Genomic DNA, 111,982 nt, shown 5'->3' with positions numbered 1-111,982 from the left:
CAGCTGATCGAGTCCGATGGTCTGAGCGTCGCCGGGGAATCAGGATCCGCCCGCGAAGCAGTCCGGCGGATCCCTGCCCTTCGCCCGGAGCTGGTCATTCTTGACGATGATCTTCCCGACGGTTCCGGTGCCGACGTGTGCCGGGCCATCACCGCGGCCGACCCGGGCATCCGTTGCGTGCTGATGACCGCGGATACCGACGAAGCCGTGCTGATCGACGCCATTCTGGCCGGTGCCCGGGGGTGCTTGTCCAAGCAGGACGACAGCAGCGAACAACTCAGGCTGATCCGCCGGGCCTTGGCCGGGCATACCGCGTACAGCGGCCGGTTCCATCCGGCGCTGGTGGCCCCGTTCTCCCTGCCCGGGCCGCACGGGCCGGAGGAGAGGCTCCAGAGACTGTCAAAGCGGGAAATGACGGCCGCCATCGGCCTGGCGAAGGGGCTGAGCAACCGCCAGATCAGCCAGGAGATGTTCCTGGCAGAAAAGACCGTGAAGAACATGGTTTCGACCATCCTGATGAAACTCGGCATGGCGCGCAGGACCCAGGCCGCCGTGCTCGTCACCACAACCCTGAATCACCCGGACGACCCCGCCGACGGCGGCTACCGGTCCAGCCGGTTCCCGGATCTGGTCGCCGAAGTCACGGCCGCGTTGCTGAACTGCACCAGCGAGGCCCCCACCTTGCCGCCCACAGACGAAGCGCGGGCAGGGGATGCCCTCCGGCTTGCCGATGCCCTTGCCGCGATCGGGGCCGGACGAATGGTCATCCACCCTCAACCCAGCCACACGTAGGGGCTGCGGCAAACAATCGTAGCCGCCGGGCTTGAGGGATCCTTCCCGAAGAGAATCGCACCCCCATCAGTCGCCGCGACCTGGAGATCTACGGACCCTCCGGTTGGCGGACCAAACCACGAGTCCGCCATGGGCGGCAAACCTTTACACCGGTAGTCCCGGAGTAACCGTTGGTGGATGACCCGTTCTCTCTCACCCGCGTTGGGTGACGACTGCCCCCATTGGAAGCGTTAGCTTGGAGAACACGTGATTGACCAGCCTCTATCGCTTGTGCGACCTCGCTGAAGGCTCCCGCCGTCGAGCGGACGGCCAGTGGAAGGAGAAGGGATGCTCAACTGGTACCACGGGCGCACCGCACCCGTTCTCCAGGTCCTCTCGGCGCCTCCGTTTGCTGGGGGCCGTCTTTCGGGCGGACGAGGGACATTCGGGTCGACCCGAAACGTCACAGGCGCGCCGGGTTGCCGGGAATGAGCGAGCCTGCCGCGTCGCCACCCAGTATCGATCCGATCGTCGTGATTCGTTCCAGGCCGTACATCGCTGCGCTCGTGCTGGCAGCGGTCTTGGGCGTTCCCATCTCGATCATTGCCTACGGTTTTCTCGCTTTGGTCGCGGCGATCCAGCGGTTCGTCTTCGTCGGGCTGCCGAGTCAAGTCCTAGGCAATCCCGCTCCTGCGTGGTGGCCGGTTCCGTGGTTGGTGCTGTGTGGGCTGTTGACGGCGTTGACCATCCGGTATCTGCCCGGAACTGGGGGCCACTCACCAGCGTTTGGATTCAAGACGGGGGGGCGTCCGCCCAGCAGTCGGGAGCTCGTGGGCATCGTTCTCGCGGCACTGACTACGCTCAGCCTGGGCGCCGCGCTCGGGCCCGAGGGGCCGCTGATCGCGATCGGTGGCGGCCTCGGGGCGTTGGCGGTGCACCTGGTGAAGAAGGACGCTCCGCCGATGGCCCTGACGATCATGGCGTCGGCTGGCAGCTTCGCAGCGATCAGTACCCTGCTCGGCTCTCCCGTGCTCGGTGCATTCCTGATCATGGAGGCCGCCGGGATCGGCGGAATGACGCTGAGTCTGGTGGCCCTGCCCGGACTGATCGCATCTGGCGTCGGGGCGCTGGTGTTCGTCGGCTTGGACGGCTGGACAGGGTTGGGCAGCTTCTCGCTGGCGCTGCCCGCGGTGCCGCCTGCGGTACCGCCGACGTTGGCGACGATGGGCTGGGCGGTGATCATGGGCGCGGCCGGGGCGCTGTTGGGATGGTTGATCCGCTGGGTCGCGCTGTCGCTTCGTCCGGTCGTCCATCTGAACCGCGTGTTGGTGACGTCTGCCCTCGGCTTGCTGATCGGTCTTACCGCGATGGCGTACCAGTTGATCTCCGCGCACAGCTTCACGCAGGTGTTGTTCTCGGGACAGGACGCACTTCCGGAGCTGGTCGCAGACGCCGCGGACTACCCGCTTGCTGTGCTGGTCCTGCTGATCGCCTGTAAGACCCTGGTCTACGGGCTCTCGCTGAGCGCATTTCGTGGTGGGCCGGTGTTCCCGTCGATGTTCATCGGTGCGGCGCTCGGTATTGCTGCGAGTGGGTTGCCCGGAATGAATCTCGCGGCAGCGATCGGCATGGGCATAGGAGCCATGTGCGCAGCTATGCTACGGCTGCCGTTGACGTCAACGCTGCTGGCCACGCTGCTGCTGGGAGTGGACGGTGTGGCAGTAACACCCCAGGTGGTGGTAGCTGTGGCGGTGGCCTTCGTCATCACCAATGTGCTCCCGACCCCGGGCCCGCGGGCGTCCGTGGCGCCTGACGATGCCGGCAGTGTCCAACATCGGGCTCCCGAGGGCCGGCCATGACTGAGATCCCGAGCTCGGTCCGTTCGACCGACAGGGACCGGTGGATCGCATGGTTGTTCATCATCGGCTCGAGTCTGTTCGCCTACCGTCGAGCGGCGATGTCTGGAACGCCGAACTGTCCAATCTCGGCACACTCGTGGGAGCCCTGTGCTTCCTCACCGGCGCGATTCTGATGCTGAGTCCAGCGTCCACCGACGCCTCGGTCTCTCCGGACCGGGAAACTCATCCGTAACCCCCTTTCAACAATTTCCGAAGGAGAAGCGATGTCAGTAAATTCCCAGCCGGCGGATGCCGACGTGGCGCTGTTCGGCAACCGATTTATCACCCAGGAGGTTCCGAGCCGGGAGTTCCCGGAGACCGGCATTCCTGCTCAAGACGCTTTGCGGTTGGTCTCGGAGGACCTGGCGCTGGAGGGTGATCCCGCCCGGAACCTGGCGACCTTCGTGACGACATGGATGGAGCCGCAGGCCCAGCAGATCATTGCAGAGAACCTGCACCGCAATTTCATCGACCACGCCGAATATCCCCGCACGGCCGAGATCGAGCAGCGCTGCATTCGGATGCTCGCCGACCTCTTCCACGCGCCCGGCGAGACGACGGGAGCACGAACCCAGGGATCGTCCGAGGCGATCATGCTCGGCGGTCTGTCCCTGAAGTGGAACTGGCGCAAGCGTCGCGAGGCTGCCGGCGCGTCGACGTCGAGCCCGAACCTGGTGTTCGGCGGCGACGTGCACGTCGTGTGGGAGAAGTTCTGCCGATACTTCGACGTTGAGCCCCGGATCGTGCCACTGCAGCCGGGGAAGTACACGATCGGCCCGGATGACGTGCAGGCCCATGTCGACGAGAACACCATCGGCGTCGCAGCTGTGCTGGGTACGACGTTCACCGGGCACAAAGACGACATCGTCGGCATCAACGACCTGCTGCTGCGAATCAAGCGCGAGCGAGGCCTTGATGTGCCGTTGCACGTGGACGCGGCCAGCGGGGGGTTCGTCTGGCCCTTCCTCTACCCGGACTCCAAGTGGGACTTCCGGCTTGAGCAGGTCCGCTCGATCAATGTCTCCGGGCACAAGTTCGGACTGGTCTATCCCGGTATCGGCTGGCTGATCTTTCGGGAAAAGGCCGACCTGGCCAAGGACCTCGTCTTCGAGGAAAACTACCTCGGCAAGACCGACTCGACCTTCACCCTGAACTTCTCCACCGGCTCGGCGATGGTTCTCGCCCAGTACTACAACTTCGTGCGCTATGGTCGCGCCGGTTACACCTACATCATGCAGAACATGCAGACCAACGCCCGCGTCCTCGCCGAGAAGCTGGACGCCATGGGCCGGTTCGAGATCATCGGCCCAACCGAGGAGCAACTTCCCCTGGTCGCGTTCCGGCTCGCCGCCGATACCGGGTACGACGAGTTCGACATTGCCTGGCAGCTCGCGGCCGAGCGCGGCTGGATGGTGCCGGCGTACACCCTGCCGCCGAACGCCCAAAACGTGACGATCATGCGGGCCCTGGTCAAGGAAACGCTGAGCCGCGAGCACGTCGACACGCTCGCCCGAGACATCGAAGAGGCGTGCGCCACGCTGGCAAAGAAGGGCGGCGCGCACGAATCCGAACGAAATAAGATCGTGACCGGACCCGGTCATTGACTCAAGGCAACGGTGACACACCGGGGCGCCCGGCGGGGGAGATCGTCCTCCGTGGCGTTACTTTGGCTTCCACCTTCATGCGGTACGGCCTGATCGCCAAAGTCCCTCTTGGTTGCGGCGAGTTGTTGCCGGACGTATGAGGAAGCCTCCGCGCGAATCCAGGACTCAAGCGCGGAGGCTCCCGGCTCTCCAAGCTGGGGGGACTGGAGAGCTGGTCTGAGTCTACTCGCAGGCCTGACGTCCCGGCCGATCGCGTGCGCGCGTCGCGACCTTCGGGTCAGCGGAGGCGGAGGCTGCCCCGCGTTCTCACGGCCTGCCATCGGGGAACATCATCGTCCGGGAGCTCGAGTTTTCACTGGATCGGGTTTGCCGTGGCTGCCCTTAGGCCGCAGGCCGGGCGAGGCGGAGGAGCCAGCGGGCTTCGTCCTTGGCTTCCCGGCGGATTCTCGGCCCGCCGGGCAACCGGGGTCCGCGCAACAGATGAACGAACCTATCGGAACCCTTTGGGTCATGCCATTCTTATCAGCGCTCGGATGCCTTCGCGGCTTTAATAGCGGCCTTGGCGGCCTGTTTGCTGGCGCGCACTTTTGTCAGCGACTCGGGGTCCACGATGTCTGCGACGGAAAGAAAGGCGCTCTCCTGGCCATAGGGGTCCGCTGCCTCACGCCAGCCTTGTGCCTGGAGTCCGCACTGCTTGCCGAGTAGGGCGAGGAAGATCTTCGCCTTTTGCTCTCCGAAGCCGGGCAATCCCTTCAACCTGCGCAGCACTTCCTGGCCGTCAGGGTCGTCCTGGTTCCAGATGGCAGTTGCGTCCCCATTCCAATCGCGCTGTACGGTCGCGGCGAGGTCCTGGACGCGGCTGGCCATGGAGCTAGGGAAGCGGTGGATGGACGGACGCTCCCTGAAGATCTCAACGAAGCCTGCCGGGTCATATTCGGCGATTGCGGCCGGGGCCATGGACCCGATGCGCGTCCGGATCTTTTCGGGTCCGGCAAACGCAGACTCCATGGTCACCTGCTGATCAAGCAGCATGCCGATGAGGAGTGCGAACGCGTCATTGCTGAGCAGCTGGTCGGCGGCGGGGTCGCCAGTGATGTGCAGTTCCATGCGCCCATCCTCCCACCTGCTCCGAGCTGCGTCATGGCACCTACAAGGATTGATGAGAACCGGGAACCGCCGGTGGCTGACGACGACTTGCCCGGTCCCGGCTCGCCACTTCACTCAGAGGCCGCGGCGCCCTAGCCACAGCCCGTGCAGCAGCGGAACGACTGACACGATCATTAGCACGCTGCCGAGCACCGTGTCGTCCGCCCGGACCACGGAACCTGCGATGAGCAGGGCGCCGAATATCAGCGCCGATGCCGATCGCTGCGCCGTGCGGTCCAGCCGTGCGATCTGCCGCTCGAGACGCGGATTAGACACGGATAGTGCACCGTCCTCGATTCGACTGACGAGCCCATCCAGGCGTTTCGGCAGACGCAGCGCGACCCCGGCGGCGTCCAGCGCCTGCTGAGCCACGTCCTGCACGATGTTGCCACGCTCGTCGCGCAGCAACTGCGCCGCATAGGGTTCGACGGCGTCCCACAGGTTGAACCGGGCGTCCAGCGAGCTGCACACACCCGAGGTCAGGGACATCGCCCGGATGATGAGCAGGAAATTCTCCGGCAACTGGAACGGCAGCGAGCGAACGAGGTCGCCGAACTCCACTGCAAAATCAAGGAACTCCCGCTGGTCCACCTCGCGAAGCTCGGCGAAGCCCATCCCACCAAACCGGGCGAACAGGTGCGTCATCGCCCGCTCAAGCTCGGCCCTGTCGGCCGACGGCACCAACACACCCACGTCGCTGATCGCGCTCACCAGGCCCTTGCCGTCACGCGAGGCGGCCGCGATCAGAAGTTTCCGCAGGCCGCTGCGAGTGCTGGGCGGAACCTCGCCCATCATGCCGAAGTCGATGAACGTCAGCTTCCATGGGCGCCCCGCGGATGAATCGGTAACCGGAGTCACAAAGATGTTTCCGGGGTGAGGATCGGCATGGAAGAAGCCGGTGGTGAACATCTGGTCGAACATGACCGACGCGAAGACCGGGGCAACCTGCGCCGGATCGATGCCGGCCGCAAGAAGTGCCTCCGAGTCCGTGATCTTGATCGCCGTGACATCTTCGAGGATGAGCGCGCGGCGGGTGCTCCACTCCCATGCCACGTCGGGTACATCCACCCGGTCGTCGTCGGCGAAATCAGCCGCGAATCGCTCGGCATTCGCTGCCTCATGCAGGTAGTCGATCTCCTCAAGACTGGTTTGCGCAAACTCCTCGACCAGTGCGGCCATGTCCGCCCGATCGGACACCAGTCGCACGTGGCTAAGCCAGCCGCCCACTTTGCGCAGTGCCGCCAGGTCGACGTCGACAATCGCGTCGATGCCCGGGCGCTGCACCTTCAACACCACCCTGTCGAGCCCCGCGTCGGCGGCATTGGCGGGAAGGAGTCGTGCCAGGTGCGCCTGCCCGAGCGAGGCGGCGGCGATTGGCGCCTCCTCAACCGAGGCGAAAACCTGGTTCAGCGCCACACCCAGCTCGGCCTCGGCAAGTGCACGGATTGCGGGGAACGGAACGGGGGGCACCTCGTCCTGCAGTCCCTCAAGCTCCTTGGTGATCTCGGGCGGAAGCACGTCGAGCCTGGACGACAGGAACTGGCCGACCTTGATCATGAGGCCGCCCAGATTCACCGCGAGCACGTGGAAGTGCTGCGCGAAGCTCCGCATCCTCTTCGCCCGGGTGCGCTCGGCAACTCTGCCTAGCCCGATGCGGGGGAGGAGCAGCTCAAACCACCAGGTCACGGCGAGATGCCACGCGGCGAAGCGCAGGATGCGACGGTAACGGGCACGGGTGTCTCCGGCGCCGGGGACCGGATTTGCCCGGTCCCGACGAACCGACGTCACCCCCGTCAGTCCTGGGCGAGAATCGAATACAGGCGACGACGTGCCTCGTTCAGCACCGCCACGGCCTGCTGCACCTGCTCCGGAGAGCCGGTGCGACCCACCTGGGACGCGGCCTGCGCGAGCTCGACGCCGGCCTTCGGCAGGGCCGCGAATCCGGTGCCGGATGCCGGGCCCGTTGACTCCCACGGTGCTGACGCATCGGCATGGGCTACATCCTCCCGGCCTGCTTCGGTCAACGAGTAAATCTTGCGACCGTTGGACTCCTCGGCACGGATCAACCCCTCATCGGCCAGCAGTTGCAGCGTGGGGTAGACGGAGCCGGCGCTCGGCTTCCAACTGCCATTGCTCCGCTCCTCGATTTCACGGATGATCTGATAGCCGTGCATCGGCCGCTCCGCGAGCAGGGCCAGCACCGCGGACCGCACCTCGCCTCGCCCCGCGCGGGTGCCCGAGCGCTTCTCAAACCTTGAACGCAGCTCTTCTACGGCCTGCCACATGCCGTCGATGTTGGGACCGCCAAATCCGCCAGCCGAGTATGAATTACGCATGCTGCTCTCCTTAATGAATCCCGAACGATACTCAACGATACATTCCGATATACGCGATAACCAGCAGTGCGAGAAGCTGGCGGAGGGAGGTCGGATTGCCCCAACATCGAGCGCGGTAGTTGGGCACCGCCCGTGCCGGAGCTCGACCCGCGGTGGCACAAAGGGCGTGTGCAAAATGTGCGCTCCCTGGCCGTCGGACTCTCTACACCGGTCCGTGACCACCTCCGGCACGGGTTCGGTCTGCGGGGAGGTGGGTGGCCGGTTCGCGATGACGGCGGTCAGCCCGTGAGGCCCTGGCTGAATGACACGAGACGGGATTGCATCTCCCAGTACGGAGTGGCGGCCGGCGCCTGCTTGCCGTCGCGCAGGGCGCAGACCACGTTCACCGCCGCGTCAACTGCCGCGCGGTACGGGAGGGAGCCGGAACTCACCCGCCGCACCCCCAGATCACCCAGCTCGGCAACGGTCAGCGAGGGATGGACCAACACGTTGACCGGCAGCCCGATGCCGGCGGTGACGATCTGGATGTCCTCCGGCGCCACGAGTCCGGGGACAAAGATCCCATCTGCCCCGGCGTCGGCGTAGAGACCCGCCCGGAGGAGGACGGCATCCACAGTGGCCTGCTCGCCGAACCATATGTTGTCCACCCGGGCGTTGATGAACACAGCCGGGCTGCGTCGCTTGACGGCGGCAACCTTGTCGGCGAAGGCTGCTGGATCGATCAGGTGCCCGGCGGTGCTGTCCTCCAGGTTGACCCCGGCCACGCCAAGGGCGGCCAGTTGGGCCACAAGTTCCGCAACCTCGGCAGGGTCATCGGAGTAGCCGTCCTCGATGTCCGCCGTGACGTGTACAGGCAGGCGGCACAGCTGTGCCACCAGTGCGGTGGTTACCGCTTTGCTGGACCGGCCTCCGTCCGGCAGGCCGGCACTTGCCGCAATGCCAAAACTGGTGGTGCCCAGGGCTGGGAATCCCGCTGTCGCAAATGCCAACGCGGATCCGACGTCCCACGCATTGGGCAGCAGGAGTGGTGCCGTAGTGTGGTGGAGTTCCCGAAAAGTGGCCATTTTCATTCCCATCCCCTGCCAACCGAATAGGTGAATCCCTGCTCAGTCTACAAACGCGGCCGGGCGCCGCAAGGGGTCGACGTTTCGGACGCCCGCGCAGCACGTCGTCACGTTATCGTTGGTCCCAACACATCTGACCAGGAGGGCGCATGCCGTACATCGTTGACTTCGAGAACGTTTCCACTGTCGGCCTGGAATCGTCTCCCGTTGCCGAGGCGCTCGCCGGGTTGCGCGCCAACGAGGGCCGCTACTACCGGAACAAGTACGATCACGTCTTAACTGTGAGCCCTGCGAGCGAGGTTCCGGAGGTGGTTGAGCGGGTGAGCCGCATCCTCAAGGACGAGCGCGACATCGTCATCGGCTCACGCCCGCTCGAAGCGACCGCCTTCGAAGTGGACGGTTTGCGGATGGCCTACGTGTTCTACGAATCGGGGCTGTCCATCAACGTCATGTACAGCATCGAGGACGGCGGGAAGCGAGCGGTCGGATTCAAACTTGCCGAAGGTATGGAGATTCCGGAGGAACTGGCGTCACGCTTCAAGTTCGCTCGCCAGAAGTCGAAGCTGGCAGGGGTTATTCGCGGCTCCTTCTTCGTGATCAAGGGCGAGTACTGACCGGTTGACGTTGCGCATCCGGGTGGGGCTTCGGCCAGAATCGCCCTGCTCGTTCGCGGTGCCAGGGATGGCCGTCAGGTCAATCGAGGCTCAGGAGTTTGGCCGTACTCAAAGTGAGCCATTCCTTCAGGGAGATGCTCTGGTGGCTGTCCCAGCGGGGGTAGGTGATCCAGACCTTGCCTTTGCGGTCAAAGTCGACATTCACCAGGTTGTCGAGGGCCGTCCGAGGCCAGCGCGCGATGGCACGGTTGCCGGTGAACTCGACGAGGCGCTGCGGAGCGGTCATCCAGGCCGGCTCTTTGCCCGGTTTGCGGGCCGGCAGGGAGATCACGCGGCCGGACTCCGGGACCAGAGCTTTGGGGTTGATCAGCTTGTTGGTGGCGCTGCCGCCTTCGAACGTGCTCAGCACGGTGTCAGAGGTAAGGAATTCGTCGCCGCCGAAGGTTGTGGACCGGCGGTAGAAGCAGATACGGCCGTCAACGCTGAGGAAGGCAGTGCCGTCGTCTTCGTTTTCCAGGGGCCAGCCGAGGGACTGGGCGACGAAATGCCACGTTGTCCAGTCGGTGCCGCTGGTGATGGCGGCGAGGCTGGTCGGCACGGAGCGCTTCAGGAGCCGCTTGCTGGCACGTCCCAGGATACGTTCCATGCGGTCCGCGGCGGCGCGGCGTGCCGACTCATAGACGCCGGGGACGGTCTCATTGCCGGCGCCTCCGGAGACGGGAGCGTGGGCTATCTCCGCTTTCGGTCTACGCCCCGCATGTTCTAACGACATCACGGCTCTCCACTGTTGGTGCTTCGCCCTCCGGTCTCCCCGCGGGGCGAAGGCTTCCGCATCAGCTTAAGTCGCTCCCGACGGCCTGAAGCGGGAGGACGCCCAATGTTCATCGAACGATCACCGAACCCCCTCAGTGCCGGGCGCAGCTGTCATCACGTCATACGCAAGAGGACGACGGCGGGAAGCTTCCCGCCGTCGTCCTTTTGTGTGTGGTCTTTTTGACGTCTATTGCTCGTCGGGTTATTTGGTGACCTGAAGTCCGGTGTCCCAGTTGAAGTCGGCGAACTCCGGGTTGGCCTGCATCGTCATGAGGACGAACTGGAAGCCTTCGAGTTCGCGGGAGCGCTTGAGCGGACCGACGACCAGGGGGCGCATGCCGCCGGCGCTGACGAGGCTGCTGACCGCTGCGGTGGCGTCCGCGTTGTCCCCGGCGATGAACACGTCCAGCGGCTGACCGCCGGACTCGCCGGCGACCAGGGTGCCGGCGAAGGTGGTGTTGAACGCCTTGACGACGTTGGCGCCGGCGGGGGCAAGCCGTGCGATTTCTTCGGCGGCGGAGGTGCCGGGTTCAACGACCAGGGAATCGAAGGTCTCAAAGTTCACCGGGTTGGTGATGTCCACGATGGTCTTGCCGGTCAGGGCCGCGCCGTAGGTGCTGACCACGGACTTGGCGGCGTCGAATGGGACGGCCAGGACCACGATGGCGCCCTGCGGGGCGTCGGCGGTGGTGCCGAAGGTGACGCCGGTGCCCAGTTCGGCGGCCAGTTCCTTGGCCTTGGTGGCGTCCTGTCCGAGGATCTCGACGCTCAGGCCGCCGGCGAGGGCACGGGTTGCGATGCCGCGGGCCATGTTGCCGTTGCCGATGATGGTGAGGTTCGTCATGGGAGTCTTCTTTCCGAATATGCGGGCCAGGAGGGTGTTCATCAGGGTCTGTTCTCTTGGAGGAGTGATGATTGAAGCTACAACTAAATGTACGCCGTGAAAGTTGAAGTGTCAAGTATTTTTCTGAGTGGAACGAGGTGCTTGCGTTTGATGGCCGCGCGGCGGGCGCGTGTGGTCAGGTGAGTTCCCTGGGTCGGTACGCCAGCCACAACCTGCCGGCCGGAAACAGCGGGCGGGATGGCACGCGCAGAATTCCCTCGGAGCGCTCAACTCACCCCTTGCGCGATTTCTACGGAGGCTGGATTATTTGCATTGTTACGCATGTGTGTATCCCGCGGTTGGTTTAAGGGGGCATTAGGCTCCGGCGTTACCGGCACCGCCGGTTCCTTGCTAGGGAGACAAGATGGCAAGCACCGTTCATTCCGGAGCCAAGGAAGTCGACAGCAAGGGCCTGAAGGGCGGTGCCCTCGGCCTCCTATCGAGTGTCGTTGTGGGTGTCGCTTCGACGGCCCCCGCCTACAGCCTCGCGGCCAGTTTGGGATTCATCGTCGTCGGCGGCACCGTCTTCGCGGGAGTCAAGGCACCCGGAATAGTCCTTCTCGCCTTCATCCCGATGTACCTCATCGCGGTTGCTTACCAGGAGCTGAATAAAGCGGAGCCCGACTGCGGCACAACCTTCACGTGGGCGACGCGGGCGTTTGGCCCGGTCCCCGGTTGGATGGGTGGCTGGGGCATCATCATCGCCGACGTGATCGTCATGTCCAATCTGGCCCAGATCGCCGGCGCGTATTCGTTCACTTTTGTCGGAGGATTCGGGATACCGGCAGTCGCGGATCTGGCGAGCAACGTCGTTGCGACGACGATTGCAGGTCTGGCGTGGATCGCGCTGATGACGTGGATCTGCTACCGGGGCATCGAGATCACGGCCCTCGTCCAGTATGTGCTGCTCTCCTTCGAAGTCGTCATCCTGATCTTCTTTGCGGTGTTCGCACTGGTCAAGGTGTATTCGGGAACCGCCGAGCCGTACTCGCTCATCCCGTCGTGGGACTGGTTCAACCCGTTCACCCTCGATTTTGGCCAGACTGTTGCCCCGGCAATGCTGACTGCGATCTTCATTTACTGGGGCTGGGACAGCGCGGTCTCGGTGAATGAGGAGACGAAGGACCCAGCGAAGACCCCCGGGCGCGCGGCCATCATCAGCACGGTTCTCCTGCTGGCTACCTATGCGGTCGTGACTGTCTCCACCGTGGCCTTTGCCGGCGTCGGCGACTCGGGAATTGGGCTGGCAAACCCGGCCAACTCGGCTGACGTCTTTTCGGCCATCGGACCGACATTGTTCGGCGAAGGTCCGGTTGGAGCGATCCTCATGACGCTTCTCGGATTCGCCATCCTGACGTCGGCGTCGGCCTCGACGCAAACCACCATCCTTCCGACAGCACGCACCGCGCTCTCGATGGCGGTCTACAAGGCGATCCCGGAACATTTCGCACGAATCCACGCGAAATACCTCACGCCGACCTGGTCCACCCTCGGCATGGGCGTCGTTTCCGCGTTCTTCTTCATCGTCTTCACGTTCATCAACCCGGCCCTTCTGCTCGCCCTGATTGGGTCGATCGGGCTGATGATCGCGTTCTACTACGGACTGACCGGCATCGCCTGCGTCTGGTTCTACCGCAAGACACTTACGACGTCGTTCCGGAACTTCGTCATGCGAGGACTGTTCCCGGCGGTTGGCAGTCTCATTCTCGCGGCCGTCTTCGTCTATGGTCTGTCCAACTTCGGCCAGCCTGATTGGCTGAAAGACGCAGACGGCAACAACGTGACGATTTTTGGTATCGGGGCCGAGGCAGTCGTCGGCGTTGGCGGCCTGCTGATCGGGGCCGTGCTCATGGGGATCTGGTGGATCCGGAAGCCGGGCTTCTTCCGCGGTTACACACTGCGCCGGCGCTCGGACAAGCCTGAGACGCGCCGTCAATGAATCCCAGGCCGGCGCCGTGGCTCCCGCTGCCGGGGCGGGCTGTCCGCAGGACTGAGCGCATGACACCACCCGCGGCCACCGCATTCCCGCACATCTCGGCGCCTTGGATTCGCACCTGTCGATCCCGTCTGCGGTAACGCCGGAGATTCGGAAGTCCGGAGCCCAACAACTGGGAAGGACATCAATGAGGATTCTATGCATAGGCGCCGGCGGTGCGGGCGGAGCAGCGGCCGGCATCGTGGCACGCCGGAGCTTTTTCGAAGTATTTGTTGTCGCGGACTACGACCTTGCGCGTGCGGAGTCCGCAGTAGAGTCCGTTTCTCCTGAACTGCGGCAACGCTTTGAGGCGATTGCCTTGGATGCGTCGACATCGATCTGGGCAGTTCATAAGGGACGGTGATGATGACGGCGTCCCGGTGCCGGGGGAGGGCGGCCCGCACGACGGATACCGTCCCGGGCTTACCCGGGCCTGGTTGGCGTGACGCCGAGGGGAAGTTGTTGGATCTTGCCTCGGCTGATATGTAGGGGTTGCCTGTCAAGAGGGCAAGGGTGAGCGGCCCAGGGCTGGTTTGTCCTGGACCGCTCACTTCGTATCCGTTCTTCGGCGTCGTCCTACGTGGCTGGCGCGTCATCTTCGACGAGGAGCGCTGTCAGGCTGATATGCGCGGGTTGGTTACCGCAGGACGAGGTTTGCGGCTGGAGGGGTGCCGCCGGTCTAGGAATGTCGGGCGTCGCCGGCGATTGCCGGTTGTCCATAGCCGAGTCGCGGGTCTCCTCCACGCTGCCGGGCCGTTGGTCGGGCGCCGGGAACGGTACGTCTAGTCATCGGTCCATGGATGTTCCTGTTGGACGGGGGCGGCCAGGGACCAGCACCAGCCGGCCAGTTCGCGGGCGACGGCGACGTCCGCGATGACCCGGCGTTTGTGCCGGGCCTCGAATTGCTCCCACTTGTGGTGCAGCCGGTGGTTGCCCTGGTGGCCACGGACCCGGGACGCTTCATCGGCCGCGTCCCAGCGGGCACGCACTTCACGGCGTGGGTGAGTGTAGGGCCGGCGGTGGTGCCAGGCGGCCTCGACCAGCAGCCGGCGGGCGGGGGTGTTCCCGGTCTTGGTGATCGGTCCCTGGGCCCGGGACGCCCCCGAGGAATGCTCGGAGGGGACCAAACCGAGATACGCGCCGATGGTGGAGCCGGTGAAGCGGTTCCAGTCGCCGATTTCCACCGCGAGGCCGAACGCGGTCAGCACCGAGATCCCGCGCAGACACATCAGGGCCCGCACAACCGGGGCATACGGCTCGGTGGCCGCCATCGCGGTGATCTTCGCGTCCAAACGGTTTCTGCGGTCCAGCGTCAGCTCGGCCGTCTCCAGACCGGCCTCGTAGGCGGCCTGCAGGGCAGCGTCGTCGAAGTGCTGCCGGTGCAGCCAGGTGTGGTGGGTTTCGGTCCAGGCATGGCCGCCGGAGTAGACCAGTCCGTGGCGCAGCAAGAGCTTCGAGACACGATGCCTGGCCCGCATCAGATCCGACCGGACGTCCTCGCGGGCACGGACCAGGTCCCGGGCCGCTTCCTGTGAGGGACCCGGGACCCGAACGGGGGTGATCTGGCCCAGCAGGGCCAGCCGGGCCAGATGCTCGGCAGCCCGGGCATCGGTCTTCACCCGGTCTCCGGACGGCCGCTGGAGCTTGGACGGGGCCGCGACCACACACTCGATCCCCGCCGCATTCAGGCACCGGGCCAGCCCGAAACCCGTGGGACCTGCCTCATAGACAACCAAGACCGGGCCCGGCAGCCCGGATACCCATTCGGCGATCCCGGCATCGTTGGCGGCCAGGCTCTGTCGCAGAATTTCACCGGTCTCACGATCAATCGCGCAGCCCTTGACGCTGCGCGCATGGACATCCAAACCGACATAGGTACGCTTATGCATGACTGGAACCTCCAGACGTTCAAATGTGGCTCTACCAGTCCACACCCGCAGCAAACTGCGGGCCAGACCACCGGACGGGCAACCCACGAACCTCTTTGAACCCGGGGTTCCAGTCGTACGTCAGCCGACCACCACACTTCATATCTCTAGGATCGCCGGGCGCGGCGCGCACGCGAACGACCCGCAGTACTTCGGCTACGCCCCGGTCGAGGCCGCGAACAAGGCCCCCGCGAAGGCCGGGATCGGCTGGGACCAGGTCGGCGCCGTCGAACTGAACGAGGCGTTCGCCGCGCAGTCCCTGGCCTGCATCACCGCCTGGGGCATCGATGCCTCGATCGTGAACCGGCACGGCGGCGCGATCGCGATGGGCCACCCGCTGGGCGCCTCGGGCGGGCGGATCCTGGGCACCCTGGCCCGCACCCTGCAGGCCACCGGTCAGCGCTGGGGCGTCGCCGCGATCTGCATCGGCGTCGGCCAGGGCCTGGCCGTCGTCCTCGAAAACGTCACCCCCGCCGCATCGGCATAACCCGCCGGCCCAAGGAGAGCACAGCCATGCCGGCGGTGCGGTTTTCCGGGATGAGGCTGTCCGGCGCCGGTTGCGCCGCCAAATGCCCGCGGAGTGACGGGGCATCTGGCGCGCACCGGCACGGGGGACGAGAATTGCCTCGTGCTTCCCGTTCGCCCTGGCGGGGGCGGCGACGGGATGACCGTCGCCGCCCGAAAGATCCAGCGCATCTTTCTCACGTTGACGCTGGGCAATACCCTTGCGGCCTCGTTCATTTGGGGGATCAACACCCTCTTCCTGTTGGATGCCGGGCTCAGCAATTTCGAGGCGTTTGCCGCGAACGCCTTTTTCACGGCCGGCATGGTGCTGTTCGAGGTGCCCACCGGGGTGGTTGCCGACGGCTGGGGGCGCCGCGTGTCGTTTCTGCTGGGCACCGTGACCCTGGCCGGATCCACGTACCTTTACTACCTGCTGTGGCAGTTGTCCGCCCCGTTCTGGTCGTGGGCAGTCGTGTCGGTCCTGCTCGGCCTGGGCTTCACCTTCTTCTCCGGTGCGGTCGAGGCCTGGCTCGTCGACGCCTTGCGCTACTCCGGGTATGAAGGCGGGATGGAGGCGGTGCTCGGGCGGGGGCAGATGGTCTCCGGCGTCGCGATGCTCGTCGGCTCGGTGGCCGGCGGCGTGATCGCACAGGCCACCAATCTGGGAGTACCGTTTCTGCTGCGCGTCGGCGTGCTGTTGGTCATGTTCGTCGTCGCCTTTGGTCTCATGCGCGACGTCGGATTCACCCCCGAACGCTCCACCCATCCGGTTAAGGCGACCCGGGCCGTACTGTCGGCCTCGATCGAGAATGGCCTGAAGAATCCGCCCGTACGCTACGTGATGCTGGCCGCCCCCTTCAGCGCCGGCGTCGGAATCTACGTGTTTTACGCCCTGCAACCGTACCTGCTTGAGCTGTTCGGGGACCCTCACGCGTATTCGGTGGCGGGCCTCGCCGCAGCCATCGTGGCCGGAGCGCAGGTGCTCGGCGGCTGGATGGCGCCCCATGTCCGGCGTCTCGTGGGAAAGCGCACGACGGTGTTGATTCTGAGCGGCATCCTGGACGCAATGATCCTGGCCGCGCTCGGGTTCACCCGCGTGTTCTGGGTGGCTTTGGTGCTCTTGGCGCTCTGGGCCCTGATTTCCTCGGCGGGCATCCCGGTGCGGCAGGCGTACTTGAACGACATGATCGCCTCGAAGCAACGGGCAACAGTGCTCAGCTTCGACTCGCTCATGGGCTCCAGCGGTGGCGTGGTGGTGCAGCCGCTGCTCGGCCGGGCGGCTGATGTGTACGGCTACCCGGCCTCGCTCGCGATCGGCGGCGCGATCGAGTTGATTGCGGTGCCCTTCCTGCTGGCGAGCCGCCGGCAACGCCACTATGCCGATGCGGCCAATGCCCCGGCCGGCACGTCGAACGCAGGACCGCAGCCGGCGTAGAGGGTCGTCCTCGACACAAGGGGTTCACGCTGTATGCCGCTGTCCGCGCCGCCAGGCCGGCCCGGCAATCCTAGACGGGTCCGGAACTATTGGCGGCGCTCCGCGGAGCCACCGTGACGGCGGCGACACGTTCCAGCCTGGGGTGCAAGTGGTCGCCACCGTCCACGACGCCGGTCTGCCACCAGAGTTTCAGCCCCTCCGGCGTGGCCTCCAGGCAGGCGAGGTTGTTGTCGAACCATGGGCCCTTGATCCCGGACCAGCGAAACGGCGGGTCCGGCACCTTGGCCGAGCGCGCCACCAGGACGCCTACCGGCGTGGCCAGCGCGTAGGACATGACGGCCGCGAAGGACCTCATCAGCCGGGGCAGCGGGTTGCGGATAGGGGATGAGACGGCCTGCACGATCCGGCTGCCCGAGGCGCGTTCCACCTCGGACGCGTAGGAGTAGTGGACGTCTCCGGAGAGGAAGGTAATGGTGTCCGGCGCCGTGCCGCGTTTGCCGTCGGCGACATCGGTCACGATGGCTGCCATGTCCCGGAAGCTGTTCTGGAAGGCGCCCCAGTGTTCAAGGTCCAGCGCCTGGCGTAGGCTCTCGCCGGCCCGGGCGGCAAGCTTCCCCCACGCACCTTGGGACACGGCCTCATTCCAGGACTCGACGTAGTGCAGGCCCATCGGCAGCAGGAAGGGCAGCGATGTCGCCACGAGCAGGTGGCGGAATCCGCCACGCATCCGGTCGTCTAGCCAGGCCATTGCCGTTCTGTCCACCAGGGCGCGGGCGTCCGGCGCCAGGTGCCGGGCGGCGCGGGAGTCCACCACGATCAGCCGCGTGTCACCGAAATCCCGGCAGTAGCTCCACCGGTAGGAATCCGGGTCCCGATCAGCCCGGTCCGCGAAGCTGTCCAGTTCCGAGCTCACGTCGATTTCGTCCTCGCCCGTGTGCCGGACGATCTGCTGCCAGACAGCGTCCCCGGCCCGTTCCTGCGGTGACAGGTTGCCCAGATGCTGGTAGACCCAGTACGCGGCCAGCCCCGCGACAATCCGCCCGTGCCACCAGGAGGTGGCTTCCATTTTCTTCTTCCAGCTCAGCGAGGTGTTCCAGTCGTCGCGGATGTCGTGGTCATCGAAGATCATGGCGCTGGGCAGGGTGGACAACAGCCACCGGTTCGCGGGGTCCGACCAGGCCAGAAAGTACAGGTGGGCGTATTCCTCGTAGTCCTTGAGCTCCTCGCCCGGGGGTGCCTTGATGTCGCGTCGGCCGCGGATGAACTCCTGCATCTGCTCACTGGTCACGTCGGCATAGACCTGGTCCCCGATGAAGGCCACCAGATCCGGCCACGGCAGCTCACCGCCGGTGGTCATCCTCAGCGCGAAGGCGCGCAGCGAATCGACGCCGTGGGTCCGGTTGCCGGACTCGTCATGCGGCACACTGGTCCGGCAGGAGCCATAGGCCATCCGCAGCGGCTTGCCAGGCTTCAGCGTCGCTATCACCGACGGCGGGAACCCGGACGCGGGATCGGGCCAGACCTGCGTTCCGTTGACGTCCAGGGCGTAGGACGTGACCGTTCCGGGCTCGAGTCCGTCCACCTCCACCAGGGCGTAGTGGTGGCCGTGCACTGCGAACGTCTTGGCTTCCCACCCCCTGCCGCCCGCGCGGACCGAGATGCGGGCAGCAGTTCGGGTCTCCACCCAGACACTCGCCGAGGTCTCATCCACGTACCGCATCATGGGACCGAGCACCAAGGGAAAGGTCGTCATGACTTAGTTGTACCGGCTCGGCCCGGGTGCGGCCATGGCCTTGCGGAAACACCGAACACTGCGTCTTCAACGCGGCGGGTTAGTCAACTGGTGTGTACCGGCCTGCCGTGCCGGTCCGGTCGGAGTCCAGGGCCTCCTTGACCGCGGCGGCCACCCGGGCCGCGCCTGAGCTTCCCATAACGATTGTGTAGTGGTTGACCTCGGGTATCACTTCGGCCCGCAGTGACCGGTGGCTGCCGGCCCAGGCGTCAACGGATTCGTGGGTGTAGAGGCCGGGGGATTCGTTGAGGAGCCCGCGAGGCGCCCACAGCAGGACGGCGGGGTGGTTCAGGTCCTGAAGGGCATGCCGGACTGAGTCGCCGGCCAGGAGATCTCTCGAGTCCTCGGTCATTGCCTCGATGGTGGTCGAGGGACGAAGGTTCGGAGCCTCGCCGAGCAAGTCGTACCGCGCGTAAGCTTCGACGGCATCGTTCCAGTCGTCGGCAAAGGCTGGGTGACGGCGCCAGAATTCCAAGTATGTTTCGTGGTCCGGGAAGCTCATCGACAGACGGGCCGCCGCGGGCCCGAGAATCGCATCAATGGCCTGGTCCACGCTGACTCCGGGCGGCAGCGGAAGCGGAAGGCCGCCGTCCACCAGCAGCAGCGAGCTCACCCGTTGCGGATAGGCGTGGGCAAAGACTTGCGCGGCGAAGGCGCCCATGGAGTGCCCGAGGACCACAATGGGGCCGGCGGAGACGGCATCCAGGAGAGCCGCCAGATCCTGGGCGTGGGCGGCCATGCCGAAGGGTCCGGGCAGCGCGTTGCTGCGCCCTCGGCCCCGCAGGTCCGGCGCGATGATGCGGACGCCGGGGAGGGCATCCGCCAGGACCGTCCACTGCATGTGCGAGGACGTCACTCCGTGCACGGCGAGGATGGTCGGCGACGCAGGATTCTCTTCTCCCCAGACGGCGGCATGGAGAAGGCCGCCGCGCACGGGAACGTCGATGGTGTTGTAGTCCTTGCGGCTGGTCTCAGTCATGAGTCGGGTCCTTATCTGAGGAGCGGAATGTCGGTGGAGCCGGCGGATATCCTGGGCTTGGCCGCCGCCGACGGGGTAGGGCCGTTAGGATCCGACGGATTCGGCAGCCAGGTTGCGCTTGAGGATTTTTCCGCTGGGCCCGAGGGGGAGCTCCTCGAGCAGCCTGACGACGCGAGGATATTTATACGCGGCGAGTTGGGCGCTGGCGAATTCCATCAGGTCTGCCTCGGTGGCCGTGGCTCCGGCGTCGAGCACGATCGCGGCGGCAATTTCCTGGCCGTGGACGTCGTGCGGAATTCCGTAGACGGCGGCACTGACGACTTCCGGGTGGGTGAGGAGGATTTCCTCCACCTCGCGGGGGTACACGTTGTAGCCGTTGCGGATGATCATGTCCTTCTTGCGGTCAACGATTCTCAGGTAGCCGTCGTCGTCCTTCGTCCCAAGGTCCCCGGTGCGGAACCAGCCGTCGACAATTGCCTCGGCGGTGGCCTCCGGCCGGTTGAGGTAGCCCTTCATCAGGAGGTGTCCGCGGATGACGAGCTCGCCAAGTTCGCCGCAGGGCAGCAGCTCGATGCTTTCGACCGTTTCGGCGCGGGCAATTTCGATGTCGACGCCCCAAATCGGGACGCCGATGGTGCCGGGCCGGGGTGCTGTGCCGACGTGGTTGAATGCGGCAACGGGGGACGTCTCGGTCAGTCCGTAACCTTCGTGGATCTCCACGCCGAAGACGTCGCGGAACTTGTCCATGACGGCCAGCGGGAGGGATGCACCGCCGGAGATGCCGTAGCGCAGGGCGGCCGGGCGGGCGCCGACCGTCTTGGCCGCTTCAAGGAGCGCCACATACATGGTCGGCACACCGACGAAAATGTTCACCTTGTGCCGTGCCATCAGGTTCAGGGCGCCATCGCCGCTGAAGCGGGGCATCATGACCACGGTGGCGCCCGCGCGCAGTCCCGTGTTGAGAACGACGGTCTGGCCGAACGTGTGGAACAGCGGCAATCCGCCGAAGAGGACGTCGCCGGGCTTGAAGTCCATGACGCTTGTCAGCAGGACGCTGGTCTGTTCCACCAGGGCGGAATGCGTGCCAAGGGCGCCCTTCGGCTTGCCCGTGGTGCCGGAGGTGTAGAGGATCGTGGCGGTGTCGGAGGGCCGGCACGGGACGTAGCTGTCGATTGGCCGGGACCCGGCGGCCTCGTCTTCGAGCCGCGGCAGCCCGTCGTCGTCCGCCGCCATCACTGTCAGGAGATCGGTTCCGGCGGTGGCGGCGCCCGCAGCGCCTTCCTTCAGCAGGGATGCGGCGCAGACCAACATCATGGCGCCGCTGTCCTGGAGCACGTATTCGATTTCGCGTGCCTTGAGCAGGGCGTGCACCGGAACGACGACGGCGCCCAGGGCCAGGATGGCGTAATACACCCGGGCGAAGTCCGGGACGTTGGGGATCAGGACGGCGACGGCATCTCCGGGGCCGATGCCCCGCGCGCGCAGCGCCCCGGCGTAGGCGCGGGTCTCACGCCAGAGGCTGGCGTAGCTGGTTTCGTCCTCGCCGACGATCAGGGCGATGCTGTCCGGCGTCCTGCGTGCGGATTCGGCCAGGATGGCTGCGACGGAGATGGTTCCAAAGCCGTCGTCGTGGTTGGTGGTTTTCATGGCCTTCTTCTTCGTTGGGATGGTCATGCCTTGAGGATCAGGGCGTCGCCCTGGCCGCCGCCGCCGCAGAGAGCTACGACGCCGATGCCTCCGCCGCGGCGCTTCAGGGCCAGCGCCTGGTGCAGGACCAGGCGCGCGCCCGAAGCCCCCACCGGGTGCCCGAGAGCAATGGCGCCTCCCTCGGCGTTGACGGCGTCCGGCTCGATGCCGAGGTCCTTGGCGGATTGGATGAGCACGGACGCGAAGGCCTCGTTGATCTCGACCAGATCAAGGTCCTGGGCCGTCCGGCCCTCGCTCTTGAGGGCGCGTTCTATTGCGCGGGCGGGCTGGGAGTGCAGGGATCCGTCCGGTCCCGCCGTCTGGCCGTGGGCACCGATTTCGGCGATCCACTCGAGCCCTGCGGCTTCGGCTGCCGCCTTGCTTGCGATCACCAGGGCCGCGGCGCCGTCGGAGAGCGGGGACGAGGATCCTGCGGTGATGGTTGCCGTTGCGTCTTTCGAAAAGGCGGGACGGAGCTGCGCCAGGGATTCGGCGGTGGTCTCGGGGCGGATGCCTTCGTCGTGCCGGAGCGTCAGCGCTGGCCCTTTTCGCTGGGGGACGTCGATCGGGGCGATCTCGTCGGCGTACAGGCCGGCGGCGCGCGCCGCTTCGGCCCGCTGGTGGGACCGGGCCGCGACAGCGTCCTGCTCGGCGCGGGTGATGCCGCGCTCGGCGTTTCCTGCGTCGGTGGCCTCGCCCATCAGCAAGCCGCTCACCGGATCCTGGAGCCCGTCGCGGTTCAGCGAGTCGAGCATCGGAGCGTCCCCGATGACGACGCCGGCCCGGAGCCCGGGCACCAGGTGGGGTGCGTTTGTCATGGATTCCTGACCGGCCGCAATGATGAAGTCTGCTTCACCCGCGCGGATCATTCGGGCCGCGTCGATCACGGCTGTCAGTCCGGAGAGGCACAGCTTGTTCACCGTCACCGTGGGCACATCCCAGCCGATCCCGGCGGCCAGGCTGGCCTGGCGTGCGGGGCCTTGGCCTGCTCCGGCCTGGATCACCTGGCCGACGATGACGGCTTCGATCTGGTCGGGGGTGACGCCGGTGCGGTCGAGCGCGGCGCGGATGGCGTGGGCGCCCAGCTCGCTTGAGGAGAAAGCCGTGAGGCCGCCGCGGAAGCGGCCGAAGGGGGTCCGGGCGCCGCCGAGGATGACAGGGATGTGGGGGTTCTGGTTCAAGAAAAGTCCTTTCGGGGTGACAGGCATAGTGTGGGCCAAGGCAGGCGGCTCAAGGCCGGTGGTCAGGCGAAGGCGGAGATGCCGGTGATCCCGCGCGCGATGATGAGGGCCTGCATCGTTTCGGTGCCTTCGTAGGTGTGGATGGCCTCGATGTCGGCGAGGTGCCGGGCGACGCGGTTTGCCAGCAGGATGCCGTTGCCGCCGAGGAGATCCCGGGCATTGGAGGCTATGGAACGGGCCGTGCGCGTGCACGTGTATTTGGCGAGTGATGCCTGTTCGGGCGTGAGTGCCCCTTCTTCGTCGAGGCGGCTCATCTGAACCACCATCAGCTGCATCGTGGCCAGTTCGCTGAGCATTCGGGCCAGCCGTTCCTGCACGATCTGGGAGGCTGCCAGTGGCCGGCCGAACTGCTGACGCTGCTTGGCGTATTGGACCGCGGTTTCGTAGCACGCGGTGGCATGCCCGACGGCGGACCACGCGACGCCCAGCCGCGTGGCCAGCAATACCCGTGCCGTGTCTTTGAAGGACCGTGCCCCCGGCAGCACGTTCCCGTGCGGGACGAAGACGTTTTCCAGCCGGATGTGGGCCTGCCAGATGGCCCGCAAAGCGAGCTTGCCTTCGATTGTTGTGGCGGTGTACCCGGGGGAGTCCTGCGGGACCAGATAGCCGTGAACCTGGCCGTCTTCGCCCCTGGCCCAAACGACGCTCACTCCGCCGACGGAGCCATTGCCGATCCATTTCTTCTCTCCGTTGAGAAGGAAACCGCCTGCCGTCCTGGTGGCCGTGGATTCCAGGGCCACCGCGTCCGAGCCGTGGGTGGGTTCCGTCAGCGCGAACGCGGCGAATTCCTTGCCGTCCGCGATCCCCGGAAGCCACCGCTTCTTCTGCTCGGCCGACCCGCACTCCGCGATGGACCGCAAGGCAAGACCGCCCTGCACCGCGATCATGGTTGCCACGGAGCCGTCGCCGCGGCTGATTTCCATGGTCACCAGCCCGGCCGCCGTCCTGCTCATCGGCGCAAAACCGTCCACCTGAACGCCGTCGCGCAGCAGGTCCAGTTCGCCGAGGCGGCTGACCAGGTGCATCGGGTATTCAGCACGCTCCCAGTAGCCGTCAATAGCCGGAAGGACCTCGTTCTGGACGAAGTGGCGGGCGCGTTCCCAGTAGCTGCGATCGGCGCCGCTGATATCGGCGAATACGGTCGCAGGGTCGGTGCCCAATGCCTCGGTCAGGACATAGTCCGGTTCTATGGTGCCGACGGGAAATTGGCCCGCCGGCTCTGCGGCGGTGAACCCGGTAGCGGGTGACGTCGTCGTCATCTGTTCGTCCTCTGTCTCGCGTCGGGGCCTGGGCGCCCACGTGCCGTGGCTCACACCACGTCGACTAAGGATGCATTGAAACGCAGTTCCACGTCAAGAAACTCAGTGTCAGCCGATGCGTGTCAACGTCAGAACGGGACGTCGCGGCAGGGCGGCGGGAGAGTGCTCAGGACCGTGCGTCAGGACAAGGCGTCAGGACAGGGCATCGCGGACCGCCTGCACGATCGCGTCCTTGTCCGCGCCCGCCGTCAGAACGGTGACTACAACGGCGGGGGACGCCTGGGACGCCGGAACCGGCGCCGGCGGGCTGTACAACGCCGGCCGGAAGATCTCGGAGAGAGCCCGGAGTTCGTTTGCAAGCGCAGTTGATCTCTCCCGGTCTGCCGCCGCAGTTTCCGCGGCAGCAGTTGTCGTGCGGAGCCATCGCCGGAGGAAGGCGTTGTGCACGGCGACCGCGGCTGCCGCGAAGGCAACAGCCTTGTATTCACGGTGCTCGCCGTCGGGGATCCTATCCAGCAGGTGCAGCAGGAACGCCCTCTCGTACCGGTGGGAAGTGACCAGCTCCCGGTCCCGGAGGGCCGGCACGGACTGCATCAGCTCATACCGGGCGCGCGACGTTTCCGGGTTCCGTACGTGGTGGTTGAAGACCAGCAGCGCCGCGTCCTCGATCGCCGCGAGCGGTTCCTGCATCGATTCCGCCAGTCGATCGGTCACCTGCCCCAGGATCCGCTCGTGGTCCGCGAAAACAACGTCCTCCTTTGATCCGAACTTTCGGAAGAAGGTGCTGCGGCTCATGCCCGCGGCGTCCGCAAGTTCGTCAACGGACGTTGCGTCATAGCCTTTCGACGCCAACAGCCCGATGGCGGCGGCTGTAGGTCCGTCGGTATCGTGGCTTGGCGGGTGCGAGATCATGGGCCGAAATTTAGCACAACTACGGGGTCCCTTCGGACGGACGACGTCAGCGCGGCCACCCGACCGGTCGGCTGGAGGGGGTCGCCCCGCGCCGCTGGGCCGCCTGCCATCGAGGGCTTCGATGGCAGGCGGGCCCGGGGACTGTAAGAGCTCAAACCGTTCAGGACTGGGCGGATTCCACCAGCGGGTCCACGAAGGCCTCGGAGGCGGGGTGGGTGTCGCGGACGCCGTGCAGGCCGATGAGGGTGAGCAGGGCCGCGGCGGCCGCCGCGATGGCGCAGACGATGAAGGCATCGGAGAATCCGTTGCCCAGGGACTGCAGGGCGAGCTCGTGGGCTGCGGAGCCGGGGGCTCCCGGCGGCAGGCTGTTGAGCGCGATCGGGCCGCCGGCCTGGAAGATCGCGGTGGCCGGACCGGCCTGGTCGACGGGGAGCGTGGCGGTCTGCAGCGAGGCGCCCAGGGTGGCGCCCGCGGTACTCAGGGCCACGGCGCCTGCCAGCACCGGGCCGAGAGCGAAGCCCAGGTCGCGGAGCAGGTTGGTGGTGGCGCTGGCCATGCCGGCCAGGTGCAGGGGGACGGTGTTCAGGGCGATCGCGGTCATCGGGCTCAGGGTCAGGGCGAAGCCGACGCCGAGCAGCAGGGCCGGGGTGATGAACGGGGTCATGGACATGTTCGTTACGTCCAGGCCGGATGCCATCAGCGCGCCAGCGGCCATCAGGAGGAAGCCCGCGGTGAGCATCCAGCGGCCCGCGACGCGGGTGAGCAGGCGGGAGATCAGCGGAACCAGCACGAACGTCGGGCCCTGCAGCAGGATGAACAGCAGGCCGATGTTCATGGGGTTCTGGTGCTGGACCGGGCCGAGCCACATGCTCAGTGAGAAGAGGCTGCCGAGGAACGCGAACATCCCGACGACGGCGACGATCGAGGAAATGGTGAAGCCGCGGTTGCGGAACAGCCGCAGATCCAGCAGCGGCGATTCGACGCGCGTCTCAATGAGGACGAACGCGAGCATCAGAGCGATGCCGGCGACGAACGGGAAGATGACGTGAGAGCCGCCCCAGCCGTCTTCGGGGCCCTTGACGAGGCCGAAGAGGACGAGGATCAGGCCGAGGGCAAAGGTGATCTGGCCCCACCAGTCCGGCTTGCGGCCCTGGGCCGCCTTGTGTTCTGCCGCGACCAGCAGCGCCAAAATCACGGTCAGCACGCTAAGGACGGCAACCGTGCCGTAGGCGCCCCGCCAGGAGCCGAGGCTGGCCAAGGTGCCGCCGAGCAGCGGTGACAGCGCCGCGCCGACGGACAGGAATCCCGCCCACATGGCAATTCCCCTGGCTCGCGCCCGCGCATCGTGAGTGACGGCGGCAACGAGGGCGAGGGAGGCGGGGAAGATGGCTCCCGCGCCGAGGCCGTTCAGGGCCGAACCGATCCACATCGCCTCAACGGTCGGAGCCAGGGTGCAGACCAGTGAGCCGATCGCCATGAGCAGGGAGCCGCCCATGACAAGCTTCTTGTGGCCGAGCTTGTCGCCCAGCAGGCCAAAGGTCAGCTCGAACACGACGACGGGGATCATGAACGCTGCCGCGATCAGGGTCAACTGGGACCCTACGGCGTTGAAGGTCGTCTGGAACTCGCCATTGAGCGAGCCGGGAAGCGCGTTGGCGATTTGCGCGACCATCACGGCGACGGCGGCCGTTGCCAGCGTGCCTTTCACACGCAGCCGCGGAAGCGCCAACTGGGCGGCGTCGGTTGCAGCTTCGGCAGGGGACTGCGCCGCAGGCGGTGCCTGCTGCGGCGGGTAGGTCTGGGGTGGAACGGTTCTGGGATCAGTGCTCATGGAAAACTCCCTTGTTTGATACGGGCAATCGGGTGGAACAGGGTGAAAAGCGAGGCGTCCGACGGCGGTTAGTGGTCGGGGAGGCGGCGCCGGGTCGTGATGGCGGCGGCGGTGCCGCCGGAATCAAGGCCCCCGCAGCGAGGCACGTTGTCCTCTTTTCGCGTCGTCGCGATGGCACCCGGATGTGATGTCGGTAACAACATAGGCATTGACTATACAAAGTGTCAAGTAAAATTACATGGTGAATCTTGCATTACTCTGGGGGAGTGGCAAGCATTCGAGAAGCTCAGAAGCAGATGACCCGCCGGCTCTTGCTCGAGAAGGGGCTGGAGCTTTTTGAGGAGAAGGGGTATGCCGCCACCACGGTGGATGACATCGCCGCTTCCGTAGGCACCACCAGGGCCACCTTTTACTCGCACTTTCCGTCCAAGGGCCAGCTCATGCGGTCGCTTGTCGAGCGCTCCAATCAGATGCTGACTGAGGCGGATGTCCCGCCGCTGCTTTCAGTGGTGGAATCCGGGGACCGTGAGCTGATCCGGACCTGGCTTGCGCGGAAATTCGACCAGTGGGCCGAGATCCGCCCTTACGTCGTGGCGGCGCATCAGGCGGCGGCCAGTGAACCGGATATCCAGACGGCCCTTGATCAGTGGTTCGACTCGGCGATCGATGACATGCAGGCGGGCCTTGACCGGGCCGGGCGGTTTGACCCGATCAGCCGCCGAGTGCGGTGCGCGCTGGCCTTCGGGGAACTGGAGTTCTTTTCCCGGCGCTGGATGCGGCTCGGCTGGACGGTGGACCGCGATACTTCGCTGGATCTGATGGTCGAGAACTGGTGCTTCCTGCTGGCTGAGTGAGCAGGAAGCACCAGATGACCGGTAGGGTCAGTTCGCCCGGCCCTCCGCCGCCTTGCCCGTGGTGAACGGCAGCACCAGCCTGGACTGATGGGCGGCGTCGCGGTAGATCTTATGGGTCACGGGCCGGCCCACCGGCAGGTGGAAGGCATCCGGCGGCAGCAGCGAATTGTGCTCGTCGGCCAGGGGCTCGCCGTTCGAGAGTTCCAGCGTCAGCTTGTGGCCGGGTTTGAACGTATTCGCGAACGGGTAGAGGCGCAGCACATACTCCTCGACCGTTCCAGGTTCCACGGGAACGGAGCGGGTGTGCGGGTGGTACGGGTTGCCCTCGGTGGTCCGCCCGTCGAGCTCGCGGTGCGAGGCCTTGAGGTAGCCGCTGGTGGTCAGCTGGCGTTTGCCGTTGGGGGCGTAGTCCCACAGGCGCAGGATGAAGTTGGTGTCCGGCTGGTCGATCTCCGCGAAGATGTGCGCGGCACCGGCGCCGATCAGCTCCGTGTCCGCCTCGAACGGCTCCGTGCTCCAGCTCAGGATCTCCACCCTGTCCGTCACCGTCAGCGGCGCCTGGTAGAAACCGTCCGGGGCCGCGTACTCCGTACCCATCAGCTCCGGCTCCCTGGACAGCTTGTGGCGCGGGCGCAAATACAGGGACGTGTATTCGATGTCCTTCGGCGGCCACTGGTCCGCGGTCACCACCTCGCGGGAGCCCTCCACGAAGACACTCACGGCCGGCTCGTCCATGACGCCGTTGTCGATGCCCTTGATCCAGTAGTCGTACCACCGGAACATCTTGTCGTGTTCCTCGATGAACGGGCGCGACTGCATCGGCGGGTAGGGGCCGATGTCGAGCTTCTTCGGGCCCTTCAGCTCGTTGAAAAGCTCGATGGTGCCGTCGAGGGTCCAGCCGCGGCCCTGGTCCAGCTGCAGCCACACCGGGATGTCGATGTTCGGGGCCAGCGTGATCGGGTTGCGCTCCTCATACCAGTCCCCGTCCAGCTCGTTCATGACGATGTCGAACCAGGCTTCGTGGTTCTTCGGGTAGTTCAGGACGTGGACCAGGTTCGGCCAGGCGGCGACGTCCGGGTCCTGCAGGCGCTTCTGGACGAGCTTCTTCAGCTCCTCGGGGGAGTACTTCTCGATCATGCGGGACTTGACGTTGTCGGTGAACGCCCAGCCGGAATCGCCGCCGCGGCCCTCGCGGGCAGCACGGGGCATGAACCACATGATGCCACCGTGATAGGTGGTCTCGTAGAAGTCGTAGTGGCCGCCGGAGACGAAGATCGCCTTGAGGTGCGGCGGGCGCTCGGCGGCGGCGAGCACCTGCATCGAGCCGAAGTAGGAGATGCCCACCGTGCCGACGTTGCCGTCGCACCACGGCTGCTCCGCGACCCACTCGATGAAGTCGTACGCGTCCTGGCCGAGCGAGACGCCGCCTGCGTTGTAGTTGCCGATGTGCTCACCGCCGGAGTGGCCGGAGCCGCGCAGGTCACCGATGACGTGGACGTAGTCCTCCTTGACGATGCGGGCAATGTCACCGGCCTCGATGCAGCCGTCCCACATCGGGCTGGGGCGCCGCTGTGGTGGCGTGGTGAGAGCCAGCGCCTGCAGTTCCTTGCCGTACGGGCTCAGTGCCACCAGCGCCGGACGAGGCTTGTCGTCGGTGCCCTGGTAGGCGTCCGCGGCGAGCTCTACGCCGTCGCGCATGGGGACCCGGAGGTCTTTGCGAACGGCAATCTTCCCCCCGCCGGCATTCAGTACCTGGAAGTCATCCATGAGTGCTTGTCTCCTCATCTTCGGTCAAATGGTCAGACGTCGTGCGGTAGCCGTGGAGCGTCGTGAAGAACGGCGACGGCTCCAAGGTGGGGTCCCCGGTGTAACTGAGGTCCTCGGCTACGCGGGCGAACGGTGAGTAGGGCGAGTCCGTATCCTGCAGTCCGGCAGCCAGGCAGCCGCAGGCCGCATTATTGACGCGGGCCTCGATCTCCAGGCTCCCTTGAAGCGCCTCCCGGGCGTGCCCGGCGTCGAGCTCCACGCCGTAGGGTGTGCCGTCCGGGCGGCGATACGGGTGCCCCAGGTAGAGGTGGCGCGGACGGATCTCGTCGCTGAGGTACTGCAGGCTTGAGCGGTAGCCGGCCGGGTCCACGAATCCGGGGAATCCGTTGGCCGCGCCGTGGATCTGTACGGCGTCGCCGACGAACACGTCGTTTTGTCCGTCAATGACATAGGCGACCGACCCAGGAGTGTGGCCCGGAATCGAGTGGACCGAGACGGTGACGTCACCGCCAAGGGAGATGGTCTCACCGCCGTGCACCACCATCGTCGGCTCCATCTCGCCGGAGATGACCGCGTTCGTGGCCTCGGTCAGTTTCGCCTCGCCGTCGGGGTCGTTCAGATACTGCGCCCGTCCGGAAAGGTATTCGTCCACGTGGGCCCGGCGCGAGCGCAACAACGGTGCATCGGCGTCGTGGATCACCACCTGCGCGCGCCGGCCGGTGAGTTCCCAGAGGGCGTACGCGCCGCCAATGTGGTCGATGTGTCCGTGGGTCAGGAGAATCCAGCGGACGTCCTCGATCCGGCGGCCGATCGCCTCCAAGGCGGGCACCATGCCCTCGGCCGGCGAGGACGCGATCCCCGTGTCGATGATGGCGGGCTCCGGGGCGTCGATGTAGAAGCTGTAGAGACCGAACCGGCCCCATGGGGAGACCATGGGATGGACAGCGACTGACTTCGTCATCGCCCGGCCCTCGCGTTCAGGAATTCACCTGTCTCCTCGAATGCCCGGTAGTACTCCGGGATCCAGGAGAAGTTCTGGACGAAACCGTGGTTGGCCCCCGCGTAGCGGCTGACTGTTGCGTCGACGCCGGCCTCCAACAGGTGCCGGCCGTAGAGTTCGCCCTCGTCCCGCAGGGGATCGTGCTCGGCCGTGATGACGAGGGCTGCCGGCAGGCCGGAGAGATCCTCGCGTTTGATGGGGGAGACGAGGGGATCCGCCGGATCCGCCCCGTTCTCGAGGTAGAACGAGTTGAACGGCAGCAGGCCCGCCGTCTCCAGTCCGTACCCCTCCGCGTTCTCCCGCAGCGACGCGTAGCGGTCGACGTCGAAGTCCAGGTCCAGGGAGGGGTAGAACAGGACCTGGTGCGTGATCGCCGGGAACCCGTCGTCGTGGGCGCGCGCGGCGACGGCGGCCACGAAGTTGCCGCCCGAGCTGTCGCCCGCGATGGCAAGGTTCTTGCCGTCCCAGCCCAGGCTGTGTCCCCGCGCGGCGGCCCAGCGGACCACGCCGTAGCAGTCGTCGAGGCCGGCCGGGAAGGATGCTTCGGGGGCCAGCCGGTAGCCGACCGAGATGACCTTGTAGCCGGTTTCCTTGGCCAGTGCCCGCGCCACGTGGTCGTGGGTGTCCAGGCTTCCCAGGAAGAACGCGCCGCCGTGGAAGTACACCAGCAGTCCGTAGGCGTCAGCCTCCACCGGTGTGTAGATCCGCACCGGCACGTCGCCCGAGGGCGCGACTGCCGTGGCGTCCTCGACGGAGTACAGCGGAAGGCGGTCTTCGAGTGCGGGAACCTGTGCGGCCTCGCCGGCCCGCATGGCCTCCGGATTCAGCGGCGAACCGTCGGGCGCCGGCAAGGTGCTGAGGATCTTGGCGATTTCGGGATGAATCGTCATGGCGTCAGACCTGTGCCTGAGCCGCGGGCTTCTGGGACGCGGGCTTCTGCCCAGGGAAGACGTCGTTGACCTCTTCCTCGGACCACCCCTGACGCGAGATGCGCTGCAGCTCGTCCGTCACCGGCTTGCGGGTCGCCTGGAACAGCGCCAGCGCCTCCTTGACGGAGTCGGCCTGCGCGAGGGCGTCGGCCAGTGCTCCGGCGTCCTCAATCGCCGAGTTCGCACCCTGGCCCTGGTGGTGCAGCATGGAGTGCGCCGCATCGCCCATGAGGACGACGGAGTCGGTGTGCCAGGAGTTGACGGGGTCGATGTCGTAAACGGCGCGGATGTTGACGGTGTCCATGTCGAGGTCGCGGGCAATGCTCACGATCCGCTCGTCGAAACCCTCCACGGTTTTCAGGAGTTCTTCCTTCGTGGTCGTGGGTGCCCAGGTGCCGTCCGGATTCAGGGCGGTGATGTCGAAGGACATCTGGTTGCGGTGGCGCAGCGGCAGGAGGTACACCTTCGTGCCCCTGCCCATGTACATCCGCAGGTTGTCGTCGACGACCATCCCGTGGGCGTGGTCGGCGGAGATGACCACGCGGTAGGCGTGTTCGCCGGAGAACACCGGGCCCTTGTCGCTGAAGAGCTGCTCGCGCACCGCGGACTTGATGCCGTCGGCACCGACCACCAGGTCGGCCTCGACGGTCTCCCCGTCGGCAAAGGTCAGGACAGAGCGGTCGCCCTTGTCCTCGATAGTCTCCAGCCGGTGGCCGAGCTGCACCATGCCCTCGGGAAGCACGCCGAGAAGGGCTTCGATGAAGTCGCGGCGGTGGATGAGGTACGTCTGCTTCTCTTCGCCGAACTCGGGCCAGGTGTCCTTCATGATCGGCTCACCGGTGGCCGTGAGGATCTCGAAGTAGTCGCTCGCCGAGCTCACCTTGGCGATCGCGTCAAAGATGCCCCACTGGCGGAACCGGGCCATGGTGGCCGGACGCAGGCCAATGCCGGCGCCGACCTCTCCCATCTGGGGAGCCTGCTCGTAGACCTTGACGTCTGCACCGAGCAGGCTCAGGGCCTTGGCCGCCGCAGCGCCGCCGTAGCCCGCGCCGACGATGGCGATCTTGAGGTTCTTGATGTCTTCAGCCTTCATGGTTTCATCTCTTTCTTGGCTCTTTCTTGGCCCGGGCCATCTCTGGTGGAACGGGTAAGTTGTGGTGCTCTGTCCGGGGTCAGGCGTGCAGCGATAGGAAGTCGGCCGGGTTTTCCTCGAGCAGGAGTTTGAGGGTGGCGTCGTCGATGCCGGCCGCCCGCATGTCGGGGATCATGTCCTCGAAGATGTAGTTGATGGTGTGGCCTTTCACGCCCGGCCAGCCCAGGGGGCTGCAGTTCGCGTCTGCCGAGACGAGGAGCTTGTCCGCATAGCCCTTGTTGACGAGCTTGACGAAGTGCTCCATGCGTTCGTCGCGCTTGCGGCCCCAAAACGGCGGATCCGGCAGCTCGAGGTCGTACCCGAAGGTATCGAAGCCGATCCGGCCGCCCTGCTCGTAGATCCAGTCGTGCGGGGTGATCGGAGCGTTCAGACCGTCGTCGGCGTGGCCGAAGAGCACGCGGTCCAGCGGGAGACCCTCTTCGGTGAAGATGGTCACGGCCGGCTCGGGGTCGATGGCCAGATGGGTCAGGATCGGCGCGCCGGTGACGACGGCGGCGCGGGCGGCGGCCCGGTAGATGCGCTTGTCCAGGTCCGTCATTCGTCCGCCGCGGCTCACGCCGACCTTGATGACGCCGGCCTTGGCACCCGTGTTGCCGATGCCGACGGTGATCTCGTGGATGAACACCTTCGCCAGGTAGTCCACGGTGGCGCGGGAGAAGTGCGGCAGGGCGGTGTCGCCGCCGACGAAGCCGGTGCAGGCCACGATATGCACGCCCGTCTTCCGCGACAGGGACTTGTAGTAGTCGACGTCGCGCCCGTTGCAGATGCCGGTGGCGTCGACGAAGGTACCGCCGCCGTATTCGCGGAATTTCCGCAGTTTCGGCACGGTTTCCTCGTAGGCCTGCTCGGGCGACTTCCACCACGTGGTGTCCAGCTCGGACCCGGGCATGCCGTAGCCGATGTGTTCGTGGACCGCCACGATTTCCAGTTCTTCGGCCGGGATGGTTCCCAGCACGGTGTTGACCTTGGTCATTCGTTCACCTCAGGGGTCGAAAGCTTGTTGTGGGTGGGCCGATGCGTGCTTAGCGCACGGTCAGAAGGTTGCGCGGGTTGTCCACGAGGATGCGCTGGGCGTCTTCGTCGCTCAGGCCGTGGGCCTTGAGGAAGGGTACGAACGTGGTCAGGACGTGGCTGTAAGGAAGGTTGTACTCCGGCAGCCCCTTGGCCACACCAATCGAGTTGCCCGAAAGGATGATCTTGTCGGCGTGGCCGGCCTTGACGAGCTCTAACACCAGTTCGGCGCGATCGTGGTCGGTGAGGTAGTCCGCGTGGTCGTTCAGGCCCACGTGGTCGATGCCGACAAAGGCTCCGCGGCCGGCCACTTTGATGGCGGAGCCGGGGGCGTCCTTGCGGTCGAGGTCGCCGACGAGCACCCGGTCGGCCCCGATCTGCTCGTCCAGCACGACGTCCAGATCGTGCAGGGCATCGGCGCCGAACCGAATCGAGACCGGGATGCCCGTGTTCCTGGCGGCGCGCGCGGAGCCGCGGAACAGGCTCTCCTCGGTCGGGGTCATGCCGGCACGGTCGGCGATGGTGGCCACGATGCCGGCGGCGGCGCGGCGCTCCACCCGGGGAACCACCATCCCCTCAGTGACCTCCTTGGCGAAGAGATCGCCGAACTTTGCGGCCGGCCAGGGGGTGGGCGGGTTGGTCTGCGGGGTCAGGAAGTATCCGCCGAGTTCTTCCTCCGGGCCCAGTCCCGTGGAGGCGACGATGTGGACGCCGGTGGAGCGGGACAGCGCCTCGTAAAGCTTCAGGTCGCGGCCGTGGAACATGCCGGTGCTGTCGACGATCGTCTGCCCGCCGTGCTCGCGGAAGTCCTTGAGCTTCGCGGCCAGTGCCTCGAAGATCTCCGCCCGGTCCATAGTGATGTCCGGGGCGTACTGCGCACCCGGGAGCACCGACAGCAGGGCCTCGTGGACCGCGACCACACCCAATTCATGAGCGGGGATGGGGCCAAGGACCGTATGGACGGTGGCTCGATCGACAGTGCCGGCGAATGCGTCGCCGGGGGTGGGGTGAATCACTTGCTTCTCCCTTGAAGTTCGGGTGCTGAATGCAGGGGTGCCGCCGGGCCTGGCCGGACCATCGCTCCGATGCGGTGTATTCAGCGTCACATCTTTCTTTACAGAATGTCAAGTAAATTGTCGTGACGTATACCCAGGAATTTCGATGCGTTTATGAAATAGACGGCGCGTAAACTGTATTGACATCACGTAAACCTTGGCGTCAAGATGTGTGGAGCGCCACATCCGCCTCCGGCCTTCGCAGGAGCCCGGTAGAGCACCGGGGAATGCGCCGCAGCGATCGTCCAGGCTGACGGGCCTCACACCCTCGGCCCACCCCCCATCCGCAAGGAGAATACTGTGACTGCACCCACCGAATCCGGCATCGATATCTGGGACGACGACGTCCTGGTCGACCCCTACCCCACGTACGCCGCGCTGCGCGAGCAGGCCGGCGTCGTCCACCTGCCCAAGAACGACCTCTACGTTCTGACGCGCTACGACATCATCCGCGACGTACTCGGCGATCCGGCGACGTTCTCGTCCACCACCCTTGGCTTCAACCCGATGGTCAACGAGGCGCTGCAAGGCACCTCGCTTGCCTCAGACCCGCCGCTGCACACCCAGCTGCGCGCGACGCTCTCCGAGAACCTCACGCCCCGCGCACTGCGGGGCCTGAAGGTCATCATCGACGAGAAGGCGGACAAGCTCGTCGCCGACCTCGTCGCCGGCGGAAGCTTTGAAGCCATCGACTCCCTGGCGCGAGCGTTCCCGCTCGAGATCGTCGCCGACCTCATCGGGTTCAGCGGACACGTCAAAGACAACATGATGCGCTGGGGGCAGGCCGCGATGCAGGTCATCGGGCCGATGAACCAGCGCACCCAGGAGAGCTTGCCGATCGCCGGCGAGCTGTACGGCTGGTGCTCGTCAGTTACCGCCGGCGACCTCGCCCCCGGCTCGATCGGCCGCGGGATCTTCGACGCCGAGACGCGTGGCGACATCCCCGAAGGCTCCGCCGGGCACATCATCCACCAGTACCTCGGAGCAGGCGTCGATACAACGATCGCCTCGATCGGGAACATCATCGCCCTGTTTGGCCGCCACCCGGAACAGCTTGAGCTTGTCCGCGAGAACCTCGAGCTGGTACCTGCAGCCTTCGCGGAAGTGCTGCGCTATTGGGCCCCCGTGCACATCTGGGGCCGTACGGCCACCCGCGAGGTGGAGATAGATGGAGTCACTGTTCCCGCGGGCGCTCAACTGGCCATCCTCTTCGGCGCCGGCAACCGGGACCCTCGGCACTACGAGAACCCCGACACCTTCGACATCCGGCGCAACCCGGTGGACCATCTCTCCTTCGGCTACGGACCGCATGGCTGCGCCGGCCAAGGCCTGGCCAAGCTCGAGGCCCACGCGATCATTGACGCGCTTGCCCGCCAGGTGAAGTCACTGTCCATCGAGGACGGGGTCCGGGTGCCGAGCAACATCACGCGGAGTTTCGAGAAGCTTCAGGTCGTCAAGGTGGTGGCATCGTGAGGATTGAACTCGACCGGCCGCGCTGCGAGGGGCACGGCCTCTGCGAGGAAGCTGCGCCCCGGCTGATGCACCTCGACGATGAGGGCCAGCTGGTCATCGATGCCCCGGAGGTGGACGGGGCCGACCTCGACGCCGCGAAGGCGGCCGTGAGGGTCTGCCCGGTCGCCGCGCTCCGGCTGGCGGCGGCCTAACGGGGCGCGGGCCCGGCGTCGTCGGCAACGTCATCGCCCGCCCGGGCCTGAGGCCGCGCAACAAAGTTAGGATTGATCCATGTCGACGTTGCGAGAAGCCCAGAAAAAGCTCACCCGCGACGTCATCGTGGAGCGGGCTCTCGAGCTTTTCACCGGCAAGGGGTATGCCGCGACCACCATCGACGAGATCGCCGCGGCGGCCGGCACTACCCGGGTGACTTTCTACGCGCACTACCCTTCGCGCAGCGATCTGATGAGGGACTTCATGGTGCGCGTCAACGCGGTGCTGGACCGTGCGGACGGCCCGGGGAGCGGCTCTACCGCGGCCGACCTCGTCGACGTGGTGCGGGCAGGCGAGCTGCCGGGCATCCTGGCGTGGCTGGAGTCGCGGGCGGCGCTCTGGCCGGTCTTCCGCCCATACCTCGACGTGCTCGAGGAGGCCGCCGCCGTCGATCGTGACGTGCGCACCCTGGTCGAAGGATGGCATGAGGAGGTCATCTCCGACCTCGTCCGCGGAATGAAGCTCGCAGGGCGCTTCTCGGAGGAGACGCACCACATTCGCGGCACTCTAGCCTTCACCTCACTCGATTACGTCGCCACGCTCTGGACCCGACGCAAGTTTGAACCAAACCGCGAACACGCGCTCGAGGTGCTTGCCGATAACTGGTACCACCTGCTCTGCGACGAAGGCTGATCCGGCGGCCGCTCAACGCGGAAGCCTATGCTTATGCAATGGAAAGTGTTGGCATAGATCAAAACCCGGCGAAGGGGCTGGACCAGAGGTCCCTGGCCGTCTCGATAATCGACATTTCCTCCGATATCCGGCGGAAATCGCACAATGAGACCGGTGTCCGGCCGCTATCGAACGGTGTGCTGGAAATCCTTCGGGTCATCGAAAGCCACCCCGGCATTACCGTCGCCGAAGTCGCTTCCCGTCTGGGCCGGCAGTTCAGCAACGTCAGCGTCCAGCTGCGTGAGCTGGTGGCCGCCGGCCTGGTCACCCGGGTCCGCGACGCCGCCGACAAGCGCTACGTCGCCCTCCACCCCACGGCGGAATCCCAGCGAATCAAGGCACTCCTTGAGGGCGCCTGGGCCGAAGCGCTGGCCGTGGCCAGTTCCCGGCTCTCGCCGGAGGAGCGCGAACAGATTGCCGCCAGCCTGCCGGCCCTGCAGCGTCTCGCCGCGGTCCTGGCCGAACCCGAGTAACCGGCAACACCCCAGCTTGGCACCCTGAGCACGTCCGCCATGTAGTTATACTTTTGTAAGTATTACTACTTGGAAGGGTGGGTATGAGCGTGGCAACACAGTTGGCAGATGCAGGCATACAACAAGGGAGCAGGGCTACCGGCCGCTGTTGGGCGCTGGTGTTCCTGGCTCTCGCGCAGTTCATGGTGGTTCTGGATGGCACGATCGTGAACCTGGCATTGCCGCGGCTCCAGATCGAGATGGGCATCAGTGACTCGACGCGTTCCTGGGTGGTCACGGCTTACGCCCTGCCCTTTGGCGCGTTCCTGCTGCTTGGCGGGCGGATCGCGGACTTCTCGGGCCGCAAGCGGGCGTTCGTCGCGGCGGCCGTCGGCTTTGCCGTGGCGTCCCTGATCGGCGGCATCGCGCAGCAGGCGTGGGAACTCATCGGCGCCCGAGCCCTGCAGGGGGTATTCGCTGCACTGCTGGCCCCGGCAGCCCTCGCCCTCCTGACCGTCGCCTTTCCGGGCGGAAAGGACCGCGGCACGGCGTTCGCGATCTTCGGCTCCATCACCGGGGTCGGTGCCGCCGTCGGCGTCCTGCTGGGCGGGTTCCTGACCGAACACGTCACCTGGCGATGGTGCTTTTTCGTCAACGTCCCGATCGCCGTCATCGCCGTCGCCGGCGTGTGGGCGCTCGTCAGTGAAAGCAGGGCACAGGGGTCCACCAAGTACGACTGGCCCGGAGTTGTCCTGGCCGCTCTGGGGCTGGGGTCCCTCGTGTACGGCTTCACCAACGCCGAGCACGGCTGGGACGCCCCGGAAGCCTGGGGTTTCATTGCCGCCGGCGTCCTGCTTCTGGTGCTGTTCGTTGCCGTCGAACGTAAAGTCCGGCACCCGCTGCTGCCGCTGCGGGTCGCGACCGAGCGGAACCGCGGCGCGGCCTACCTGGCGGCCTGCCTGTCCGGCGCGGTCCTGATCGGCGGCATCCTGTTCATCAACTTCTACATCCAGATCGTGCTTGGCTTCGCTCCGTTCCTCGCGGGGCTTGCGTCGCTCCCCATGACGGTGGTCCTGATCATCACGGCAGGGGTCGTCGCGAAGAATCTGCCGAAACTTGGTGCAAAGATTCCGACGGCGGTGGGTTCGGTCCTGATGGCGTCCGCCATGGTGTGGCTCACGCAGGTCAGCGCCGAGGGCAACTACCTCGCCACCATGCTGCCCGCACTGCTTCTCATGGGGGCAGGGCTGGGCATGGTCTTCGTCCCCATGCAGAACCTCGCCCTGTTCGGCGTGCACAAGGATGATTCCGGGGTCGCCAGCGCGTTGGTGAACGCCTCGCAGCAGATCGGCGGCTCCCTCGGCATCGCGCTCTTCAGCACCATCGCCGCCGCGGCCACGGCCGGCGGCACCTCGCTGGCAGCACTCTCCGCCGGCTACTCCATGGTGTTCCTCTGGGCCGCCGGTATTGCGATCCTGATCGCCCCGATTGCCCTGCTGCTCATCGACATCGACCGCAAAAAATTCACCGGCTCCGACGGCGACGCCCCGATCGTCCACCTCGGCTAACCCCACGCACGAAAGCGGGAGGCCCCTCGCCGGGGGGCCTCCCGCTTTAGGATTGTTTAGCCGGCGCTCAGATCCACTTCGGGGCGGGGGGAACCGTCCCGGTGGTGGCTGCGGGCCTGGCGGCGGTGACGCCGCTGTTGCCGCGGCCGGCGGCCCATCCGACGACGGCGGGCAGGGGTCCGGAGACCACGGTGGGGGACGCGGATGCGGTGTCCCCGAGGGTGAGGTCGCGGTCCGTGACCTTGACGAGGAGGTCCTTGTCGGTGCCGCGGGTGTGCCAGGCGCCGGTGATGTCTTTGAGGAGCCGTTCAAGGACGGGTTCCGGGATGTCGTGGAAGGTGGCGCCGTTGGCCAGGTCCACGGCGTGGATCCAGACTTCGCGGCTGCGCATCCAGACTGTTTCCGTGGCGGGCACTTCGCGGCCCTGGATGGTCCGGACTGTGTGGTGCCAGGCGTCCTCGGGCAGGTCCCGCCATTCGACGTTCAGGTGCACGGCGGAGTGGTCGAAGAGGTGCCGCAGCGCGATCGGGCTCAGCGTGGCGCCGAAGTTGATCTCGTGGTCCCGGACCTCGGTGGAGGGGTACATCGGGGTCTCGACGCCGGTGGCCGCCCACTCAACCAGCCGGGCGATGGCCCGGGCGTTGTAGCCGATGTGCGCGGTGATGTGGCGGCGGGTCCAGCCCGGCAGCAGCGACTCGCCGTCGAGCTCCGTATCGGAGAGCTCGTTGAGCTTGCGGGCGAAGAACGCCGTCCCGCGGCGTGCCTGGAGCAGGGCCGCCAGCAGCTCCGGGTCGGTGGTCTGGTCGTGGCGGGCGACCATCAGGCTTCCTTGATGACGCGGTTCTTCAGCTGTCCCAGTCCCTCGATGGTGGTGACCAGTGTCTGGCCTTCCTGCAGGTAGCGCTTGGGGTCCTGGGCGTGGCCGACCCCGCCGGGGGTGCCGGTGGCGATCACGTCGCCGGGGTTCAGCGTGATGATGGTGGAGATGTAGGAGACCAGGAATTCCGGCGTGAACACGAGGTCGCCCGTCGGGGTCTGCTGCTGGATGTCGCCGTCGACCGCGGAGGTCATGAGCGGGCCGGCGGTGAATTCGTCCTGGGTGACCAGGGCGGGGCCGAACGGGGTGGACTTTTCCCAGGTCTTGCCCTGCAGCCACTGGATGGTGCGGAACTGGTAGTCGCGCATGGACACGTCGTTCAGGACGGCGTAGCCGGCGATGTGGTCCGGGGCGTCGGCTTCGCTGATCCGGCGGCCCTTTTTGCCGATCACGACGGCGAGTTCGGCTTCCCAGTCCACGGCGTCGGATTCCTGCGGCAGGGCCAGGTCATCGTTGGGGCCGATCAGGGATTCGGCGTACTTGGCGAACAGGGTCGGGAACTCGGGGACTTCCCGGCCCATTTCCTTGATGTGGTTGCGGTAGTTGTGGCCCACGCAGATGATCTTGCCGGGGGAGGGGACCACTGCGTCCAGGTCCGCGCCCTCGGGCGGGTGGGTGGCGCCGGCCGCGGCCTTCGCGGTGGCTTCCCAGTCCGGGGTGCGGAGGAGTTCTCCGACGTCGGCGAAGCCGTCGATCTCGGTCAGGGTGTCGCCGTCCTGGCGGACAGCCCTATTGCCGGCGGGGGTGCGGAGGGTGAGGAGTCTCATTACTTGGTGCGTCCTTCGATGTAGGTGCGGTTGAAGTTCAGCCGTTCGAATTGGTGGCCGGATCCTGGGCACCCTGGCCCGCACCCTGCAGGCCACCGGGGAACGCTGGGGCGTCGCCGCGATCTGCATCGGCGTCGGCCAGGGCCTGGCCGTCGTCCTCGAAAACGTCACCACCGCCGCATCGGCATAACCCGCCGGCATAAGGAGAACGCAGCCATGCTGAATTTCATTGACACGGTCGGCGAGGCCGTCGCCGGCATCAAGGACGGCTCCACCGTCATGATCGGCGGCTTCGGCAACGCCGGCCAGCCGTTCGAACTCATCGATGCGCTGCTGGAGTGCGGCGCCACCGACCTCACCGTGGTGAACAACAACGCCGGCCAGGGCGACCAGGGCCTGGCCCTGCTGATCAAGGAAGGCCGGGTGAAGAAGATGATCTGCTCCTTCCCCCGCCAGTCCGACTCCTGGCACTTCGACGCCAAATTCAAGGCCGGGCAGATCGAGCTCGAACTCGTCCCGCAGGGGAACCTCGCCGAGCGGATCCGCGCCGCCGGCGCCGGGATCGGCGGCTTCTTCACCCCCACCGGCTTCGGAACCATGCTCGCAGAGGGCAAGGAGACCCGCTTCCTGGACGGCAAATGGCAGGTGTTCGAGACCCCGATCCACGCCGACGTCGCGCTCATCAAGGCGCTCACGGCCGACGGCAAGGGCAACCTCGTCTACCGCAAGACGGCCCGGAACTTCGGCCCCATTATGGCCGCCGCGGCCAAACACAGCATTGTCCAGGTCTCCGAGATCGTGCCCACGGGCGGCCTGGACCCGGAGGTCATCGTGACCCCCGGAATCTACGTCAACAGCATTGTGAAGGTGGCCTGAGATGAGCATCCCGACAAATGACCAGGCAGGTGTCCGGACCATCCAGACGTCCGACAAGCCTCTGGGCCGTGACGACCTCGCCCGCCTCGTGGCAAAGGACATCACGCCCGGATCCTTCGTGAACCTCGGCATTGGCCAGCCCACCCTGGTCTCCAATTATCTGGAGCCGGAGCAGAACGTCACGCTCCACACCGAGAACGGCATGCTCGGCATGGGCCCGGAAGCCACCGGGGACCAGATCGACGGCGACCTCATCAACGCCGGCAAGATCCCCGTGACAGAACTGCCCGGGGCATCCTACTTCCACCACGCGGACTCCTTCGCGATCATGCGTGGCGGGCACCTGGATATCTGCGTGCTCGGCGCCTTCCAGGTCTCCGCCACGGGCGACCTCGCCAACTGGCACACCGGCGCCCCGGACGCGATCCCCGCCGTCGGCGGTGCCATGGATCTCGCCACCGGTGCCAAGGACGTCTTCGTCATGATGACGCTCCTGACCCGGGACGGCGCGTCCAAGCTGGTGGAGACGTGCACCTACCCGCTCACCGGGATCGGTTGCGTGACCCGCGTCTACACCGACAAAGCCGTCTTCCTGACCGGACCCGATGGCGTCCAGGTCCGGGAGACCTTCGGTTGCACCCTCGAAGAACTCCAGGACATGGTTCCTGTCCCGCTGCGGGCCGCGTCCGCGGACGGAAGCTGACAGCCCTGCACGGGGATACCCTGCGCCCGGATAAAGTGATGCGGGACCGGGAGGCGAGAAATGATTGAGGCAGCCAAGAGCGGCGGCGCGCCCGCGGCCAGCGACCAGTATGTGCAGTCGCTGGCGCGCGGGCTCGCCGTGATCCGCGCCTTCGATACCGAACACCCCAAGATGACGCTGACCGAGGTCGCGGCCCGGACCGAACTGACCCGGGCGACGGCCCGGCGGTTCCTGCACACCCTCGTGGAACTCGGCTACGTCCGCACCGACGGCAAGATCTTCGCCCTGACCGCCAAGGTGCTGCAACTCGGCTACGCCTACTTGTCCGGCTTGTCCCTTCCCCAACTCGCCCAACCGCACCTGGAGGAACTCTCGCTCGAACTGGGGGAGTCGACGTCGGCCGCGGTGCTCGAAGGCACCGACATCGCCTACATCGCCCGGGTATCCACCCGGCGAATCATGACCGTCGGGATCACGGTGGGCACCCGCTTCCCCGCCTACGCGACCTCGATGGGCCGGGTGCTGCTCGCGGCCCTCCCGCCGGCCAAGCTGGACGAGTACCTCGCGGCCGCCGAGATCCGGCCCCTCACACCCGGGGCCATCGGGACCCGGGCCGACCTCCTGGCGGAACTGGACACGGTCCGCGCCCAGGGCTGGTGCCTGCTGAACCAGGAACTGGAGCTGGGACTGATGTCCATCGCGGCGCCCGTCCACGACGGACCCAAGGTGGTGGCGGCCGTCAACGTCTCGCTACAGGCCCAGACGGTGTCCGCTCAGCCCGACCCCGAGGCCTACCTGGCTGCGGTACGTGAAGCAACCCTGGCCACGGCAGAACTCATCTCAGAGGACCTGACCTCGGGCCGGTGAAGCCCCCTTCGGGACCGGCCAGCCGGTCAGGCAGGCGGATCTGAGATGGGCCCCGTTGAAACCCGGATGGTGACGCCCGCGGGTTCGTCACTGATTTTCAGGTGCAGGTCCCGGCCCACCAGTAGGGTGTGGATGTCGTCGCTGCCTTCCGGCGCGATCTGCTCGGCCAGCCGCGTGACGGCCAGTGCCATGGCCCGGCCCCAGTCGTGGGGATCCATGCTGGATGATTCAGCGGTCGCTGAATACTTCTCTGGTTCAGTCATCTGCCCCCGCTTTCGGTGTCCGGAGCGTAGGCTCCGGCACATCAGGAGGCCCAGTCTAGTGACACCGCCCAGCCGGCGTCCACGAATCCCGCCAGCCCTGCACAGATTGCGGGGGCACTCCGGCTAGGATTTCACTTCGGGACCTCTCCCGCCATTCGCCCCGAAGGACGCCATGACTGAGAACAACACCGCGACGTCGGAGACCCCGGACAGCACGGGGTCCAAGCGCGCCGCCGTGGTCATCAACCCCATGAAGTCTCCCGGAGAGAGCTTCCGCGCCTCCTTCTTCCGCCTGTGCGAGACCCAGGGCTGGGCCGAGCCGCTCTGGCTGGAGACCACCAAGGAAGACACCGGACTCGGCCAGGCCCGCGAGGCCTTGGAGGCGGGAGTCGACGTCGTGATTGCCGCGGGCGGCGACGGAACAGTCCGCTGCGTGGCGGAGGTCCTAGCGGGCACAGGGACTCCGATGGGCCTGGTACCGATGGGCACCGGCAATCTGCTGGCCCGCAACCTCGGGGTCGACATCACCGACCCCGTGGCCGCCAGCTACGACGTCCTGAGCGGCACGGACGCCAAAGTGGATGTGGTGAAGGCCAGGCTGGACCACGCCGAGGAAGAGCACACCTTCCTTGTCATGGCAGGACTTGGCTACGACGCTGCGATCATGGCCAACACCGTGGATCAGCTCAAGGACCGCGTGGGCTGGCTCGCCTATGTCGAAGCGGGCATCCGGCATTTGCCGGGCAAGCCCATCAGGGCGAAGATCAGCATTGACGGCCAGCACTCGGTGCGGCGCCGGATCCGCAGCGTCATGGTCGGAAACTGCGGCAAGATCATGGGCGGCGTGGAGATCTTCCCCGACGCCAAGGTCGATGACGGCATCCTCGACGTCGTGATCCTGGCCCCGGTCGGCCGGTTCGGCTGGCTGGGCGTGCTGGCCGGCGTCTTCGGCCGGAACAACCCCAAGAACGCCTCCGTCGAGTACTTCGCCGGAAAATCAGCCGAGATCGAACTCGCCCACGAGCAGGAATTCCAGCTCGACGGCGACCCCCTCGGCAAGGCCAAACACCTCAGCGTCACGGTGGAACACGAGGCCCTCACGGTCCGGATGACGGCCGTCTAGCTGGGGGCCAACCGAGTACTACCCGGACGCTGCGCCGAGCGGTCGTTCGCAAAGGCAAGTAATCAGCACTCGTGACGGGCGGCACGGGCACCGGCTTGTATAGGCAGTGGCATCACAGAGATGCTGCCGTCTAGCAGTGGGGGTTGGCCATGGCGATTCCATCCGAAGGATCCGAGCTCCTGGCCTCGCCGGCCCCTCTCCGGGTCGCCGTCATCGGGGCAGGCTACTGGGGACCCAATCTGGCCCGCAATTTCAAGGCGGCACCCGACTGGGAACTGGCGGCCATCGTGGACATGGACCGCGCCCGGGCCGCTAAACTCGCCGCAGCACACGGCGACGTCGCCGCCTGCGGGTCCGTCCGGGAGCTCCTGGACACGGTCGACGTCGACGCCGTTGCCATCGCGACACCGGCCCACACCCACCACGGCATCGCCCTCACGGCACTGCGTGCCGGAAAGCACGTCCTGGTTGAAAAGCCGCTCGCGGACGCCCGGGCCAAGGGCCTGGAAATGGTCGCCGAAGCCGAGACCCGCGGCCTGGTCCTGATGGCGGACCACACGTACTGCTACACCCCGGCCGTCCTGAAGATCCGGGAATTGATCGCCGACGGCTCCCTGGGCGAAATCCTGTTCATCGACTCCGTCCGGATCAACCTTGGGCTCGTCCAGCCGGATGTGGACGTCTTCTGGGACCTGGCCCCGCACGACTTGTCCATCCTCGACTTCATCCTTCCCGGCGGCCTCAGGCCGGCCGAAGTGTCCGCTCACGGCGCGGATCCGCTCGGCACCGGCAATGCCTGCGTGGGCCACCTGACCTTCGCACTGTCCGGCGGTGGGATGGCCCATGTGCACGTGAACTGGCTCAGCCCCACCAAAATCAGGCAGCTGGTGGTCGGCGGTTCGCGGCGCACGCTGGTCTGGGACGACCTGAACCCGCAGCAGCGGCTCAGCGTATACGACCGGGGGGTCAGCCTGGACACCCAGTCGCGGTCCGCGGCGGAGCGGAAGGCATCGGCCATTTCCTACCGGCTGGGTGACACCTGGTCCCCGGCCCTGCCCGAACACGAGGCACTCGGCCAGATGGTGGCCGAATTCGCCAGCAGCATTTGGCAGCAGCGGCCCGCACGGACCAGCGGGGCCGCCGGGCTCCGCGTACTTTCCGTGCTGGAGGCCGTCAGCAGCAGCCTCGGCGCCGCCGGGCGCCCCGCCGCCGTAACAGGGAACGATTTTCAGCTGGAAGGAACACGATGAGCACACTGCAAGGGGCCACGGTCCTGGTGACCGGCGGGGCCGGAACCATCGGGTCCACAATTGTCGACCATTTGCTCGCCGCCGGAGCCGGGCGGATCGACGTCCTCGACAACCTCGTCCGCGGACGCCGGGCCAATCTCGATGACGCCATGGAAAGCGGGCGGGTGCACCTGGTCGAAGGCGACCTCCGCGACCGGGACCTCGTCCACGACCTCACCCGTGGCACGGACATCGTGTTCCATCAGGCCGCCATCCGGATCACCCAGTGCGCCGAGGAACCCCGGCTCGCCCTGGAAGTCCTCGTGGACGGAAGCTTCAATGTGCTCGAGGCCGCGGCCGAACACCGGGTGGACAAGCTTATTGCCGCCTCCAGCGCCTCCGTCTACGGCATGGCCGAGGAGTTTCCGACCACCGAACGCCACCACCACCACAACAACGACACCTTCTACGGGGCGGCCAAGTCCTTCAACGAAGGCATGGCCCGCAGCTTCCGGGCCATGACCGGGCTGGACTACGTCCTGCTGCGCTACTTCAATGTCTACGGGCCCCGGATGGACGTCCATGGCCTGTACACCGAGGTGCTGGTGCGCTGGATGGAGCGGATCGCGGACGGCCAGCCGCCGCTGATTTTCGGTGACGGGTTGCAGACCATGGACTTTGTCCACACCAGGGACATCGCGCGGGCCAACATTCTGGCCGCGGGAAGCGAAATCCGCGAGGGCGTGTATAACGTCGCCAGCGGTTCCGAGACGAGCCTGCTGGAACTCGCCGAGGCGCTCCTGAGGGCGATGGATTCGGGCCTGCAGGTCGAACACGGCCCGGACCGCGCCGTCAACGGCGTCGTCCGCCGGCTGGCGGACACGACGGCGGCAGCACGTGATCTCGGCTTCACCGCCGAAACCGGGCTGGAGGAGGGACTGCGCGAACTCGTCGACTGGTGGCGTCCGCTGCGCGGCGAGATCGCCGCCGCCCGGGTGGGAGGCGTGCGGTGACCATCGAGCAGGACCAGCTTCAAGACCAGGTGCTGAGCCGGATCAATGTCATGAAGCCGTGGCTCGGACCAGAGGAAGCCGAGGCCGTCGCCGAGGTGATCGCCTCCGGCTGGGTGGCGCAGGGCCCCCGGGTGGCCAGGTTCGAGGACGCTTTTGCCGCAGCGCAACAGGCGCCGCACGCCGTCGCCGTCTCCAACTGCACCACCGCACTGCATCTGGCGTTGAAAGTTGCCGGCATCGGACCCGACGACGATGTCGTGGTTCCCTCCTTGTCCTTCATTGCCACCGCCAATGCCGTCACGTACGTGGGGGCCCGGCCGGTGTTTGCCGACGTCGAAGCGGATACCGGGAACGTGTCCGCGCGCAGCCTCGCGGCGGCCCTGACGCCGGCCGCCCGGGCCGTGATCGTGGTGGACCAGGGCGGCATGCCTGTGGACCTCGACCCGATCCGCGAGCTCTGCAACCCGCTGGGTATCGCGGTGATCGAGGATTCCGCCTGCGGGGCAGGGTCCACCTACCGGGGGCGTCCGGTCGGGGCGGGGGCCGAGCTCGCTGCGTGGTCCTTCCATCCCCGCAAAATCCTCACCACGGGCGAGGGCGGCATGTTGACTACCCGGAACCCGGAGTGGGCCGCCCGCGCGCGCCAGCTGCGGGAACATTCCATGAGCGTGTCGGCAAACGACCGGCATGCAGCGCTGCTGGCCCCGGCGGAAGAGTATCTGGAGATCGGCTTCAACTACCGGATGACGGATTTGCAGGCGGCCGTCGGGCTCGTGCAGCTGGGCCGGCTTCAGGACGCCGTCGCCCGGCGCCGCGGAATCGTCGCCGGCTACCGGGCTGCCCTGGCCGATCTCGACGGCCTGCGGTTCAGCCAGGATCCCGCTTATGGCACCAGCAATTTCCAGTCGTTCTGGTTCGAGGTCCTGCCGGACTTCGGGCTGGGAAGGGAGGAACTGCTCGCTCATCTCGCCCGCGACGGCATCTCGGCGCGGCGCGGCATCATGGCGGCGCACCGGCAGCCGGCCTACGCCGGACGGGACACCGGCACGGCCGATTTGTCCGTGACGGAACGGCTCACGGACAACACAGTCATCCTTCCCGTCTACCACCAGTTGACGCCGGACGAGCAGTTCCGGGTAATCCACTCCCTTCGGATGGCTGGCGGGCGGAACCATGGATGAGTTGCTCCTCATCGCCGCGAGCGGCCTGGCGCGTGAAGTGCTCGCGGCCGTCCGCGAGGACGGACGATTCAATGTCATAGGGATCCTTGACGACGACGCCGCCAGGTCCGGAACCGTCGTGGACGGTGCCCGCATCCTTGGACCGGCCAGTGACGCCCTCCGCTATCCGGAAGCCGGCATCGTGGTCTGCGTTGGCGCCGGCAGAGGACGCGCCCGGATTGTGGATCGGCTGGACGCCCTCGGCGTCCCGGACCGCAGATACGCCACGGTTCTCGATCCTTCTGTCCGGATCCCGGCTGGATGCACGATCGGCCGCGGCAGCGTCTTGCTGGGCCACGTCACACTGACCGCCGGGGTCACGCTTGGTGAGCACGTGGTGGCGATGCCGGGGGTGACGTTCACTCACGACGACGTCGTGGAGGACTTCGCCACGTTCGCCGCCGGGGTTTCGCTCGGCGGCGGTGTCAGGGTCGGGCGCGGCGCCTACCTGGGCATGAACGCCAGCGTGCGGGAAGGCTCCTCGGTGGGTGCGGGCGCCACCATCGGCATGGGCGCGGCCGTACTGGCCGACGTGCCTGAGGACGAGACCTGGGTGGGTGTGCCGGCACGGGTCTTACGGGCCGGAATTCAGAGCGGAACGGCGGCCTAGTCCCATGGGAGTCCGCACTGCAGCCCCAGATCAGGTGATGCGTGCACCGCAAAACCTCCACCCGAACGCGCGCCACGGAGTGCTCGTGCTGCTGACCCTCTATCTGGCAGCCCTGGGTTGCATCGGTTTCTGGCCCACGCCGGTGGACCGGCCCCTCTCCGGCTTCCTGAACGACGTTCTCTCGGCTTTGCAGGAGCACAGACTGACAGCGGGAATCGACTACCACGTTGTGGAGGGCACGGCCAACGTCCTTCTCTTCATCCCACTAGGCCTCTTCCTGGCCCTCTTGTTGCCGGTGCGTAAGTGGTGGTTGGCTGCCCTGACCGGCCTCTTCACTTCCGCGGCGATTGAAGCTGTCCAGTTCCTGCTGCTCAGTCAGCGCCAGGCCAGCATCCGGGACGTCATCAACAACTCCCTCGGCGCGTTGCTGGGCGCCCTGATCATCAGGCTGGCGCGCACCCGGCCTCGGGCACCGAAACCTCAGCCAACGCCCAGTCCAGGAACCCCCGACGGCAGGAGCGACATGACAACGGTGGCCAACTCAGCAGACGTGGCCGAAACGGCCAGCATCGGTGAGGGCACCCGCATCTGGCATCTTGCCCAGATCCGCGAGGACGCGGTTCTGGGCAAGAACTGCAACATCGGACGCGGCGCGTACGTCGGACCGGGAGTGGAGGTCGGGGATAACTGCAAGCTGCAAAACTATGCGCTGGTCTATGAGCCCGCCCGCCTGGCCGACGGCGTCTTCGTCGGTCCTGCAGCAGTGCTGACCAATGATCTTCACCCGAGGGCCATCACCCCCGACGGCACGCTCAAGGGGTCGGACGACTGGGTGGCCGTCGGGGTCACCATCGGCAAAGGTGCCTCCATCGGCGCCCGTGCCGTGTGCATCGCCCCCGTCTGCATCGGCGAGTGGGCCACCGTGGCGGCAGGCGCCGTCGTGACCAAGGATGTACCGGCCTTCGCTGTGGTTGCCGGCGTGCCGGCACGCCAGATGGGCTGGGTGGGGGAGGCCGGGCAGCCGTTGAAGCAGGACGACGGCGGAAGCTGGCTCTGCCCGGTCACCGGGCGCCGGTACGTCGAATCCAACGGGCAGCTACGGCCCGAGAAGATCTCCTGAGGGAGCGAAGACTTATGGCTGACAAAGTGGTTTTAGGCGGCACCCCCGTGGATCTTGTGGATCCGGAGGCGGCCCTTGATGTCATTCTGGACAGGGCGGCCGTCCCCGGTGACCGTCCGCTTGCCGTGGCGTCGGTGAATCTGGACCACCTTCATCATTTCGGCACCGGGGGGCGCTGGGCGGGGACCCTGCACGCGGACCCCGCCAGCACCGCCGACTGGCTCTATCTACTTGACGGCGCACCCCTTGTTGCCCAGTCGCGGAGGCTCACCAGGCGCCACTGGCCCCGCCTGGCCGGCAGCGATCTCGCGGCTCCGCTGTTGGCCCGCGCGGAAGACCGGGGCCTCCGCGTGGGGTTCCTTGGCGGGTCGGACGAGAGCCACCGGCTCCTGACGGCCAAAATCGCCCGGGAACATCCGCGGCTTAGAGTCGCGGGGATGTGGTCGCCGTGCCGGGAAGACCTCGCCTCGGCGGAAGAATCGAAACGGATCGCCGGCAGCATTGCCAGCTCCGGCGCGCAAATACTATTTGTCGGCCTGGGCAAACCCCGCCAGGAGCTCTGGATGGACCGGTACGCAGGGCTCACCGGCGCGGGCGTCCTCCTGGGCTTCGGTGCGGCGGTTGATTTCCTGGCCGGTCGGGTGAGTCGGGCGCCCCAATGGGTGAGCGACCACGGACTGGAATGGGGCTTCCGGCTGGCCTTGGAACCTCGGCGCTTGGCCGGACGCTATCTTGTCGACGGGCCTCCCGCGTACCTCAAGCTCCGGACCCGGTCCTGCACGCTTCCTCCCACTCTGCCCGAACACCCGGCCGGCGGCGTGCCAGCCGATCGAACCCCTGGCCGCTTCACCGGGCCGGAGGGATTGGCGGACGTCGCGGTCGTCATCGTCACCTACAACAGTTCCCGGGACATCAACGGACTGCTGGCCAGCCTGCGCGTGGAAACGCGGGATCTGACCCTGCGCGTGCTGGTCGCGGACAACTCCTCCAGCGACGGGACCCTGGGGCTGGTCCGCCGCCGTCACCCGGACGCCATCGCCTTCTCGACCGGCGGCAACCTGGGATACTCCGCCGGCATCAACGCCGCCATGCAGCGGGCGGGCGACGCGGCCACCGTGCTGGTGCTCAACCCCGACTTGCGCGTTGAAGAAGGCAGTCTGAAGACATTGCAGCTTCGGCTGCAGGCCTCACAGGCTGGCGCCGTGGTGCCCCGGCTGCTTGATCCCAGTGGGGCGCTCAGCCCTACGCTGCGCCGCGAACCAAGCATTACGCGGGCTGTCGGTGATGCGCTTCTGGGGCGGCGCGCGGGCAACCGGCCGGCGTGGCTCGCCACGAGTGACTTCGATGCCGAAAGCTACGCCCACCCCCACCCCGTTCAGTGGTCGACGGGCGCTGCGCTTATGGTGCGGCGTGCGGTGGCAGACGCCCTGCCGTGGGACGAATCGTATTTCCTGTATTCGGAGGAGGTCGATTTCTTCCGGCGGCTGCGGATGCTGGGGGAAACCGTCTGGTACGAACCTGCCGCGACCATGACCCATGTGGGTGGGGGGTCCGGCGCGGCGCCGGAATTGAATGCACTGCTTGCGGTCAACTCCGTCCGCTACATCCGCAAGTACCATTCGGCAGCCTACGCCGCTGCCTTCCACGGCGCCGTGGTCCTATCCGAGGCTCTTCGGTGCTGGAAGGCGGACCGCAAGGGTGTGCTGTGGACAGTGCTGAACGAACACCTCTGGGCAGGCCTGCCTGGGCCTACCACAGGGGCGCACGTTGACGACTTCCCGCACGGCGCCGTGATCATCCCGGCTCACAACGAGTCCCAGGTGATTGCCCGGACGTTGGAGCCTTTGGCTCCGTTGGCGGCAGCCGGAGTGATCGACGTGTTCGTGGTCTGCAACGGCTGCGTTGACGACACAGCCGAGATTGCCCGCGGATTCGACGGGGTGACCGTGCTGGAGATTGAGCAGGCCTCCAAGTCCGCTGCTTTGAACGCCGGCGACGCCGCGGCCACGGTGTGGCCGAGGCTGTACCTGGATGCGGACATCCAGATCACCCCTACTGCGGTTCGGGACGTACTGGCATCCCTGGCTCCCGGAGGCCTTTTGGCGGCCCGCCCGGCAGTCCGGTTCGACCTGGAGGAGGCCCATCCACTCATTCACGCTTACTATGGGACGCGCCTGCGGCTGCCATCGGCACGGAGCGGGCTCTGGTCGGCGGGCGCCTATGGCCTCTCAGAGCGGGGGCATGAGCGGTTTCCGGAGTTCCCCAATGTGATCGCCGACGACCTCTTCGTGGACCGTCTTTTCTCACCGTCGGAGAAAGCCGTCCTCGACGTGGAACCTGTGGTGGTGCGCCCCCCGCGCACCCCTGGTGCCCAGTTGGCGGTGCTGAACCGGGTTTACCGAGGCAACGCCCAGCAGAACAGCAGGGAGAAACGGCACGGCACGGCACTGGGTACTCTGAAGGAGGTGGCGCAGTCCATCCGCGGCCCGATCTCCGCCGTCAACGCGGCGGTGTATGTGGGGTTCGCGGTTGCCGGCCGCCGAGGCGCAGCGCCGGCAGGCGGGTGGGAACGCGACGAAAGTAGCCGCCTGCCTGCCGCCCGTCACGATTCCCATGACGGTTCCGCTTCCGGCCGCCCTATCACGCGTGTTCCGGGCACGGGTATTCCGGCTACTGGAGTCCCGGTCCGGGGAGCCGGCCCGCTCCATTCCAGTCCTCCGTCGTCAGCTCCCGTGGGCTAGCTTCTGCCGGCGGCTGCGGATTAGGCGGCGACGCCGGTCGGTGCGCCAGGATCTCAGCGAGTTCGGCAAGCCGGTGCGCACGGGCGGATTCGGCCGGCGTGAACGGCTCGCCGGGCCGGAAGAAAGTAATGGGCCCGTGCCACGCCGTCGGAATCTTCAGGACCGTACCGTCCGCGCCCGCCACGGGCGCCTCGGCACTGCCGGAGGCCTGTCCCGTGATGATCCGGGCCCTCAGCAGTTCCGCGACCGCCAGCGGGAGCTCCTCCGGGCTGGCCGCGATCCGGGCGGCCAGGCTCAGCGCCCCGGTTTGGCCGTCGGCCATGGCAAGAGCCGTGGTCGGCCAGACATGCGGGTCCGCCCCGCCGCCGGCCCGCAGCGCTCGGAGCAGATCGGCCTCGCTGACTTCACCCGGTGCGGAGAGCACGAACTCGTCCAGCACGCCGCCGGCCACGGGGTGAACGTGGATACTGAGAATGTTGGTGTCCAGCCCGGCCAAGGCCTGAGTGAGCTTCTGCAGCGACCCGGGCTTGTCCTTCAAGACGGTCCGCGCCCGCCACAGGGCAGGCGCCGCGACGAGCCGTTTGCGGTGGCGCAGTGCCGGGGCGTGCAGCCACCCCCGGAGCATCCGGGCCGCCGAGGGTTCGGCCACCCAGATCACAAGGATGGTCGCGGTCATTGTCAGAACCAGGACTTTGGCAACATAGGGCAGGTGCGTTCCCACCACCGCCGCGTGCACCAGCAACTCAATCGGAAGCATCACGGCGATATTCGCCAGGGTCAGCCGGGTCTTGGTCGGTTCCGGCATCTGGCCGCACACTTCGCAGCTCAACTCGGAAGAGGCAGGGTGCCCGGTCTTGCCGGGGGACTTGCCTGGGGTTTTGCCTGGGGTTTTGCCAGTGGCATAGCGCGTCATGCTCCCATGATTCCGGCCCGCTGTTTCGGCCGGATTGCCGCCGGGTGACGGTTTCGGACCGCCGCTGCCGAAGGACCCGCGGCAGGCCTGAGGGAGGACGCGTCTAGCGGCTGGCCACGTGGCGGGGACTGTCCTCGTCCACGGTCCCCGCCAGGTTGCCATCCCCGTTGCGATCCCTGCCGCCCTCCACGTTACGGTCGCTGCCGCTGTCGGGTTCCGGACCGGCCAGCCGGGCCAGCAGGTCGCGGATCTCGGCCAGTAGCGCGGTGTCGGCCGGGATCGGCTCTTCCTCGGGCTCCGCTGCGCTCAGCCGGTTCTTGACCATCCTGTTGATCCGGTTCATGGGGGCCACGAAGATGAAGTACACCACCGCGGCGGTGATGAGGAAGGTCAGGAAGGCGGTGACCACAGCGCCGATGTTGACGAAGGTCTTGTCGTTGCCGGGCCAGATGTGGAAGCCCAGGCCCTGGGTCTCGACGCCGCCGGCCGCCGCGATGATCGGGTTCACGATGTTGGCGGTGAAGGCACCGACCAGGGCTGTGAAGGCCGTGCCGACGACGACGGCGATGGACAGCTCGATCACGTTGCCGCGCAGGATGAAATCCTTGAATCCTTTGAGCATGGGAACCTCCGGTGTGCGTTGCTGGATGTCTCTGCCGTGAGTCGCTTGTCTGATTCACAGTTGCTTGATTCAGTTGCTTGATTCAACCGATAGACGCTACCACTTCGCCGGTGCCCGTCAGATTCCGATCAACGGGTCACGATGCGGCGGCGGCGACGGTCCGGCGTAAAATCCACGGTGGATGCCAGTGCCGCCGTCGTAATATACAGACCGCAACGAAAGGCGCGCCAACCTATGGAGGCCGGCACCGTGAAGCTGTTCGCCGAGATGTTCACCATCGCCCCTGCCAACAAGGACCACCAGGTTGCCCTCCGCTGCGCCGTGGGCGTCTTTGTCCCGCTGATCACCCTGGTGCTGCTGGGCCGGCTGGATCTGGCAATCTTCGCCTCCTTCGGTGCCTTCACCGGGATCTACGGCCGGAATGAACCGCACGCCCGGCGGCTGACGCTCCAAGTGCGGGCCGGAGGGCTCATGCTCCTGGTGATGTTGCTGGCCGCCCTCACCGCGCGCGTGGACGCGCTCCTTGCGCTTTCGGGCGAAGGCACCACCTGGCTCCTGGTTGCGGCCACCACCGCGGTGGCGGGCGCTTGCTCCCTGGTCGTCGCCATGTGGCGCCTGCGTCCCTCGGGTTCGCTGTTCCACATCTTCGCGTTCGCGGCCATCGCGTCGATCCCCAACCAGCCGCCGCTGTGGCAGTGCATGCTGGTGGCTGTGCTCACGGTCGCGTTCTCCCTGCTGATCGGCCAATCCTCGCGCCTGGCCCGGAGCCGCCGGACCCCGTGGGTCAGGGCCAAGCCCGTGAGCCGGACGCCGGCTGAGAAGCGCGCCGCGTGGCAGGAAAGTGCGGGCTATCTCGTGGCGGCGGGCCTGGCCGGAACGCTGGGAACCCTCGCCGGCGAATGGCTCGGGGTCGGCCACAATTACTGGGCGATGGTGGCCGCCGTCGTGCCACTCGTGGGGCACACCACCAGGCACCGGGTGAGCCGCGGCCTCCAGCGTATCGCCGGCACAGTCGTGGGACTGGTACTGCTCGCCGGGATCCTGCTGCTGCAGCCGACGCCGTGGCAGACGGTGCTGGTCATTGCCGCGTGCCAGTTCGGTGCTGAGATGTTCATCGCGCGTCAGTACATGCTGGCGCAGGTCTTTGTCACGCCGCTGGCCCTGATCTCGACGCTTCTCGTGGCACCTGTGCCGCCCGGCATCCTGCTCCGCGACAGAATCGTGGAGACCGTGATCGGTGCCGCCGTCGGCATCGCCGTCGTGCTGGCGCCCGGGGCGTGGCGCCGCCTGAGGGGCCGTCGCGGGATGGCTGCGCCAGGGCGCCTCTCCTAGGATTGCCCGACGCCGGCACCAGTGCGCGACGTTACGGCGATGGTCTGCGGCACGAAAGCGAGGGCGAGAACAGCCAAGACGGCGGCGGCGGCGAAAACGTAGAAGCCCCACGGGTAGGCGATGCCGGCGGCGACCAGCGCGCCCGTGACGGCCGGACCCAAGATGGCCCCCAGCCGCCCCACGCCCGCGGCGAAGCCCAGGGCGGTGCCACGCAGTCGAGCAGGGAAGAGCTGGCTGACCCAGGCGTAGACCAGGACCTGGGAGCTGAAGACGAACACGCCGGTGACAAAGACAGCGGCGTAGAGCACTACTTCGTTCTGGATCTGGATGCTGAGAGCGGCGAGGAACACGGCGGAAAGGCCAAACCAGAGCAGAACGATCCTCTTTGTGCCGTGCCGGTCGGCCAGAACCCCGGCAATCAGGAGGCCCACCACTGCGCCGACATTGAGGACCAGGAGCAATGCGAGGCCGGCGTTCAGGCTATAGCCGGCGGAGGCCATGAGCTGGGGAAGCCAGGTGTTCAGACCGTAGACCAGCAGCAGGCCCATGAACGAGGCCACGGCCACGCCGGCTGCGATCAGCGGGTAGGGCCTGCGGCCCAGGTCCCGGAAGCGGGCACGCTCTTCCTCCGGCGCATTATCCGCGTGGTGCACCGGAGGGAGGGTTTCCGGAAGCTTGAACCACAGGAAAGGGACCAAGGCAAAGCCGGCCAGGCCGCCCACAACGAACATGGTCCGCCAGCTTGGAATCACCATAATGGCCAGGAACGCGGTGGCAATGGCGCCGGCGTGGTATCCGGTCATGGTCCGGGTAGTGGACTTTCCGGCCGTCCCGGCAGGCGCGTAGTCGTTCATGTAGGCAAGCGCTGCTGGCAGGCAGGCGCCCAGTCCGAGGCCGGCGAGCAGCCGGAACGTGCTGAACCATGCCACGTTCGGTGCGAAGACGACGGCGATCGTAAAGATGGAGAACCACGTCACGGAGGCCACCAGCAGGTTCCGCCGGCCGAAGCGGTCCGATAGCGGGGAAATGAAGAGCGCACCGAGCCCCACACCAACCAGGGAGATGGTCGCCGCGAACGTCGCCCCGATTGCGTCGAAGCCAAGTTCATGCGACTTGATGAGGGTCGGGATGACCGTGCCGAGGACCACCAGGTCAAAGCCGTCCAGCACCATGGCCAGCCAGCAGAGCCACACGGGCCACCTTGATTTGTTGCCCAATGACGACATTGACATTGCTACCTCAGCGCTATTCTTGACGTGGTTCCGTGTGTCCGGCCAGCGTTGACCGGACTTTTCCTATCGTGAGATTTCTATCACTCGCAGGTGTTGTATGGGACACTTCAAACCATTGAACGGAAGGGGTATCGTGGCTAATTCGAACTCCGGCGATTCGGTGGTGGACCGGATTCTGCGGCTGATTGCCGCCTTTCCGGAGGGTGCCACGGCACTGCAACTCTCGGATCTCGCCGCCCGGGCCGAACTTCCCCTGACCACCGCGCACAGGCTGGTCCGGCAACTGGCAGGACACGGACTGCTCGACGTCGGCCCCGGCGGCTCGGTCAGCCTCGGCCTGCGGCTCTGGGAACTCGCCAACCGCAGTTCCCCCACGCTCGAACTCCGCCAGGCGGCGCTGCCCTTCATGGAGGACATCCAGCAGGTGCTCAACCAAAACGTGAACCTCGCCGTGCTGGACGGCGAGGAAGCGCTTTTCGTGGAACGGCTGTCCCGCCGGGGATCTGTTGCCAACCGTGCGCAGGTGGCTGGCCGGATGCCCGTCCACGTGTCCTCTGCCGGTCTGGTGCTCATGGCCAACCAGCCCCGCGCCGTCCAGGCCGAATATTTGGCGGGATTCAGCGACCCGACCGGCAGGCTGGTCGCGGACGATGTCCGCGCTCTCCTGGGCGAAGCAGCCCGCCATGGCTATGCGCAGTTGGCCGGCGTTGTGGACCCGGACACCTGGGGGATCGCCGTCCCCGTGCTGGACCGCAGGAAACGCACCGTGGCGGCCCTCGGCGTCGTGGTCCCCCTCCGCGAAGTGCGCCTGCAGGCGCTTGTTCCCGCGCTCCAGACGGCGGCCCGCGGGATCGGGCGCAGGCTTGGTGAATCGCGCGAGGGTGTCGAATTCCATTCAACGGAATCGTTGTAACGCGCATCACGCCTCGGGGCGCACACTGGTAGCCAGACGACCAAACCGGCCCAGGTCCTGACCGCAGGGACCCCGCAACGAAGCGAGAAGCACATGGCACAGCGAAAAGTCATCACCACCCAGGTAGCGATCATGGGGGCCGGCCCGGCCGGGCTCATGCTCTCCCACCTTCTGGCCAAGTCCGGCATCGAATCCACCGTCCTCGAGATCCGCGGCCACCAGGAGATCTCCGAAACGGTACGTGCCGGGATCCTGGAGCACGGCTCGGTGAACATGCTCGTCGACAGCGGCGTCTCCGACCGCGTGCTGCGCGACGGCGACCGCCATGACGGAATCGAACTGCGCTTCAACGGCGAAAGCCACCGCATCGATTTCCAGGACCTCGTCGGGGAGTCGGTCTGGCTCTACCCGCAGACGGACGTGTTCCTGGACCTCGCCGCACGCCGGAAGGCCGACGGCGGGGACGTCCGGTACAGCGTCACGGACACCACTATCCACGACATCGAGGCCAAGCCCAAGGTCTGGTTCACGGATGCGGACGGTGTGGAATATGAGCTCCAGGCCGATTTCATCGCCGGTGCGGACGGTTCGCGCAGCCATTGCCGCTTCCAGATCCCCGAGGCACAGCGCAAGTGGTACTTCCACGAATACCCCTTCGCCTGGTTCGGCATCCTGGCCGAGGCGCCGCGCAGCTCCGACGAGCTGATCTACGCCAACTCCGAGAACGGCTTCGCTCTGATCAGTCAGCGCACCGAGACGGTCCAGCGGATGTACTTCCAGTGCGACCCCAACGAGGACGTCAACAACTGGGACGAGGACCGCATCTGGGACGCCTTCCGCAGCCGCGTCAACGGCAACGGCTTCGAGGTCAAGGAAGGGCCCGTGATCGACAAAACGGTCCTGAAATTCCGCAGCTTTGTCCATGCCCCCATGCGCCACGGCAACCTGTTCCTCGCCGGCGACGCCGCGCACACCGTCCCGCCCACCGGGGCCAAGGGCCTGAACCTGGCGCTGAACGACGTCAGGGTCCTCTTCGAGGGATTCGACAGCTTCTATTCCACCGGCTCCACCGTGCTCCTGGATGCCTACAGTGACCGTGCCCTGGACCGGGTGTGGAAGGCCCAGCAGTTCTCCTACTGGATGACCTCCATGCTTCACACCCCGGCCGACGCCGACGACTTCGCCCGCGCCCGCCAGCTCGGCGAGCTCCACTCGGTGGTGTCGTCCCGCCACGGCCGCGCCTACCTCGCGGAGGCCTACACCGGCTGGCCCGGCGCCCGCTAGGACGTCCGCCAGGGCTCCGGAGCGGGCTCATATTTCCGTCGACAGGCCACGGCGCCAGGGCTAGCCTTTAACCGTCCCAGCATGACCCGACAAGGATGACGGAGAGGTGCCCGATCATGGGAACCGCAGAGAATGTTGAACTGGTCCGGCGCGGATACGAGGCCTTCAACTCAGCAGATATGGCGACCCTCAGCGACATGTTCGCGGAGGACGCGGTCTGGCACGTTGCCGGAAGCGGCGTGCTATCGGGGACTAAACAGGGGCGAGAGGCCATCCTGGCGTACTTCGGTGAACTCGGAGCACGCACCCAGGGTCACTTCCAAGCCAATGTCCAGGACATCGTCGGCGGCGAGAAACACACCGTCGCGATCCAGCAAACGCACGGTGAAGCCAACGGCAAAACCCTGGACATGCCCACCGTCATCACGTTCGTGGTCCGCGACGGACAGATCGCGGAGGGGCGGGAATTCTTCGAGGACACGGCCAAAGCCGACGATTTCTGGACCTGATCTAGTCCTGTTCGAGAGTTCCGGTCAGGTGATGCGTGGGAATCCGGTCCCGGTCATAGGTGATTTCCGTGTATCCGTGCGGCTCTGGCTTCCCGGACGGGCTCAGGTTCACGAAGACGATTTCCTCGATCGTGAGGATGCTCTGCCGGGTGATCATGTTCCGGACTTCGGCACGCATGGTCAGCGATGTCCGGCCGAAGCGGGTCGCGGTCAGGCCCATTTCGATCAGGTCGCCCTGGACGGCCGAGCTGACGAAGTTGATTTCTGAGATGTACTTCGTGACGGCCCGGCCGTTGCCCAACTGCAGGATGGCGTAGATGGCCGCCTCTTCGTCGATCCACTTCAGCAGGCTGCCGCCAAACAGGGTGCCGTTGGCGTTGAGGTCCTCGGGACGGACCCATTTGCGGGTGCGGAAAGTGATGTCGGCCGATTCCATAGTGCGAGGTTAGCCCACTCCATGCCGGGCGGCGTTGTGTGACGCCTCACGCCATGGCGGTGTGCGCGGCGCTGTGCGAATCGATCGGCTTCGCGTAGCAGTAGGAGTGTTGGACCCCGATGTACGGTCCAAAGTTCGGCACGGGCACAAAGCCCGAGTTCTCGTAGAACTGCCGCCCGTCGGTCTGCACCGAGCCGGCCTCCGCGGTCAGTGTGGTGATGCCTAGCGCGTGGGCGTGGGCTTCGAGGGCCGCGAGGATGGAGCTCGCCACCCCTGAGCCGCGGGTGTAGGGCAGAACGTAGAGACGCTTGATTTCGGCAGTGCGCGCGTCCAGCATGCGCAGGCCGCCGCAGCCGACCGGCTGGCCCGAGGCTTTGTCGTGCGCCACCAGGAATACCGCGGTGTCCACTTCCGACGGCGGCGGCCCGGGTTCGTGGTCGGGCCGGCCGAAGCGGGCGTCGAGTTCTGCCTGCTGGGCGGCCCTCAGGTCCGCACCAACGGGGTTGGCCCAAGTGACCTGACGGATGTTGAGCCGCGGGTTGGTCTGCATCACTGCCTCGATTCGCCGAAGGGTTATGCAGTTCAAGGCTAGGCACCAGCGGTTTCCGCCGTGTTTCCTTCCGGTAAGCGTCGGGAGAACTGTGGATTGTGGTGCAGATAGCGCTTCGGGCGACGTCCTGGTGGATCCGGCGACAGCACAGCCTAGCGTCGCACTAGTGTCCGCAGGAGTTTCAGTGCCACGGAGATTGAGGCGATATCCACCTGCCCCGGTTTGGTCACTTCCGCGAGGGTGTCCTTGATCCGCGCCAGCTGCTCCTGATGCCCGCGTTCCCAGGCCACGATGCGCTCCACGGCATCGGACGTGCCGGTCTCTGCGGCACTAAGGTCTTGGGTGGTCTCCATCACCGAGATGGTCATGTCCGCTACGGCGGAATACACATCATCACGCAGGGCGGCCCGGGCAAGGGCCTCCCAGCGGCTCTGCCGCGGCAGGTCGGTGATACTGAGCAGAAGGTTCGCGGCCCCGATCCGCTGGAAGACCGCATAGTACAGGTCTGCGATGGTGGTGATCGGTTCGCGCACCTGTTCGGAGATCAGGGAGATGTCCAGCAGCCCGAAACTCTCCAAGAGGTCCGACGCGCGCAGGCCCAGCTCCCGCGGCATCCCCACGGCGTCCCAGTGCGCGAGCCTGCCTTGCGCACGGTCCAGGTCGGAGCCGCGGAGATAGTCCAGGGTTCGGGTCCGCAGCAGTTCCAGGGTTGGCATGATCCTGGTCAAGGCCGCGGCCACGGGCTGGTCCAGATGGTCGTGCGTCACGTACCACCGAGTGGCCCGGTCGAGGATCCGGCGCATATGCAGGGTCGCCTCGGCGACGTGTTCGTTGGGATAACCGGCGGGGAGTGCGGCCAGCCGGTTGACGATCCACGGCAGGTCATAGGCCTCGCGCGCCACCACGAAAGCCCTGGCGACAGCGGCGGCCGTGGCAGTCGTTTCCTCGATGGCGCGGAACGCGAACGTGATTCCGCCGAGGTTGATCATGTCGTTGGCCACGACGGTGCACACGATCTGGCGGCGCAACGGGTGGCCCGGCAGCTCTGCTTCGAAGCGTCCGGAGAGCTGGCGCGGAAAATAGCCGCGGAGGACGCGCAGGAACCACGGGTCGTCGGCAAGATCGCTGGCGTTGAGCTCCGCCGCCAGTTCGATCTTGGCGTAGGCGGCCAGCACCGACAGCTCCGGCGGGGTCAGGCCCTCACCTGACCGCAGCCGGTCCTGAAGTTGTTCGTTGCTGGGCAGGCCCTCCAGCCTGCGGTCGAGGTCGGTGGCGTTCTCGAGCCAGTCCATGGTCCGTTCGAAGCCCGGGCTCCACTCCCGCACCAGGTGCCGGTCGTTGAAGAGCAGGACATTCTGGTTCGTGTTGTTGGCCAGGACAAGACGGGCCACTTCGTCCGTCAGGGAATGCAGGAAGCCGGCGCGTTCGGCCGTCGGCATCTTTCCCGCCGCGATCATCCGGTCCACGAAGATCTTGATGTTCACCTCATGATCCGAGCAGTCCACGCCGGCTGAGTTGTCGATCGCATCAGTATTTAGCAGGACGCCGGATAGCGCGGCCTCAATCCGTCCGAGCTGCGTGATTCCCAGATTCCCGCCCTCGGCGATGACCTTCGCCCGCACCTCATTGCCGTTGACCCTGATGGGGTCGTTCGCCTTGTCGCCAACCCCGGCGTTGTCCTCCGAGGAGGCCTTGATGTACGTGCCGATGCCGCCGTTGTACAGCAGGTCCACGGGCGCACGGAGGATGGCCTGAAGCACGCCGTGGGGCGGCAGGGACGTGATGCCCGGCTCCAGGCCGAGCGAGCTCCTGACCTGTTCCGTGATGCTGATGGCCTTGGCCCGGCGGGAGTGGACGCCACCGCCCTCGCTGATCAGGGAGGGATCGTAGTCCGCCCAGGATGAGCGGGGGAGGGCAAAGAGCCGCTGCCGTTCCTCCCATGAGGCCTCCGCATCCGGCGCCGGGTCAAGGAAGATGTGCCTGTGATCGAAGGCCGCCACCAGCCGCATGTGACGGGAGAGCAGCATCCCGTTCCCAAAGACGTCGCCGCTCATGTCGCCGATGCCGGCGACAGTGAACTCCTCTTCCTGGCAGTCCACCCCCAGTTCGCGGAAATGGTGTTTTACCGATTCCCACGCCCCGCGGGCCGTGATGCCCATCTGTTTATGGTCATACCCCACGGATCCGCCGGATGCGAAGGCATCGCCCAGCCAGAAACCGTACTCCTCGGCCACCGCGTTCGCGGCATCGGAAAATGACGCGGTTCCCTTGTCCGCCGCCACGACGAGGTAATAGTCGTCGACGTCGTGCCGCACCACCCGCGCGGGAGGCGCCACTGTCTCGCCATGCGCGGTGGTGACCAGGTTATCGGTGAGGTCCAGGAGCCCGCGGACGAAGATCCGGTAGCACTCCAGTCCCTCCGTCAGCCAGGCCTCGCGGTCCGCGGCAGGGTCCGGCAACTGTTTGGGATAAAAGCCTCCCTTGGCGCCCGTGGGGACGATCACGGAGTTCTTCACGTTCTGCGCCTTGACCAGGCCAAGGACCTCGGTGCGGAAATCCTCGCTGCGGTCGGACCAGCGCAGGCCGCCCCGCGCCAGGGCCCCGAAGCGCAGGTGGACCCCTTCCACGCGGGGCGAGCACACCCAGATTTCGTATTTGGGCCGGGGAAACGGCGCACTCGCGACGGCGGCGGGATTGAGCTTGAAACTCAAGTGGGGCTTCCCCTGGAAGTAGTTGGTGCGGAGCGTGGATTCCACCAGGTTCATGAAGGTGCGCAGCAGCCGGTCGGCGTCGAGGACCGGAATGTCGTCGATCGCAGCCAACAGATCCTTCCGGGCCGCGGCGGTCTCCCCTAACCGGTCCGGGGCCTCCAGATCGGGGTCAAACTTGGCCCGGAACAGTGCCAGGAGCCCGTGAGTTGCCCGGACATTGGTTAGCAGGGTGTCGGCCATGAATCCGTAGGAGGTCGTGGTGCCCAATTGCTGCAGGTACTTGGCATAGCTACGCAGGATTTCCACCTGGCGCCAGTCGATGCCCTCTCGGAGGACGAGGCCGTCAAAACGGTCCGATTCCGAGTCTCCGCGCATGGCAGCTCCGAAGGCATCCCCCAGCAGCCCGCTGGTCCGGGCAGGATCCACACCGGCCGGATACCGGACGCCAAGATCATAGAGGAACAAAGCCCGGTCGTTGCCGCGCACCACATCGAAGGGACGCTGGTTCAGCACCTCCAGTCCGAGGTTGTGGAAGAACGGCAGAATCCGCGTCAGGCTATGGGCTGCGGTCAGGTAGAGGCGGATCCGCGCGTCTTCGGCCAGCGTCGGGGACGCGCTGGCACGGACATAGACGGCCAGCTGCGGATCGTTCAGCGGCCGTCCGCCCGTGCCGTCGAGATCGAACTGCTCAAACCGCCTGATGTCTTCAACGGCGTCCTCGACGTCGAAATCAGCCCGGTAGCCGGCCGGGAAGGCGGCGGACCATAGTGCTGACAACCGGCGGGTCTCCGCGGAGGAAAACCTGTCCCGGAGCGATTCGTCCAGGCCCTCGGCCCAGGTCCGCGTTGTGCTGACAATGCTCCGCTCCAGTGCGGCGGGATCGACGTCGGGCATCGCGCCGGGGGGCAGCAGGATCCGGAAGAAGACACGGGCCATGGGGGATTCACTCAGCCGGACTTCAAATTCGAGCGAGGAGGACTGGAAGGCCTGTTTGAGCTCGTGTTCGATCCGGAGGCGGACGGCGGTGCTGTACCTGTGGCGGGGGAGGAAGACCAGGGCGGTCATGAAGCGGCCGTAGCTGTCAGCGTGCAGGAACACCCGTGTCTGGTGGTGGGCCTGCAGGCGCAGGATCTCACGGGCCAGCTCGGAAAGTTCCGCCAGGTCCCGGTGGAACAGCTCGTCCAGCGGGAAGCACTCGAGGACGGTGAGAAGCTGCTTGCCCTGGTGGGATGATTCGGTGAAGCCGAAGTTTTCCTGGATGGCGCGAACCTTGTCCCGGATGACCGGGATGCGCCGCACGGACCGGCCCGTGGCGCCCGGAGCGAAGAGGCCCACAAACCGCACTTCTCCCGTGGCTGTCCCTGCGCTGCCGAAAGTCCGGACGAGGATTTCATCCAGGTAAGCCGGGCGGGGGACGGACGATCTCAGATCGGAGATGGAGAGCGTGAGAACCTGCGTATGGGGGAGCCCCGTAACGGGCTGGCGGGCCTCCGGCCGTCCGTCCCTGAGCAGGCCCAGCCCCGTGCCGGCCCGCAACGTCACGACATCCGGGCCCTCCGCCGTCGAGTATTCATATTCGCTGTAACCCAAGAACGTGAAGTTGCCGCGGTCCAGCCAGCCCAGCAGCTCCACGAGCTGCCCCGGAGTCGGAGCCGTGCCGGCCGGCAGCCGCTCCAGGGAGCCGACCGTGCGCGCGAGGCTGGCGTGGATGGCGGGGGTGTCATCAGCGACCAATTGGACGTCCGCCAGGACGCGCCGTACGTTATCCGTAAGCTCCGCGATGGCCCGCGGCCCCGGCAGGCGGCCTATCTCTGCCGCCACCCAGGTTTCGGACGACCATCCCGGCGGGATCTGGGCGATCTCGGCGGCGCCCGGAATGCCCGGGATTCGGCCCGTCGGTGCGGACTGCGGCAACCCGTGCCGTACTTCCATCAAGCGGCCGGTACGGGGATCCCGCCGCACCAGAAAATTGGGATGCACCAGCAACCGGATGGACTCGTTTTGCCGCGTCAGTTCCGCGGTGAGCGAATGGATCAGGTGCGGTATGGCGTCGGCAACCACCAGCAGGACGCTGGCATCGCTTTCGTTCAGGACGTCGACGACGGCCGTGCCTGCCCGGTGGCTGCCCGCCAGTTCGGCATGGCGCCTGGCCCGCTGCGCCAGGTTTTCGGGACTGTAGCCTTGGAGGTCCTCCGGCGCTACGTGCTCGTAGTACTCCGCGAGGAACTGTTCATCGAGGCCGTCGGGGATGCTTGCGCGCGCATGCCCCGGATGTGCAGATTTGGGTGACATAAGCCTGCGCCTCCACTGCGCGGGATCAACCGCATGCTGCCGGCCATTCCGTCCCCGCGCCTGCTTTCATCATGGCCGCGTTGCGGGGTGCAGTCCAGCCCTTGTGGGCAGGGTGCGTGCCGCCGGGTGCGCCCCGCCGGCGAAGGACAGTCGGGGAAGGCCGGCCGGAACGGGCCGTCCGCTACGCCGGACGGCCGGTGGGATCTTCCGCCGTCGGGTCTGCCAGGGCCAGGCCTCCCACGGGGCTCTCATCCCAGTGGATGAGCCGCCATCCGGCGTCGGGATCGCCCTCCAGAGCCACAATGCCGGTGTTGGCGACTACGTGGCGGACGGCGAATTCAGGTTCCACGTTGACGGCCCGCACGCCAGCCCAGACCCTGATGGCGGCGCCATGGCTCACCACGGCCACAGCGCCGGACCCGGCAGTTGACCCGGCCGCGGCCGCAATCCGGGCAATCGAGTCGTCGAAGCGTTCAAAGAAGTCGTGGCCACTGGGTCCGGCCGGCATCCTCCGGGCCAGGTCGCCCTCGGTCCAGGCAGCGACCGTACTGAAGTAGCGCATGTGCGACTCGCGGTCGGTGAGTTTCTCCAGTGACCCTGCTTCGATTTCCCGCAGGCCCGCCAGGACCTCGATGTCGAGGCTGCGCATGGCGGCCAGCGGTTGTGCCGTGATCTGGGTCCGGATCAGGGTGGACGCGTAAAGCAGCCCGATCTCCTCATTCGCCAGCGACCTCGCCAAGGCAGCAGCCTGCCGCTCGCCGAGCTCCGTCAGCCCGGGGCCGGGGTGGGCTGTGTCCAGCTGCCCGAGCACGTTCCCGGGCGTCTGGCCGTGGCGGATGAGCAGGAGCCTCACTTGAGGTGGTCCACCAGCTTCTCCGCGATGCCCGTGTAGCGGCCGGGGGTCAGCGCCAGGAGCCGGGCTTCGGCGTCGGCGGACAGGCCCAGGCCCTGGACGAATTCCTGCATCCGGACCGCGTCCACGCGGTGTCCGCGGGTCAGGTCCTTGAGCCGTTCGTAGGGGTTCTCCATGCCCTCGACGCCGGCGATCGCCTCGGCGCGCATGACCATCTGGATGGCCTCGCCCAGGACTTCCCAGTTGGTGTCCAGATCCGCGGCCAGGACGTCCTCGGCCACCTTGAGCCGGTCCAGGCCCTTGGCGACGTTGGAGATGGCGAGCAGCGAGTGGCCGAACGCCACCCCGATGTTGCGCTGCGAGGACGAATCGGTGAGGTCGCGCTGCCAGCGCGAGGTGACCAGGGTGGAACCCAGTACGTCCAGCAGCCCCGAGGAGATCTCGAGGTTGGCCTCGGCGTTTTCGAACCGGATCGGGTTCACCTTGTGCGGCATGGTCGAGGAGCCGGTGGCGCCCGCGACCGGGATCTGCACAAAGTAGCCGATCGAGATGTAGCTCCAGATGTCAGTGCAGACGTTGTGCAGGATGCGGTTGAACCGCGCGACGTCGGCATAGAGTTCTGCCTGCCAGTCGTGGCTTTCGATCTGGGTGGTCAGCGGGTTCCAGGTCAGGCCGAGGCCCTCGACGAAGCTCTTGGCAACGTGCTCCCAGTCGGCGCCCGGGACGGAGACGACATGGGCGGCGTAAGTGCCGGTGGCGCCGTTGATCTTGCCGAGGTATTCGGTCCGGGCAATCCGGTCCAGCTGGCGGTTGAGGCGGTGCGCAATGACGGCCAGTTCCTTGCCCAGCGTGGTGGGCGTGGCCGGCTGGCCGTGCGTGCGGGAGAGCATCGGCACCGCGCGGTTGTCCTCGGCCATGGCACTGATCTGGGCAACCAGGGCACGGGCCGCGGGCAGCCACACGTGCTCCACGGCTCCCTTGACGCCGAGGGCGTAGGAGAGGTTGTTGATGTCCTCCGAGGTGCAGCCGAAGTGCACCATGGCGGTCAGGTGATCGATCCCGATGCCGGGCAGGCGGCGGCCGATGTAGTACTCCACAGCCTTGACGTCGTGCACCGTGACTGCCTCGATCTCGGCCAGTTCGGTGACTGACGCGGCGTCGAACTCCGTGACAATCGCGCGCAGCTGCTCCCGCTGGGCCGCCGTGAGCGGGCCGGCGCCGGGCAGGACGCTGTTGCTTGTCAGGTGGATCAGCCATTCGACCTCCACAGCCACGCGGTCGCGGTTCAGTGCTGCTTCGGAGAGGTAGTCCACCAGGGGTGCGACGGCGGACTGGTAGCGGCCGTCCAGCGGGCCGAGCGCGATCTGGCGGTCGGACGCGGCGAGGGCCAGGCGTCCGGACGGCGTGCGGGTATCAGCTGTGGCGGCAGTTTCAGGCATGTTCCGATTCTTTCACGAAGTGCCGCCGGGCCTTAAGCGCCCCTGTCGTTATGACATCACCGTGTGACATTGCCGGTTCGCATCGCGCGGCGATCCGCGGCTGTTGTCCACATAGCCGGGCTGTCCACATAGCCCGGCGCCGCTCTTCAGCGGGTGCCGGCCGCCCGCTAGCGTCACTTCCATGACCAGCATGGTGCGCCCCGGTTCGACGGGCAGTGTGGCTATTCTCGGCGTGACGGCCGCCGACGCCGTTGAATGCGCATCGCGCAGTTTCGAAGTCCAGCAGCTCGCGGCGCGCGTGGCTCGGTGCGCCGATGAGGCCGACACCGTGCTGGCCGCGCTGGCCCGCCTTGAACTGCAGACCTGGCAGTCGCCGGCCGGGCGAGCCTACCGGCTGACCCTGTCCCTGCAGGCTGCAGCCCTGCGCCGCAGCCGGGACGCCTTGCTGGATGCTGTGGCCGTGGTGCGCCGGCACGCCCAGAACGTGACGCTGTCCTCAGACCGGGTGAGTTCCTGATGGCCGAAGCAACACCGGCAGACTCTGGCGGGACGCCTTGGGTTTCCACGCCGCCGTCGGACGGCAGCCTGCGCATCCGCGGCGGAATCGGAGGGCTCAGCTTCCAGTTCGAGGAGCTCCTTGCCGGCGCAGCGGCACTGGACGCGCTGGTCCGGCAACTACGGTCGGTTGAACTGGAGGCTGACACCGTGAAGCACGCACTCTTCCCTTATCAGTCCGACCCCTACACCAGCGGCAGCAACGCGATCATCGCGGTGGGAGAAGCTGGCCGGGATGTCGGCCGTGTCCGGTCGCAGCTGCAGCGGATAGGCGACGACGTCCGTGCCAGCCACCGGGAGTACGAGTTTGCGGAGGCCCGGAATGCCCTGCTCCTGCGGCTGGGATTCCACGGCGCCGAGTACGGTGCGGCCCCGGAGCCTTTCGCCCTCCCCGGGGTGCGCGGCGTCGTGGAGGACTGGGTCGCCATGGCGCCGCGGAATCTCGCCGCGCTGTTGGGCCTGCCCGCGCCCCTGGCCGCCGTTGTCGGAGCCCTGAGCGGACCCGCTGACGTCCGCAGCCTGGTCCGGGACGTCTCGGAGGCGCCGGGGCTCGAGTTCCTCAAGCCCCGGCCCGTCAGCATCGTGGGGCGGGAGACGTATTCCGCGGCAGTCGACCTCTCCCCGGCCGGATTGCTGCGGAGGGCCGGAACGGTGGGCGAGCCGGGCGGCCAGATCGAAGTCATCGAGGTCGACGGCGGCGCCCGGCCGGCGTGGGTGGTCATCATCCCCGGAACCCAGCTGGACGGCCCGCCGGAAGGGGCCAATCCCTTCGATCCCACCGGAGTGGCCGAGGCCCTGGGCTACGACTCGGCCTCCACGGGTGCGGCCATCAGGGAGGCGCTCCGGCAGGCCGGAGCCGCGGCCGGCGACCAGCTAGTCGCGGTCGGCTACAGCCAGGGCGGGATCCATGCGATGAATCTCAGCAGGGACCGCGCCGTCCTGGCCGACTACGATCTCAAGTTCGTGCTCACGGCGGGCTCGCCGGTGGGTGGTATCACCCCGGAGCCGGGGATCCGCAGCCTCCACCTTGAACACGCGCAGGACTGGGTGCCGGGGGCGGACGGCCTGGCCAACCCGGACACCAGGGACCGGGTGACCGTGACGCTCACCAACCCGCTGGAGGTGCCGCCGCTGAAGGATTTCGGCTTAGGTCCCGGGCACCGGCTGGAAAATTACGCCGACGGGGCCGAACTCATCTCGGCGAGCCGGGACAACACGCTGCGGGATTCGACGGCGGCGCTGGCCGCTGTCGTGGGAACCGGCGGGCGGCGACGGTGACCCGCTTCTCGCTCCGGCGTGAAGCACGCCCGCCATCGCAGGGAGTGCCCATGGCTCCGGGGCCGGCTCCGGAGCAGCGGACCGGGCCGGGAGCGGCTAGCGATCGAGAGCGGGCAGGAAGCTCGCCACGAGGGACACGCCGCTGATGATGAGGGCGGCGAACACGGCAGTCCACCAGAAGCTGTCAATGGTGAAGTGCACGGTGGTATAGCTGCTGATCCAGGACGTCAGGTATAGCATTCCCGCGTTGATGACAACCGTAAACAAGCCCAGGGTGAGGATGGTGATCGGAAGAGACAGGAGGCTGACGATTGGCTTGACGAAGGCATTGACCAGGCCGAAGATCAGGCCGATGAACAGGTAGCCCAGGACGACGCTGAAAATGTTGTTGTTCGCGGTGGAAATATCCAGTCCGGTGAGGATCCAGCACGCGATTGCCAGGGCCAGCCCGTTGATGATGACCCGTGCGATGAATGAGCTCATGGCCCCCATGCTGTCATACGCCCGCGGGCGGCGGCAGGGACCATATCCCCCTATTGATCCCCCTATTGCGGCAGAGACCCGAAGTAGGCTAGTTAGCATGACTTCATCAGAAAACACGGCCGGGGGCATCAAACCCCGTCCGGTGGTAGACCTCCTTCCCCGCTACGCGGCCGGAAAACCGCCCGTCCCCGTAGAGGGCCTGGTCAGCTACAAGCTTTCCTCCAACGAAAACCCGCTGCCCCCGATCCCTGCAGTGCAGCAGGCCATCGCGGCGCAGACCGACTTCAACCGCTATCCCGATCCGCTCAGCAGCAAGCTGCGCGCATCACTCGCCGGCTTCCTGGACGTTCCCGCCGAGGACATCGTCACGGGCGCCGGCAGCCTGGGCGCCCTGAACCAGTTGCTGACCACCTTCGCCGGTCAGAACGACGACGGCAAGGCAGACGAAGTCATCTACGCTTGGCGCTCATTCGAGGCCTACCCGATCTGCGTCGGACTGGCCGGCGCCGAGAGCGTACGGATCCCGCTGACCGCGGACGGACGGCACGACCTCGACGCCATGGCGGCCGCGGTCACGGCGCGGACCAGAATGATCCTTCTGTGCACGCCCAACAACCCGACCGGACCCATCCTGACCACCGAGGAAACGGAGCGCTTCATCAAGTCCGTGCCCTCGGACGTCGTGGTGGTCATCGACGAGGCCTACCAGGAATTCGTGCGCGCCGCCGACCCCGTGGACGGCATTGCCATGTACCGCAAGTACCCCAACGTCGTCGTCCTGCGGACGTTCTCGAAGGCTCACGGACTCGCCGGGCTCCGCGTGGGCTACAGCGTCTCCCGTCCCGAACTGACGCAGCACCTGCGGGTTGCCGCCACACCCTTCGCGGTGTCCCAGATCGCGGAAATCGCCGCCGTCACGTCGCTCGAGCACTTCGCCGACGTTGTAGAAAGGGTACAAAGCCTGGTTGATGAGCGGGATCGGGTCACCGCCGGACTGCGCGAGCTCGGGTGGTTCGTTCCGGAGGCGCAGGGCAACTTTGTCTGGCTCAACCTGGGCGCAAACAGCGCGGAATTCGCCGCCCTGGCAGCGGAACGGGCGCTTTCCGTGCGGGCCTTCGGCGACGAGGGGGTCCGGGTCAGCATCGGAGAAACGGAAGCCAACACCCGGTTCCTTGAACTCTGTGCAATCTATACAAAACCACCACGGCGTTCCTAGCGCTTAACATGACGCGTTGTGGCCGCCCCGTGCGGATAAAGTAGGGACCAGTAAGCCAAAATATATGCCGAATTCGGAATGTATTCCCAGTTCGGCATATATCCCAGCGATTGCGGCGCATTCGGATGCGGCAAGCAAGGAGACGGTATGGGCGCCACACATCTGCCCTCTACCGAGTTCGACGGAACCGACATGGATGACCGGCTCGAGGCGGAAGCCGAGGCCCAACTGGGCGCGCCGGCCGAGCCGATGGTGCAGCTGCTAGGCCCGGACGGCACCCTAGGCTCGGATCCGGTTTTCTCACAGTACGCCGAGAAGCTCGATCCCGAGACCCTGCGCGGCTTCTACGCCGACATGTCGAAGATCCGGCGCTTCGATGTGGAAGCCACCGCCCTGCAGCGGCAAGGCCAGCTGGCCCTGTGGGTCCCGCTCACCGGGCAGGAAGCCGCCCAGATCGGCTCCGGCCGGGCCAGCCAGCCGCAGGACTACATCTTCCCGACCTACCGCGAACACGGTGTGGCCCTGACGCGCAATGTGGACCTGGCCGAGCTGCTGCGACAGTTCCGCGGCGTCTCCAACGGCGGCTGGAATCCCAAGGACACGAACTTCCACCTCTACACGCTGGTTCTGGCCGCCCAGACGCCGCACGCAGTCGGCTATGCCATGGGCATCCAGCGGGACCAGAGGCTGGCGGCCGCCAACGCCGTCGCCAGCGGGGAAGCGGGACAGCCCGCGGAGCCCAAGGCCGCCGTCATGGTGTACTTCGGCGACGGCGCCAGTTCAGAGGGCGACGTCCATGAATCCATGGTGTTCGCCTCGTCCTACCAGGCCCCCGTGGTCTTCTTCTGCCAGAACAACCACTGGGCGATCTCCGTGCCGAGCTCTGTGCAGACCCGCGTGCCGCTGGCCAACCGCGCCAAGGGTTACGGCTTCCCGGGCATCCGGGTGGACGGCAATGACGTCATTGCCGTCCACGCCGTCACGGAGTGGGCGCTGGAGCAGGCCCGCGAAGGCAACGGACCCGTGCTGATCGAGGCGTTCACCTACAGGGTGGGGGCGCACACCACTGCCGATGACCCCACCAAGTACCGCGGATCCGCCGAAGAAAGCCTCTGGCGGGCCAAGGATCCGCTGGACCGGCTGGAGAAGTACCTCCGGGCCGAGGGCCTCGCGGACGATGCCTTCTTCGAACAGGTCAGGGCCGACGGCGACGAACTCGCCGCCTACGTCCGCAAGACCACCCACGACCTGGAAACCCCGGACATCCGGACTGCCTTCGCCAACACGTATGTGGAGGCCCACCCGCTGGTGGCCGAAGAGCTGGCCTGGTTCGAGGAGTACAGCGCCGGGTTCGCCGACGAGGAACCTGCAAACGCTGACCAGACAGACAAGGCGGCCCGCTGATGACCACCATGACCATTGCCAAGGCCATCAATGAAGGTCTGCGGGCCACGCTGACCAACAACCCCCGCTCGCTGCTGATGGGCGAGGACATCGGGGCCCTCGGCGGCGTCTACCGGGTCACCGACGGACTGATCGGCGAATTCGGCGGCGACCGTGTGGTGGATACCCCGCTGGCCGAATCCGGCATTATCGGCACCGCGATCGGGCTCTCCCTGCGCGGCTACCAGCCCGTGTGCGAGATTCAGTTCGACGGTTTCGTGTTCCCGGGCTTCAACCAGATCACCACCCAGCTGGCCAAGATGCACTCGCGCAGCAACGGCAACCTGACAGTTCCGGTCGTGGTCCGGATCCCGTACGGCGGCGGCATCGGCTCGATCGAGCACCACTCCGAATCGCCGGAGGCGCTGTTCGCCCACACGGCCGGCCTGCGCATCATCACGCCGTCCAATCCGCACGATGCCTACTGGATGATCCAGCAGGCCGTCGAATGCCAGGATCCTGTGATCGTTTTCGAGCCGAAGCGCCGCTACTGGCTCAAGGGCGAGGTGGACACCGAGAACCCCGGTGCATCCGCGGACCCCTTCAAGGCGCACGTGCTGCGGGAGGGAACCGACGCCACGATCGTCGTCTACGGCCCGCTGGTGCCCGTGGCCCTCGCGGCGGCCGAAGCCGCGGCCGAGGACGGCCACAGCGTCGAAGTGATCGACCTCCGTTCCATCTCTCCGATCGACTTTGACACCGTCACGGCCTCGGTCCAGAAAACCGGCCGGCTGATCGTGGCCCACGAGGCCCCCACCTTCGGCGGCATCGGCGGCGAAATCGCGGCCCGGATCAGCGAGCGTGCCTTCCACTCGCTTGAAGCCCCCGTGATCCGGGTCGGCGGTTTCCACATGCCCTATCCCGTGGCCAAGGTCGAAGAAGACTACCTGCCGGACATCGACCGCATCCTTGAGGCGCTGGACCGCGCCCTCGCGTACTAACGAGGACCCATGACGCTTAACAAGTTCAACCTCCCGGACGTCGGCGAAGGGCTGACCGAGGCCGAAATCGTCGACTGGAAGGTCAAAGCCGGCGACACCGTGGCCATCAACGACGTCCTGTGCGAGATCGAGACGGCCAAGTCCCTCGTGGAACTGCCCTCACCGTTCGCGGGGACCGTCACCGAGCTGCTGGTTCCCGAGGGCGTCACGGTGGAGGTCGGCACGCCGATCATCAGCGTGAGTGACGACGTCGCGGCAGCTGCTGCACCGGCACCGGCCGCCCCCGCACCTGCTGCACCGGTACCGATGTACGGAAAGCTGCCGGCCGACGGGTCCGACGCCGGCGAGACGTCCGGACGCCCGGCCGGCGGCCCGCTGGTCGGTTCCGGTCCCAAGGCCGACGCCGTCAAGCGCCGGCGGCGGATTTCGGCCCCGGCGGCTGCTCCGGCCACAGGCCGCGAAACTCCGGCGGCTGCGGCAGCCACCGGTCCTTCCGCCACGGTGGCAGAGCGGGTAGGCGTAGAGACCCACGACATCTGGATCAACCCGGACACCGTCGGCCGAACGGCTGACGAAGCCGCTGGCCCCGCCGGCGCCATCGACCCGCGTCCCACGTTCAGCGGTGCCATCAGCGGCCTGGTCGGCAAGGTGCTGGCCAAGCCGCCCGTCCGCAAGATCGCCCGGGATCTCGGGATCAACCTGGCTGACGTCGTGCCCACCGGCGCCCGCGGTGAAGTGACCCGTGAGGACCTGGTGAGCTACCAGGCCCAACGTGACGCCGAGGTGGACAAGGCGGACTCGTTCTGGGGCAAGTCCGGCCGCCCGCAGGACCAGCGGATCGAGCGGGTCCCGGTCAAGGGCGTCCGCAAGGCCACCGCAAAGGCCATGGTCGAATCGGCCTTTGCGGCACCTCACGTCAGCATCTTTGTCGACGTCGACGCCAGCCGCACCATGGAATTCGTGAAGCGGCTGAAGGCCTCCCGTGATTTCGAAGGCATCAGGGTCTCCCCGCTGCTGATCCTCGCCAAGGCGGTCATTTGGGCCGCGGCGCGGAACCCGAGCGTCAACGCCACCTGGGTGGACAACCCCGACGGCAGCGACTCCGCGGAGATCCACGTCAAGCACTTCATGAACCTCGGCATCGCGGCGGCCACCCCCCGCGGACTGATGGTGCCGAACATCAAGAACGCCCAGGATCTTTCGCTCAAGCAGCTGGCCCTGGCCCTGAACGAGCTCGCCACCACGGCGCGGGCCGGCAAGACCCAGCCCGCCCAGATGCAGGGCGGCACGCTCACCGTGACCAACATCGGCGCCCTCGGGATCGATACCGGCACGCCGATCATCAACCCGGGCGAGGTCGCGATCGTGGCATTCGGCACCATCAAGCAGAAGCCCTGGGTCCTGGACGGGGAAGTCATTCCGCGCTGGATCACCACCCTCGGCGGCTCCTTCGACCACCGCGTGGTGGACGGGGACCTTTCGGCCCGTTTCATGGCCGACGTCGCCGCCATACTGGAAGAACCGGCACTGCTGCTGGACTAGCCCCGGAACGGCTGCCGGACCAGGGCCAACAGAAAACGGAACCCCGCCGCTGAATTATTCAGCGGCGGGGTTCCGTCAGTGTCGGGCCAGGTCGGTGTCGGGCCGCGCAGTTGTCAGGCCCCGCGGTTGTCAGGCCTCCACGCCGGGATGCCTCAGTTTCCCGAGTATGCCGTCAGCACCTGCGCCAGGGCAGGATCGCCGCTGATGCCGGCGAGGGCGGTCGCGGCGGCAAACATCAGTCCGGCGAGTCCCAGGCTGCACGCGCTGGCCCCGGCGAGGAACTTCCAGTCCTCGCGGAGCACGCTCCGCACGGTGTCCGGCATGCGCAGTCCCGGGGCAATCAGGTTGGGGGCGCTGTCTGTTGATCCGTCGTCCAGAAAGGCGACAACGCGGCCTGCGCCGCGGTCCACCCGCATGGTGCTGATGTGGTTGCCGTGGCGGGCCAGCAGGATGTCGTGGCCGACCAGCTGGCGGCGCTGAAGAGTGATCATTGGGTCCCCTTGGTAGGTGGATTCTCGGATGTCCGCACCATCGCAGGGCACTTCCCATTTTACCGAGCCAGGCTCGCCCGGGCGGGCCGCGGGGCGGTGAGGCTGCCCACGGGAGGGGGTGATCCTCATCAACTCCGATCACAGTCAAGCCCGGTCACAGTCAGGTCCGTGCCGTCCTGTCCGCCGGGCGCTCCCCGGCACTAGAGTGACACCAGCCGCCGCCAGCCCGGCGGACGCGGATCAAAGGAGATGTTGCGTGTTTTCAAGCCCGTACCCCGACGTCGATGTTCCCAACCTCGGTATCTACGACTACCTCTTCGGCGATCTGGCCGAACAAGACCTGGACCGGGTCGCCGTCGTCGACGGCGCCAGCGGTGCGGAAACCACCTACCGTACGCTCCGCGCCCAGATCGATGCCCTCGCCGGTGCCGTTGCCGCCCAAGGTCTCGGTGTCCGCGGCGTGGCAGCCATCCTGTGCCCGAACATTCCCGCGTTTGCCACTGTTTTCCACGGCCTGCTGCGGGCGGGCGCCACGGTCACCACGGTCAACTCGCTGTACACGGCGGAGGATATCGCCAACCAGCTCACCGACGCCGGCGCGGGCTGGCTTTTCACCGTTTCGGCGCTGCTGCCGGCCGCCCGGGAGGCCGCCGAAAGGACCGGGATCCCGGCCGCGCGGCTCGTGGTGATCGACGGCGCCGACGGCCACCCCTCCCTGGCTGACCTCCTCGGCGCCGGGGCGCCGGCGCCCCACGTTTCGTTCGATCCGGCCACCCATGTGGCCGTGCTGCCCTACTCCTCCGGCACCACGGGCCGGCCCAAGGGCGTCATGCTCAGCCACCGGAATCTGGTCGCCAATGTGGAACAGTCCCGGGGACTGCTCGACGTCGGCCCCGAGGACCGCGTCCTGGCGCTGCTCCCGTTCTTCCATATCTACGGACTCACGGTGCTGTTGAACATCGCCCTGCGCCAGCGGGCCCGGCTCGTGACCATGCCCCGGTTCGATCTGCCCGAGTTCCTGCGGATCATCCAGGATCACCGGTGCACCTACCTGTTCATCGCCCCGCCGGTGGCCGTGGCGCTGTCCAAGCACCCGCTGGTTGCCGAGTACGACCTCAGTTCGGTCCACACCACGCTCTCTGGCGCGGCACCCCTGGACGGGGAGCTCGGTACCCGACTCGCGGAGCGCCTGGGATGCCGCGTGCTGCAGGGCTACGGCATGACCGAGATGAGCCCGGTGTCGCACCTCATTCCGCGCGACGGCGTTGATGTTCCCGTCAGCTCGGTGGGGTACACGGTGCCCAACATGCAGTGCCGCCTCGTGGATCCGGCCACGGGGGAGGAGATTCCGGTTCCCGCGGAAGGAACCAGCGCGCCGGGACACCTGCTGTGTCGCGGACCGAATGTCATGCTCGGTTACCTCAACCGGCCGGACGAAACCGCGGACACCCTGGACGCGGACGGCTTCCTGCACACCGGGGACATCGCGACGGTGCGGGCGGACGGCGTCGTGACGATCGTGGACCGGCTCAAGGAACTCATCAAGTACAAGGGCTACCAGATCGCTCCGGCGGAGCTGGAGGCGCTGCTGCTGACCCACCCAGGGATTGCCGACTCCGCGGTGATCGGAGCCCTCGACGCCGATGGCCAGGAAGTGCCCATGGCGTTTGTGGTGCGCCAGCCCGGACCGGACGGCGCCGCCTTGGATGAAGACGCCGTCATGGCCTTCGTGGCGGCCAAGGTGGCGCCGTTCAAGAAGGTCCGGCGCGTGGAGTTCATCGAGGCCGTGCCGAAGTCGTCGTCAGGAAAAATCCTGCGCCGGATGCTCAAGACCACGGCACCGGCCGCGGGGGAAGCAAAGCAGTAGGGCCTAGCCGACGTCGGTCTTGGCGATGTAGACGTCGCAGGGGGCGTTGTGGGCCACGCTGTTCGCAACGCTCCCCAGCACCCGGCCGATTCCGCTCATGCGCCGGTTGCCGACCACAATCATCCGGGCGCCGGTCCGTTCGGCTTCGTTGATGAGGGCCTCGGCGGGTTTGCCCCGGGCAGCCGCGTAGGAAACGTCGGTGCCGGGGCGGCGCAGGCCGTCCGCGACCGTTCGGGCGACCTTCTCCGCGTTGCCGGCGTCGGAAATGATCCACGTGTCGCCGCCGCTGCTGATGACCTCGGTCCTGTCGCTGTCGAAGGCACTGACCACGTGAAGGGTCGCCCCCATGGACGCTGCGAGGTCACGTGCGGTCTGCGCCGCCCGCAGTGCAGTCTCACTGCCGTCGACGCCGACTACGATAATTCCGGTCATGGCTTCAGCGCCTCTACAGCTTCGCGCAGGACCGGCGCGAGACGCCGCACGCCCTCACGGATGGACTCGGGCGGCACAGCGCTGAACGCCAGCCGGATCTTGTTGGACGGGTCGTCCGAATGCGTAAATGCCGCGCCCGGGATGAACACGACGCCGGCGTCGATCGCCTTCCTCAGCAACGGGTAGGTGTCCACGCCGTCGGGCAGCGTGACCCACACGAAAAAGCCGCCGTCGGGGCGCGTCCAGCTCAGGCCGTCCGGCATGAATTCTGCCAGGGCGGCTAGCATTGCCGCGCAGCGTTCCTGGTACAGCCCCCGGTAGGTCTCGATCTGGCCGCGCCAGTCGTATTCGCGCAGATAGGCCGAGACCAGCATCTGGTTGAACGTCGGCGGGCACAAGGTGACGGCCTCCGAAGCCAGGTAATAGCGGCGCTGCAGGTGGGCAGGGACCAGCGCCCAGCCGATCCGCAGGCCGGGGGCGAAGATCTTCGAGAAGGACCCCATGTAGATGACGTCGTCGGGGTTGGCTGCCCGCAAAGGGATCAGGGGCTTGCCGTCGAAGCGGAGCAGACCGTAGGGGTTGTCTTCCAGGACCAAGATATTCGCGCGGCGGCATATATCGACCACTGACTGCCGGCGTTCGGGGGACAGTGTGATGCCGGACGGGTTGTTGAAGCTGGGGATGGTGTAGAGGAACTTGACATTCTTCCCCGCGGCCTGGAGTGCGGCGATCTTCGCCTCCAGCAGGTCCGGGACGATGCCGTCCCCGTCCATCGACACGGTTTCGACCTCCACCTGGTAGGCCTCGAATGTGTTGAGGGCGCCCACGTAGGTGGGGTCCTCCACGAGGACCACGTCGCCCGGGTTGCAGAAGACCTTGGTGGCTACATCCTGCGCGGACTGGGAACCCGCGGTAATGACGATGTTCGCAGGATCGGCATCGAGGATCCCCTCTGCTGCCATGACCTCGCAGATCTGAGTGCGGAGTTCCTCGGTGCCCTGGCCGCCGCCATACTGCAGGGCAGTCATGCCCTGCTCGGCGATGATCTTCGCGGCCGTCTGGCCGAGGCGCTCCAGCGGCAGGGACTGCAGGTACGGGCTTCCGCCGGCAAGGGACACCAGGCCCGGGCGCATCGAGATGTCGAAAACATCCCGCACGGCCGACTGTTTGATATTTGCTGCGCGCTCCGAGAACAGGATCTCGTGGCGGTGGGCGGACGTAGCCGCACGTTCGATTGCGTCAATGGCCTCGGCCGGAAGTACTGCTGCGGCGGCATCAAGTGTTTCGTGGGTCACAGTCCCAAGGATACTACCCATGTTGCCTGGGGGGAAACGATTGTTTTCAAGAGGACCCGTGCCGGGCGCCATGCGACGGCATCTGCCGGCCGGCCGGAAAGCGCAAGGCCCCCGGCAGCCGCGGCTGCCGGGGGCTCAAGGGAGCAGGAGCTCGGGCGCGCTACGCCGCTTCCGGGGTGCGTGCTTCGGCCAGCGCGTCGAACACGCCCTTGATCTGCTCGACAACTTCGGCGTCGTCCTTCGGGTGAACTTCGGCAAAGCGGACCATCGAGCCGGGGACTGCCATCTTGACGTTTTCGAGGACCTGGGCGCCGGCGATGCCGACGGCCTTGCGGGCCTCGTCCTGGGCCCAGACGCCGCCGAACTGGCCGAAGGCGGTGCCGACGACGGCGGTGGGCTTGCCGGCAAGGGCGCCGGCGCCGAACGGGCGGGACAGCCAGTCAATGGCGTTCTTCAGGGAGGCCGGGACCGTGCCGTTGTGTTCGGGCGTGACCAACAGGATGGTGTCGGCGTCGTTGGCCGCTGCGCGCAGGGCGGCCGCCGCTGCGGGCACCTGGCCTTCGACGTCGATGTCCTCGTTGTAGAACGGGATGTTGCCGAGGCTCTCGTGAATGACGACGTCCACCTGCTCCGGCGCGTTGAGCTGGATGGCCTCGGCCAGCTGCTGGTTGGTGGAGCCGGCGCGCAGGCTGCCGACGAGGGTGAGGACGGTCTTCTTGGACATGTGTACTCCTATGCGTCACGCCGCGGGACGTTTCCGGCGGCTGGCTGATCGTGAGGCTTTGAGGCCTTCACCCATGCTAAACGGACCGCGGTCCGGTTGTATTCCCAGGGGCTAGAATCAGCGGTGTGAGCCTCATCCCCATTCGTCCCGGTGCCCAGTCCGGGGGAGGGCGCGCCCCCGGGCCCGCCGCAGAGTCCGAGCGCCGTGATGCGGCGCGAAACAGGGAGCTCCTGCTCTGCGCGGCCCGGGAAATCGTTGAGGAATCCGGCGCCGACGCGCTCACCATGGACCGGCTGGCCCAGCGCGCCGGCGTGGGCAAGGGAACAGTCTTCCGGCGGTTCGGCAGCCGTGCCGGGCTGATGATGGCGCTCCTGAGCGGTGCCGAGGCCGAGTTCCAGGGCCGGTTCATGTTCGGCCCGCCTCCGGTGGGCCCCGGCGCGCCGCCTCTGGAGCGCCTGATCGCCGTCGGGGCCGCGCGCATATCCTGGATCCTGGAATTCGGAGAGCTGGCCCGGGCCGCCGACGCCTCGGTGTACAACAGGTTCGATGTCCCGCCGGCCGTCCTCTGGCACCGCCACCTCGAGATGCTGCTGCGCGAAGCCGGCGTGACGGCGGACCCGTGGCTCATGGCGTCGGCCCTGGGCGCTGCGCTGGAGCCGGAACTGCTGCTGCACGCTGTCGGCGTGCACGGGATTGCGCCCGAGCGGCTCGAGGAAACGTGGCGGGAACTCGTCACGCGCGTAGTGGGTGGCGGGTAGCGGCCGGAACGGTAGCCTAGGCACCATGAGCAACGATTCAGCCCGGCCCATCCGCACCGGCGTCGCCGGGTTCGGCCTCTCGGGCAGCGTCTTCCATGCCCCGTTCCTTGCCGCAAACCCCGCCTTCTCGCTGGAGGTCATCTCCACGTCCGACGCCGGCCGGAAGTCTGCCGCCGCCGCCAGCTACCCGGCGGCCAGGATCGTCGACACCCCGGCCGACATCCTGGAGTTCGCCGGCGAGCTGGACCTGCTGGTGCTCGGCACGCCGCCGGCCACCCATTACCCGCTCGCAAAGGCGGCGCTGGAAGCCGACCTCGACGTCGTCGTCGACAAGCCATTCGCCGTGCGCAGTGCGGAAGGACAGGAACTCATCGGCCTCGCCGCGCGGCGGGGCCGGGTGCTCACCGTTTTCCAGAACCGGCGCTGGGACGGCGACTTCCTGACGGTCAAAGGACTCGTAGACTCGGGAGTCCTCGGCACAGTGACCCGGTTTGAGTCCCGCTTTGAGCGGTGGTCGCCCGACGTCTCAAAAGCGTGGAAGGCGGCCGCGACCCCGGACGACGGCGGCGGGGTGCTCTTCGACCTCGGCACCCACCTGCTGGACCAGGCGGTGCAGCTCTTCGGCCCGGCGACGGTGACGCATGCGGAACTGGAGGTCCGGCGGCCGGGCGAGAAGGCTGACGACGACGTCTTCGTGGCCCTGCGGCACGGGTCAGGGGTGATCAGCCATTTGTGGATGAACATGCTCTGTGCCCAGCAGGGTCCGCGTTACCGCGTGCTGGGCAGCACTGGAGGTTTCTCCAAGCACGGCGTGGACCCGCAGGAGCCCTACATTGTGGCCGGCGGCAGCCCGCTGGACGCCGACTACGGCGTCGAGGACCCGGACTGGGCCGGGCTGCTGGGACGCGACGGGCACCTGGACCGGCTGCCCACCGAACGCGGCGCCTACCCGGAGTTCTACCGGATCCTGGCGGAGAAGATCGCCGACGGCGGGGCGGCCTCGGCGCTGCCCGTCCCCGTCGACCCCGCCGGGCCCGTCGAGGTGCTGCGGCTCATCGAGCAGGTCCGGGCTTTGGCCTGACAGGCTTCGCTGACTCGGCTTAAAGAGCAATCGACTGCTCCGCAACTGCCGTTTTGGGGGTCCAAAAGGGCGGTTACGGAGCAGCCGATACTGTGATGCTTACGCGGAGACCAGCTGGTGCCAGTCGGTGACGAGGGGCAGGTTGTGTGCCTCGGAGACGGAGTGGTGGGCAACCTTGCCCGCGGCGATGTTCAGGCCGGCGGCCAGGGCGGCGTCACGCTCGAAGGCAGCCTTGACGCCCAGGTTGGCCAGGGACACGGCGTAGCGCAGCGTGACGTTGGTCAGCGCGTAGGTGGACGTGTTCGGGACGGCGCCGGGCATGTTGGCCACGCAGTAGAAGATCGTGTTGTGGACCTTGTACGTCGGTTCCTGGTGCGTGGTGGGGTGGGTGTCCTCGAAGCAGCCGCCCTGGTCCACGGCGATGTCCACCAGCACGGAGCCGGGCTTCATCCGGGACACGAGTTCGTTGGTGACGAGCTTGGGGGCCTTGGCGCCCGGGATCAGGACGGAGCCGATCACGAGGTCGGCGTCCACCACGGACTTCTCGATTTCGTAGGAGTTGGACGCGACCGTCTTGAGGCGGCCCTGGTACTGGGCATCGAGCTCGCGCAGGCGGTTGATGTTGATGTCCAGGATGGTGACGTCGGCGCCGAGGCCCAAGGCCATGGCGGCAGCGTTTGTGCCGGCAACACCGGCGCCCAGGACAACCACCTTGGCCGGGCGGACACCGGGGACGCCGCCGAGCAGCACGCCCTTGCCGCCGGCCGGGGCCATCAGGGAGGTCGCGCCGACCTGCACGGACAGGCGTCCGGCAACCTCGGACATCGGGGCCAGCAGCGGCAGGGACCGGCCTTCCTGGACGGTCTCGTAGGCGATCGCGGTGACGCCGGAGTTGATCAGTTCCTGGGTCAGTTCCGGCTCGGCGGCCAGGTGCAGGTAGGTGAAGAGGATCAGGCCCTTGCGGAAGCGGTGGTATTCGGCCTTGACCGGTTCCTTGACCTTCATGACCATGTCGGCGCGGGCCCAGACGTCGTCGGCTTCGGCGACGATCTCGGCGCCGGCGATCGCGTATTCCTCGTCAGTGATGCCGGAGCCCAGGCCGGCGCCGCGCTCTACGAGGACAACGTGGCCGTGGGTGCGGAATTCGTGAACGCCCGCTGCCGTGATGGCGACGCGGAATTCGTTGTTCTTGATCTCTTTGGGGACACCGATGATCATTTTTTGCTCCAGTAGTGGCGGCCTCGCGGGCCTGGATGAGCGGGGGATTTCGTAATTCCAGAATAGATCCCGCTGTGAGGCAGGCGACAGGAGTGGCTGGCCGGTCCAAGGCCTCAGCCCCGTCTTTCCGGGGTTTTTCGAATCTGGTGGTAGACATTTGTCGAGATAGCGGGCGTCAGGTGTCGGCTCATGTCCGTTCGCGGCCGCATTCGCAGTGCGGCCGTCCGGCGCAGTAGTGTGGCAGCATGCAGCAGCAGGACGTGGAGCAGCTCGTGGAGCAGGTGGCGCAGCGGCTGGGCCGCGGTCTCTCGCTTGAAGACCTCGACGGTTTGCTCCTCGCTTACAGTTCCAACCAGTCGCATGCGGACCGCGTCCGGGTGAACTTCCTGCTCAGCAAGCGCGTCCCGGTGGAGGTCAGCGCGTGGCAGCTTTCCCACGGGATCGCGACTGCGGTCCGGCCGGTGGTCGTGCCGGCCAATGCGGACCTCGGCATGCTGGGCCGGGTGTGTGTGCCGCTGCTGGTGCGTGGCTTCCGGGTGGGCTACCTGTGGGTCCAGCTTGATCCCGAGGAACCCAGCGCCGCAACCGTCCTCGCCCAGCTGCCGGAAGTGGCGCGGGAGCTGGAACAGCTGTCCTCCCTGCTGCTGGATTCCAACACCGCAGAGTCCGAATTCCGCCGCCGCCGCGAGCAGGAGTTCCTGGCCGCCTGCGCCGGCGAGGCCAACGCGGCCGCGGCCGTGGCGGGCTGGAAAGAGGTCCAGGGCAAGGGGCCGTGGCAGCTGGTGACTGTCCTGGACGCCGACGGCTGGTCCGGGGGGTCGGACCCCATCGCAGACACGCTCATCCACCGCTCCGCGGCACTGCAGGCCACCATCGGCGTCGACGCGGCCTTGTTCAGTGCCGGCACCGAAACCCACGCCGTGGTGCTCTTCAAGGAATCCCCCGGACGAGCTGACCACGCCCAGGTCCTGGTCCACTACCAGCTGGAACTCGCCAAACGCTCGGGGCGGACGGTCCGGCGGATTATCCTGGGCACCAGCGAGGGATTCGCCAAGCCGCGCGAACTCGCCGAGGCCTACCGGCAATCTCGGCAGGCGGCCCAGGCGGCGGCGGTGGATCCCCAGCTGGGAGAGCTCGTCGACTGCCGGGCCACCGGCGTCTACCAGCTCCTGGCATCAGCCGGCGGCGGCGCCGGCGCCTGGGCGGATGCGGGATCCGTGTATTTCCGTATCCTCGAAGACCATGACCGGAACCACGAGCTGCTTCCCGTCCTGGAGCTGTTCTATGACAACGACGGCTCGGTCCAGGAAGTCGCGACCAAGCTACACCTCCACCGGAGCAGCATCTACAACCGGCTGGGCCGGATCCGGCAGCTGCTGGGCGTGGACCCGCTGAAGGGAATGGTGCGGCTGGAGCTTCACGCCGCGCTCAAGGCGCGGCGCTGGGCCGGCCGGCCGCGGATTTAGCCCTCGCGGTTCGACGCGTCGGCGTCGAGAACCAGTCCGACGTCCGGGCCGGCAACGCCGGCGTCCGGCCCGGGCTGGCGGGCGGCGCTCCGACGTCGGGATATCCGGCTATCCACCCAGAGGGACACGGCAACGAACGCGACGCCGCTGGCCATATAGGTGGCGGTGTTGTTCAGGCCCATCGCGGTTCCGACGAAGCCGGCGAGCAGCATGGCGGCGATGCCTGCCACGATGTGCCATCCTCTGAATTTACCCACAATTCAAGAGTAACCCGAGGCCTTTCTGTGTTTCGGCGCCGGAGTGTGATCGTTGCTTGATCCTTATCACTGCTTCATGAATCGCCTGTTTATGAAGCATCTGGGTCGTCATCCTGGCCGGACAGCGTACCTGCGTCCTTACTATTCTTCTTCTGCGTTTCGAGCCAAGCCATGATGTCGGCCAGCCGGATCCGCCGGTGCGTTCCGCGGTACTCCACCGGAATCTCGCCGCGATCGGTCATGTTCCGCAGATACGTGTGCGAGATCCCCGCCAGCTCCGCGGCCCGCGACGTCGTCAGCATCTCCTCGACGCTGCTGACCGTGACGGCCTCGCCGCGGCTGAAGCGGGCCAGCATATCGACGACGGCGTCCCTCGCCTCGGGCGGGAGGCGGTGGACGGTGCCGTCCACGAACACCGTGATGTCGTGGCTGCCGTCGAGGGCGTACTTGAGTTTCTCGGCGTCCTCGGCCGGAAGGCCAGCCGTCACCCGGGGAGCTATCAGTGCCATGAGTGCATCCTAGCGGCTGCATTCTGGCGGCTTGATCCGCCGGCGGGGACGCCGGCGGATCAAGCCGTTGGAGCTTCGTCGGTTACAGCCCGAGATCCTCCAGGACGGGCAGCTTGGCACGGACCCAGGCCCGGGCCTCCGTTGCGCTCGGTGCGGACAGGGCCAGCTTGGCCAGCTCCTGGGCTTCGGCCAGGGTGACAGTCTTCAGTACGGCGGCGACGGCCGCGATGGAGCGCGCCGTCATGGACAGCGTGGTGACGCCCAGGCCCGTGAGGACGACGGCGAGGGCCGGGTCCGCAGCGGCCTCGCCGCACACGCCCACGGGCTTGTTGCGGCCCTCGGCCCGTGAGCCCTCCACCGTCAGGCCCACGAGCCGCAGCACGGCCGGCTGCCAGGGCGTGTTGAGGGCGGCCAGCGGGCCGAGCTGGCGGTCCGCGGCCATGGCGTACTGGGTGAGGTCGTTGGTGCCCAGGCTCGCGAAGCCGACCTCGCGGAGGATCGCCTCGGCGGTGAGCGCCGCGGACGGGACCTCCACCATGACGCCGGGGGTCTTGATCCCCGCCGCGGCACACAGCGAGGCGAAGCGGGCGGCCTCCTCCGCGGTTGAAATCATCGGGGCCATCACCCAGACGTCGGCTTCAGAGGACTGCTCGGCCAAGGCGATCGCCTGCAGTTGGCGCTCCAGGACCCCCGGCGTGGTGAAGTCGGTCCGGTAGCCGCGGACACCCAGGGCCGGGTTGGGCTCGGTGGCGTCGGTCAGGAACGGCAGCGGCTTGTCAGCGCCGGCGTCGAGCGTGCGGAGCACGACTTTCTTGCCCGGGAAGGCATCGAAGACGCCCTTGTAGGCGGCGGCCTGCTCCTCCACGGTCGGTTCGGTGTCCCGTTCGAGGAAGCAGAACTCGGTCCGGAACAGGCCCACGCCCTGGGCGTTGAGGCCGGCCGCGGCTACGGCGTCTTTGGCGCCGCCGACGTTGGCCAGCAGCGGGACCAGGTGACCGTCCGCCGTCGTGCCCGTCCCGTCAAAGGCGGCCAGCAACGACGCGGTGGCGGCCCAGTGGGCCGCGGCGGCGCGCTGGCTCTCCCCGGGCTCCGCGGTGATGAGCCCGGCCGCGCCGTCCACGTACACCTCGGTGCCGTCGGCGAGCTCATCGACTCCGGTGGCGGCCACGACGGCGGGCAGGCCCAGCGAGCGGGCAATGATCGCGGTGTGGGACTGCGGACCGCCGCCGGCGGTGACCAGGGCCAGGATCTTCTCCGGATCCAGGGTGGCGGTGTCGGCGGGGGCCAGGTCCTCGGCGATGAGGATGAAAGGGGTGGCGGACACGGGAATGCCCGGCGCGGGCACTCCGCGCAGTTCTGCCACGATCCGGGACCGGACATCCAGGACGTCGGTGGCGCGCTCGGCCATGTAGCCGCCCAGGTTGTGCAGCATTTCCGAGACGGAGGCGCCAGCTTCCCAGATCGCCCGCTGCCCCGACGTGCCGCGGCCGATCAGCTTGGTGGCGGATTTGAGCAGCATGGTGTCGGTGGCCATGAGGGCGGTGGCCTCAAGGACGGCCTTGCCGTCGCCGGTGACGGTCTCGGCGCGGGCCTTGAGCTCGTCGTGGACCGCCTTCGCCGCGGCCTTCAGTGCCGCCGTCGCCTCTTCGGCCGTGACGCCGGCGGGCAGCTGCTCTCCGGCGGGCGGTTCGCTGATCGGTTTGGGCATCTGCCGGACGGTGCCGATGATGCGGCCGGGGCTAACGCCTACTCCTGGGAAGTTCTGCACTGAAGGTCCTCATTCTCTGTCGTAGGCCAATGGCCACTGAGCCGGTAAACCAGGTGCCGCCGCTGATCCTGCTCATCATTTGCGCCTGCGGCTGACGGCTACGTCAGCGGCGGATCACGGCACCTGCAAAAATTGTATGTGATGTAGTTCATATAGCGTTGCTATAGGTGCTAGGGTAGCGGTTATGAGTATCGATGGCCAGCTACCACCCAAAGCCCGGCTGCTGCGTGCGGCCGCCGAGCTGCTGGCCAACTCGGGCGGGTCCGCGGTCTCGACCCGCCAGATCACGCAGCTGGCCGGTGTCACGGCACCGACCCTCTACCACCACTTTGGCGACAAGGAAGGGCTGTTCGACGCCGTCGTCGCAGCGGGTTTTGACGAATATGTCGCGGGCGAACGCGACTTCGCGCCCTCTGGTCAGCCGCTGGAGGACATCCGGAGGATGTGGGACAACCACGTGCAGTTCGGGCTGAAACAGCCGGAGCTTTACCTCGTCATGTTTGGCAACATCCGCCCTGAGAGCAGGCCGGCGATCGTCGCCGATGCCGAGGCCCTCATGGAGGAGATGCTCAACAAGGCGGCTGTCTCCGGCCAGCTCAACGTCCCGCCCCGGGAGGCTGCCCGGTCCATCCTGGCGGCCAACGTGGGTGTAACCCTCATGTTGATCGCGGAAAAGGCGCCCGAACGCAACCTCGAGCTGTCCACCATGACCCGCGACGCCATGATCTTTGCGGTTTCCACGGAACAGGCCCGGACCAACGATTCTGATGACACCGGAAAGTCCTCCGTGGTTGTGGCGGCAATCGCATTGAACGCAGCACTCCAGGCGTCCCACTCGGACCAGCTCTCCAGTTCGGAACTCAAGCTCTTCCTCGAATGGCTCCACCGGATCTCCACCAGCTCCACCAGCTAGCTCGGCGAAATTATCGGACCATCCTGCAAAGCAGCGGGAACGACGGTTAGGAATTCACATGGCAACAGAGACAGTTGCGAAACCAAAGACCAGCGTGCGGGTACACGTCCAGAAATTCGGGACGTTCCTGTCCGGAATGATCATGCCCAACATCGGCGCGTTTATCGCCTGGGGCTTCATCACGGCGCTCTTCATCCCGGCGGGCTTCTTTCCCAATGCGGAGCTCGCCAAGCTTGTCGGGCCGATCATCACGTACCTGCTCCCGCTCCTGATCGGCTACACCGGCGGCCGGATGGTCTACGGCGTCCGCGGCGGCGTAGTGGGTGCCGTGGCCACCATGGGTGTGATCGTCGGTACCGACATCCCCATGTTCATCGGCGCCATGGCGCTGGGTCCCCTCACGGCCTGGCTCATGATGAAGGTCGACAAGATCTGGGAGGGCCGCGTCAAGCCCGGCTTCGAGATGCTGATCGACAACTTCTCGGCCGGCATCCTGGCCGCCATCATGGCGGTCGTCGGCATGCTGGTGGTCGGGCCCGTCGTGAAGGCCTTCAGCAACGGCGCCAGCGCCGTAGTCGAATGGCTGGTCGCGAACGGTCTTTTGCCCTTCACCAGCATCTTCATCGAACCCGCGAAGGTCCTGTTCCTGAACAACGCCGTCAACCACGGCATCCTCACCCCGCTGGGCACTCAGCAGGCGCTCGAGCAGGGCAAGTCCATCCTGTTCCTGCTCGAAGCCAACCCCGGTCCGGGCTTCGGCATCCTGCTCGCCTACAGCTTCTTCGGCAAGGGTCTGGCCAGGGCGTCCGCGCCGGGCGCGGCAGTGATCCAGTTCGTCGGCGGCATCCATGAGATCTACTTCCCGTACGTGCTGATGAAGCCGATGATGATCTTCGCCGCAATCGGCGGCGGCATGACCGGCATCTTCACCCTGGTGGTCACCGGGGCCGGGCTCCGGTCCCCGGCCGCCCCGGGCAGCATCATCGCCGTCTACGCCGCCACCGCACGCGACAGCTACGTCGGCGTGACACTCTCCGTGCTGTTCGCCACCACGGTGTCCTTCCTCATCGCCTCGGTGATCCTGAAAGCCAGCAAGGCACCCGCGGAAGACGACCTTGATGAGGCCACCCACCGGATGGAAGCCCTGAAGGGCAAGAAGAGCTCGGTAGCCTCCGCCCTGACCGGTGCCGGCATGAACGCCGGCGGTGTCGCGGTCCTCGCGGGCCCGGTCAAGAACATCGTCTTCGCCTGCGACGCCGGCATGGGCTCCAGCGCGATGGGCGCCTCGGTGCTGCGCAACAAGATCAAGGCTGCCGGCTTCGCGGACGTCAAGGTCACCAACTCGGCAATCGCCAACCTCAGCGACACCTACGACGTCGTCATCACCCACCAGGACCTGACCGAGCGGGCCAAACCCGCCACGGCCAGCGCAGTGCACGTGTCCGTGGACAACTTCATGAACAGCCCGCGGTACGACGAGATCGTGGAGCTGGTCAGGGCCAGCAACACGGACGGGGGAGAGGCTCCCGACGCCGGTGCTCCGGCTGCCGCATCGCCTACCGTCGGCGGCACGCCGGAAGCCACCGCTGAGGCTCCCGCCGAAGAGGCCGGCCCGGCGGGCATTCTCGTGGCCGAAAGCGTCATCCTCAACGGCACCGCAACCACGCGGGACGCCGCGATCGACGAGGCCGGGCAGCTCCTGCTGGACCGCGGCGCCGTCGACTCGGGGTACCTGGACGCCATGCACGAACGCGAGGAATCCGTGTCCACCTATATGGGCAGCTACCTCGCGATCCCGCACGGCACCAACGCCGCGAAGGACCACATCATGAAGTCCGCGGTGTCGGTGATCCGCTACCCGAACGGCATCGACTGGAACGGCAAGGAAGTGAAGTTCGTCGTCGGCGTCGCCGGCATCAACAACGAACACCTGCAGATCCTGTCCTCGATCGCCAAGGTCTTCACCAACAAGGCGCAGGTGGCGCAGCTCGAAGCGGCCACCACGGTTGACGAAGTCCTGGCCCTCTTCGGAAAGGTCAACTCCTAGTGAAGGCTGTTCATTTCGGAGCCGGAAACATCGGGCGCGGATTCGTCGGCCTGCTGCTGCACGATGCCGGGTATGAGGTGGTGTTCGCCGACGTCGCAGACGCCCTCATCACCCAGCTCGCTGCCGCGGACAGCTACCAGGTCCATGAAGTGGGAGACAACCCCGCCGTCCGGACCGTCGACAACTTCCGGGCGCTGAACTCCGGCACCCAGGAAGCCGATGTCGTCGCGGAAATCGCGACGGCGGACATCGTCACCACCGCGGTGGGGCCTCACATCCTGAAATTCGTGGCGCCCGTGATCGCCAAGGGGATCGCGGCCCGTGCGGCCGGGCTGGGGCCGCTGCAGGTGATGGCGTGCGAGAACGCCATCAACGCGACCGACATCCTGAAATCCGAAGTCGCGGCCCAGTGGGATCCGGCTGCCGGATCCCTGGACGCTGCCGCGGTGTTCGCCAACACGGCGGTGGACCGGATCGTGCCCAACCAGGAGGCCGGCCAGGGCCTGGACGTCACGGTGGAGACGTTCTACGAGTGGGTGATCGACCGTACCCCGTTCGCCGGGAAAGAACCGGTCATTCCGGGGGCGACCTTCGTTGACGACCTCGAACCCTACATCGAGCGGAAGCTGTTCACGGTGAACACCGGCCACGCGGCGGCGGCGTACTTCGGTTTTGAGGCGGGCCTGGGCAAGATTTCCGAGGCCATGGCCGATCAGGACGTCGCGGCCGACGTCCGCGCCGTCCTGGACGAAACCAAAGAGCTCCTGGTGGCCAAGCACGGCTTCAACCGCGAAGAGCAGGAGGCCTACGTCGAGAAAATTCTGGGCCGCTTCTCCAACCCGCACTTGCCGGACACTGTCACCCGGGTGGGCCGTGCTCCGCTGCGCAAACTCAGCCGGCACGAACGCTTCATCGGCCCCGCCGCCGAGCTGGCCGAACGCGGGATTGTCCCGGAGGCACTGCTCGGGGCCATCGCCTCGGCCCTGCGCTTCAACGATCCGGCCGATGCCGAGGCCGTGGAGCTGGCGAAAATCCTGTCCGCATCCACGCCCGACGAGGCCACGGAGAAGATCACGGGCCTGGCGCCGGGCCACCCGCTCTTCGCCCCCGTCTCGTCCCTCATTGAGGAAGCCAAGGCCGTCGTCTAGCCTTTTTCGATAACGCCGAGCACTAAACGCCGACGCCGTAACTCACCTGAGTTGCGGCGTCGGCGTGTTTAAGCCCCCGCAGAGGTGGGCCCACCGTCACCCGCCCGTTGCTCCGACTACTTGACTTTGCCCCGGTTTTGGCGGCCATAAGTGATAGGGCAGCCACGTTGACCATTAGGGCGCCTAACTGTTAGGCTACCTAACTATGAACGCTGAACCGGCCGACCCCGGCCTCCTCGCCCTCGCCCAGGACTTCCGCGAGGCCCTTCGCCACAGCATCTACCTCGTCCGCCGCCTGGACGCCGACGGCGAACTGAGTGCCGCGCAGCTCAGCACCCTCAAGATGCTGATGGACTCCGGGCCCGCGTCCGCCGGGGCTGGCGCCTCCGGCTCCGGAGTGCGCGTGGGCGAAATCGCCCGGAACCTCGGCGTCAAAGTGCCCAGCGCCACCGAACAGATCATCAAGCTCGAGCGCGCCGGCCTCGCCCGCCGGGAACCGGACCCCAACGACTCCCGCGCTGTCCGCGTCACCCTCACCCGAGAAGGCCGCGCCGCCGTCGAGTCCGCCAATGAGCGTCGCAACACCGTCATGGCCGGCATCCTCTCGTCCCTTTCGGACGACGACCGCGCCGCCCTTGCGGCCGCGCTGCCGGTCATCGGGAAGATCAACGCGACCCTTCAGGCCTGATACTCATCCACAAATTCCAATCACTTAGGAGTGCCCCCCATGCACGGCCAGTCCGCCGACATACTGCCGGCAGCGGAAGTTACCCTCGAGGCTGAGAGAGCCTCACTACTCAAACAGCCCAAGGCGGTGTGGGCGACGGCCCTCGCAGCGGTGTTCGCCTTCATGGGAATCGGCCTGGTGGACCCCATCCTGCCCGCGATCGCCAAGAACCTGGACGCCTCGCCGAGCCAGGTGTCGCTGCTCTTCACGAGCTATTTCCTGGTGACCGCCGTCGCCATGCTGATCACCGGCTACGTCTCGTCCCGGATCGGCGGGAAGCGGACGCTGCTGATCGGACTGGCGGTGATCGTCGTCTTCGCCTCACTGTCCGGCACCTCGGTCAGCGTGGCTGAACTCATCGGCTTCCGCGCCGGCTGGGGACTGGGCAACGCCCTGTTCGTGGCCACGGCGCTGGCCGTGATCGTCGGCGTCGCAAGTGGCGGCGCCGGTACGGCAATCATCCTGTACGAGGCCGCCCTGGGCCTGGGCATTTCCCTCGGCCCGCTCCTGGGCGCATTGCTCGGCGGCTGGCAGTGGCGCGCACCGTTCTTCGGCACCGCCGTGCTCATGGCCTCGGCGTTCATCGCTCTCATTGCCTTGCTGCCCAAGACCCCGCTGCCCGAGCGCAAGGTCCGTCTCCGGGATCCGTTGCTGGCCCTGGGACACAAGGGGCTAAGGACGACGGCGGCCAGCGGCCTGTTCTACAACTATGGCTTCTTCACCGTCCTCGCCTTCACGCCCTTCATCCTGGGCATGGACGCCTACGGAATCGGCGGGGTGTTCTTCGGCTGGGGCGTCGCCGTCGCCGTCTTCTCAGTGTTTGTTGCTCCCGTGCTGCAGAACCGCTTCGGAGCTGTCCGGGTCCTGACCGGCACCCTGTTCCTGCTGATGCTGGACCTTGTGGGACTGGGCCTGTCCGCCGGGCACTCGGTGCCCGCCGTCGTGGTCCTCGTGGTCATTTCGGGGGCGCTCCTGGGCGTCAACAACACGATCTACACCGAGCTGGCCATGGGTGTTTCCGATTCGCCGCGGCCTGTCGCCTCCGCCGGCTACAACTTCGTACGCTGGATGGGCGGCGCCCTGGCACCGTTCGCCGCCGCGCAGCTGGGCGAGCACTTCGGCCCGCAAGTGCCGTTCTACGCCGGTGCAGTGGCCATGGTGGCGGCTATTGCCGTGGTCTTCGGCGGACGCCGCTACCTGGCAGCGCACGAGCCGCACGTGGTCTAGCGAGCCGAGATCACAGAAACGCCCATGTTCCGCGGAACATGGGCGTTTCTGTTACCCCCTGTGCGTGCAGGGAAGGCCTCAGGCCTTGGCGGAATCCTTCGCGGATCCCTTGGGCACGAACAGCGTCTCGGCCTGTTCCAGGGACATGCCGTTGGTCTCGGGCACCTTGAACACGACGAAGAAGAACGACGCCGCGGCGAACAGCGCGTACATGGCGTACGTCAGGGGCAGCGAGGCCGCGGCCATAACGGGGAAGCTCAGCGTGATGGCGAAGTTGGCGATCCACTGCGCGGCAGCGGCCAGGCCGAGGGCGCGGGCCCGGATCCGGGACGGGAAGATTTCGCCCAGCAGCACCCACACCAGCGGGCCCCACGAGGCGCCGAAGCTGATCACGAAGACGTTGGCGGCCACCAGGGCCGCGGGACCCCACGCGCCGGGCAGCGAGATGGTGTCACCGGAGCCGGTGGCCGAGCCGAAGGCCAGGGCCATGGTGCCCAGCGAGACGGCCATACCGATGGAACCCGCGAGCAGGATGGGGCGGCGGCCGATCCGGTCCACGAGGGCGATCGCGACCAGCGTCACCAGGATGTTCGTGACGGCGGTGGCCACGGAGATCGTCAGGGAATCCTCTTCCTGGAAGCCCACGGCCTTCCACAGGGTGGTGGAGTAGTAGAAGATCACGTTGATGCCGACGAACTGCTGCAGCACGGACAGGACGATGCCGACCCAGACAACCGGCTTCAGGCCCAGGACGTTACCGCGCAGGGACCCCTTCTTGCCTGCAAGCTTGTCCTCCTCGATGGCCTCCTTGATCTCGCGCAGGTGGCGGTCGGTGTCCTCGCTGGGGGCAATCGACTGGAAGACCTTGAGGGCCTCGTCGTCCTTGCCCTTGAAGACCAGGAAGCGCGGGGACTCCGGCAGGGTGAAGGCGATCCAGCCGTAGATGACGGCGGGGACGGCTCCGGCCAGGAACATCCAGCGCCATGCCTCGATGCCGACCCACAGGTTCTGGTCCGCGCCGCCGGCAGTGTTGGCGAAGACGGCGTCGGAGAGCAGGGCGGCAAAGATGCCCGTGGTGATGGCGAGCTGCTGGAGTGAGGCCAGGCGGCCGCGGACGTGCCGCGGCGAGATTTCGGAGATGTAGGCCGGTGCGATCACCGATGCCAGCCCGATGCCCAGGCCGCCGATCAGGCGCCAGAAGATGAGGTCCCAGACGCCGAAGCAGAAGCCGGTGCCGATGGCGCTGGCCAGGAACAGCACGGCGCCCACCTTCATGGCCGGGATCCGGCCGTAGCGGTCGGCTACCTTGCCCGCGAGGTAGGCGCCGGCCGCGCAGCCAAGCAGGGCCACGGCGACGGCGAAGCCGGTCACGGCCTCGCTGAGCGCGAACTCCTCCTTGATGGCATCGACGGCGCCGTTGACCACCGATGAGTCGAAGCCGAAGAGGAAGCCGCCGACGGCGCCCGCCACGGCCAGCCAAATGACCCGTTTGGGGATCTTGGCGGTGGTCTGGTCCTGGGTGATGGTCATTAGGCTCCCTCGGCAACTCGCGGTCCACGGCCTGCGCCGCAGCTACCAAGTCTTACACCGGACCCGGTGCGGTGCCTGTCACAAGGCCGGAAAATGAGAGCAAGCTTACATGGCAGGGAAACAGCGACGGCAGGCAGTCCAAGAGACTGCCAGCCGTGACGGATTACTGCATTGAAGCCCTAGTGGGCGGCGGCCGCGGCGCTCTCCCTGGAGACCGTCTTCGGGTCCGTGAGTTTCTTGTTCGGCAGGGCGAAGGTGATCAGGAAGGCGATGCCGGTGAGGACAGCGGCCGTGAGCATGACGGCGTCGATCGACTGCGCGAAGCCCTCCGTGATGGGCCGAGTCAGCGTCGAATTGGCCGTGTGCAGCCAGCTGGTGTCATTCAGCGAGTCGTTGCTGGCGCCGTTCTTGAAGAAATCGTAGAGCTTGGCGTTGGCGGGGTCGGCAGCCACGGCCGGATCCTTCAGCACCTTGAGGTATTCAGGGTCCTGAACGGCGTCCTTCATGCCGGTGGCGATCTTGTCGGCGGCGAGGCTGAAGAGCATGGAGATGAAGACGGCCGTTCCAACCGCGCCGCCCATGGACCGGAAGAACGCGGCGGCGGAGGTGCCCACACCCATGTCCTTCGACGGAACGGAGACCTGCATGGCCAGCGTCAGGGGCTGCATGCAGAAGCCCAGGCCCAGGCCGAAGAACACGGCGATGACACCGGGGACCCACAGCGGCGTGTCAACGCCGAGGGATAGGCCCATGACGACGGCGGCGCCGGTCAGGACGGCGGTGCCCAGGATCGGGAAGATCCGGTAGGTGCCCGATGCCGAGATGGTCCGGCCGGCCGTGATGGAGCCGGTGAGGATGCCAACGGTGAAGGTGATCATCATGAGGCCGGCCTCCGTGGGGGTCAGGCCCTTGACCAGCTGCAGGTACATCGGAAGCATCGCGATGGCGCCGAACATGCCGATGCCGATGATGAAGTTCAGCAGCGAGGACAGGCCGAAGGTGATGTTCTGGAACAGCCTCAGCGGGATCAGCGCGTAGTCAGCGGCGCGCTTTTCGGCCAGCAGGAAGGCAATGATGCCCACAAGGCCCAGTCCGTAGCAGATGAAGGCATTGGTGGAGCTCCAGCCCCAGGTGCGGCCCTGTTCGGCGACGAGGAGGAGCGGCACGATCGCCAGGGTGATGGCGGCGGCGCCCCAGTAGTCGATCTTCTGCTTCACATGCTTGGCCGGGAGGTGCAGGTACATGAACACCACCGTGAGGGCGGCGATGCCGATCGGCAGGTTGATGAGGAACACCCAGCGCCAGCCGTCGATTCCGAGGATGGTCTCGGTGCCTGCGAAGGCGCCGCCGATTACCGGGCCCAGGACGGAGGAGACGCCGAAGACGGACATGAAGTAGCCCTGGTACTTGGCGCGGTCCTTGAGCGCGACGATGTCGCCGATGATCGTCAGGGCGAGGGCCAGAAGGCCGCCCGCACCCATGCCCTGGATGCCGCGGGCGATCGCGAGTTCGGTCATGGAGTGGACCGATCCGGCATAGAGCGAGCCGGCGAGGAAGATCAGGATGGCGATGAGGTACAGCGGGCGGCGCCCGAAGATGTCGCTGAGCTTGCCGTAAAGCGGCGTGCTCACCGTGGAGGTGATGAGGTAGGCGGTGGTGGCCCACGCTTGCAGGGACAGGCCGTCGAGGTCGTTTGCGATCGTGTAGATCGAGGTGGACACGATCGTCTGGTCCAGTGAGGACAGGAACATGCCGAGCATGAGTCCCACCATGACGGTGATGGTCTGACGGTGGGTCAGGACCTCTCCTGCGGCGCGCACGGAGGTGGTTTTGGACATGACTGCTCCAAGGGGAAGTGTGGGGATCAAGCTGATAGTTGCTTTCAGTAACTATGTTACTGGCAGATTTGTTCCCGCTACTACTGTCCGAAGAAGAAAGTCCTCAGCGTTCCACCAGAATTCCGTCCGGATCGCACCAGATCATCGTGCCGGGCCGGATGGTCACGCCGCCGATCTCCAGCGGAACATCCACTTCCCCGGCGCCTTCTTTGGCGCTCTTGCGCGGGTTGCTGCCGAGCGCCTTCACCCCGAGCGGCAGCCCGGCGATGGCGAGCCGGTCCCGGATGGCCCCGTTGATGACGACGCCGGCCCAGCCGTTAGCGACGGCGCTCGCCGCGATCATGTCCCCCATCAGTGCAGTGCGGAGGGACCCGGCGCCGTCAACCACCAGGACGGAGCCGCTGCCGGGAGTGGCCAGCAAGGACTTGACCAGCGCGTTGTCCTCGAAGCACCGGATGGTCCGGACCGGTCCGCTGAAGTGCGTGCGGCCGCCCAGGGACTGGAACTGCGCGGACACGGAGTCGAGCTCCTCGCCGCGCTCATCGTAAAGGTCTGCGGTATTGACGGCGGAAGCGTTCACGGTCACTCCTTGGGTGTTGACAACAGGTGTTGGCTGCGGGTGTCATCCCCGAGACTCGCACATGACCGGCTCCCGTGCCACCGCGGACAGTCCGCCGGGCAAATCCGCGGGCCAACTCCGCCGGGCAAATCCGCCGGCCAACTCTGCCGGGCAACTCTGCCGCGATAGTCTGGCTCCGCACTGATACATATACCTGATCAGTTCCAGGGGGAGCCATGAGCATGTCCGATACCACCGCGCCGGCGCTTGCCGAGCCCGAGCACCGCGTCCGGCCCGTCTGGACCGCAGGGGTGGTGCTGGTCAACGTCGGCATCAACGCGGCGTTCTTTGGCCCGATCCAAGTGCTCCTCGGCCAGCAGGCGGCAGCCTTCAGCGAACCGGACAAGGAAGCCATCCTCGCCCTCGTAACAGGCGCAGGGGCCGCCGTCTCGCTCGTCGCCAACCCTCTCGTGGGCGCCTTCAGCGACCGCACCACCGCGCGCAGGGGCCGCCGGGTGCCGTGGGTGATTTTCGGCGCCATTCTGGGCGCCGCGGCACTGATCGCGCTGGCGGGCGCCCCTAATGTCGCCGTCATGACGCTGCTCTGGTGCCTCGTCCAGGCGGGCTGCAACGGCGCCTACGCGGCCATCACCGCGGCCATCCCGGACCGGGTGCCCGTCCCGCAGCGCGGCACGGTGGGCGGACTGGCTGCCATGGGGCAGACGGTCGGGATCCTGGCCGGGGCAGTGATCGCCGCCGCCGTCACCGGAAACTTCGCCGCCGGGTACCTCGTCTGCGCGGTGGCGCTGCTTGCCGGCGTCGTGCTGTATTACTTCAAGAACGACGACGTCCCGCTGCCTGCGCAGGCCCGGCCGCCGTTCAGCGTGGCCGGGTTTGTGCGGGGCTTTTGGATTTCGCCGGCCCGCCACACGGATTTCGCCTGGGCCTGGCTGACGCGGCTGCTGGTGAACATCGGCAACCACATGGTCACGCTCTATCTGTTGTTTTTCCTCAACGACGCCGTCCGGGTCCGCGAAACCCAGGGCATCGAGCCCGAGTTTGGTGTCCTGATCCTGACCGGCCTCTACGCGGTCATGGTGATCGCCACCAGCGTGGTGGGCGGGCGGCTGAGCGATCGCCTGGGCCGCCGGAAACCGCTGGTCATCATCTCGTCAGCCGTGATCGCTGCGGCCTCCCTCATCCTTGCGTTTGCGCCCACGTGGCCGGGCGCGCTGATCGGGGCCTCGGTGCTGGGCGTCGGCTTCGGCTGCTACTTGGCGGTGGACTTCGCGCTCATCACCCAGGTGCTTCCCACGGCACTGGACCGGGGCAAGGATCTCGGCGTCATTAACATCGCCAACTCGCTGCCCCAAGTGATCGCCCCGCTCATCGCATTTCCGTTTGTGGCTCTCTGGGGCGGCTATGTCTCGCTGTATGTGGCGGCCGCCGTAATCGGGCTTCTGGGCGCCGTGTTTGTGGTGAAGATCAAGGGCGTGGACTGAGCCGCGCTCGTCCCCTTCCGGGGCTCGTACGGCCCCGGTTGACTCGCCGGATGCCCGGTTTCGTGGCGTATAGTGGACGGCAATTGCCGCGGCAGCGCTGTGGGGGGATAGCTCCCGACTGCCGAGAAAAACGACCCCCGGAACGCTGCTGATGCCTGACTTTCACTCAGATCTTCCACCGATGGCCCCTCCCCCCACTCTGCCTAGGCAACGGCTCCGCTACGTGCGGATTCTGGACGTTGCTGCAGGGTTTGCCCGCAAGGGCCTGGACTCCGTAGTCCTTTCCGAGGTGGCGGCCAAGGCGGATGTTCCCCTGGGGACGCTGTACCGCTACTTCCCCTCGGCCACCCAGCTGGTCCTGGCGCTGTACCGCAAGCAACTGGGCGAACTCCTCGCGGGGAGCTCGCCGGCGGCGGGAAAAGCTTCGCTCCAGGCCCTGGTGGGGGTGGTGATGGAGATTTTCCACATGCGCCTCATGCAGCCTGCCGTGGAGCAGAGCCTCAACCGTGCGGTATACGTCAAGGACACGGACACCACGCGGCTGCTCCGCGAGATCGATGCGACAGCCGAAAAGGCCGTGACGGCCGCGTGCGGCGACGCCGCCGTCGCCAGGGTCCTGTTGCTGACGGTCACCGGGCTGGTCCAGGCCGTCCGCTGCCGCCGGCTGTCCCTCTTCGAAGCTGAAGAGGACCTCAAGAAAGCCTGTTCGCTTCTGCAGGGGGCACGACAGGCCGCGTAACTGGTCTAGACCGGTGGAGCCGAAAACTCCTCCATGCGCGTGATCTAAGTCACATAATATGATGGGCAAACGTTTCACCATCGCGCGGAATGACTGCAGCGCCGCCTCATCGGCAGGGCGCGTTGTTTACCATGGCTAGACCGGAGCAGGCTGACGCCAGCAACTCCGGGGGTTCCACCGGCGACCGCCACCTCTGGTTGCCGCCGACGCCCCCGACAGACCAACTTGAGCATCTGACGTGCTCAAGCTTCCATGTGCCGTGCGCCCACGGTGATTCCCAGGAGACAACGACGTGTCCACTGAAACGATCATTCCCGCCGATTCCGCTTCCCCGGCCGAGACAGTTGCCGCGCTCAGCGACGAGGAAATCTTCGCATCCCACCAGGGCGGCAAGCTGTCGATTTCCAGCACTGTCCCGCTTGCCAGCAAGCGAGACCTCTCCATCGCCTACACGCCCGGCGTCGCCCAGGTCAGCCGCGCCATCCACGCCAACCCGGAGCTCGCCAAGACGCTCACGTGGGCCCAGCGCCTCGTGGTCGTCGTCAGCGACGGCACAGCCGTGCTGGGCCTGGGCAACATCGGGGCCAGCGCCTCGCTGCCCGTGATGGAGGGCAAGTCCGCGCTCTTCAAGGCCTTCGGAGAGCTCGACTCCATCCCGCTGGTCCTGAACACCACCGACGTCGACGAAATCGTCGAGACGCTCGTCCGGCTGCGCCCGAGCTTCGGCGCCGTCAACCTCGAGGACGTCGCCGCGCCCCGGTGCTTCGAACTCGAAGAAAAGCTCATCGAGGCCCTGGACTGCCCGGTCATGCACGATGACCAGCACGGCACCGCCGTCGTGGTCCTCGCCGCCTTGACCAACGCCGCCAAGGTGACCGGCCGGACGCTCGAGAGCCTGCGCGTGGTGGTCTCCGGCGCCGGAGCCGCCGGCATCGCCGTCGCCGAAATCCTGCTGACGGCCGGGGTCGGCGACGTCGTCCTCCTGGACTCCCGCGGTGCGATCAGCAAGGACCGCGCGGACATCGCCGCGGATCCGGCCAGCAAGAAGGCCGAGCTCGCCGCCCGCAGCAACCCGCGCGGCGTGACCGGCGGCCCCGGCGAGGCGCTGCTCGGCGCCGACGTGTTCGTCGGCGTCTCTTCCTCGAAGCTGGACGAGGAGCACCTGAAGCTGATGAACCACAGCTCGATCGTGTTCGCCCTGTCCAACCCGGACCCGGAAGTTCTGCCGGAGGTCGCCAGCAGGTACGCGGCCGTCGTGGCTACCGGACGCAGCGACTTCCCGAACCAGATCAACAACGTCCTGGCCTTCCCAGGCATCTTCCGCGGAGCCCTGGACGCCGGCGCCCGCCGGATCACCCCGGCCATGAAGCTCGCCGCGGCCCGCGCCATCGCCGAACTCGCCGAAGACGACCTGTCCGCCGACTACATCGTGCCCAGCCCGCTTGACCCCAGGGTTGCCCCGGCGGTCTCCGCAGCAGTCGCTGCGGCGGTCGAAGCAGAGTAGCCACAGCTGACCAAACGACGACGGCGGCGCTTCCTTGGGGGGAGCGCCGCCGTCGCCGTTCTAGACTGGGGCCATGAACCCCGAGAGTGCCGTGACCGTGCTGTGCGGCCTCGCCATCCTGGTGGGCGTGGCCGGAACCATCCTCCCCGTGCTGCCGGGCAGCATCCTGATCGGGCTGAGCCTGTTCGCCTGGGCGCTGTGGGGCGGCGCCGGAACCACGGGCTGGGTGGTTTTCGGGATCGGCCTGGCCTTCGTCCTGGCCAGCATGGCCGCCAGCACCGTGCTGACCGGCCGGAAACTCAAGCAGCACAGCATCCCGAGCCGTTCCGTGGTGGTGGGGCTGGTGCTGGGCGTGGCCGGCATGTTCATCATCCCCGTCGTCGGGCTGTTCGTGGGCTTCGCGGCCGGGCTTCTGCTCAGCGAGCTGCAGCGTACGCGGGTGTTCAGTACCGCAGTGGCGTCGAGTTGGGCGGCGCTGAAGGCCACGGGCCTTGGCATGATCGTGGAATTCGGCCTCGCGTGCCTTTCCGCGAGCACCTGGGTGATCGGCCTCTGGGTGGCCGCGGCCGCCTAGCAGGGGCCGGCCGGTCCTACTAGCATGAGGGAATGAACGCCGCATCTGGCGAATCCGCCCACCTGAAGCCAAGTGTTCCTAGCCCCGCGGGCCCAGTCCGCACGGGTCCTGGCCCCGCCGGCGAGTCCCGGGGGCAGGGCAGGCCGTATACCGATACCCGCGATCTGACCCCCTTCCGCAAAGCCGTGGTCCGGACGCCCGTCCGCGGCCTGGCCGGCAACGTCGGCGGTGTGGTGACCGGACTCATGGCCGGCCGGGCTCCCGGGACGCTCGCTGCCGAGGGCGGGGTGCCCCGCCTGGGCAAAGTGGCCGGCCGGATGCCGGGCAAGACGGCGAAAGCCGTGCACTCCGCCGTCTTCGGCAGCACCGAGCCGGACAGGCTGATTGCCCTGGCCCGCACCTACCCTGGCTGGTCCGGGCTTTGCTATCTGATGGCCGGGCTGCTGGCGTACTCGCACGGCGGTCATCTGCGTGCCTCCGAGCTCCTGCAGCATGGCCTGAGCCTCCGGAACGACGCCGACGCCAACCGCTACGCCGCAGTGTACCTGGCGGGTGTGGTCACCAGGGTAGAGGTTGCCGAGCGGATCGAAGTACCCGTGCTCTTCAGCGGGGAGGCCGTGGTCCTGGCCCTGTCGCATTCCCTGCGCGAGACCGGCCAGACGGAGGAGGCCCTGGCGGCGCTGGCCGGCCTGCCGCCGTCGTTGCCGCTGGCTCTGGCCCGGTGTTCCCTTGCGGCAGAGCTGGGACACGACGTTGACGTGGTGGGAGACACCGAGGGGCTGCTGAACGCGGACGATCTGGCCGCCGCGCTGTTGCTGGTGCGTGCCCGATGCCTTCGGAGGCTCGGAGCCTACGGCGCGTCCCGTTCCGCCCTTCAGGAGGTCCTGCGGCGTCGGAAGACGCACTTGGCGCTGCGCAGCGACGCGCTGACGGACCAGGCTTTGCTTATCCTCGAGGCGGGCCGCAAGACGTTCGGCAGCCGCGAATGGCAACGCCGGAAATCGACAGAGGTGGAACATGTGGAGGTCGTTCGCAAGGACGCGGAACTGCACGAACTCTGGGACCGCGAATACGGCAGCGCTAGCGACGGCTGACAGGTCACCGGGCCACTGGGTGGCCAAATCCACGTATCCACTACTCTTGCGGGCCTCCGTGGCGGGTAGTACAAACGAGGCATGAGAGATGCCGTGGCGCGCTGGATGCAGCACTACATCACGGCGTGGACGACGAACGACCCGGAGGACATCCGGGCGCTGTTCACCGAGGACGCCATCTATGCGACAAGCCCCCAGGAGGCCGAACCCTGGCGCGGCCGGGAAGACATCGTCGAGCACTGGCTCGCCGGGCGCGACGAGCCGGATGACTGGACGTTCGAGTGGAAGCTGCTGGGGGTCGACGGCGGCCGGGCATTTGTACAGGGCCTGACCACCTACCGCGGCAACAGCCGAAGTTATGACAACCTGTGGATCATCCAGCTCACCGCGGACGGCCGCGCGTCGTCCTTCACCGAGTGGTACATGCAGCGCAAATAGCCTCTGCCGTGGATTCGCCGGCTCAGGCGCGGGTCATCGCCGCGCTGACGGCGGGCACGATTTGTTCAGCGAGCAGCACGGCGCCCAGGATCAGCATGATGATCCCGCTGGCCAGCGTCACCTGACGGGCGGCGCCCGGCCGCGCGTGCAGCAGTTTCCGGGCCAGGAGGGCCACGCAGCTGTAGATGACGCCCACGAGCAGCACGAACGTGAGCCCGAGCAAGCCCGACTGGACCGGAACGGGCAGCGCGGCGTCCGGGCTGACGAACTGCGGCACCAGGGCCACGAAGAACAGCAGTCCCTTGGGATTGATCCCGCTGATGCCGATGCCCTGGAGGAAGATCCGGAACTGACTCGCGGGGGCCGCCGCCGGCGGAGCGTCCGTGCCGGTGCTGAAGGTGGCGCCGCGCCAGGACCGCAGGGTGCTGTAGCCCAGCCACAGCAGGTAGAGGGCGCCCGCCGCCGTCAGCCAGCCGAGCACGCCGGGCATACCGGCCAGCAGTGCCGCCAGTCCCAGCACCAGGAGCACGGTGTGCAGGGCGTAGCCGCCGCACAGCCCGGCGACGGCGGGAGCAAAGCTGCGCTGTCTCAGCCCCGCGGCAATCGAGTACGCCCAGTCGACACCGGGGGTGCAGGCCAGGGCGACGGCGACAACCAGGAAGGCGAGGAAAAGCTGGGGGTTCACGGCAGGCTCCAGGGGATGCAGTACCTCGTAGCAGGTACAAGGAAAACTCTAGGCAAATCCCGCCCGGAAGTGTTCGCCTATTTACCGAAGAATCGCCCCTTCACGGTAAGATTCTTGCGTGATTGACAATATTGACAGAAGTATTTTGCGCCACCTCCAAATGGACGGGCGCATGACCGCCACGGCGCTGGCCTCGAAGGTCGGGCTGACCGTGGCCCCCTGTCATCGCCGGCTGCGGGAGCTGGAGGCCGCCGGGATCATCCGGGGCTACCGGGCGGACATCGATCCGGCCGCCGTCGGGCTCGGCTTCGAGGCCATCGTGTTCGTAACGCTGCGCCAGGTGGACCGATCGACGATGGAGATCTTCGAGAACCGGGTAGCGGACAACCCCAACATCGTCGAAGCCCAGCGGCTCTTCGGCTCGCCGGACTATCTGCTCAAGGTCATCGCGGAGGATCTTCCGTCCTACCAGCGCTTCTACGACAGCGAACTGACCTCCCTTCCCGGTGTCGAACGCCTGACGTCCACGCTGGTCATGAAGAACCTGAAGTCCAACGTCGGGCCGCCGGTCTGAGCGATGACTTCGGGGCTGCCGGGCTCAGGCGCCCAGGAGTCCCGTCGTCCGGTAGGGGATGACCTCGCGCAGGAACATGCTCGTCGAGGTCCGGACGATGCCGGGACACAGCCGGATTTCCTCGGACACGCGGTAGAGGTCGTCCGGGCTCTTGGCCACCACCCGGATCAGGAGGTCGGTGTCCCCGGCTGGGGCATGGCATTCGAGCACCTCGGGGATGTTGCGCAGGGCCGCGATCGCCTCGTTGAGGTGGCTCTGGTCCAGTTCCGCGCTCACCGCGGCCGCCACGCCGCGGCCCAGGGCGGACGGCAGGACCCGGCTGCTGTTGGGCCGGAGCGCGCCCGACGCCGACATCCGCTCCAGGCGGGACTGCACAGTGCCCCGGGCCAGGCCCAGCTTTTGCGCCAGCAGCATGACCGGCACGCGGGGATCGTCGTCCAGTGCGGCGAGGATCCGCCGGTCGGTCGCGTCGAGCTCCTGCAAAATGACCACTTCCTGTTCACTCTTCCGGCTGTAGTTGATCAGACTGACTACTCCGGGTCAGGTCCGTTGCACCAACTGTAGGTCTTCTGCTCAAATGGTGACAACAAAGGGACGCGGCTACCGCCACGGTCCCGAAGGCTACAGGAACCCCGGCACACCACCCGGACCCTGGATGAGGCTCCCGCAAGGAACCTGCCGCTGACTGACTCTTGTTCACGCATCGTCATTCCGCACAGCGCACCACAACACGGCAAGAGCCCCTGAGCTACCGACGTCGGATGTCCCGAAGTCATCGGTAGCTGAGGGGCTCTTGTGCTGCCCGGCATAGGCTGGACCCATGACGTCTGCCGGCCGCTTCGCTCCCAGTCCCTCCGGCGAACTTCACGTCGGCAACCTCCGGACGGCCATCCTGGCGTGGCTTTTTGCCCGGTCCACGGGGCGGCGCTTCCTGATGCGGGTGGAGGACCTGGACCGGGCCCGGGCCGGTGCCGAGGCGGAGCAGCTCCGCGATCTTGCGGCGATCGGCGTGACCTGGGACGGCGGCGTCGTGCGCCAGACGGACCGTGAGCACCTGTATGCCGAGGCGACCGCGCAGCTGACGGCCGCCGGACTGACCTACGAGTGCTTCTGCACGCGCCGCGAAATCCAGGAGGCCCCGTCCGCGCCGCACGCCCCGCTGGGCGCCTACCCGGGGACCTGCCGGAACCTGAGCGGCGCGGAGCGCGACGCCAGGCGGGCCGCCCGGCCGGCGGCAGTCCGGCTCCGTGCCGCCGTGGCCGAGACGACGGTGCGGGACGTGCTCCACGGCGACTACACCGGAGTGGTGGACGACTTCGTGCTCCGGCGCAATGACGGCGTGACCGCCTACAACCTCGCCGTGGTGGTGGATGATGCCGTGCAGGGCATCGACCAGGTGGTCCGCGGGGACGACCTTCTGCCCTCCACGCCGCGCCAGGCCTACCTGGCGTCCCTCCTAAATATGCCTGTTCCGGAATATGCCCATGTTCCGCTGGTGCTGAACTCCGACGGCGCCCGGCTGGCCAAGCGTGACGGCGCCGTTACGCTCGCGGACCTGGCGCGGGCCGGGGTGGGAGCCGACGAGGTCCGGGACATCCTGCTGGCATCCCTCGGGCTTCCCCCCGGCCCCCTTGCCGGTGCCCTTGCCGTGTTCGACCCGGCCGCGCTGCCACGGAAGCCCTGGGTGTGGCCCGGCGCGTAGGCTGGATCCATGACCGAGCCCGCACACCCCCAGCCCCGCTTCACCGTTGAGACAGCCAAGGTCCTGGCCGAGGTGGCCCACAACCGCCAGAAGGACAAGCTCAAGCGGCCGTACCGCGAGCACGTGCTCGCCGTCGGGGATGCGCTGGCGGACTTCGACGACGACATCCAGATCGCCGGGTACCTCCACGACATTGCCGAGGACACCCCGATGACCCGGCAGGCCCTCCTGGACATGGGGGTTTCCGAGCGGGCCGCCGACATTATTGAGCGCGTCACGAAGCGCTTGCACGAGAACCCGGACGACTACCAGGCGGGCATCCGTTACATCGCCGAAGACCACGACGCCACCCTGGTCAAGATTGCCGACAATGCACACAATTCGCTGCCCGAACGCGTCAAGGCGCTTGCGGAGAAGTGGCCGGACAAGCCGCCGGTCACCCGCTACGACGAGGCCCGCCCGGTGCTCTACGCCGCGGTCCCCGTGGAGGAGACCCGAAAGATCCTGGCCCGGATCAACCCGTGGCTGCTGCAGGAACTGGACGACATGCTCGACGAGGCGGACGACACCGACTACGAGAACCTGGCCTACGACAACCCGGACGCTGTCGTCTAGCGGATTCCCTCCCACAGGGAGCGTTCCCAGGACCGGGGGTCGTTCACCACACCCGGGGCGACGTCGAAGCGCATGGTGGCCCTACGGGCGGTTTCGTACGCCGGCCAGCCGGGGTCCCCGGTGGCGGCGAAAGACACCCAGGCGGCGTGCAGGGAGTCCGCCAGTGCCTGCGGCGGGTTGTCGCCCAGGAGCGGCCCGAACAGCCGGGCCGTCGTGTCCAGGTTGTCAAAGACGAACGGCACTTCCAACGCGTGGACCGCGCCGAGGCCCGGTGCTGCCCACGCGAACTCGTACATGTAGGTGCCCGCTCCGGTACCCTGCGCCGCCTCGGCGTGGGCCTCGGCCAGGCGGATGGCCGGGATCCGCACCCACCAGTCAGTCTGCACCGCGGCAAGAAGGTCGCCGGGGCCGGCATCGGGGTAGTGGGCCCGATACGTTTCGAGCCCAGCCTGGACCGGGAGGCCGTAGGCGGCAGGCGGCGGGAAGCCCTCGATGCTGTCCTTGCCGCTCAGGCTCTCTTCCGTAACCCTGGCGAGCACGCCGGTGATGGCCAGGAACAGTTTCCAGTCCTCGGTGTTGGTGCCGACGATCACGTCGACGTGCGCGCTGGCCCCGGCGGCGATCCGGTCAATGGGACGGCGCGGAATGACCTCGCCGTCGATCACCGGCTGCCAGGGCATCAGGCTCGCCACGACGTCGCGGCCCCAGCGCTCCGGATCCGGATGCGCCAGCAACTCGACCTTCAGCTCCGCCTGCGCCGCGAGGAACCGCTCGACCGGAACCGCCGCCATAGCCTCGCGGGTCTGCGCCACGCCCAGCTTCACGGCAAGGGACCGGCCGATCCGTTCCGCGACCGGTTCGGGAATCACGTGGTGGGCTGCCCCGCTCTGCAGGATGGCCCGCCGGAACAAACCCTCGGCACGGGGCATGGACAGCAGGATGCCGATGCTCATCGCGCCGGCGGACTCGCCGAAGACGGTGACATTTCCGGGGTCGCCGCCGAAGTCCGCGATGTTGTCGCGGACCCACTCCAGGGCCGCGACCTGATCCAGCAGGCCTACGTTGGCGTGCCCGTCGCCGAGGTAGAGAAAGCCGTCGGCGCCCACCCGCCAGTTGATCACGACGCACACGACGCCGTCCCGGGCGAAGTTCCGGCCGTCGTACGCCGCCGTCGAGCCGACCTCGAAGGCGCCGCCCTGGATCCAAACCATCACCGGGAGTCCGGCCGCCCCTGCTCTTGACGTCCCTGCGGTCGCCCTTGTAGCGGGCGTCCAGATGTTGAGGTTCAGGCAGTCCTCCCCGGTCAGCCCGGTGTCCCAGTCGGTGCCCGCACCCAGGGGCGGAGCAACCTGGGGAGGCGACGCCCCGTAGTGCGTGGCATCCCGCACGCCCGTCCACCGCTCAACCGGTTGCGGCGGCCGGAGCCGGTTCCCCCCGGACGGCGGCGCCGCGTAGGGGACGCCCAGGAAGGACGCGACGCCGCCGGCCTCCGTGCCCCGCAGCGTGCCGTTGTGGGTGGTGACGACAGCGTCCATGGCCATAACCGCCACTCTGGCAGGTCCCGCGGCGCGCCGGAAAGGGCCGAAGGTCACCGGCTGGACAGCTGCGGCCCTGCGGGCTTCAAACTGCCGACAGCAAAGGGCGTCGGGCCCGCCAAAGCGGTCCAGGCCACGCCGCTGACAATCGTCAGAAACAGGATCACGGTTCCCCGCGTTGCTTTGGCTACACCCGGCCCAAGGCGTCGATGTCCTCAAGGAAGTCCTGGTGCACCTCATCGCTGACCGTCGTCCGGGTGTCCCGGATGGCATCGAGATAGTCCTGGGTGGAGGGGCCCTTGCGGACAGCCGCACGGGAGGCGGGATCGCCCCCGGACGCCGCACCGCCGTCGTCGTACACCGCTTTTTCCAGCGCCCGCTGGGAGGCGCTGCGGGCCGCGTACTCGATGTCCGCGGGGGAGAAGCCCTCGGTGCGGTCCACGAGCAGCTCGACGTCGACGTCGTCCACCACGGCGGCGGGGATGAAGCGCTGCCACATCGCCTCGCGGGCCTGCCGGTCCGGCAGACCGATCGGGATGACGTAATCGAACCGGCCGTGGCGCAGGAACGCCGAATCCAGGGCGCGGATGAAGTTGGTGGCGCAGACCAGGATGCGGCCGGGCTGTTCGCGGAAGGCGGGGATGATCTTGAGGAGCTCGTTGGTCACGCCCTGCAGGGGAGAAGGCGGCTCGCCCGAGCGCTGCGAGGCGATTTCCTCGACCTCGTCGATGAAGACCACCGCGTGCTCGAGTTCGGCGATCTCCAGGAATGTTTCGCGCAGCGCCCCGGCCAGGCCCTGCGGATCGGCGGCCAGCCGGGAGGGGAAGACCTCCACGAAGGGCCACTCGAGCCGGGACGCGATCGCCTTGGCGAACGTCGTCTTGCCGGTGCCGGGCGGACCAAAGAGGACGACGGCGCGCGGGGGAACCACGCCGTATTCGTCGGCGAGGTCGGCCTCGGCAAGGGGCAGGACAAGCCGGCGTTCCAGCAGTTCCTTTTCGCGGCGCATGCCGGCCACGTTCTCCCACAGGTCGCGGGCCAGGATGCGGCCGCCGAGCTGGCTGAGGGGTTCCAGCTCCTGGCGCTGGACCGGAATTTTCCGCTCAAAGTAGCGCAGGTTCTTCTTCAGCACGAAGCCGCGGCCCAGGAACGCTTCCACCCGGGTTTCGGATTCCGGCATGAGCGCGGAGAGCTTGTTCAGCCCGTGCGGCGCCATCCGGTTCTCGACGGCGGCCAGCAGCGAGGTCCCGATGCCGCGGCCCCGGAACTCGGGCAGCGTCGCCAGGAAAACGATCCAGCCCTGGTCATGGGCGGCACGTCCGACGGCGGCGCCCACCACCTGCTCGCCCTGCACCGCCACGACGGCATGGTCCTTTTCGCACGAGGCCAGGACCTCGGAGAGCGCGTAGACAGGCTCCACATTCGATTCCTTGAGGGATTCCCAAAGGTGCAGGATGCCGTCAAGATCTGCCGAGTGGAAGTCCCTGATCCGCCAATTGGTCATGAAGTGTCTCCCGGATGGTTCGTCGCTGAGCCGGTGGGCGCCAGTGTGAGCTGGTCTGCTGAGCATATGCGAACCGCCTCGATCAGAGGTTGCGGGGGCGTTGCATTACGCCGACAAACGTAGAACCGGCTCGCAGCTGTTGTCGTTCTGAGGTTCAAAACGACAACAACTGCGAGCCAGACGCGCGGGAGGTGCTAATTGCCGCCCGGCGACCCAGGGCCAGGCCGGTTGGCCACGAGCGGGTACGGGCCGGTGAAGCCGTCGCGGACGGCGGCGATTTCCATGATGCGGTGCCGGCAGAGGCGCCAGCCGAGCATCAGGAGCGGGATGATGACGACGAGGGACGCGATCGTCCACGTTCCCACCGGAGAGTCGAACGCCATGAGGACCAGCACCGCCAGGAGGAAGGCCAGGGTGATCCAGCCTGTGACGGGGGCGCCGGGCATCCGGAAGGAAGGCCGGAGCAGTTCCCCGCGGGCCGCGAGCCGGGCCAGCTGCATCTGGCACAACACGATCATGGCCCACGTGCTGATGATGCCCAGCGACGCGACGTTCAGGACGATCTCGAAGGCCTCGGCGGGGACCACGGCGTTCAGGACGACGCCCAGGACGGCCACACCGGCGGTCAGGGCGATGCCGCCGTAGGGGACACCGGACTTGTTCATCCGGGCGGCGAACTTCGGCGCGGAACCCGACACGGACATGGAGCGCATGATCCGGCCGGTGGAGTAGAGTCCGGCGTTGAGCGAGGACAGCGCCGCAGTAAGGACCACGAGGTTCATGATGGCGTCCACCCCGTCCACGCCGATGGAACCGAAGAACGTCACGAACGGGCTTTCGCCGGCCTTGTAGGAGCTGTAGGGCAGCAGCAGCGAGAGCAGGACGAGCGAGCCGACGTAGAACACTGCGATGCGCACGATCACCGTGTTGATGGCCCGCGGCATGATCTTCTCCGGGTTTTCCGTCTCGCCGGCGGCGGTGCCGATCAGCTCGATCGAGGCGTAGGCGAACACGACGCCCTGCATCACCACGACTGCCGGCAAAAGGCCGTTGGGGAACAGGCCGCCATTGTCCGCGATCAGGTTGAAACCGACCTCGTGGCCACCGACGGGCGTGCCGAAGATGACGAAGTAGATGCCCACGAGCAGGAAGGACACCAGCGCCACCACTTTGATGAGCGCGAACCAGAATTCGAGTTCGCCGAACACCTTGACGCTGATGAGGTTCAGGGCCAGGACCAGGATCAGGGCGGCCAGGGCCCAGACCCACTGCGGCACGTCAGCGATGGGGGCCCAGTACTTCTTGAAGAAGTTCATGTAGAGAGCGACGGCGGTGATGTCCACGATCGCGGTCATGGCCCAGTTCAGCCAGTACAGCCAGCCGGTGACGAATGCGGCCTTCTCGCCGAAGAATTCGCGTGCGTAGGACACGAACGAGCCCGACGACGGCCGGTGCATCACGAGTTCGCCGAGGGCACGCAGGATCATGAAGGCGAAGAAGCCGCAGACGGCGTAGCTGATGATCAGGGCCGGTCCGGCGGTGGCGAGGCGGCCTCCGGCGCCCATGAACAGGCCGGTGCCGATGGCGCCGCCGATCGCGATCATCTGGACCTGCCGGGGTTTCAGGCTCTTGTGGTAGCCCTGGTCCTCGGCGTGGAGCGCGGCCTCGGTGGCGTGGGCATGCGCCGGAATGGTGTGGTCGGTGACGGCCGGCCGCTGGTTGGCGGGCTGTTGGTCCTGCTGTTTTTGGGCGCGGGCAGTGTCGGGATAAGTCATGGGAATCCTTTGTCTACTTGCTCAGGTTGGCGAGGCGTTCGGGGCTGAGGAGCTCGGTGAGCTGCTCCTCGGTCAGGAGCCCGTGTTCGAGGACGAGTTCCGCGACGCCCTTGCCGGTGGCGAGGGCCTCCTGCGCGATGGCCGTGGCTGTGGCGTAGCCCAGATGCGGGTTGAGGGCGGTGACGAGGCCGATTGACTGTTCCACCGTGAGGCGGAGGTGCTCGGTGTTGGCGGTAATGCCCCGGACGCAGCGGGCCGTGAGGGTGCGGCAGGCGGCTTCCAGGTGGGAGATGCTCTTGTGGAGGCTGTGGACGATGATCGGTTCGAAGGCGTTGAGCTGGAGCTGGCCGGCCTCGGCGGCCATGGTGATGGTGACGTCGTTGCCGATGACCTCGTAGGCGACCTGGCTGACCACTTCCGGGATGACCGGGTTGATCTTGCCGGGCATGATCGAGGAGCCGGACTGCACTGCGGGAAGGTTGATTTCGCCAAGCCCGGCGCGCGGGCCGGAGGAGAGCAGCCGGAGGTCGTTGCAGATCTTGGACAGTTTCACGGCGACCCGCTTCAGCACGCCGGAGAGGTGCACAAAGGCGCCGACGTCCTGCGTGGCCTCGATCAGGTCCACTGCGGTGACGAGCGGAAGGCCCGTGATGTCGGCCAGGTGCCGGCAGGCGGCCGCGGCGTACCCGGCCGGGGCGTTCAGGCCGGTGCCGATCGCCGTGGCGCCGAGATTGATTTCGTGGATCAACAGGTCGGCTTCGGCCAGGCGGAGCCGGTCCTCCCCGATCGTGACGGCGTAGGTGCCGAATTCCTGGCCGAGTGTCATGGGGACGGCGTCCTGCAGTTGGGTGCGGCCCATCTTCACCACCGTGCGGAATTCAAGGGCCTTGGCGGCGAAGGCGTCCTCGAGCTCGGTGAGCGCTTCGAGGAGTTCCCGGGCGGCGAAGATCGTGCCGAGCTTGACCGCCGTGGGATAGACGTCGTTGGTGGACTGGCTGAGGTTGACGTGGTCGTTGGGGTGCAGCCGTGCGTAGTCGCCCTTGGGGCGGCCGAGGATTTCCAGGGCCCGGTTGGCG

Annotated in this window: 101 protein-coding genes and 3 pseudogenes; 55 read left to right on the top strand and 49 right to left on the bottom strand. The window is 66.9% G+C overall.

Going from position 1 to position 111,982, the window contains the following annotated elements; translation table 11 throughout:
* The 4 genes from BLR03_RS24660 to BLR03_RS01215 all read left to right on the top strand — a co-directional run.
* A partial coding sequence (locus tag BLR03_RS24660) for a response regulator (protein ID WP_217639726.1) occupies nucleotides 1-792 on the top strand: 792 nt, incomplete at its 5' end.
* 467 nt (nucleotides 793-1,259) lie between these two features.
* A complete protein-coding gene (locus BLR03_RS01220) occupies nucleotides 1,260-2,630 on the top strand; it encodes a chloride channel protein (protein WP_091248385.1) in 1,371 nt (456 codons plus the stop codon).
* A 49-nt stretch (nucleotides 2,631-2,679) separates the two neighbouring features.
* The gene (locus BLR03_RS23835) at nucleotides 2,680-2,862 is read left to right on the top strand and encodes a hypothetical protein (protein ID WP_139184451.1); all 183 of its coding nucleotides are present in this window, start codon (nucleotides 2,680-2,682) and stop codon (nucleotides 2,860-2,862) included.
* 31 nt (nucleotides 2,863-2,893) lie between these two features.
* The gene (locus BLR03_RS01215) at nucleotides 2,894-4,273 is read left to right on the top strand and encodes a glutamate decarboxylase (RefSeq protein ID WP_091248382.1); all 1,380 of its coding nucleotides are present in this window, start codon (nucleotides 2,894-2,896) and stop codon (nucleotides 4,271-4,273) included.
* Nucleotides 4,274-4,795: 522 nt separating this feature from the next.
* Here the strand turns inward: BLR03_RS01215 and BLR03_RS01210 are convergent.
* The 4 genes from BLR03_RS01210 to BLR03_RS01195 all read right to left on the bottom strand — a co-directional run bounded on the left by BLR03_RS01210 (nucleotide 4,796) and on the right by BLR03_RS01195 (nucleotide 8,819).
* Nucleotides 4,796-5,380 (bottom strand): HhH-GPD-type base excision DNA repair protein, encoded by a 585-nt coding sequence (locus BLR03_RS01210; protein ID WP_091248379.1) that lies wholly within the window; start codon nucleotides 5,378-5,380, stop codon nucleotides 4,796-4,798.
* Nucleotides 5,381-5,494: 114 nt separating this feature from the next.
* Nucleotides 5,495-7,207 carry an ABC1 kinase family protein gene (locus BLR03_RS01205; protein ID WP_091248378.1) on the bottom strand — a complete coding sequence of 571 codons (1,713 nt, stop codon included), beginning with the start codon at nucleotides 7,205-7,207 and terminating at the stop codon, nucleotides 5,495-5,497.
* A gap of 5 nt (nucleotides 7,208-7,212) precedes the next feature.
* Entirely contained in the window at nucleotides 7,213-7,755 is a 543-nt protein-coding gene (locus BLR03_RS01200; RefSeq protein WP_091248376.1) for a PadR family transcriptional regulator, read from the bottom strand.
* Nucleotides 7,756-8,033: 278 nt separating this feature from the next.
* Nucleotides 8,034-8,819, bottom strand: a complete 786-nt coding sequence (locus tag BLR03_RS01195; RefSeq protein ID WP_091248373.1) for an isocitrate lyase/PEP mutase family protein — start codon at nucleotides 8,817-8,819, stop codon at nucleotides 8,034-8,036.
* Nucleotides 8,820-8,968: 149 nt separating this feature from the next.
* On the opposite strand from BLR03_RS01195, the gene BLR03_RS01190 reads away from it, so the two are divergent.
* Complete coding sequence (locus tag BLR03_RS01190; protein ID WP_091248371.1) at nucleotides 8,969-9,433, top strand: phage tail protein; 465 nt, start codon at nucleotides 8,969-8,971, stop codon at nucleotides 9,431-9,433.
* Nucleotides 9,434-9,512: 79 nt separating this feature from the next.
* Here the strand turns inward: BLR03_RS01190 and BLR03_RS01185 are convergent, their stop codons facing one another.
* Both BLR03_RS01185 and BLR03_RS01180 read right to left on the bottom strand, forming a co-directional pair.
* Nucleotides 9,513-10,205 (bottom strand): hypothetical protein, encoded by a 693-nt coding sequence (locus tag BLR03_RS01185; protein WP_139184450.1) that lies wholly within the window; start codon nucleotides 10,203-10,205, stop codon nucleotides 9,513-9,515.
* A 243-nt stretch (nucleotides 10,206-10,448) separates the two neighbouring features.
* Nucleotides 10,449-11,090 carry an NADPH-dependent F420 reductase gene (locus BLR03_RS01180; RefSeq protein WP_091248822.1) on the bottom strand — a complete coding sequence of 214 codons (642 nt, stop codon included), beginning with the start codon at nucleotides 11,088-11,090 and terminating at the stop codon, nucleotides 10,449-10,451.
* A 403-nt stretch (nucleotides 11,091-11,493) separates the two neighbouring features.
* On the opposite strand from BLR03_RS01180, the gene BLR03_RS01175 reads away from it, so the two are divergent.
* Both BLR03_RS01175 and BLR03_RS01170 read left to right on the top strand, forming a co-directional pair.
* A complete protein-coding gene (locus tag BLR03_RS01175) occupies nucleotides 11,494-13,068 on the top strand; it encodes an APC family permease (protein ID WP_091248366.1) in 1,575 nt (524 codons plus the stop codon).
* Nucleotides 13,069-13,252: 184 nt separating this feature from the next.
* Complete coding sequence (locus BLR03_RS01170; RefSeq protein ID WP_091248364.1) at nucleotides 13,253-13,468, top strand: saccharopine dehydrogenase NADP-binding domain-containing protein; 216 nt, start codon at nucleotides 13,253-13,255, stop codon at nucleotides 13,466-13,468.
* A gap of 418 nt (nucleotides 13,469-13,886) precedes the next feature.
* Here BLR03_RS01170 and BLR03_RS01165 read toward each other — a convergent pair whose 3' ends face one another.
* On the bottom strand, nucleotides 13,887-14,993 hold the full coding sequence (locus tag BLR03_RS01165; protein WP_091248362.1) for an IS110 family RNA-guided transposase: 1,107 nt from the start codon (nucleotides 14,991-14,993) through the stop codon (nucleotides 13,887-13,889).
* Nucleotides 14,994-15,135: 142 nt separating this feature from the next.
* On the opposite strand from BLR03_RS01165, the pseudogene BLR03_RS01160 reads away from it, so the two are divergent.
* Both BLR03_RS01160 and BLR03_RS01155 read left to right on the top strand, forming a co-directional pair.
* Nucleotides 15,136-15,519, top strand: a pseudogene (locus BLR03_RS01160) (3-oxoadipyl-CoA thiolase); the annotation flags it as partial.
* Between the two features lie 177 nt (nucleotides 15,520-15,696).
* Nucleotides 15,697-16,971 (top strand): MFS transporter, encoded by a 1,275-nt coding sequence (locus tag BLR03_RS01155; protein WP_175460362.1) that lies wholly within the window; start codon nucleotides 15,697-15,699, stop codon nucleotides 16,969-16,971.
* Between the two features lie 70 nt (nucleotides 16,972-17,041).
* Here the strand turns inward: BLR03_RS01155 and BLR03_RS01150 are convergent, their stop codons facing one another.
* The 7 genes from BLR03_RS01150 to BLR03_RS01120 form a co-directional block, all read right to left on the bottom strand.
* The gene (locus BLR03_RS01150) at nucleotides 17,042-18,724 is read right to left on the bottom strand and encodes an alkaline phosphatase D family protein (protein WP_091248358.1); all 1,683 of its coding nucleotides are present in this window, start codon (nucleotides 18,722-18,724) and stop codon (nucleotides 17,042-17,044) included.
* Nucleotides 18,725-18,803: 79 nt separating this feature from the next.
* Entirely contained in the window at nucleotides 18,804-19,742 is a 939-nt protein-coding gene (locus BLR03_RS01145) for an alpha/beta fold hydrolase (protein ID WP_091248355.1), read from the bottom strand.
* Between the two features lie 84 nt (nucleotides 19,743-19,826).
* On the bottom strand, nucleotides 19,827-21,416 hold the full coding sequence (locus BLR03_RS01140) for a long-chain-fatty-acid--CoA ligase (RefSeq protein ID WP_254788094.1): 1,590 nt from the start codon (nucleotides 21,414-21,416) through the stop codon (nucleotides 19,827-19,829).
* Entirely contained in the window at nucleotides 21,413-22,609 is a 1,197-nt protein-coding gene (locus tag BLR03_RS01135; protein WP_091248353.1) for an acetyl-CoA C-acetyltransferase, read from the bottom strand. Before BLR03_RS01135 ends, BLR03_RS01140 begins: the two co-directional genes overlap by 4 nt.
* A 62-nt stretch (nucleotides 22,610-22,671) precedes the next feature.
* Nucleotides 22,672-23,928, bottom strand: coding sequence for an acyl-CoA dehydrogenase family protein (locus tag BLR03_RS01130; RefSeq protein WP_091248351.1), 1,257 nt, complete (start codon nucleotides 23,926-23,928; stop codon nucleotides 22,672-22,674).
* 192 nt (nucleotides 23,929-24,120) lie between these two features.
* Complete coding sequence (locus tag BLR03_RS01125) at nucleotides 24,121-24,840, bottom strand: TetR/AcrR family transcriptional regulator (protein WP_091248349.1); 720 nt, start codon at nucleotides 24,838-24,840, stop codon at nucleotides 24,121-24,123.
* A 160-nt stretch (nucleotides 24,841-25,000) separates the two neighbouring features.
* Complete coding sequence (locus BLR03_RS01120) at nucleotides 25,001-26,671, bottom strand: MFS transporter (protein ID WP_091248347.1); 1,671 nt, start codon at nucleotides 26,669-26,671, stop codon at nucleotides 25,001-25,003.
* A gap of 266 nt (nucleotides 26,672-26,937) precedes the next feature.
* On the opposite strand from BLR03_RS01120, the gene BLR03_RS01115 reads away from it, so the two are divergent.
* Nucleotides 26,938-27,525 (top strand): TetR/AcrR family transcriptional regulator, encoded by a 588-nt coding sequence (locus tag BLR03_RS01115; RefSeq protein ID WP_091248345.1) that lies wholly within the window; start codon nucleotides 26,938-26,940, stop codon nucleotides 27,523-27,525.
* A 27-nt stretch (nucleotides 27,526-27,552) separates the two neighbouring features.
* Here the strand turns inward: BLR03_RS01115 and BLR03_RS01110 are convergent, their stop codons facing one another.
* From BLR03_RS01110 to BLR03_RS01085, 6 genes are all read right to left on the bottom strand, one after another.
* A complete protein-coding gene (locus tag BLR03_RS01110; protein WP_091248343.1) occupies nucleotides 27,553-29,292 on the bottom strand; it encodes a CocE/NonD family hydrolase in 1,740 nt (579 codons plus the stop codon).
* Nucleotides 29,285-30,253: an MBL fold metallo-hydrolase gene (locus BLR03_RS01105; RefSeq protein ID WP_091248341.1), complete on the bottom strand. Its 969-nt coding sequence runs from the start codon at nucleotides 30,251-30,253 to the stop codon at nucleotides 29,285-29,287. The genes BLR03_RS01110 and BLR03_RS01105 overlap by 8 nt, the downstream gene beginning before the upstream one ends.
* Complete coding sequence (locus tag BLR03_RS01100; RefSeq protein WP_091248338.1) at nucleotides 30,250-31,182, bottom strand: alpha/beta hydrolase; 933 nt, start codon at nucleotides 31,180-31,182, stop codon at nucleotides 30,250-30,252. Before BLR03_RS01100 ends, BLR03_RS01105 begins: the two co-directional genes overlap by 4 nt.
* Nucleotides 31,183-31,186: 4 nt before the next feature.
* Nucleotides 31,187-32,314: an FAD-dependent oxidoreductase gene (locus tag BLR03_RS01095; RefSeq protein WP_091248336.1), complete on the bottom strand. Its 1,128-nt coding sequence runs from the start codon at nucleotides 32,312-32,314 to the stop codon at nucleotides 31,187-31,189.
* Between the two features lie 79 nt (nucleotides 32,315-32,393).
* Nucleotides 32,394-33,347, bottom strand: coding sequence for a phosphotriesterase family protein (locus BLR03_RS01090; protein ID WP_091248333.1), 954 nt, complete (start codon nucleotides 33,345-33,347; stop codon nucleotides 32,394-32,396).
* Between the two features lie 49 nt (nucleotides 33,348-33,396).
* Complete coding sequence (locus BLR03_RS01085; protein WP_091248330.1) at nucleotides 33,397-34,401, bottom strand: phosphotriesterase family protein; 1,005 nt, start codon at nucleotides 34,399-34,401, stop codon at nucleotides 33,397-33,399.
* 339 nt (nucleotides 34,402-34,740) lie between these two features.
* Between BLR03_RS01085 and BLR03_RS01080 the strand changes: the two genes are divergently transcribed.
* The 5 genes from BLR03_RS01080 to BLR03_RS01060 all read left to right on the top strand — a co-directional run bounded on the left by BLR03_RS01080 (nucleotide 34,741) and on the right by BLR03_RS01060 (nucleotide 38,857).
* Complete coding sequence (locus tag BLR03_RS01080) at nucleotides 34,741-35,913, top strand: cytochrome P450 (RefSeq protein WP_091248329.1); 1,173 nt, start codon at nucleotides 34,741-34,743, stop codon at nucleotides 35,911-35,913.
* A complete protein-coding gene (locus BLR03_RS01075) occupies nucleotides 35,910-36,104 on the top strand; it encodes a ferredoxin (protein WP_091248326.1) in 195 nt (64 codons plus the stop codon). Before BLR03_RS01080 ends, BLR03_RS01075 begins: the two co-directional genes overlap by 4 nt.
* Nucleotides 36,105-36,183: 79 nt before the next feature.
* Nucleotides 36,184-36,798 (top strand): TetR/AcrR family transcriptional regulator, encoded by a 615-nt coding sequence (locus BLR03_RS01070; protein ID WP_091248323.1) that lies wholly within the window; start codon nucleotides 36,184-36,186, stop codon nucleotides 36,796-36,798.
* A 38-nt stretch (nucleotides 36,799-36,836) separates the two neighbouring features.
* A complete protein-coding gene (locus BLR03_RS01065) occupies nucleotides 36,837-37,310 on the top strand; it encodes a MarR family winged helix-turn-helix transcriptional regulator (protein ID WP_091248322.1) in 474 nt (157 codons plus the stop codon).
* Nucleotides 37,311-37,393: 83 nt separating this feature from the next.
* Nucleotides 37,394-38,857, top strand: a complete 1,464-nt coding sequence (locus tag BLR03_RS01060; protein ID WP_091248319.1) for an MFS transporter — start codon at nucleotides 37,394-37,396, stop codon at nucleotides 38,855-38,857.
* A gap of 67 nt (nucleotides 38,858-38,924) precedes the next feature.
* Here the strand turns inward: BLR03_RS01060 and BLR03_RS01055 are convergent, their stop codons facing one another.
* On the bottom strand, nucleotides 38,925-39,677 hold the full coding sequence (locus BLR03_RS01055) for a maleylpyruvate isomerase family mycothiol-dependent enzyme (protein ID WP_091248316.1): 753 nt from the start codon (nucleotides 39,675-39,677) through the stop codon (nucleotides 38,925-38,927).
* A complete protein-coding gene (locus BLR03_RS01050) occupies nucleotides 39,677-40,501 on the bottom strand; it encodes a fumarylacetoacetate hydrolase family protein (RefSeq protein WP_091248314.1) in 825 nt (274 codons plus the stop codon). The genes BLR03_RS01055 and BLR03_RS01050 overlap by 1 nt, the downstream gene beginning before the upstream one ends.
* 52 nt (nucleotides 40,502-40,553) lie before the next feature.
* Here BLR03_RS01050 and BLR03_RS01045 point away from each other — a divergent pair.
* The 4 genes and pseudogenes from BLR03_RS01045 to BLR03_RS01030 all read left to right on the top strand — a co-directional run.
* Nucleotides 40,554-40,691: pseudogene (locus BLR03_RS01045) on the top strand (3-oxoadipyl-CoA thiolase); the annotation flags it as partial.
* Between the two features lie 26 nt (nucleotides 40,692-40,717).
* Nucleotides 40,718-41,377 (top strand): 3-oxoacid CoA-transferase subunit A, encoded by a 660-nt coding sequence (locus tag BLR03_RS01040; protein WP_091248311.1) that lies wholly within the window; start codon nucleotides 40,718-40,720, stop codon nucleotides 41,375-41,377.
* A gap of 1 nt (nucleotide 41,378) precedes the next feature.
* A complete protein-coding gene (locus BLR03_RS01035) occupies nucleotides 41,379-42,080 on the top strand; it encodes a 3-oxoacid CoA-transferase subunit B (RefSeq protein ID WP_091248308.1) in 702 nt (233 codons plus the stop codon).
* A gap of 60 nt (nucleotides 42,081-42,140) precedes the next feature.
* Complete coding sequence (locus BLR03_RS01030) at nucleotides 42,141-42,947, top strand: IclR family transcriptional regulator domain-containing protein (protein ID WP_091248306.1); 807 nt, start codon at nucleotides 42,141-42,143, stop codon at nucleotides 42,945-42,947.
* A 26-nt stretch (nucleotides 42,948-42,973) separates the two neighbouring features.
* On the opposite strand, the gene BLR03_RS01025 is transcribed toward BLR03_RS01030, so the two are convergent.
* Entirely contained in the window at nucleotides 42,974-43,210 is a 237-nt protein-coding gene (locus tag BLR03_RS01025; RefSeq protein WP_091248303.1) for a hypothetical protein, read from the bottom strand.
* A gap of 172 nt (nucleotides 43,211-43,382) precedes the next feature.
* On the opposite strand from BLR03_RS01025, the gene BLR03_RS01020 reads away from it, so the two are divergent.
* The 8 genes and pseudogenes from BLR03_RS01020 to BLR03_RS00990 all read left to right on the top strand — a co-directional run bounded on the left by BLR03_RS01020 (nucleotide 43,383) and on the right by BLR03_RS00990 (nucleotide 52,266).
* Complete coding sequence (locus tag BLR03_RS01020; protein ID WP_091248301.1) at nucleotides 43,383-44,333, top strand: diacylglycerol/lipid kinase family protein; 951 nt, start codon at nucleotides 43,383-43,385, stop codon at nucleotides 44,331-44,333.
* A gap of 149 nt (nucleotides 44,334-44,482) precedes the next feature.
* Complete coding sequence (locus BLR03_RS01015; RefSeq protein WP_091248813.1) at nucleotides 44,483-45,583, top strand: Gfo/Idh/MocA family protein; 1,101 nt, start codon at nucleotides 44,483-44,485, stop codon at nucleotides 45,581-45,583.
* The gene (locus BLR03_RS01010) at nucleotides 45,580-46,575 is read left to right on the top strand and encodes an NAD-dependent epimerase/dehydratase family protein (protein ID WP_091248298.1); all 996 of its coding nucleotides are present in this window, start codon (nucleotides 45,580-45,582) and stop codon (nucleotides 46,573-46,575) included. The genes BLR03_RS01015 and BLR03_RS01010 overlap by 4 nt, the downstream gene beginning before the upstream one ends.
* A 50-nt stretch (nucleotides 46,576-46,625) precedes the next feature.
* Nucleotides 46,626-47,756, top strand: coding sequence for a DegT/DnrJ/EryC1/StrS family aminotransferase (locus tag BLR03_RS01005; protein WP_091248811.1), 1,131 nt, complete (start codon nucleotides 46,626-46,628; stop codon nucleotides 47,754-47,756).
* Nucleotides 47,749-48,405 carry a NeuD/PglB/VioB family sugar acetyltransferase gene (locus tag BLR03_RS01000; protein ID WP_091248295.1) on the top strand — a complete coding sequence of 219 codons (657 nt, stop codon included), beginning with the start codon at nucleotides 47,749-47,751 and terminating at the stop codon, nucleotides 48,403-48,405. The genes BLR03_RS01005 and BLR03_RS01000 overlap by 8 nt, the downstream gene beginning before the upstream one ends.
* A gap of 4 nt (nucleotides 48,406-48,409) precedes the next feature.
* A pseudogene (locus BLR03_RS24830) lies at nucleotides 48,410-48,847 on the top strand (VanZ family protein); the annotation flags it as partial.
* 81 nt (nucleotides 48,848-48,928) lie between these two features.
* Nucleotides 48,929-49,525: an acyltransferase gene (locus tag BLR03_RS24825; protein ID WP_254788116.1), complete on the top strand. Its 597-nt coding sequence runs from the start codon at nucleotides 48,929-48,931 to the stop codon at nucleotides 49,523-49,525.
* Nucleotides 49,526-49,539: 14 nt separating this feature from the next.
* Nucleotides 49,540-52,266, top strand: a complete 2,727-nt coding sequence (locus BLR03_RS00990; protein WP_091248291.1) for a WecB/TagA/CpsF family glycosyltransferase — start codon at nucleotides 49,540-49,542, stop codon at nucleotides 52,264-52,266.
* Here the strand turns inward: BLR03_RS00990 and BLR03_RS00985 are convergent.
* Together BLR03_RS00985 and mscL are read right to left on the bottom strand one after the other, a co-directional pair.
* Nucleotides 52,196-53,071 carry an ACT domain-containing protein gene (locus BLR03_RS00985; protein WP_254788093.1) on the bottom strand — a complete coding sequence of 292 codons (876 nt, stop codon included), beginning with the start codon at nucleotides 53,069-53,071 and terminating at the stop codon, nucleotides 52,196-52,198. The two genes, BLR03_RS00990 and BLR03_RS00985, sit on opposite strands and share 71 nt — an antisense overlap.
* A 211-nt stretch (nucleotides 53,072-53,282) precedes the next feature.
* Nucleotides 53,283-53,801, bottom strand: coding sequence for a large conductance mechanosensitive channel protein MscL (mscL, locus tag BLR03_RS00980; protein ID WP_254788092.1), 519 nt, complete (start codon nucleotides 53,799-53,801; stop codon nucleotides 53,283-53,285).
* Between the two features lie 249 nt (nucleotides 53,802-54,050).
* On the opposite strand from mscL, the gene BLR03_RS00975 reads away from it, so the two are divergent.
* On the top strand, nucleotides 54,051-55,133 hold the full coding sequence (locus BLR03_RS00975) for an FUSC family protein (RefSeq protein ID WP_091248809.1): 1,083 nt from the start codon (nucleotides 54,051-54,053) through the stop codon (nucleotides 55,131-55,133).
* Here the strand turns inward: BLR03_RS00975 and BLR03_RS00970 are convergent.
* A complete protein-coding gene (locus tag BLR03_RS00970; RefSeq protein ID WP_091248289.1) occupies nucleotides 55,130-56,365 on the bottom strand; it encodes an MFS transporter in 1,236 nt (411 codons plus the stop codon). The genes BLR03_RS00975 and BLR03_RS00970 overlap by 4 nt on opposite strands.
* Before the next feature lie 133 nt (nucleotides 56,366-56,498).
* Here BLR03_RS00970 and BLR03_RS00965 point away from each other — a divergent pair, with 133 nt between their 5' ends.
* The 3 genes from BLR03_RS00965 to BLR03_RS00955 all read left to right on the top strand — a co-directional run bounded on the left by BLR03_RS00965 (nucleotide 56,499) and on the right by BLR03_RS00955 (nucleotide 59,071).
* A complete protein-coding gene (locus tag BLR03_RS00965; protein ID WP_091248287.1) occupies nucleotides 56,499-57,278 on the top strand; it encodes an IclR family transcriptional regulator in 780 nt (259 codons plus the stop codon).
* Between the two features lie 93 nt (nucleotides 57,279-57,371).
* Nucleotides 57,372-58,562, top strand: a complete 1,191-nt coding sequence (locus BLR03_RS00960; RefSeq protein ID WP_091248284.1) for a 4-hydroxybenzoate 3-monooxygenase — start codon at nucleotides 57,372-57,374, stop codon at nucleotides 58,560-58,562.
* Between the two features lie 116 nt (nucleotides 58,563-58,678).
* A complete protein-coding gene (locus BLR03_RS00955) occupies nucleotides 58,679-59,071 on the top strand; it encodes a nuclear transport factor 2 family protein (RefSeq protein WP_091248282.1) in 393 nt (130 codons plus the stop codon).
* A gap of 1 nt (nucleotide 59,072) precedes the next feature.
* Here the strand turns inward: BLR03_RS00955 and BLR03_RS00950 are convergent, their stop codons facing one another.
* The 5 genes from BLR03_RS00950 to purB form a co-directional block, all read right to left on the bottom strand.
* On the bottom strand, nucleotides 59,073-59,507 hold the full coding sequence (locus BLR03_RS00950; protein WP_091248280.1) for an acyl-CoA thioesterase: 435 nt from the start codon (nucleotides 59,505-59,507) through the stop codon (nucleotides 59,073-59,075).
* 46 nt (nucleotides 59,508-59,553) lie between these two features.
* Complete coding sequence (locus BLR03_RS00945; protein WP_091248278.1) at nucleotides 59,554-60,057, bottom strand: GNAT family N-acetyltransferase; 504 nt, start codon at nucleotides 60,055-60,057, stop codon at nucleotides 59,554-59,556.
* 152 nt (nucleotides 60,058-60,209) lie between these two features.
* Nucleotides 60,210-65,060 carry an NAD-glutamate dehydrogenase gene (locus tag BLR03_RS00940; RefSeq protein ID WP_091248275.1) on the bottom strand — a complete coding sequence of 1,617 codons (4,851 nt, stop codon included), beginning with the start codon at nucleotides 65,058-65,060 and terminating at the stop codon, nucleotides 60,210-60,212.
* A 181-nt stretch (nucleotides 65,061-65,241) separates the two neighbouring features.
* Nucleotides 65,242-65,913, bottom strand: a complete 672-nt coding sequence (locus BLR03_RS00935) for a histidine phosphatase family protein (protein ID WP_091248272.1) — start codon at nucleotides 65,911-65,913, stop codon at nucleotides 65,242-65,244.
* The gene (gene purB / locus BLR03_RS00930) at nucleotides 65,910-67,352 is read right to left on the bottom strand and encodes an adenylosuccinate lyase (protein ID WP_091248269.1); all 1,443 of its coding nucleotides are present in this window, start codon (nucleotides 67,350-67,352) and stop codon (nucleotides 65,910-65,912) included. Before purB ends, BLR03_RS00935 begins: the two co-directional genes overlap by 4 nt.
* A gap of 181 nt (nucleotides 67,353-67,533) precedes the next feature.
* On the opposite strand from purB, the gene BLR03_RS00925 reads away from it, so the two are divergent.
* Nucleotides 67,534-67,869: a hypothetical protein gene (locus tag BLR03_RS00925; RefSeq protein ID WP_254788091.1), complete on the top strand. Its 336-nt coding sequence runs from the start codon at nucleotides 67,534-67,536 to the stop codon at nucleotides 67,867-67,869.
* A complete protein-coding gene (locus BLR03_RS00920; RefSeq protein ID WP_091248263.1) occupies nucleotides 67,869-69,185 on the top strand; it encodes an alpha/beta hydrolase family protein in 1,317 nt (438 codons plus the stop codon). The genes BLR03_RS00925 and BLR03_RS00920 overlap by 1 nt, the downstream gene beginning before the upstream one ends.
* A gap of 96 nt (nucleotides 69,186-69,281) precedes the next feature.
* On the opposite strand, the gene BLR03_RS00915 is transcribed toward BLR03_RS00920, so the two are convergent.
* Nucleotides 69,282-69,668 (bottom strand): phage holin family protein, encoded by a 387-nt coding sequence (locus BLR03_RS00915; protein WP_091248807.1) that lies wholly within the window; start codon nucleotides 69,666-69,668, stop codon nucleotides 69,282-69,284.
* 97 nt (nucleotides 69,669-69,765) lie between these two features.
* Here BLR03_RS00915 and BLR03_RS00910 point away from each other — a divergent pair, with 97 nt between their 5' ends.
* From BLR03_RS00910 to BLR03_RS00895, 4 genes are all read left to right on the top strand, one after another.
* Nucleotides 69,766-70,884 carry a histidinol-phosphate transaminase gene (locus tag BLR03_RS00910; protein ID WP_175460359.1) on the top strand — a complete coding sequence of 373 codons (1,119 nt, stop codon included), beginning with the start codon at nucleotides 69,766-69,768 and terminating at the stop codon, nucleotides 70,882-70,884.
* A gap of 147 nt (nucleotides 70,885-71,031) precedes the next feature.
* Nucleotides 71,032-72,288: a pyruvate dehydrogenase (acetyl-transferring) E1 component subunit alpha gene (gene pdhA / locus BLR03_RS00905; RefSeq protein ID WP_091248260.1), complete on the top strand. Its 1,257-nt coding sequence runs from the start codon at nucleotides 71,032-71,034 to the stop codon at nucleotides 72,286-72,288.
* Nucleotides 72,288-73,268: an alpha-ketoacid dehydrogenase subunit beta gene (locus BLR03_RS00900; RefSeq protein WP_091248257.1), complete on the top strand. Its 981-nt coding sequence runs from the start codon at nucleotides 72,288-72,290 to the stop codon at nucleotides 73,266-73,268. The genes pdhA and BLR03_RS00900 overlap by 1 nt, the downstream gene beginning before the upstream one ends.
* Nucleotides 73,269-73,277: 9 nt before the next feature.
* Nucleotides 73,278-74,810, top strand: a complete 1,533-nt coding sequence (locus BLR03_RS00895; protein ID WP_091248254.1) for a dihydrolipoamide acetyltransferase family protein — start codon at nucleotides 73,278-73,280, stop codon at nucleotides 74,808-74,810.
* A 152-nt stretch (nucleotides 74,811-74,962) separates the two neighbouring features.
* Here BLR03_RS00895 and BLR03_RS00890 read toward each other — a convergent pair whose 3' ends face one another.
* Entirely contained in the window at nucleotides 74,963-75,301 is a 339-nt protein-coding gene (locus tag BLR03_RS00890; protein WP_091248251.1) for a hypothetical protein, read from the bottom strand.
* A 256-nt stretch (nucleotides 75,302-75,557) separates the two neighbouring features.
* Between BLR03_RS00890 and BLR03_RS00885 the strand changes: the two genes are divergently transcribed.
* Nucleotides 75,558-77,168 carry an AMP-binding protein gene (locus BLR03_RS00885; protein ID WP_091248248.1) on the top strand — a complete coding sequence of 537 codons (1,611 nt, stop codon included), beginning with the start codon at nucleotides 75,558-75,560 and terminating at the stop codon, nucleotides 77,166-77,168.
* 3 nt (nucleotides 77,169-77,171) lie between these two features.
* Here BLR03_RS00885 and BLR03_RS00880 read toward each other — a convergent pair whose 3' ends face one another.
* The 3 genes from BLR03_RS00880 to BLR03_RS00870 all read right to left on the bottom strand — a co-directional run bounded on the left by BLR03_RS00880 (nucleotide 77,172) and on the right by BLR03_RS00870 (nucleotide 79,619).
* Nucleotides 77,172-77,600, bottom strand: a complete 429-nt coding sequence (locus BLR03_RS00880) for a universal stress protein (protein WP_091248245.1) — start codon at nucleotides 77,598-77,600, stop codon at nucleotides 77,172-77,174.
* On the bottom strand, nucleotides 77,597-78,895 hold the full coding sequence (locus BLR03_RS00875) for an aminotransferase-like domain-containing protein (RefSeq protein WP_091248242.1): 1,299 nt from the start codon (nucleotides 78,893-78,895) through the stop codon (nucleotides 77,597-77,599). The genes BLR03_RS00880 and BLR03_RS00875 overlap by 4 nt, the downstream gene beginning before the upstream one ends.
* Before the next feature lie 160 nt (nucleotides 78,896-79,055).
* Nucleotides 79,056-79,619 (bottom strand): NAD(P)H-dependent oxidoreductase, encoded by a 564-nt coding sequence (locus tag BLR03_RS00870; protein WP_091248239.1) that lies wholly within the window; start codon nucleotides 79,617-79,619, stop codon nucleotides 79,056-79,058.
* 125 nt (nucleotides 79,620-79,744) lie between these two features.
* On the opposite strand from BLR03_RS00870, the gene BLR03_RS00865 reads away from it, so the two are divergent.
* Nucleotides 79,745-80,377 (top strand): TetR/AcrR family transcriptional regulator, encoded by a 633-nt coding sequence (locus BLR03_RS00865; protein WP_217639725.1) that lies wholly within the window; start codon nucleotides 79,745-79,747, stop codon nucleotides 80,375-80,377.
* 25 nt (nucleotides 80,378-80,402) lie between these two features.
* The gene (locus BLR03_RS00860) at nucleotides 80,403-81,458 is read left to right on the top strand and encodes a Gfo/Idh/MocA family protein (RefSeq protein ID WP_091248236.1); all 1,056 of its coding nucleotides are present in this window, start codon (nucleotides 80,403-80,405) and stop codon (nucleotides 81,456-81,458) included.
* 99 nt (nucleotides 81,459-81,557) lie between these two features.
* On the opposite strand, the gene ald is transcribed toward BLR03_RS00860, so the two are convergent.
* Nucleotides 81,558-82,676, bottom strand: coding sequence for an alanine dehydrogenase (ald, locus tag BLR03_RS00855; RefSeq protein WP_091248233.1), 1,119 nt, complete (start codon nucleotides 82,674-82,676; stop codon nucleotides 81,558-81,560).
* Nucleotides 82,677-82,921: 245 nt separating this feature from the next.
* On the opposite strand from ald, the gene BLR03_RS00850 reads away from it, so the two are divergent.
* Nucleotides 82,922-84,142 carry a PucR family transcriptional regulator gene (locus tag BLR03_RS00850; protein WP_091248230.1) on the top strand — a complete coding sequence of 407 codons (1,221 nt, stop codon included), beginning with the start codon at nucleotides 82,922-82,924 and terminating at the stop codon, nucleotides 84,140-84,142.
* Here BLR03_RS00850 and BLR03_RS00845 read toward each other — a convergent pair.
* From BLR03_RS00845 to ptsP, 3 genes are all read right to left on the bottom strand, one after another.
* A complete protein-coding gene (locus BLR03_RS00845) occupies nucleotides 84,139-84,399 on the bottom strand; it encodes a hypothetical protein (protein WP_091248228.1) in 261 nt (86 codons plus the stop codon). The two genes, BLR03_RS00850 and BLR03_RS00845, sit on opposite strands and share 4 nt — an antisense overlap.
* An 89-nt stretch (nucleotides 84,400-84,488) precedes the next feature.
* Nucleotides 84,489-84,908, bottom strand: a complete 420-nt coding sequence (locus tag BLR03_RS00840; RefSeq protein WP_091248226.1) for a helix-turn-helix domain-containing protein — start codon at nucleotides 84,906-84,908, stop codon at nucleotides 84,489-84,491.
* 82 nt (nucleotides 84,909-84,990) lie between these two features.
* The gene (gene ptsP / locus BLR03_RS00835) at nucleotides 84,991-86,676 is read right to left on the bottom strand and encodes a phosphoenolpyruvate--protein phosphotransferase (RefSeq protein ID WP_091248224.1); all 1,686 of its coding nucleotides are present in this window, start codon (nucleotides 86,674-86,676) and stop codon (nucleotides 84,991-84,993) included.
* A 184-nt stretch (nucleotides 86,677-86,860) separates the two neighbouring features.
* Here ptsP and BLR03_RS00830 point away from each other — a divergent pair, with 184 nt between their 5' ends.
* The 5 genes from BLR03_RS00830 to BLR03_RS00810 all read left to right on the top strand — a co-directional run bounded on the left by BLR03_RS00830 (nucleotide 86,861) and on the right by BLR03_RS00810 (nucleotide 92,738).
* Nucleotides 86,861-87,589, top strand: coding sequence for a TetR/AcrR family transcriptional regulator (locus BLR03_RS00830; protein WP_091248221.1), 729 nt, complete (start codon nucleotides 86,861-86,863; stop codon nucleotides 87,587-87,589).
* A 58-nt stretch (nucleotides 87,590-87,647) separates the two neighbouring features.
* Entirely contained in the window at nucleotides 87,648-89,636 is a 1,989-nt protein-coding gene (locus BLR03_RS00825) for a PTS mannitol transporter subunit IICBA (RefSeq protein WP_091248219.1), read from the top strand.
* Entirely contained in the window at nucleotides 89,636-90,784 is a 1,149-nt protein-coding gene (locus BLR03_RS00820) for a mannitol-1-phosphate 5-dehydrogenase (RefSeq protein WP_091248216.1), read from the top strand. Before BLR03_RS00825 ends, BLR03_RS00820 begins: the two co-directional genes overlap by 1 nt.
* A 205-nt stretch (nucleotides 90,785-90,989) precedes the next feature.
* The gene (locus tag BLR03_RS00815) at nucleotides 90,990-91,472 is read left to right on the top strand and encodes a MarR family transcriptional regulator (RefSeq protein ID WP_091248214.1); all 483 of its coding nucleotides are present in this window, start codon (nucleotides 90,990-90,992) and stop codon (nucleotides 91,470-91,472) included.
* A gap of 39 nt (nucleotides 91,473-91,511) precedes the next feature.
* Nucleotides 91,512-92,738, top strand: a complete 1,227-nt coding sequence (locus BLR03_RS00810) for an MFS transporter (protein ID WP_091248211.1) — start codon at nucleotides 91,512-91,514, stop codon at nucleotides 92,736-92,738.
* A 78-nt stretch (nucleotides 92,739-92,816) separates the two neighbouring features.
* Here the strand turns inward: BLR03_RS00810 and BLR03_RS00805 are convergent, their stop codons facing one another.
* From BLR03_RS00805 to rraA, 3 genes are all read right to left on the bottom strand, one after another.
* Nucleotides 92,817-94,268: a sugar porter family MFS transporter gene (locus BLR03_RS00805; RefSeq protein WP_091248208.1), complete on the bottom strand. Its 1,452-nt coding sequence runs from the start codon at nucleotides 94,266-94,268 to the stop codon at nucleotides 92,817-92,819.
* 179 nt (nucleotides 94,269-94,447) lie between these two features.
* Complete coding sequence (locus tag BLR03_RS00800; RefSeq protein ID WP_091248206.1) at nucleotides 94,448-96,106, bottom strand: MDR family MFS transporter; 1,659 nt, start codon at nucleotides 96,104-96,106, stop codon at nucleotides 94,448-94,450.
* Nucleotides 96,107-96,209: 103 nt separating this feature from the next.
* Nucleotides 96,210-96,686, bottom strand: a complete 477-nt coding sequence (rraA, locus tag BLR03_RS00795) for a ribonuclease E activity regulator RraA (RefSeq protein WP_091248204.1) — start codon at nucleotides 96,684-96,686, stop codon at nucleotides 96,210-96,212.
* Nucleotides 96,687-96,901: 215 nt separating this feature from the next.
* Here rraA and BLR03_RS00790 point away from each other — a divergent pair, with 215 nt between their 5' ends.
* The 6 genes from BLR03_RS00790 (at nucleotide 96,902) to BLR03_RS00765 (ending at nucleotide 102,516) form a co-directional block, all read left to right on the top strand.
* A complete protein-coding gene (locus tag BLR03_RS00790) occupies nucleotides 96,902-98,167 on the top strand; it encodes an MFS transporter (protein ID WP_091248201.1) in 1,266 nt (421 codons plus the stop codon).
* Nucleotides 98,168-98,318: 151 nt separating this feature from the next.
* Nucleotides 98,319-98,906, top strand: coding sequence for a TetR/AcrR family transcriptional regulator (locus BLR03_RS00785; protein ID WP_091248199.1), 588 nt, complete (start codon nucleotides 98,319-98,321; stop codon nucleotides 98,904-98,906).
* Between the two features lie 292 nt (nucleotides 98,907-99,198).
* Entirely contained in the window at nucleotides 99,199-100,410 is a 1,212-nt protein-coding gene (locus BLR03_RS00780) for an NAD(P)-dependent malic enzyme (protein ID WP_175460358.1), read from the top strand.
* A 73-nt stretch (nucleotides 100,411-100,483) separates the two neighbouring features.
* The gene (locus tag BLR03_RS00775) at nucleotides 100,484-100,984 is read left to right on the top strand and encodes a DUF456 domain-containing protein (protein ID WP_091248197.1); all 501 of its coding nucleotides are present in this window, start codon (nucleotides 100,484-100,486) and stop codon (nucleotides 100,982-100,984) included.
* A 32-nt stretch (nucleotides 100,985-101,016) separates the two neighbouring features.
* Nucleotides 101,017-102,078 (top strand): hypothetical protein, encoded by a 1,062-nt coding sequence (locus BLR03_RS00770; RefSeq protein ID WP_254788090.1) that lies wholly within the window; start codon nucleotides 101,017-101,019, stop codon nucleotides 102,076-102,078.
* Between the two features lie 81 nt (nucleotides 102,079-102,159).
* Nucleotides 102,160-102,516, top strand: coding sequence for a nuclear transport factor 2 family protein (locus tag BLR03_RS00765; RefSeq protein ID WP_091248195.1), 357 nt, complete (start codon nucleotides 102,160-102,162; stop codon nucleotides 102,514-102,516).
* A 22-nt stretch (nucleotides 102,517-102,538) separates the two neighbouring features.
* Here the strand turns inward: BLR03_RS00765 and BLR03_RS00760 are convergent, their stop codons facing one another.
* Nucleotides 102,539-103,201 (bottom strand): LysE family translocator, encoded by a 663-nt coding sequence (locus tag BLR03_RS00760; RefSeq protein ID WP_091248192.1) that lies wholly within the window; start codon nucleotides 103,199-103,201, stop codon nucleotides 102,539-102,541.
* A gap of 118 nt (nucleotides 103,202-103,319) precedes the next feature.
* On the opposite strand from BLR03_RS00760, the gene BLR03_RS00755 reads away from it, so the two are divergent.
* Nucleotides 103,320-103,775 (top strand): Lrp/AsnC family transcriptional regulator, encoded by a 456-nt coding sequence (locus BLR03_RS00755; RefSeq protein ID WP_091248190.1) that lies wholly within the window; start codon nucleotides 103,320-103,322, stop codon nucleotides 103,773-103,775.
* Between the two features lie 24 nt (nucleotides 103,776-103,799).
* Here BLR03_RS00755 and BLR03_RS00750 read toward each other — a convergent pair whose 3' ends face one another.
* Nucleotides 103,800-104,258, bottom strand: a complete 459-nt coding sequence (locus BLR03_RS00750) for an Lrp/AsnC family transcriptional regulator (protein WP_175460378.1) — start codon at nucleotides 104,256-104,258, stop codon at nucleotides 103,800-103,802.
* Between the two features lie 337 nt (nucleotides 104,259-104,595).
* Here BLR03_RS00750 and gluQRS point away from each other — a divergent pair, with 337 nt between their 5' ends.
* Nucleotides 104,596-105,477, top strand: coding sequence for a tRNA glutamyl-Q(34) synthetase GluQRS (gluQRS, locus tag BLR03_RS00745; protein WP_091248185.1), 882 nt, complete (start codon nucleotides 104,596-104,598; stop codon nucleotides 105,475-105,477).
* Between the two features lie 9 nt (nucleotides 105,478-105,486).
* Nucleotides 105,487-106,092, top strand: coding sequence for an HD domain-containing protein (locus tag BLR03_RS00740; RefSeq protein ID WP_091248183.1), 606 nt, complete (start codon nucleotides 105,487-105,489; stop codon nucleotides 106,090-106,092).
* Here BLR03_RS00740 and BLR03_RS00735 read toward each other — a convergent pair.
* The 4 genes from BLR03_RS00735 to BLR03_RS00720 form a co-directional block, all read right to left on the bottom strand.
* Entirely contained in the window at nucleotides 106,089-107,633 is a 1,545-nt protein-coding gene (locus BLR03_RS00735) for a carboxylesterase/lipase family protein (RefSeq protein WP_254788089.1), read from the bottom strand. The two genes, BLR03_RS00740 and BLR03_RS00735, sit on opposite strands and share 4 nt — an antisense overlap.
* A 181-nt stretch (nucleotides 107,634-107,814) precedes the next feature.
* Nucleotides 107,815-109,131, bottom strand: coding sequence for an ATP-binding protein (locus tag BLR03_RS00730; RefSeq protein WP_091248181.1), 1,317 nt, complete (start codon nucleotides 109,129-109,131; stop codon nucleotides 107,815-107,817).
* A 194-nt stretch (nucleotides 109,132-109,325) separates the two neighbouring features.
* Nucleotides 109,326-110,906, bottom strand: coding sequence for an amino acid permease (locus tag BLR03_RS00725; RefSeq protein ID WP_254788088.1), 1,581 nt, complete (start codon nucleotides 110,904-110,906; stop codon nucleotides 109,326-109,328).
* Between the two features lie 13 nt (nucleotides 110,907-110,919).
* On the bottom strand, nucleotides 110,920-111,982 hold a 1,063-nt coding region (locus tag BLR03_RS00720; protein ID WP_091248794.1), incomplete at its 5' end, for an aspartate ammonia-lyase.

This window comes from Arthrobacter sp. ok909, assembly GCF_900104405.1.
GTDB classification, from domain to species: domain Bacteria; phylum Actinomycetota; class Actinomycetes; order Actinomycetales; family Micrococcaceae; genus Arthrobacter; species Arthrobacter humicola.
Note: the sequence above shows the minus strand (reverse complement) of the source record. Positions and strands in the feature narration are given on the sequence as shown.

Bases quoted from the DNA above. Each gene is read 5' to 3' on its own strand.
- BLR03_RS01220 (WP_091248385.1), top strand. From the start codon at position 1,260: ATGAGCGAGCCTGCCGCGTCGCCACCCAGTATCGATCCGATCGTCGTG.
- BLR03_RS23835 (WP_139184451.1), top strand. From the start codon at position 2,680: ATGGTTGTTCATCATCGGCTCGAGTCTGTTCGCCTACCGTCGAGCGGC.
- BLR03_RS01215 (WP_091248382.1), top strand. From the start codon at position 2,894: ATGTCAGTAAATTCCCAGCCGGCGGATGCCGACGTGGCGCTGTTCGGC.
- BLR03_RS01210 (WP_091248379.1), bottom strand. From the start codon at position 5,380: ATGGAACTGCACATCACTGGCGACCCCGCCGCCGACCAGCTGCTCAGC.
- BLR03_RS01200 (WP_091248376.1), bottom strand. From the start codon at position 7,755: ATGCGTAATTCATACTCGGCTGGCGGATTTGGCGGTCCCAACATCGAC.
- BLR03_RS01195 (WP_091248373.1), bottom strand. From the start codon at position 8,819: ATGGCCACTTTTCGGGAACTCCACCACACTACGGCACCACTCCTGCTG.
- BLR03_RS01190 (WP_091248371.1), top strand. From the start codon at position 8,969: ATGCCGTACATCGTTGACTTCGAGAACGTTTCCACTGTCGGCCTGGAA.
- BLR03_RS01185 (WP_139184450.1), bottom strand. From the start codon at position 10,205: ATGTCGTTAGAACATGCGGGGCGTAGACCGAAAGCGGAGATAGCCCAC.
- BLR03_RS01180 (WP_091248822.1), bottom strand. From the start codon at position 11,090: ATGACGAACCTCACCATCATCGGCAACGGCAACATGGCCCGCGGCATC.
- BLR03_RS01175 (WP_091248366.1), top strand. From the start codon at position 11,494: ATGGCAAGCACCGTTCATTCCGGAGCCAAGGAAGTCGACAGCAAGGGC.
- BLR03_RS01170 (WP_091248364.1), top strand. From the start codon at position 13,253: ATGAGGATTCTATGCATAGGCGCCGGCGGTGCGGGCGGAGCAGCGGCC.
- BLR03_RS01165 (WP_091248362.1), bottom strand. From the start codon at position 14,993: ATGCATAAGCGTACCTATGTCGGTTTGGATGTCCATGCGCGCAGCGTC.
- BLR03_RS01155 (WP_175460362.1), top strand. From the start codon at position 15,697: ATGACCGTCGCCGCCCGAAAGATCCAGCGCATCTTTCTCACGTTGACG.
- BLR03_RS01150 (WP_091248358.1), bottom strand. From the start codon at position 18,724: ATGACGACCTTTCCCTTGGTGCTCGGTCCCATGATGCGGTACGTGGAT.
- BLR03_RS01145 (WP_091248355.1), bottom strand. From the start codon at position 19,742: ATGACTGAGACCAGCCGCAAGGACTACAACACCATCGACGTTCCCGTG.
- BLR03_RS01140 (WP_254788094.1), bottom strand. From the start codon at position 21,416: ATGACCATCCCAACGAAGAAGAAGGCCATGAAAACCACCAACCACGAC.
- BLR03_RS01130 (WP_091248351.1), bottom strand. From the start codon at position 23,928: ATGACGACGACGTCACCCGCTACCGGGTTCACCGCCGCAGAGCCGGCG.
- BLR03_RS01125 (WP_091248349.1), bottom strand. From the start codon at position 24,840: ATGATCTCGCACCCGCCAAGCCACGATACCGACGGACCTACAGCCGCC.
- BLR03_RS01120 (WP_091248347.1), bottom strand. From the start codon at position 26,671: ATGAGCACTGATCCCAGAACCGTTCCACCCCAGACCTACCCGCCGCAG.
- BLR03_RS01110 (WP_091248343.1), bottom strand. From the start codon at position 29,292: ATGGATGACTTCCAGGTACTGAATGCCGGCGGGGGGAAGATTGCCGTT.
- BLR03_RS01105 (WP_091248341.1), bottom strand. From the start codon at position 30,253: ATGACGAAGTCAGTCGCTGTCCATCCCATGGTCTCCCCATGGGGCCGG.
- BLR03_RS01100 (WP_091248338.1), bottom strand. From the start codon at position 31,182: ATGACGATTCATCCCGAAATCGCCAAGATCCTCAGCACCTTGCCGGCG.
- BLR03_RS01095 (WP_091248336.1), bottom strand. From the start codon at position 32,314: ATGAAGGCTGAAGACATCAAGAACCTCAAGATCGCCATCGTCGGCGCG.
- BLR03_RS01090 (WP_091248333.1), bottom strand. From the start codon at position 33,347: ATGACCAAGGTCAACACCGTGCTGGGAACCATCCCGGCCGAAGAACTG.
- BLR03_RS01070 (WP_091248323.1), top strand. From the start codon at position 36,184: ATGTCGACGTTGCGAGAAGCCCAGAAAAAGCTCACCCGCGACGTCATC.
- BLR03_RS01065 (WP_091248322.1), top strand. From the start codon at position 36,837: ATGGAAAGTGTTGGCATAGATCAAAACCCGGCGAAGGGGCTGGACCAG.
- BLR03_RS01060 (WP_091248319.1), top strand. From the start codon at position 37,394: ATGAGCGTGGCAACACAGTTGGCAGATGCAGGCATACAACAAGGGAGC.
- BLR03_RS01055 (WP_091248316.1), bottom strand. From the start codon at position 39,677: ATGGTCGCCCGCCACGACCAGACCACCGACCCGGAGCTGCTGGCGGCC.
- BLR03_RS01050 (WP_091248314.1), bottom strand. From the start codon at position 40,501: ATGAGACTCCTCACCCTCCGCACCCCCGCCGGCAATAGGGCTGTCCGC.
- BLR03_RS01040 (WP_091248311.1), top strand. From the start codon at position 40,718: ATGCTGAATTTCATTGACACGGTCGGCGAGGCCGTCGCCGGCATCAAG.
- BLR03_RS01035 (WP_091248308.1), top strand. From the start codon at position 41,379: ATGAGCATCCCGACAAATGACCAGGCAGGTGTCCGGACCATCCAGACG.
- BLR03_RS01030 (WP_091248306.1), top strand. From the start codon at position 42,141: ATGATTGAGGCAGCCAAGAGCGGCGGCGCGCCCGCGGCCAGCGACCAG.
- BLR03_RS01025 (WP_091248303.1), bottom strand. From the start codon at position 43,210: ATGACTGAACCAGAGAAGTATTCAGCGACCGCTGAATCATCCAGCATG.
- BLR03_RS01020 (WP_091248301.1), top strand. From the start codon at position 43,383: ATGACTGAGAACAACACCGCGACGTCGGAGACCCCGGACAGCACGGGG.
- BLR03_RS01015 (WP_091248813.1), top strand. From the start codon at position 44,483: ATGGCGATTCCATCCGAAGGATCCGAGCTCCTGGCCTCGCCGGCCCCT.
- BLR03_RS01010 (WP_091248298.1), top strand. From the start codon at position 45,580: ATGAGCACACTGCAAGGGGCCACGGTCCTGGTGACCGGCGGGGCCGGA.
- BLR03_RS01005 (WP_091248811.1), top strand. From the start codon at position 46,626: ATGAAGCCGTGGCTCGGACCAGAGGAAGCCGAGGCCGTCGCCGAGGTG.
- BLR03_RS01000 (WP_091248295.1), top strand. From the start codon at position 47,749: ATGGATGAGTTGCTCCTCATCGCCGCGAGCGGCCTGGCGCGTGAAGTG.
- BLR03_RS24825 (WP_254788116.1), top strand. From the start codon at position 48,929: ATGACAACGGTGGCCAACTCAGCAGACGTGGCCGAAACGGCCAGCATC.
- BLR03_RS00990 (WP_091248291.1), top strand. From the start codon at position 49,540: ATGGCTGACAAAGTGGTTTTAGGCGGCACCCCCGTGGATCTTGTGGAT.
- BLR03_RS00985 (WP_254788093.1), bottom strand. From the start codon at position 53,071: ATGCCGGAACCGACCAAGACCCGGCTGACCCTGGCGAATATCGCCGTG.
- mscL (WP_254788092.1), bottom strand. From the start codon at position 53,801: ATGCTCAAAGGATTCAAGGATTTCATCCTGCGCGGCAACGTGATCGAG.
- BLR03_RS00970 (WP_091248289.1), bottom strand. From the start codon at position 56,365: ATGTCAATGTCGTCATTGGGCAACAAATCAAGGTGGCCCGTGTGGCTC.
- BLR03_RS00960 (WP_091248284.1), top strand. From the start codon at position 57,372: ATGGCACAGCGAAAAGTCATCACCACCCAGGTAGCGATCATGGGGGCC.
- BLR03_RS00955 (WP_091248282.1), top strand. From the start codon at position 58,679: ATGGGAACCGCAGAGAATGTTGAACTGGTCCGGCGCGGATACGAGGCC.
- BLR03_RS00950 (WP_091248280.1), bottom strand. From the start codon at position 59,507: ATGGAATCGGCCGACATCACTTTCCGCACCCGCAAATGGGTCCGTCCC.
- BLR03_RS00945 (WP_091248278.1), bottom strand. From the start codon at position 60,057: ATGCAGACCAACCCGCGGCTCAACATCCGTCAGGTCACTTGGGCCAAC.
- BLR03_RS00940 (WP_091248275.1), bottom strand. From the start codon at position 65,060: ATGTCACCCAAATCTGCACATCCGGGGCATGCGCGCGCAAGCATCCCC.
- purB (WP_091248269.1), bottom strand. From the start codon at position 67,352: ATGCCTGAAACTGCCGCCACAGCTGATACCCGCACGCCGTCCGGACGC.
- BLR03_RS00925 (WP_254788091.1), top strand. From the start codon at position 67,534: ATGACCAGCATGGTGCGCCCCGGTTCGACGGGCAGTGTGGCTATTCTC.
- BLR03_RS00920 (WP_091248263.1), top strand. From the start codon at position 67,869: ATGGCCGAAGCAACACCGGCAGACTCTGGCGGGACGCCTTGGGTTTCC.
- BLR03_RS00915 (WP_091248807.1), bottom strand. From the start codon at position 69,668: ATGAGCTCATTCATCGCACGGGTCATCATCAACGGGCTGGCCCTGGCA.
- BLR03_RS00910 (WP_175460359.1), top strand. From the start codon at position 69,766: ATGACTTCATCAGAAAACACGGCCGGGGGCATCAAACCCCGTCCGGTG.
- pdhA (WP_091248260.1), top strand. From the start codon at position 71,032: ATGGGCGCCACACATCTGCCCTCTACCGAGTTCGACGGAACCGACATG.
- BLR03_RS00900 (WP_091248257.1), top strand. From the start codon at position 72,288: ATGACCACCATGACCATTGCCAAGGCCATCAATGAAGGTCTGCGGGCC.
- BLR03_RS00895 (WP_091248254.1), top strand. From the start codon at position 73,278: ATGACGCTTAACAAGTTCAACCTCCCGGACGTCGGCGAAGGGCTGACC.
- BLR03_RS00890 (WP_091248251.1), bottom strand. From the start codon at position 75,301: ATGATCACTCTTCAGCGCCGCCAGCTGGTCGGCCACGACATCCTGCTG.
- BLR03_RS00880 (WP_091248245.1), bottom strand. From the start codon at position 77,600: ATGACCGGAATTATCGTAGTCGGCGTCGACGGCAGTGAGACTGCACTG.
- BLR03_RS00870 (WP_091248239.1), bottom strand. From the start codon at position 79,619: ATGTCCAAGAAGACCGTCCTCACCCTCGTCGGCAGCCTGCGCGCCGGC.
- BLR03_RS00860 (WP_091248236.1), top strand. From the start codon at position 80,403: ATGAGCAACGATTCAGCCCGGCCCATCCGCACCGGCGTCGCCGGGTTC.
- ald (WP_091248233.1), bottom strand. From the start codon at position 82,676: ATGATCATCGGTGTCCCCAAAGAGATCAAGAACAACGAATTCCGCGTC.
- BLR03_RS00850 (WP_091248230.1), top strand. From the start codon at position 82,922: ATGCAGCAGCAGGACGTGGAGCAGCTCGTGGAGCAGGTGGCGCAGCGG.
- BLR03_RS00840 (WP_091248226.1), bottom strand. From the start codon at position 84,908: ATGGCACTGATAGCTCCCCGGGTGACGGCTGGCCTTCCGGCCGAGGAC.
- BLR03_RS00830 (WP_091248221.1), top strand. From the start codon at position 86,861: ATGAGTATCGATGGCCAGCTACCACCCAAAGCCCGGCTGCTGCGTGCG.
- BLR03_RS00825 (WP_091248219.1), top strand. From the start codon at position 87,648: ATGGCAACAGAGACAGTTGCGAAACCAAAGACCAGCGTGCGGGTACAC.
- BLR03_RS00815 (WP_091248214.1), top strand. From the start codon at position 90,990: ATGAACGCTGAACCGGCCGACCCCGGCCTCCTCGCCCTCGCCCAGGAC.
- BLR03_RS00810 (WP_091248211.1), top strand. From the start codon at position 91,512: ATGCACGGCCAGTCCGCCGACATACTGCCGGCAGCGGAAGTTACCCTC.
- BLR03_RS00805 (WP_091248208.1), bottom strand. From the start codon at position 94,268: ATGACCATCACCCAGGACCAGACCACCGCCAAGATCCCCAAACGGGTC.
- BLR03_RS00800 (WP_091248206.1), bottom strand. From the start codon at position 96,106: ATGTCCAAAACCACCTCCGTGCGCGCCGCAGGAGAGGTCCTGACCCAC.
- BLR03_RS00790 (WP_091248201.1), top strand. From the start codon at position 96,902: ATGAGCATGTCCGATACCACCGCGCCGGCGCTTGCCGAGCCCGAGCAC.
- BLR03_RS00785 (WP_091248199.1), top strand. From the start codon at position 98,319: ATGCCTGACTTTCACTCAGATCTTCCACCGATGGCCCCTCCCCCCACT.
- BLR03_RS00775 (WP_091248197.1), top strand. From the start codon at position 100,484: ATGAACCCCGAGAGTGCCGTGACCGTGCTGTGCGGCCTCGCCATCCTG.
- BLR03_RS00770 (WP_254788090.1), top strand. From the start codon at position 101,017: ATGAACGCCGCATCTGGCGAATCCGCCCACCTGAAGCCAAGTGTTCCT.
- BLR03_RS00765 (WP_091248195.1), top strand. From the start codon at position 102,160: ATGAGAGATGCCGTGGCGCGCTGGATGCAGCACTACATCACGGCGTGG.
- gluQRS (WP_091248185.1), top strand. From the start codon at position 104,596: ATGACGTCTGCCGGCCGCTTCGCTCCCAGTCCCTCCGGCGAACTTCAC.
- BLR03_RS00740 (WP_091248183.1), top strand. From the start codon at position 105,487: ATGACCGAGCCCGCACACCCCCAGCCCCGCTTCACCGTTGAGACAGCC.
- BLR03_RS00735 (WP_254788089.1), bottom strand. From the start codon at position 107,633: ATGGCCATGGACGCTGTCGTCACCACCCACAACGGCACGCTGCGGGGC.
- BLR03_RS00730 (WP_091248181.1), bottom strand. From the start codon at position 109,131: ATGACCAATTGGCGGATCAGGGACTTCCACTCGGCAGATCTTGACGGC.
- BLR03_RS00725 (WP_254788088.1), bottom strand. From the start codon at position 110,906: ATGACTTATCCCGACACTGCCCGCGCCCAAAAACAGCAGGACCAACAG.